We start from the raw sequence: 114337 nt of genomic DNA on the forward strand, positions 1-114337 counted from the left end.
CTTCGGCGGGCTGACCCTGGCCGAACTGCCCGCACAGCTACGGCAGTACGCCCGGTTCGCCCCGAACCGTCGGGCCAAGTTCGCCGGCAACGCCATGGCGGCGGCCGTGGAGAGCGACACGCTGTTCCGGCAGCGCATCGCAGAGAAGCTCAGAGAGGCCCAGCCGGAACTCACCGGCGCCCTCGACTCCGGCTCGCCGCCCCCGGCCGCGGACCCGCTCGACGTGGCGGCCGCGGCCTATGTGCTGCGCCCGGCGGGCTGGGTGAAGCTGGTGACCGCCGCGGGCGAGGAAGCCCAGCGGGTGGACGCCGAGCGCGTCGACGAGGAGAACCGGGCCGAGCTGGAGCGGCTGCGTGAGGAACTGGGCGCCGCCCGCGCACAGACCCGCGCCGAGACCGATCGGCTGCGCGGGGAGCTGGAGTCGGTCCGCAAGGAAGCCGAATCGCTGCACCGGAAGCTGCGTGCGGCGCTCAGCGACGTCAAGCGCGGCGAGGCTGCCCTGCGCAAGGTCCAGGGCGAGGTCGAGGCCGTGCGCGCCGAGGGCCAGGCGCAGGTGTCCGTCGCGGAGAGCGAGACCCGGCGGCTCAAGGCGCGTCTCGGCGAGGCGGAGGCCGCCCTGGAGGCCACGCGCCGAGCGGTGCGCGAGGGGCGCAGCGTCGAGGACATGCGGGTCCGGCTGCTGCTCGACACCGTGCTGGACGCGGCCCAGGGGCTGCGGCGGGAGCTGGCGCTGCCGCCGGTCTCGGTGCGGCCCGCGGAGACCGTGGACGCGGTCGAACCGGGACGGATGACACCGAAGGACATCGCCGCCCGGGCGCTGTCCGAGAGCGATCCCGCCATCCTCGACCAACTGCTCGCGCTGCCGCAGGCGCATCTGGTCGTCGACGGCTACAACGTCACCAAGACCGGCTACCCGCAGATGCCGCTGGAGAAGCAGCGGCTCAGGCTCCTCGGGCAGCTCTCGCAGCTCGCCGCGCAGTCCGGCGCGGAGGTCACGTGCGTCTTCGACGGGGCCGAACTGGCCGCTCCCGTGCTGCTCGCGCCGCCGCGCGGCGTGCGGGTGCTGTTCTCCAAGGCGGGCGTCACCGCTGATGAGTTGATCCGTCAGCTGGTGCGCGCGGAGCCGCCGGGCCGGCCCGTCATCGTGGTCTCCACCGACCGTGAGGTGGCCGACGGGGTCGCCAGGGCGGGTGCCCGTCCCGTCGCGTCGGCGGTTCTGCTCAAGAGATTTTCCAGGGCATAACGGACTTCCGTGCCAGACTTGCCCGTTGTCCCGAACGTCCCATGGGTCGCCTACGCACCAAGCGCAACATCCATCGCGCATGCCCGAATTGGGGTGATCGTGACGCAACGTAGCGTCAAAGGCGTCTCACCCCACGTGAGTTCTGTGCAAAGAATGCATTGAGTGACGGGGATTTTTCCGCGCAGGATTTGAACTGATCACAACGAGGTCACTAGGGTCGGGCTTCGAACCTCCGCTCGGGTGATCACTCACATGGGGTGAGTGACGGCGGAGGGCACCGCCCGCCGGCGTGTCGGTAGGCGGCTGAAGGAAGAAGGAGATCGCCCCCGTGGCGTCCCACCGTCGACCCAAGCAGCCGAGCCGCGCACGTGTGACCGTGCTCACCACCGCCGCGGCCGCCGCCGTGGCGTTCAGCGCGCAGGCCGCCAACGCCGCCCCCAGCGAGAAGCCGAACAAGGACGAGGTCAAGTCCCAGGTCGACAAGCTCTACGGGGAGGCCGAGCAGGCCACCGAGGCCTTCAACGGCGCCAAGGAGAAGCAGGACAATCTGGAGAAGCAGATCTCCGACCTGCAGGACAAGGTCGCCCGGGGCCAGGACGAGTTGAACCAGCTCCGCGACGGCATCGGCACCATGGCCAGCGCCCAGTACCGCACCGGCAGCATCGACCCCTCCGTGCAGCTGTTCCTCTCCTCGAACCCGGACGACTACCTCGACAAGGCGTCCACGCTGGACCAGTTGAGCAGCCAGCAGGTCGAGGGGCTGAAGAAGATCCAGGAGAAGCAGCGCGAGCTGGCCCAGGAGCGCCAGGAGGCCACCGACAAGCTCAAGGACCTCGCGGCCACCCGGACCGAGCTGGGCAAGAAGAAGCAGGAAGTCCAGGGCAAGCTCGCCGCGGCGCAGAAGCTGCTCAACTCCCTGACCGCGCAGGAGAAGGCGCAGCTCGCCGCCGAGCAGAACCGGGCCAGCCGGGCCAGCGAGCGCAGCGTCCTCAGCGGCGACACCGGGTCCGCCTCCGGTCGGGCGGCCGCGGCGTTCGCCGCCGCCCAGTCCATGATCGGCAGGCCCTACCACTACGGCGCCACCGGCACGGCCACCTTCGACTGCTCGGGTCTGACCTCCTGGGCGTACGCGCAGGCAGGCGTCTCCATCCCGCGCACCTCGCAGGAGCAGGCCAACATAGGCACCCGGATCTACTCGGTGAACGACCTGAAGGTCGGCGACCTGGTCTTCTTCTTCAACGACATCCACCACGTGGGCCTCTACGCGGGCAACGGCCAGATCCTGCACGCCCCGCGCACCGGCACCGTCGTCCGCTACGAGTCGATGAGCACGGTCGGCGGACCCTTCATGTTCGGCGTCCGAGTCTGACCGGATCCCGAGTCTTGCCCGGCGTCCGAGGCTGACCGGATCCCCCGTCGTATTCGGCGTCCGAGTCCGACCGGATCCCCGGCGGACCGGGCGGCCACTCCGCCCGAACGGGCGAATTCCAGCGACGCCCGCTGACCCCGCACCCCGCCGATGACCTGCGTCAGCGGCGGGGTGCCGCGTTGTACGCCCGTCCCGCTCTCTTTGAACCGCACGTGATCACCCGGCTACTGTCTGCCGGGTTTTCCCCCGCCGCGCGGCGGGGGTCCGTCAGCGGAAGGGAGTGCGACCGGTCGTGGGGTCCCATCGCCGCCTTGCACCAACCGGGCTCGGCCGGGGCCATGGCGCCGCCATGCGTCCGGTGAGCCGAAGGGACACCGGGGCGGGCGCCCCGGCGCCGCACCAGGCTCTGAGGAGGACAGCCGCCGTGCTGTCGGCCGCCGCGGCGGCGGCAGCAGCCGCCACGGCGTTCGGTGCCGCACCCGCGGACGCCGCCCCGTCCCGTGACCTCCGGATCACGGTGGACCGGCTGTACCAGGAGGCCGAGCAGGCCACCGAGGCGTACAACAAGGCGGCCGAGCGGGCCGGTTCGCTGCGCCGGCAGGTCGGCCGGGAGCAGGACCGGATCGCCCGGCAGCAGGAGCGCGTCAACGCCCTGCGGGACGTGCTCGGTTCGCTCGCCGGGGCCCAGTACCGCTCCGGCGGCCTCGACTCCTCCCTCGGGCTGCTGCTGTCCGACGACCCCGGCGAGTACCTGGACCGGGCGGCCGTGCTCGACCGGATCGGCTCCCGCCAGGCCGGACAGCTCAGGGAACTCCAGGCGGCCCTGCGCGAGCTGGCCCAAGAACGCGCGGACACCACCGCTGAGCTGGCCGAGCTGGAGCGCGACCGCGTGGCCGTCGCCCGGCACAAGAGGACCGTCGAGCAAAAACTCGCCACCGCGCGACGGCTGCTCGACTCCCTGCCGCGCACCGCGCGCGCCGCCTACGACCGCGCGTCCCGCTCCGGCGGCGACGTGCCCGGCCTCACGGGCACCGGAGCGTCCGACGGCCGAGCGCCCGACGGCCGCGCGGCCGCCGCGGTCGCCGCGGCCCGCTCCGCCCTCGGCCGCCCGTATGTGTGGGGCGCCAGCGGACCGGTCGGCTTCGACTGTTCGGGCCTGATGCAGTGGGCGTACGCGCGGGCGGGCATCGGACTGCCGCGCACCTCGCAGGAGCAGCGGTACGCCGGCCACCGGGTGCCGCTCTCCGAGGCACGCCCGGGCGACCTGGTCGTCTACCGCTCCGACGCGAGCCATGTGGCCATGTACGTCGGCGGCGGCCAGGTCATCCACGCACCCCACCCGGGAGCCGCCGTCCGCTACGACCCGGTCGGGATGATGCCGATCTCCTCGGTCACCCGCCCCTGACCGCGACACCGGTACGGGGGGTGGCCGGCGCGTACGATCGGACGATGGCTGATCATGGGCGTGCGTCGGGGGCCGTGGCGTGTTGTGCGCTGCTGCTCGCCGGGCTCGTCGGCTGCGGCGGGCGGCCCGCGCCGGACTCCCAGACGGCCGCCGTGCAGCAGGTCCTCGACCGGCGGGCGGCCGCCGTCCTCGCCGGGAACCGGCCCGCTTTTCTCGCCACCGAGGCACCGGCCGCCGGCGCCGGGGCGGCGGAGTTCGACAATCTGCGTGCCGTCCCGCTGTCCGCGTGGTCGTACCGCGTCACGGCCCTGCGCCGCACCGGTGACCGGGCGAGTGCCGACGCCGAGCTGCGCTACCGCGTCAAGGGCTACGACCGGGCGCCGGTCACCGCCGCCCGGGTGCTGCGGCTGACCCGCACCGACGGCCGCTGGTACGTCAGCGCCGACGAGCCCGCGCGGAAGGCCGGCGAGCAGTTGTGGGAGCAGGGCGCCGTCGAGACCGTCCGCGGAACGCACAGCCTCGTCCTCGGCGTGGGGCAGCCCCGGGACGTCCTGCGGGCCTACGCCGACCTCGCGGACCGGTCGGTGCCCGCCGTCACCGACGCGTGGGGCGGGGACTGGGTGCGGCACGTCGTGGTGCTCGTACCGCGGTCGCTGGAGGGGATGGCGGGGCTGCTCGGCGCGCAGGCGTCCGGGTACCGTGGGATCGCCGCGGTCACCACCGGGGAGGCGGGAGGCACGGCGCGGGCGCCCGCGGACCGCATCATCGTCAACCCCGACGCGTACGACGTCCTCGGCGACCTGGGCAAGCAGGTCGTGCTCCGGCACGAGACCACCCATGTGGCCACCCGCGCTCACACCACGGCGGCCACGCCCCTGTGGCTGTCCGAGGGCTATGCCGACTGGGTCGGCTACCGCGGCAGCGGCCGCACTCCCGGAGAGGCGGCTCCCGAACTCGCCCGCTCGGTCGCGCGGGGACAGGTCCCGGCCGCGCTGCCCCGGGACGCGGACTTCGCCTTCTCCGGCGACGCGGACACGCTGGCGCGGGCCTACGAGGGCGGCTGGCTGGCCTGCCGGATGATCGCCGACCGCTGGGGAGAGGCCCGGCTGAACGCCTTCTACCGGGCGGTGGGCGACCACCGCACCCGCACCGGCGCGGTCGAAACCGCCTTGAAGCACACACTCGGCACGACCCCGGAGAGCTTCACCCGCCAGTGGCGGTCGTATCTGCGGTCCCAACTGGGCTGACCCGGGGCGCACGGCAGGGCGCCGAGTTCCGTCACGAGGGCGCCAGGGTCTCCTGGGTGCGAGGCGTTTGCGGGGGGACGGGGGGTGGAGGGACGGTGACCGTGGTGCGCCACAGTTCCCGGGCGGCCGTCACCGTGGCGAGCAGCAGCAGGCCGTTGCGGGCGAGGAGGAGGGCGACGCCCAGACGGTCGCTGGCGACGACGTTCGCGAAGTAGACGGGGAACTCCAGGACGGTGGCCAGGCAGGCGGCCAGGACCAGTCCGGCGGACAGGGTCATCCCGCTGCCGCGCCGGCACAGGCACACCGCCGCCAGCCCCACCAGCCACACCAGGTACTGGGGGCTGATCACCCGGCTGGTGACCGTGAACAGCAGCACCGCGACGAAGGCCGCGTCCGCGAGGGCGTGCGGCGGCAGACGGCGGGCGCGCACCCGCCACAGCAGCAGCCAGCCGAAGGCGATCACGGACAGGGCCAGGGCCGCCGCGCTGACCCAGTCCACGTACGGGCCGAGGAACTCCACCGAGCCGTAGTTGAGCAGTACCTGGCCCTGCCAGCCGAAGTGCCGGGCGACGTGGAAGACCAGCGAGCCCATCGACTCCACTTCGGTGCCGCGGCCGCGCTGGGCGGTCAGGAAGGAGAAGGCGCCGGGCGCCGTCAGGCCGGACAGCAGCGCCAGACCGCCGGCCGTCGCCGCGGCGAAGACCCAGGCCCGGCGGCTCGCGGCCCCCACCAGCAGCAGCGCCGGCCACACCTTCAGCAGGGCGCCGAGGCCCGCGAGCGCCCCCATCACCCGCGGCCGGCCCGCCCCCGCGAGCAGTGCCGCGACCGCCACCGCGGTCACCATCACGTCGTAGCGGGCGTAGACGGTCGGGCCGAGCAGGGCGACGCCGGCCGTCCACAGCCAGGCACCCCGCAGCGTCCTGCCGGGGCGTGTGCCCGCGTACCCGAGCAGGCCGAGGACCGCCAGGTCGGCGAGCAGGGCGAGGACGTAGAAGGCCTGCGCGTAGTCCAGGAAAGGCAGCAGCGCGGGGGAGAGGATCGCGAGCGCGGCGACGGGCGGGTACTGCCAGGTGACGTCGTCGCGCGGGAACGTGCCGGTGCGCAGGGTCTCGTACCACCCGTGGTAGATGACCGAGACGTCGGTGGTGACGTCCGGGCCGGGGAAGACGAGCACCCTGAGGACGAAGAGCAGCAGGACCACTCTGGTCAGGCCCCAGACGGCGAACAGCCAGACCGGGAACCTCCGTGTGCCCGCCATCTCCACCCGACCCCTGTTCCGGCGCGTCCCGCGTCGTCGTCGTCCTGAGGGGCCATGATTCCCCGCCGGACCGCGCGAGGGCCATGAAGCGCGGCCGTACGAAGCTGTGAGGACGGTCGCACACCGGGTTCGGTACTGTCGACGGCGATGCACAAGACCCTGATCGTGACCAACGACTTCCCGCCCCGTCCGGGCGGCATCCAGGCGTTCCTGCACAACATGGCGCTGCGTCTGGATCCCGAGCGCCTGGTCGTCTACGCCTCCACCTGGAAGCGCGGCCGCGAGGGCGCCGAGGCGACGGCCGCCTTCGACGCCGAACAGCCCTTCACCGTCGTACGGGACCGGACGACGATGCTGCTGCCGACGCCGGGCGCGACCCGGCGGGCCGTGGGGCTGCTGCGGGAGCACGGCTGTACGTCGGTGTGGTTCGGGGCGGCGGCACCGCTCGGCCTGATGGCGCCGGCGCTGCGCCGGGCCGGGGCGCGGCGCCTGGTGGCCACCACCCACGGCCATGAGGCGGGCTGGGCCCAGCTCCCCGCGGCACGCGACCTGGTGCGCCGGATCGGCGAGTCGACGGACACGATCACCTACCTCGGCGAGTACACCCGCTCGCGGATCGCCTCCGTCCTGACCCCGCAGGCGGCCGGGCGCATGGTGCAACTGCCCCCGGGGGTGGACGAGAAGACGTTCCATCCCGGCTCGGGCGGCGACGAGGTCCGCGACCGCCTCGGATTCACGGACCGCCCGGTGGTGGTCTGTGTCTCCCGGCTGGTCCCGCGCAAGGGCCAGGACACGCTGATCCGGGCGATGCCGCGGATCCTGGCCAAGGAGCCGGAGGCGGCCTTGCTGATCGTCGGGGGCGGGCCCTACGAGAAGGACCTGCGCAGACTCGCGCAGGAGACCGGGGTCGCCGGCGCCGTCCACTTCACCGGCGCCGTCCCGTGGTCCGAGCTGCCCGCGCACTACGGCGCCGGCGACGTGTTCGCGATGCCGTGCCGCACCCGCCGGGGCGGCCTGGACGTCGAGGGCCTCGGCATCGTGTACCTGGAGGCCTCCGCCACGGGCCTCCCGGTGGTCGCGGGCGACTCGGGCGGCGCCCCGGACGCGGTGCTCGACGGGGAGACCGGCTGGGTGGTGCGGGGCGGCTGTGCCGAGGAGACCGCGGACCGGATCATCACCCTCCTGGGCGACCCGGAGCTGCGCCGCCGCATGGGCGAGCGGGGGCGGCAGTGGGTGGCGGAGAAATGGCGCTGGGACCTCTTGGCGGAGAAGCTCGAAGCGTTGCTCTGAAGGGTGCCGCGCCCCAGAGCCTGCCGGAGCCGGTACCCCGGCAGGCAGCGTTCGCCCCGCCGCGGCCGCACCATCACCGCGCTCGCCGAACGCACCATGACGCGGGTCCTCGCCGAGGACACCGCGTCATGAGCTGACAGCCGGGGACCGCCGCCTTTGGCGGACGGCCTCTGCTTCCGGCAGACGGCCGCTATTTCCGGTAGAGGGCCTCGATCTCCTCCGCGAAGTCCTTCGCCACCACGGAGCGCCGGAGCTTCAGGGACGGCGTGAGGTGGCCCGACTCCTCGTCGAACTGGGAGGAGAGAATGCGGAACTTCCGCACCGATTCCGCCTTCGACACCGCGGCGTTGCCGTCGTCGACCGCTTCCTGGATCGCCGCGATCAGATCCGGGTCATCGCGCAGCGACGCCGCGGTGGAACCCGCCGGCTTGCCCTGCTCGGCGGCCCAGCGCGCCAGGAACTCCTCGTCGAGGGTGATCAGGGCGCCCACGAACGGCCGCCCGTCACCCACCACCATGCACTCCGCGACCAGCGCGTGCGCCCGGATGCGGTCCTCGATCACGGCCGGGGCGACGTTCTTGCCGCCCGCGGTGACGATGATCTCCTTCTTGCGGCCGGTGATCATCAGATAGCCGTCCTCGTCGAGGGTGCCGATGTCACCGGTGTGGAACCAGCCGTCGGCCAGCGCCTCCGCGGTCGCGGCCTCGTTGTTCCAGTACCCCCGGAACACGTGCTCGCCGTGCAGCAGCACCTCGCCGTCGTCCGCGATACGGATCACGGAGCCCGGCAGCGGCTGGCCGACCGTGCCGATCTTCTGCCGGTCCCAGGGGTTGAAGGCGGTGGCCGCGGTGGTCTCGGTCAGGCCGTAGCCCTCCAGGACCGTGAAGCCGATACCGCGGAAGAAGTGGCCGAGGCGCTCGCCGAGCGGGGCGCCGCCGGAGATGGCGTACTCGCCGCGGCCGCCCAGCACCGCGCGCAGCTTGCTGTAGACGAGCTTGTCGAACGTCTTGTGCTTGATCTTCAGGCCGAGCGACGGATCGGACGGGGCGTCCAGGGCGCGGCTGTACGCGATCGCCGTGTCCACCGCCTTGTCGAAGATCTTCCCCTTGCCGTCGGCCTGTGCCTTGGCCCGCGCCGAGTTGTAGACCTTCTCGAAGACGCGCGGCACACCGAGGATCAACGTCGGCCGGAACGCGGCGAGTTCGTCGGTGAGGTTCTTGATGTCCGGGACACAGCCGAGCTTGATGGGCGCCATCATGGGCGCGATCTGCACCAGACGCCCGAAGACGTGCGCGAGCGGCAGGAAGAGGAGGACGGAGCACTCGCCCGTACGGAAGAGCGGGCGCAGCCGCTCGACGATGTTGCCGCACTCGGCCAAGAAGTTGCGGTGCGTGAGCACACAGCCCTTGGGGCGCCCGGTGGTCCCGCTGGTGTAGACGATCGTCGCCGGGTCGTCGGCCTTGGCGAGCGAGCAGCGCTCCTCGACCGTCGCGTCGCTGACGTCCTTCCCGGCCCGCTCCAGCTCCTGAACGCCCCCGGCCTCGATCTGCCAGACGTGCTTGAGCGCGGGCAGCCGGTCGCGCACCGACTCGACGGCCGCGGCGTGCGTGTCCAGCTCCACGAGGCAGGCGGTCACGCCCGAGTCGCCGAGGATCCACTCCACCTGCTCCGGCGAGCTGGTCTCGTACACCGGCACGGTGACCGCCCCGGCACTCCAGATCGCGAAGTCCAGCAGGGTCCACTCGTAGCGGGTGCGGGACATGAGCCCCACCCGGTCGCCCGGCTGCACGCCGGAGGCGATGAGTCCCTTCGCCGCGCTGCGCACCTCGGTGAGGAAGGTGGCGGCGGTGACGTCCTGCCAGGCACCGCCCACCTTGCGGGCGATGACGGCGACGTCCGCGTGCTGCGCGGCGTTTCTGCGGACGATGTCGGTCAGATTGCCGTCCGCAGGGACCTCGTACAAAGCCGGAAGGCTGAACTCGCGCAAGACTGCTGCTCCTCATAGGGCGCCGACGACACGACGTTGTGTGCTGCGACGGTGCGGTCCAAGGCTCGGGCAGGTGCGCAGGGTTTCCCACGACAGTCGTTGGCTGAAACCCTGAGCACGACTGGACGGCCCGGACGTTACCCGCCGGTATGGCCTCCGGGACAGGGGGTCCGGACGAGATGTTCCGCGCGTCACACGCTTTGGCGTTCCTTCGCGCACAGTAGTCCACCCCCTTCCTGACTGGCCAGTAACCGCTGGTCCGGCCGCCACTGTTCACCTATGTCCCACACCCCTACGCTTGATCGTCATGACACCCACACCGGACGGCACTCCGCGGACGCGCGTTCACGTGGTCAGCGACGTGCACGGCAACGCGCGCGACCTGGCCAGAGCCGGCGACGGGGCCGACGCCCTCGTCTGTCTGGGGGATCTGGTCCTCTTTCTCGACTACGCCGACCACTCGCGCGGGATCTTCCCGGACCTGTTCGGCAAGGAGAACGCCGACCGGATCGTCGAGCTGCGCACCGCCCGCCGCTTCGAGGAGGCGCGCGCCTTCGGTGCCCGGCTGTGGGCCGGCGTGGGCGACGACCGCGCCGCGGCGATCGAGAGGGCGGTGCGCAGACAGTACGCCGAACTGTTCGCCGCCTTCCCGACCCCGACCTACGCCACCTACGGCAACGTCGACATGCCGACCCTGTGGCCCGAGTACGCCGGCCCGGGCACCACCGTGCTGGACGGCCAGCGGGTGGAGATCGGCGGCTGGACCTTCGGCTTCGTCGGCGGGGGCCTGCGCACCGCCATGCGGACCCCGTACGAGATCGGCGACGAGGAGTACGCGGCGAAGATCGAGGCGGTGGGGGAGGTGGACGTGCTGTGCACCCACATACCGCCGGAGGTGCCCGAGCTGGTCTACGACACGGTGGCGCGCCGCTTCGAGCGCGGCAGCCGGGCCCTGCTGGACGCGATCCGCCGCACGCGCCCCCGGTACTCGCTCTTCGGCCATGTCCACCAGCCGCTGACGAGCCGGATGCGGATCGGCGCGACGGAATGCGTGAACGTGGGGCATTTCGCGGGGAGCGGGAGACCCTGGGTGCTGGAGTGGTGACCCGCGGAACCCCCCCGGACCGCCCCGCGCGACGGGCCGGTGACCGAACCGCAGGCGGGGTGGTAGCGGTACGGCGCGTGCGCGGTAGCCTTCACGCTGCACACACGTGCGCACCGGCGCACCTCCCTCCCTCACGAACCTCATCTGGAGGAGCCACGGCGATGGCGGAACACACCAGCTCGAGCATCACGATCGAGGCGGCTCCGGCCGACGTCATGCGGGTGATCGCCGACTTCGCGCGCTATCCGGACTGGACGGGCGAGGTGAAGGAGGCGGAGGTGCTCGCCACGGACGCGCGGGGCCGTGCCGAGAAGGTGCACCTGGTCATGGACGCGGGCGCGATCAAGGACGACCAGACGCTGGCGTACACCTGGACGGGCGACAACGAGGTCTCCTGGACCCTGGTCAAGTCCCAGATGCTCCGCTCCCTCGACGGCTCGTACCTGCTCAAGCCGGCGGCCTCGGGCGGCACACAGGTCACGTACCGGCTGACCGTCGACGTCAAGATCCCGATGCTCGGCATGATCAAGCGCAAGGCGGAGAAGGTCATCATCGACCGGGCCCTGGCGGGGCTGAAGAAGCGGGTGGAGTCGGGCGAGGACGGGGAGTAGCTCCCGCCGGTGGCCGGTGCGCGGGTCGGGGGCGGCTGCGGTCGTCCGTGGCCGGTGCGCGGGTCCGGGGCGGCAGCCGCCGGACGGTGCCCGCCGCCCGGGCTCGCCGATGACCTGCTCAGCCCGGGGGCCGGGCACCGGTAGCGTTCACCCCCATGCGCACCATCCTGATCACCGGCCCCGGCGGCTCCGGCCGCACCACCGTCGCCGCGGCCACCGCGCTGGAAGCAGCCCGCCGGGGCACCCGCACCCTCCTCCTCGGCGCCGACCGCACCGACACCCTCGGTGCCGTGCTCGGGGTCCCCACCGGTGCCACCCCCGCCGAGGCCGCGCCCGGTCTCACCGCCTGGCGCCCGGACGCCGACGCCCGCTTCCGGGAGGACCTCGTCGCCTTCCAGGACCGCGCGGCCGGCGCCCTCGACCTGCTCGGCGCCGCCCGGCTGGACCCCGAGGAGGTCACCCCCCTGCCCGGCGCCGGGGAACTCGCCCTCCTGCGCGCCCTGCGCGACGCCGCCCTCGGCGACGCGTACGACCTCCTCGTCGTCGACCTGCCCCCGGCCCCGCAGGCACTCGCCCTGCTCGCGCTGCCCGGGGAACTCCGCCGCTATCTGCGCCGGCTGCTCCCGCCGGAGCGGCAGGCCGCCCGCGCCCTGCGCCCCGTCCTCGGCCGCCTCGCAGGCGTGCCGATGCCCGCCGAGTGGCTGTACGAGACCGCTGCCCGCTGGGACGTCGAACTGGCCGCCGTCGAGGCCGTCGTCGCCGACCGGGCCACGAGCGTATGGCTGGTCGCCGAGCCGGGCCCGGCCGGCGCCGACGCCGTCCGGTCCGCGGTCACCGGCCTCGCCCTGCACACCCTGCGTCCCGAGGTCCTGGTCGCGAGCCGGGTCCTGCCCGAGGACGCCCCCGACCCGTGGCTCGCCGGTCTCGTCGCCCAGCAGGGCAAGACCGTGGAGGAGTGGCGAAGCGTCTACGGCGTCCACGTCGTCCCCCACCTCGGCCGGGACCCGCGCGGTGCCGACGACCTCGCCGCGCTCGCCGCCCCCGCCGTCAATCCGGCGCCCGCCCCCGTCGAGTGGCCCGTGACGGACCGGCGCGCCGAGGACGGCGTGCTGGTATGGCACATCCCGCTGCCCGGCGCCATACGCGACGAACTGGACCTCGTCCGGCGCGGGGACGAACTGGTCGTGGCCGTGGGATCGTTCCGTCGCGTCGTCCCGCTGCCGTCGGTCCTGCGCCGCTGCGCCGTGTCCGGGGCCGCGCTGCGGGAGGGCGAGCTGCGCATCCGTTTCGCACCGGACCCGGAGCTGTGGCCGCGACGGGTCTGACCGGGACCGTTTCCGGGCGCCCGGAAACGAGTCCCCGCGCACGGTGAACCGCGTACCCCCGTTCGGGTACCGTCGGAGGTACGAACCGCCAGTCAGGAGTCCGCCATGAGCGAAGAGCGCCCCCCGTCCGACGCCGCTCAGGACGAGACAGCCGACGGCAGGGCCACCCCCTCTTCGAGCGGAGCCGAGGGCTCGGCGAAGTCCGAGGGCCCGGGGAAGTCCGAGGGCTTCGGGAAGACCGAGGGCTCGGGGGAGCCGGCGGCTGACGCCGACACTGACGCCGACGCCTGGGCCAAGGCGTGTGCCGAGGACCTCGCCGAGGAGCGGGCCCGCCGCCGTGCCCGGTACGGACCGCCGCCCGGCTCGGCCGCCGAGGAGCTGCGCAAGTTCGTCGACGCCGTCGCGGACAAGCTGTCCGAGCTGCCGACGCCGCTGTTCGGTGCCGCGGCCTCGGGTCCGGCCCAGCAGATGGTCCAGCAGGTGGTGCGGCAGGCCAAGGCCGCCGTGGAACCGGTGATAGAGCGCAACCCGGACGTCTTCGACCATCTCGCCGCGGCCGGTTCGGAGCTGCTCGCGGCCTACCGGTCCGCTGTCGAGGCCCAGGAGCGGCGCTGGACGGGCCGCACCTCCGGGGACGCCGACCCCCGCCGCGGGGGCGGGGAACAGGGGCCGGGAGAGCGCATCGACCTGGACTAGACCACGGGGCGAGGGGCCGCCCCTCGGGTACGGTGGGCCGTAGCGGGGCTCGACCGAAACTGAGGGATTCATGGGACTCACCATCGGCGTCGACATCGGCGGTACGAAGATCGCGGCCGGTGTGGTCGACGAGGAAGGCAACATCCTCTCGACCTACAAGGTGCCGACTCCGGGCACGCCCGACGCCATCGTGGACGCCATTGCCGCTGCCGTCGAGGGCGCCCGTGCCGGGCACGAGATCGTCGGCGTGGGCATCGGAGCCGCCGGCTACGTCAACCGCCAGCGTTCCACGGTCTACTTCGCGCCGAACATCGACTGGCGCCAGGAGCCGCTGAAGGAGAAGGTCGAGGCCCGCGTGGGCCTCCCGGTGGTCGTCGAGAACGACGCGAACGCGGCCGCCTGGGGCGAGTACAAGTTCGGTGCGGGCAAGGGGCACCGCAACGTCATCTGCATCACGCTCGGTACCGGCCTCGGCGGCGGCATCATCATCGGCAACAAGCTCCGCCGCGGCCACTTCGGCGTGGCCGCCGAGTTCGGCCACATCCGGATGGTCCCGGACGGCCTGCTGTGCGGCTGCGGTTCGCAGGGCTGCTGGGAGCAGTACGCCTCCGGCCGCGCCCTCGTGCGGTACGCCAAGCAGCGCGCCAACGCCAGCCCCGAGAGCGCCGAGCTGCTGCTCTCGCTCGGTGACGGCACCCCCGAGGGCATCGAGGGCAAGCACATCTCCATGGCCGCCCGCCAGGGCGACCCGGTGGCCATCGACTCCTACCGCGAGCTGGCCCGTTGGGCCGGTGCCGGCCTCGCCGACCTGGCCTCGCTGTTCGACCCCTCCGCCTTCATCGTCGGCGGCGGCCTCTCGGACGAGGGCGAGCTGGTCCTCGACCCGATCCGCAAGTCGTACCGGCGCTGGCTGGTCGGCGGCAACTGGCGCCCGGTCGCCGACGTGATCGCCGCGCAGCTCGGCAACAAGGCGGGTCTGGTCGGCGCCGCGGACCTGGCCCGCCAGCCTGATCCGATCATGTGAGCCGAGCCGGGGCGGAAGCGACCGCCGCAGGGGCTTTCCCCGCGGCGGTCCGCTTTCGCCCCGTACGCGCGGTCCCCGTCCCGCCCCCCCGTCCCGCACACGACGCCACCACCGATCCTCGCCCGGGCGTATCTTGATCAGCATGGCGACGACCCTCACGCTGCCCAACTCCCGCACCGAGCCCGACGGTTCGGCCGTCATCCGCGTCCTCAGCTACAACATCCGCTCGATGCGCGACGACACCGACGCGCTCGCCCGGGTGATCAGCGCCTGCGCGCCCGACCTGGTCCTCGTCCAGGAGGCGCCCCGCTTCTTCCGCTGGCGCAAGAAGCTCGCCCGGCTGGCGGCGGCCTCGAACCTCGTGGTCCTCTCGGGCGGCGCCACCGCCGCCGGCCCGGCTCTGCTGTGCTCGCTCCGCGCCACGGTCGAGCGCACCGAGGACGTGCTGCTGCCGCTCACCCCCGGACTGCACCGGCGGGGCCTGGCGACGGCGGTCGTGCGGTTCGGCGGTGCCCGGCTCGGTGTCATCAGCTGCCATCTGAGCCTGCAGCAGGACGAGCGGTACACGCAGGGCGGCATGCTGCTCGAGCGGCTAGCCGGTCTCGGCACCGCGCACGCGGTCGTCGGCGGCGACCTCAACGAACGGCCGGACGGTCCCGCCTTCGCGCGCCTGGCCGCCGAACTCCAGGACGGCTGGGCCACCGCCCCCTGGGGCGCCGAGCACACTTGGACGCCGTCCGATCCCTACCAGCGCATCGACGCGATCTTCGCCACGGGCGGCGTCGAGGTCCTCGGCTGCGGCGTCCCTCTCCCACTCTCGGCTTCGCTCGAGCGGGGGGACCCCCATGGCCGTCCGGGGGTGACGGAGTCAGACCTGAGGGCGGCCACGGACCATCTTCCGGTTCTGGCCGCCCTCAGGGTTCCCGCGTCGCGGGAGGGCGCGTCCGCGTCGTAGCCGGCGCGTCATCGGGGCCGGTCAGACCACCGCGCCCCGGCCCGGGTCGTCTCTGTCCTCGTCGTCCGTCCTCATCCGCACCACCAGCGTCGCGCAGCCGCCCAGGAAACCGCCCACGCCCAGCGTGGCGAGCCACCACGTCATGTCCCAGCCGAACAGCACCGCCAGCAGAAGCAGGAGCGGGCCGCCGACCATCCCGAGCCAGGCGAACTTCGCCGTGGTGTCGGCCGTCGGCAGCGGGGGCGGCTCCGGGGGCACGAAATGCCCCTCGTCGTCCTCGTCGAAGTCGTCGTCCGAGGGCTCCGGCACCGTGTGGTCGCGCGGGCCGAGACCGGGCGCGAAGGAGATCGAACTGCCGAGCGGCTTCGCCGGCTCGATCTTCGTCTCGTCGCCCTTGCCGCCGATCGGCTCGACATCGGGCAGCGCCAGATCCTCGACCGACCGGAACGGTCTGGCGCCCGGCGGGTCCGGCGGCTCCTGGCCGTACCCCGCGACGATCGCCGCCCAGGCGGCCTCCTCGTCGAGGGGCACACCCTTCTCGTCCGGCTCGCGGTCCTCGCGGTCGGAGTCGTGCTCAGCCACCTGCGGCCGTCCCTTCCTTGCCGAGACTGGGCGCGAGCCGGCCGATGAACGCGAGGCTCTCCTCGAAGATCCGGTCCGCGTCGTAGTCCAACGTCGCCACGTGGTAGCTCTGTTCCAGCAGGATCTCCCGTACGTCCGTGGCGGAGACCCGGCTGAGGATCCGCGCCGCGTCGGCGGGCGGAACCACATGGTCCTGGGGGCTGTGCAGAAGCAGCAGCGGCTGGGTGACCTGCGGCAGTTCACCGTCGACGACCCGGAAGAAGTTCCGCAGGGAGTGCGCGGCGTGCAGCGGCACCCGGTCGTACCCCAACTCCCGGCCGCCCTCCTTGGCGATGTCGCTGGCGATGCCCTTCGTCGTGCGGACGAGGTGGCGGGCCACCGGGAGGGCGTACGCCGACAGGCCGTGCACCTTGTTCGCCGGGTTGACGACCACGATGCCGCTGACCGCCTCCCCGTGCCGGGCGGCGAGCCGCAGGGCCAGGGCACCGCCCATGGACAGCCCGGCCACGAACACCTGCGCACAGCGGTCGCGCAGGGCGTGCAGCGCGCGGTCCACCTCCGCGTACCAGTCCTGCCAGCCGGTGAGCTGCATGTCCTCCCAGCGCGTGCCGTGTCCCGGCAGCAGCGGCAGCGAGACGGTGAGGCCGTGCTCGGCGAGATGCTCCGCCCAGGGGCGCAGCGACTGGGGGGAACCGGTGAAGCCGTGGCAGAGGAGGACGCCGATCTCCCCACCCTCGTGGTGGTACGGCTCGGCTCCGGGGAGGACCGGCACGTCGGTCTCCTGTTCATGGAAAGGGGCTGGGCACGTCGATTGCAGGTACTTCACCGTACGCGACGGCACTGACACCGACCAGGGCCGTCGGCCTCTTTGACGGCGGACCGGGTTAAGGTCGGTTCGACAGACACAGGAGGCACTCGGGTGTTGTACGGCGCGATGAAGGTATCCATCGGGGGGCCGCTGAAGCTCGCCTTCAGACCCTGGGTGGAAGGCCTCGAGAACGTCCCCGCCGAGGGTCCCGCCATACTGGCGAGCAACCACCTGTCCTTCTCGGACTCGTTCTTCCTGCCCGCGGTCCTGGACCGCAAGGTCACGTTCATCGCGAAGGCCGAGTACTTCACCACGCCCGGGGTGAAGGGACGGCTGACCGCCGCCTTCTTCAAGGGGGTGGGCCAGCTCCCCGTCGACCGCTCCGGAGCACGCGGGGCGGGCGAGGCGGCCGTCAAGAGCGGCATCGAGGTGCTGGAGCGCGGTGAGTTGTTCGGCATCTATCCGGAGGGCACCCGTTCGCCCGACGGGCGGCTCTACCGGGGCAAGCCCGGCGGTCTGGCCCGGGTGGCGCTCGCCACCGGCGCGCCCGTCATCCCGGTCGCCATGATCGACACCGAGAAGATCCAGCCGCCGGGGAAGGTCATGCCCAAGCTGATGCGTCCGGGCATCCGGATCGGCAAGCCGCTGGACTTCAGCCGCTACCAGGGCATGGAACACGACCGTTTCGTGCTGCGCGCGGTGACCGACGAGGTCATGTACGAGATCATGAGGCTCTCCGGCCAGGAGTACGTCGACATCTACGCGACCGCCGCCAAGCGGCAGATCGCGGAGGCGGCGAAGGCGGAGAAGGCGGAGAAGCAGGCGCAGAAGAACGCCGCCCAGGCGCAGAAGGACGCCCAGAAGGACGCGTCACAGGGCGCCGCGCGGGCGGCGAAGGACACGGAGCGGGAGGCCGGGAAGGAGCAGGCGGGCTCCTAGGGCACGCTCCGTCCGGCTCGGAGGGGTGGGAGCACGGGGGCTCCCGCAGGCGAACGGCCCACAAGGGGGAGGGGCATGGCCAGGCGCGAGCGGGTCGTCAGGATGTCGGTCGAACAGCCGCTGTGGCGCGCGCTCACGGCGTACCGCGTGCTGACGATGCTGTACGCGATCGGGCTGTTCGCCACCGCCTACGGCAGGTTCGCGCGGCCCTGGCTGGCGATCGCGTACTACGTCGTCCTGAGCGGGTGGACGCTGGCCACGCTGCCCAGGGTGGCGAGCGCGGCGAACTGCACCAAGCGGTTCCTCGCCGTCGACCTCGCCATCGCGCTCACCGGCATCCTCCTCACGCCTTGGGCCGACACCCACGCGCGGGTCCTCGCGGGCGGCCCGACCCTGCCGTCGATATGGACCGCCGGGTCCGTCCTCGCGTTCGCCGTCAAGGGCGGCTGGCGCTGGGCGGCCCTCGCCTCCACCCTGGTCGCCGCCGCCAATCTGGTGGAACGCGGCGCCGCCGCCCGCGACACCGTCCACAACGTGGTGCTCGTGTGGGTCGCCTCCATCGCGATCGGCTACGTCGTCGAGGTCGCCCGTGCCTCCGAGCGCACCCTCGCCCGCGCCCTGGAGATCGAGGCGGCGACCCGTGAGCGGGAGCGGCTGGCCCGGGACATCCACGACGGTGTGCTCCAGTTACTCGCCATGGTGCAGCGACGCGGCACCGCTCTCGGCGGCGAGGCCGCGGAGCTGGGCCGGCTCGCCGGTGAGCAGGAGGCCGCGCTGCGTACCCTGGTCACCGGCGGCCTCGTACCCCTCTCACGGGTGTCGGAGGACGCGGCGCTCGGCGCGGTCGTCCGCGTGGTCGACGAGCCGGACGCCGAGGACGGTCCGGTGGACCTGCGCCTGCTGCTCGCGCCGTACGCGGGTGCCCGGGTGACGCTCTCCGAGCCGGGCGCCCCGGTGCCGCTCGCCCCGGCCGCCGCGCGCGAGACGGCCGCCGCCGTCGGTGCCGCCCTGGACAATGTCCGCAGGCACGCGGGGCCCGAGGCACGCGCCTGGATCCTGGTCGAGGACGAGCCGGACGGTGTCGTCGTGACCGTGCGCGACGACGGGCCCGGCATCCCGGAGGGGCGGCTCGCCCAGGCCGAGGGGGAGGGGCGGCTCGGGGTGGCCCAGTCGATCCGCGGCCGGCTGCGCGACATCGGCGGTACGGCCGAGCTGATCTCGGTCGCCGGCCAGGGCGCGGAAGTGGAACTGAAGATACCGAAGAATGCGAGGGGCCTCGGGGCCTCACAGGGGAGGGCTGAGACGCGATGACCGCGGACACCATGGACGCGCGCCCGGAGCCGATCAGGGTCATGGTGGTGGACGACCACCCCATGTGGCGGGACGCCGTGGCCCGCGACCTGACCGAGTCCGGCTTCGACGTGGTCGCCACCGCGGGCGACGGCGAGCAGGCGGTGCGCCGCGCCCTGGCCGCCGCGCCCGACGTCCTCGTCCTGGACCTCAACCTGCCCGCGAAGCCGGGCGTCCAGGTGTGCAAGGAACTCGTGGGCGCCAACCCGGCGTTGCGGGTCCTGGTGCTGTCGGCGAGCGGTGAGCACGCGGATGTGCTGGAGGCGGTGAAGTCGGGTGCGACGGGCTATCTGCTGAAGTCCGCGTCCACGCAGGATCTGCTCGACGCGGTGCGTCGTACGGCGGCCGGGGACCCGGTGTTCACCCCGGGGCTCGCGGGCCTGGTCCTCGGCGAGTACCGCCGCCTCGCCGCCGAACCGGTGCCCGCCGCGGGTGCCGGCGAGCCGGAGGCGCCGCGGCTGACCGACCGCGAGACCGAGGTACTGCGGCTGGTGGCCAAGGGGCTGAGTTACAAGCAGATCGCCGAGCGCCTGGTCATCTCGCACCGCACCGTGCAGAACCATGTGCAGAACACCCTCGGCAAGCTCCAGTTGCACAACAGGGTGGAGCTGGTGCGGTACGCGATCGAGCGGGGACTGGACGAGGACTGACGCGCGCCGGCGCACGACCGGAGCGAAGCCAGGTGCGGACCGGGCACGCAACGGGCGTGCGGCCAGGCGCGCGTGGGGGAGTGATTCGCTCGCGCGTGCCTCCGCTACCCACCTTCGAGTGAAGTCCGAATCATCCGGAGTGATCAACTACCCGACCATTCACCGGAATTGACCTTTCGAGGCATGCCGGAGTGACGTGGGTCACCATTAGCGTGACCCGCATCAGGCAACCGCGGCGAAGGGACATTTCCATGCGGGTCGGAGTACTGACCGGGGGCGGCGACTGCCCCGGGCTCAACGCCGTCATCCGGGGCGTCGTGCGCAAGGGCGTGCAGGAGTACGGCTACGACTTCGTCGGCTACCGGGACGGCTGGCGGGGTCCCCTCGAGGGCGACACCGTGCGGCTGGACATCCCCGCCGTGCGCGGCATCCTGCCCCGCGGCGGCACGATCCTCGGCTCCTCGCGCACCAATCCGCTCCAGCAGGAGAACGGCATCCGCCGTATCAAGGACAACCTCGCCAAGGACGAGGTCGACGCGCTCGTCGCGATCGGCGGCGAGGACACCCTCGGGGTCGCGGCACGCCTGGCCGACGAGTTCGGCGTCCGGGTCGTCGGCGTCCCCAAGACCATCGACAACGACCTGTCCGCCACGGACTACACCTTCGGCTTCGACACCGCCGTCAACATCGCCACCGAGGCGATCGACCGCCTGCACACGACGGCGGAGTCGCACATGCGGGTCCTGGTGGTGGAGGTGATGGGCCGCCACGCGGGCTGGATCGCGATCCACTCGGGGCTGGCCGGCGGCGCGAACGCGATCCTCATCCCCGAGCAGCGCTTCGACGTCGACCAGGTGTGCGCCTGGGTGACATCGCGGTTCAAGGCGTCCTACGCCCCGATCGTGGTGGTGGCCGAGGGCGCGATGCCCAAGGACGGCGACGTGGTGCTCAAGGACCAGTCGCTGGACTCGTTCGGACATGTGCGCCTCTCGGGCGTCGGCGAGTGGCTCGCGAAGGAGATCGAGAAGCGCACGGGCAAGGAGGCCCGTACCACCGTTCTCGGCCATGTCCAGCGCGGCGGCACGCCCAGCGCCTTCGACCGCTGGCTCGCCACCCGCTTCGGCCTGCACGCCATCGAGGCCGTCAGCGACCGCGACTTCGGCACGATGGTCGCCCTGCGCGGTACCGAGATCGTGCGCGTCCCGCTCTCGGAGGCCACGGCCAAGCTGAAGACGGTCGACCTGAAGCTGTACGAAGAGGTCGGCGTCTTCTTCGGCTGACGGGCCCGCACAGGCCCGGACACTCTCCTCACGGGGGTGCCGCCCTGCGGGCACCCCCGGCCCGCCCGTCTCCTTCGCTACCGGGCCGGCCGCCGCTCGGACAGCGCGTCGGCGCCGCACAGCCGGCCGGCCAGCTCCCGGACGATGCCGACGCCGTTCAGCGTCAGCACCGACTCCGGATGGAACTGCACCCCGGCGAAACCGGGCCCGCGCAGCGCGTACACTTCCCCGCCGTCCGCGCGGCCGACCTCGACGCCGTGCGCCGCCAGCTCCGTGGCCGCCTCGTCGTCGCAGCGCGCCACGAAGCTGTTGTAGAAGCCGACGGTCTCCCGCCGCCCGAACAGGTCGATCTCCGTCTGCGCGCCCTGGTACGGCACCTTCTTGCGGACGATCTCCAGCCCCAGCTCGGCCGCGAGCAGCTCATGGCCCAGACAGACACCCAGCACCCCGTGCCGGTGCCCCCGGACGACCTCCGCCGTCAGGTGCCGCAGAAACCGCATCTTGGGGTCGGCCGGATCCGACGGGTCGCCCGGGCCCGGCCCGAGCACCACCGGGCCCTCGTGCGCGAGCACCGCCTCCCGCAGCCCCGGCTCGTCGTAGCGCCGCACGGTCACCTCGAGGCCCGACGACCGCAGCAGATGCGTGAGCATCGCCGTGAAGGTGTCCTCCCCGTCGACGACCAGGGCGTGCCCGGTCGGTTCGCCGGACGGTGTCTGCATCCGCAGCCAGAACGGCGAGAGCAGGGCCCGCCGCCCGTCCAGCGCCGCCCGCACCCGGGGGTCGTCGGCCAGCCGGGGCCGCGTACGCTCCTCGTCCGGCCGGGACGGCCCCACCCCCAGCGCCGCCAGCACCCCCGCCGCCTTGGCGTGGGTCTCCGCGACCTCGCTCGCGGGGTCCGAGCCGCGCACCAGGGTGGCGCCGACCGCCACCCGCAGCCGCCCGTCCGCGTCGATGTCGGCGGTGCGGATGAGGATGGGGGAGTCCAGCGTCTGCGCCCCGCCCGCGTCCCGGCCGATGAGCGCCAGCGCCCCCGCGTAGTAGCCGCGTCCACCACGCTCGTGCCGCTCGATGACCCGGCAGGCGTTCTGCACGGGGGAGCCGGTGACGGTGGCCGCGAACATGGTCTCGCGCAGCACCTCCCGCACGTCCAGGGACGTCCGCCCGCGCAGCTCGTACTCGGTGTGCGCGAGGTGCGCCATCTCCTTCAGCCGCGGCCCGACGACCATCCCGCCCCGGTCGCCGACCGTGCACATCATCTTCAGCTCCTCGTCGACCACCATCGACAGCTCCTCGATCTCCTTGCCGTCGGCGAGGAAGCCGAGCAGGTCCTCAGGAGTCGGTCCGCCGGCCGGATAGCGGTAGGTGCCGCTGATGGGGTTCATCACGACGGTCCCGCCACCGCCCTCGACCGAGAGCGCCTCGCGCTCGCCCGACATCCGCACATGCACCTCGGGGCTGGCCCCGACCAGGGTGCGTTCGCCGGTGTGCACCACGAAGGTCCAGTACGCCCCGCGCTCGCCGACCAGCAGCCGCCGCAGCAGCGCGAGCGCGTCGGCCCGGCCGAATCCCGGGATCCGGCCCTCGTACGTCCGGCGGATCACGAAGTTGGCGCCCTCGCCCCGCCCGATCTCCTCGCGCAGCACCCGCCCGACGATCCCGGCGTACTCCTCGTCGGAGACGTCGAAGCCGCCGTCCTCGACCCGGACGTCGTGCCGCGGCAGCTCCGCCAGCGCCCGCTGAAGCGGGAGGACCCGGGACTCCTCGGGCGTCAGGGCCAGCAGCGGGGTGCCGTCGTCGCGGACGTCGAAGCCGCGCTCGCGGATCTGGCGGTACGGGATCAGGGCCAGTGCCTCGCCCGGAAGGTCGGCGAGGCGCGCGTACTCCTCGACCGGGCCGATCAGCACCTCCACGCTGTCGTGATCGCGCCCGGGGGTGCGGCGGCGGAGCAGGGCGAACGGGCGGGGATCGGTCAGCAGCTCGGTCAGATGCATGGTCCGTGTCCTTCTCGGTGAGGTGAGAGGGAACGGCCCCGGTGCCGGAAACACAGAAGGCCGCCCCTCGGGCGGCCTTCGCGAAGTCGTGGGTACGCGCGTCAGTGGGCCGCCGGAGAAGCGGTCCACCACCAGTTCTGGGTCGTGTGCGCGAACATGCGACGCACTGTACCCCATGTCCACAGGGTGTAGCGGGTGTCTCACTTTCTGGGCGGGGAAAGGGAGGACCCACCTGACCCCGTAGTGTTGAGGGCGTGACCGTGAACGCTAAGACCAGCGCCAACGCTGGCAACACCTGGCGAGACCTGCCCGCGGCGCAGCAGCCCGAGTACCCCGACCCCGAGGCTCTGCGCAAGGTGATCGCGGACCTCGAGTCGTATCCGCCGCTCGTCTTCGCGGGCGAGTGCGACCAGCTGCGCGCCCGGATGGGAGCCGTCGCCAGGGGCGAGGCGTTCCTGCTGCAGGGCGGCGACTGCGCGGAGGCGTTCGACGCGGTGTCCGCCGATCAGATCCGCAACAAGCTCAAGACGCTGCTCCAGATGGGCGCCGTGCTCACGTACGCCGCCTCGGTGCCGGTCGTGAAGGTCGGCCGGATCGCCGGCCAGTACTCCAAGCCGCGCTCCAAGCCGACCGAGACCCGTGACGGGATGACCCTGCCGGTCTACCGCGGTGACTCCGTCAACGGCTTCGAGTTCACCGAAGGGGTCCGGATCCCCGACCCGGAGCGCCTGAAGCGGATGTACCACGCCTCCGCCTCGACGCTGAACCTCGTGCGCGCCTTCACCACGGGCGGCTACGCCGACCTGCGCCAGGTGCACGCCTGGAACCAGGACTTCGTGAAGTCGTCGCCGTCCGGGCAGCGCTACGAGCAGCTCGCGCGCGAGATCGACAACGCGCTGAACTTCATGCGTGCCTGCGGGGCCGACCCGGAGGAGTTCAAGACCGTCGAGTTCTACGCCTCGCACGAGGCGCTGCTGCTCGACTACGAGTCGGCCCTGACCCGGACCGACTCGCGCACCGGGCAGCTGTACGACGTGTCCGGGCACATGGTGTGGATCGGTGAGCGCACCCGTCAGCTGGACGGCGCGCACATCGAGTTCGCCTCCCGGATCCGCAACCCGATCGGCATCAAGCTGGGTCCGACGACCACGGCCGAGGAGGCGCTGCAGTACATCGACCGTCTCGACCCGGAGCGGGAGCCCGGCCGGCTGACCTTCATCGTGCGCATGGGCGCGGACAAGATCCGCGACAAGCTGCCCGAGCTGGTGGAGAAGGTGACGGCCTCGGGCGCTGCGGTGGCCTGGGTGACCGACCCGATGCACGGCAACACCTTCGAGGCGGCCTCCGGCCACAAGACCCGCCGCTTCGACGACGTGCTCGACGAGGTCAAGGGCTTCTTCGAGGTCCACAAGGAGCTGGGTACGCACCCGGGCGGCATCCATGTCGAGCTGACCGGCGACGACGTCACCGAGTGCGTGGGCGGCGGCGACGAGATCTTCGTCGACGATCTGCACCAGCGCTACGAGACGTCGTGCGACCCGCGGCTGAACCGCAGCCAGTCCCTCGACCTGGCGTTCCTCGTCGCGGAGATGTACCGGGACCAGTAGGACCAAGTAGCCCGCGGGCTGCTGCCGACGCGGTGAGTGGGGCGCGGATCACATGCGATCCGCGCCCCGACCCGCTTTTGCGGGCCCGGGGTCATAGGTAAGGTTAGGTTTGCCTCACCGAGACGATCGGGGACGGCATGACCCAGCGATCCCGTCGGGAGGTGAACCGCGTGTACGTCTGCAGTTGCTTCGGCGTCACCGAGCAGCAGGTCGAGCAGCACGCGGCGAACGGCGCCTGCACCCCCCGGCAGATCGCGTCCGCCTGCAAGGCGGGCACGGACTGCGGCTCGTGCGTACGGCGGATCCAGGCGCTGCTGGGCAGGGGCGCGTGCCCGCGCCGTGAACCGGCCGACCGGGGCGAACCGGTCCTTTCCGGTCCGGACGGCCCGAGGAGCCTGCGGGACGCCGCCTAGCTAGCTAGCTCTCCGGCTGCTCGATGATCTGCGAGATGTACAGCGCCTCGCCGAGCTTGTCCACCAGCTCCAGCTGGGTGTCCAGATAGTCGATGTGGTGTTCCTCGTCCGCCAGGATCGACTCGAAGATGTTCGCGGATGTGATGTCGCCCTTCTCCCGCATCGTCTTGATCCCGCGCCGGAGCCGGTCGATCGCCTCCACCTCGATCTGCCGGTCCGCCTCGAACATCTCCCGCACGGTCTGCCCCACCCGCACATGGAACAGCCGCTGGTAGTTCGGCAGCCCCTCCAGGAAGAGGATGCGGTCGGTGAGCACCTCCGCGTGCTTCATCTCGTCGAACGACTCGCGCCGCGTGTACGTGGCGAGCTTGTACCAGCCGAAGTTCTCCTGCATCTTCGCGTGCAGGAAGTACTGGTTGATCGCGGTCAGCTCGGCGGTGAGCTGCTCGTTGAGGAATTCGATGACCTCGGGGTCGCCCTGCATCGGCCCGGGCTCCTTCCAAGCGGGGGACTGGCGGAGTGCGCCGCATGATTGCATCAGCACACGGGTGCGTCCAGTATGTTCACGCTTAGTGTGAGTTGTCCGTATTGGGTATCAGGTGGTCGGATGCACCCTCTGCGGTCTGTCAGGATGGAGTCATGGGTCATCCGGTGGAGCGCGTGTCAGGAGAAGCGGTGAGGTCCGAGCTTCCGCCGGGACAGCGACTGCAGCGGGGCTGGCCGGTCACCCACTACGGCCCGGTGCCCAAGTTCCGCCCCGAGCGCTGGGACTTCCGGGTCTTCGGTGCCACCGCGGACGGCGAGAAGCACTCCTGGAACCACGAGGAGTTCACGGCCCTTCCGTACGCGACCGTGATGGCCGATCTGCACTGCGTCACCAAGTTCAGCATGCTCGGGGCCGAATGGGGCGGCATCCCGGCCCGCACGGTCCTGGAGCTCGCTCCGCCCGCCCCCACCGTCACCCATGTGATGGTCTGGGCGGAGTACGGGTACAGCGCGAACCTCCGCCTCGCCGACTTCGCCTCGGACCGCACGATCTTCGCCACCCACAAGGACGGTGAACTGCTCACCGCGGAACACGGTTTCCCGCTGCGCCTGGTCATCCCCCATCTGTACGCCTGGAAGGGCCCCAAGTGGGTCCGCGGCATCGAGTACATGACCGCCGACCGGCGCGGCTTCTGGGAGGAGCGCGGGTACCACAACATCGGCGACCCATGGCGGGAACAGCGCTACTCCTACCAGGAGGAACCCGGCGACGGCCCCGGGCTGTGAGCGCGGGCGCGACGCCCGCCCGGGACCGGTCAGCGGCGGCCCGGGATCGGGCCAGGGGGAGAGCGGCGGCCCGGAGTGGTCAGCCCTCCCGCAGCTTCTTCAGCCGCTCCACGTCCGCCGCATGGCCTTCCTTGCCGCCCGGCGTCTCGATGATCAGGGGGACGCCCGCGGTGGCCGGGTGGGTCGTCAGGGCGCGGAACGGGTCCTCGCCGATATGGCCGGAGCCAATGTTCGCGTGACGATCCTTGTGGGCGCCGACCACATCCTTGGAGTCGTTCGCATGCACCAGCTTCAGCCGCCCCTCGCCGACGGTGTCCACCAGCAGATCCAGCGTCTGACGCATGCCGTCCGGCCCGGTCAGATCGTGCCCGGCCGCGAAGACATGGCAGGTGTCGAGGCACACGCCCAGCCGGGGATGCGCGTCGAGCGCCTCGAAGTACGCCCCGAAGTCCCAGGTGCGCGAACACAGTGAGGCGCCCTGGCCCGCGGTCGACTCCAGCAGAAGGTACGGGTCGTCCTCGTGCGTCAGCTCGTCCAGCAGAGGCAGCACCCGCTCGCGCACCTGACGCAGCGCGACCGACCGCTCCCGCCCGCCGGTGGCGCTCCCGGTGTGCACGACGACGCCCAGCGCCCCTATCGCGCGCCCCCGGCGCAGCGAGTGCCGCAGGGACGCAACCGACCGCTCGGCGGTCGCCTCGGTGTGCGAGCCGAAATTGATCAGATACGGCGCGTGGACGTACACCGGTATCGACCCGGCGGCACACGCCGCCCGGAACGCCTCGTCCTGCCGCGGGTTGCCGGCCGGGGTCGCCCAGCCCCGTGGATTGGCGACGAAGACCTGCACGGCCTCGGCCCCGATGTCCCGCGCATAGGCCAGCCCGACGGTGTCGAGGCCTCCCGCCACGGGGACATGGCTGCCGACGGGATTGCGGGGGAGGGCGGACGCGCCGTGGGCGTCACGCGACGGGGGAGTGCTCACGCCCCAAGGGTGTCACGCGAGCCCGGGCGGGCGGACGCCGTCGAGGCCCGTCAGCGGATCTTGAGCGTGATCGTGGACCCCTTGGGCGCCTTCTGTCCGCCCTTCACCGACTGGTGCTTGACCGTGTCGCCGAACAGGCCCAGCAGGCCGCGGTCCTCCTCGACCTGGAAGCCGGCCGCCTCCAGGGCCCGGCGCGCGTCGTCGACGTTGTCGCCGACCACGTCCGGCACCTCGACCTGCTCGCGGCCCTTGGAGATCGTCAGCGTGACCGTGTCGCCCTCGCCGGCCTCCTGGCCCGCGCCCGGGGACTGCCGGGCGACCTGTCCCGCGTCGAACTCGGAGGTGGTCTGCGTGTCCGCGATCCTCACCTTCAGGCCCGCGTCCTGCAGGTTCGCCGTGGCGTCGTCGAGAGAGGAGCCGGTGACGTCGGGCACCTGGACCGGGCTGCCCTTGCTGACGGTGAGCGCGATCGCCGAACCGCCGTGGCGCCTGGTGCCCGCCCCCGGGTCCGTGCCGATCACCGAGCCCTTGGGCACGTCCTGGCTGAACGCCTGCGAGACCATGCCCGGGACCAGGCCGGCCTTCCTCAGCCGCTCCTGCGCCCCGGCCAGGGGGTCGCCCTTCACATCGGGCACCTGCACCGTCTCGGGGCCGTCCGAGAGGGTCAGCGCCACCGCGTCGTGGGAGCGGATCCGCTCGCCCGCCGACGGATCGGTGCTGATCACCGTGCCCCGCCTCACCGTGTCGCTGTAGGCGTGCCTGACCGGCCCGGCCTCCAGCCCGGCCCGCTTCAGCCGGGTCCGCGCCTCGGCCTCGGTCTTCGCCAGCAGCGGCGGCACCTTGGTGAACTGGCCGGAGTTGATGTACCAGACGCCCGCGCCGCCACCGAACACCACCAGCGCGGCCAGGACGAGCGCGAGCAGCCGGCGGGGGCGCGCGGGCCGCCCGGCGGGTCCGGGCGGCGGCATCTGAAGCCGGCTCGTCCGGTCGAGTACGGCCGTGTCATGGGCGGGGTCCCCGGGTCCCCCACGGTCGCCGTGCGCCGGGCGGACCGGCAGCAGGCGCGGGATCACGCTCGTACGGTCCCCGGCGTTGTCGTGCTCCGTGGCGAGGGCCCCCGGCGGTACGGCGTCGAGCTGCTCGGCGGTGAGCGCGCTGCGCGCGTCGAGCACCTGTCCGAGCAGCGCCACCGCGTCGTAGGGACGCAGCTCGGGGTTGCGGGCGGTCGCCGCCGTGACCAGCTCGTCGAGTTCGATCGCGAGCCCGGGCACGGCGGCCGACGGCGGCGGCACGTCCTCGTTCAGATGCCGGTAGAGCACCTGGGCGGCGGAGTCGCCGCCGTGCGGCTTGGCGCCGGTCAGCATCTCGTACAGGACCACCCCGCAGGCGTAGACATCGACCCGGGGGTCGGCCGCGCCGTGTTCTATCTGCTCCGGGGCGAGGTAGGAGACGGTGCCGAGGACGGCGCCCGTGGTGTGCGTGACGGTGTCGACGGCCCGGACGAGACCGAAGTCGGCCACCTTGACCCGGCCGTCGTCACCTATCAGGACGTTCTCCGGCTTCATGTCGCGGTGCACGAACCCGGCGCGGTGCGCGGCGCCGAGCGCCGCCAGCACCGGCTCCAGGATGTCCAGGGCGGCGCGCGGCTGCAGCGCCCCCCGCTCGCGCAGCACGTCCCGCAAAGTGCACCCCGCGACGTACTCCATGGCGAGGTAGACGTAGGACCCGTCGGTGCCCTGGTCGAAGACCTGCACCACGTTGGGGTGGGCGAGCCGTGCGACCGACTTGGCCTCGCGGATGAAGCGCTCCACGAAGGAGGCGTCGGCGGCCAGCGCCGGGTGCATCACCTTGAGCGCGAGGACGCGGTCGAGGCGGGAGTCCAGGGCCCGGTAGACCGTGGCCATCCCGCCGGTCGCGATCCGCGCGTCGACGCGATAGCGGCCGTCGAGCACCTGCCCGACGAGAGGGTCCTGAAGGGTCTTGTCCACGCAGGTGAGTCTACGAGGGACCACTGCCGGGCTTCTCCGTCGCCGCTGCTCGGGGGCCTGACCACAACCGAGCTGTGACACACGCCGCACCCGGCCTCCGTCCCGGGCCCGGCCCCGGAAGGCCGGGCCCGGCCTCAGAAGGCGGGCCGCTCGGGGTCCAGGCGCGCCATGCTCTCCGTCGGCGACGAGGCCTGTGCGAAGTGCCGGCGCGGGATGCGCCCCGCCCGCCGGGCCAGCCGGCCCGCCTCCACCGCGTGCCGCATCGCCTCCGCCATCAGGACCGGTTCCTGCGCGCGGGTGACCGCCGAGGCGAGCATCACACCCGCGCACCCCAGCTCCATCGCCAGGGCCACGTCCGAGGCCGTGCCCGCGCCCGCGTCCAGGATCACCGGCACGCGCGCGTGCTCCACGATCAGCTGGAAGTTGTGCGGGTTGCGGATGCCGAGCCCGGAGCCGATCGGCGAGCCGAGCGGCATGATCGCGGCGCAGCCGGCGTCCTCCAGCCTCCGGGCGAGGACCGGGTCGTCGTTCGTGTACGGCAGCACCGTGAAACCGTCGTCGACCAGTGTCTCGGCCGCGTCCAGCAGCTCGATCGGGTCGGGCAGCAGGGTCCGCTCGTCGGCGATGACCTCCAGCTTCACCAGATCCGTGCCGAGCGCCTCGCGCGCGAGACGGGCGGTGAGCACGGCCTCGCCCGCGGTGAAGCAGCCCGCGGTGTTGGGCAGCACCCGGATCCCGAGCCGGTCGAGCACGGACAGCACCGAGCCCTGGACCGAGGCGTCGACGCGGCGCATCGCGACCGTCGTCAGTTCCGTGCCGGACGCCACCAGCGCCCGCTCCATGACCTCGAGGCTCGGCGCGCCGCCGGTCCCCATGATCAGCCGGGACGAGAACGTCGTGCCACCGAGGACGAAGGGGTCGTCGGCCATGGGATCAGCCTCCTTGGACGGCGGTGAGGACCTCGACGCGATCGCCCTCACGGAGCGGTGTCGACGGCCACTGGGTGCGCGGGACGATGGTTTCGTTGAGGGCGGCGGCGACGCCCGAGGGGGCCGCGGTGAGGGCCCGTACGACGGCGTCGAGCGCGGTGCCGGGCGCGAAACGGCGGGACACTCCGTTGACCGAGATGTTCATGCGGGCTGCTCCGTGAGCGCGGTGGCGGCGAACCGCCGGGGGGTGAAGGGGCGGGCTTCGTCCGGGAGGTCGCCCGTGGTCAGGACATGGGCCATGACATCGCCGGTCACCGGGGTGAGCAGGACGCCGTTGCGGTAGTGCCCTGTGGCCAGCAGCAGGCCGTCCAGCTCCGTCGGTCCGAGCAGCGGCGCGTTGTCCGGGGAGCCCGGGCGCAGTCCGGCCCGGGTCTCGATGAGCGGCAGCTCGGTGATCCCGGGGACCAGCTCGTGCGCGTCGCGCAGCAGCTCGTAGACCCCGCCCGCGGTGACCGTCGTGTCCCAGCCCAGTTCCTCGCTGGTCGCGCCGACCACCAGCTCGCCGTTCTCGCGCGGCACCAGGTAGAGGTGGCCGCCGCGGACGACGGCGCGCACGGTACGGCTCAGGAACGGCGCGTACCGCTTCGGCACGGTCAGCCGCAGCACCTGCCCCTTCACCGGGCGCACGGGCGGCAGCACCTCGTCGGGCACCCCCGCGAGCCGTCCGCTGAGGCTGCCCGCGGCGAGCACGACCTGTCCCGCGGTGAGGTCGGTGCCGTAGGCGGTTCTGACGCCGACGGCCCGCTCGCCGCGTACCGTCAGCCGTTCGGCCCGCGCCCGGTGGAAGTCGACCCCGGCCCGTTCGCAGGCCGTGACCAGCGCCGCGACCAGCCGCCGCGGGTCGATCTGGTGGTCGCCGTCGACCTTGAGCCCGCCGCGCACCCCGGGGGCGAGCATCGGCTCCAGGCGCCGGCACTCGCGACCGCTCAGCCATTCCGCCACGAGGCCGGACCGCTGCTGCAGGGCGTGCAGGTCCCGCAGATGGGCGCGGTCGTCGGCGTCCAGGGCGACGGCGAGTGTGCCGCACCGGCGGTACCCGAGGTCCCGGCCGGTGGCCTCGGTCAGCTCGGCCGCGAAGTCCGGGTAGCGCCGCGCGGACTCCAGATTGAGCGCGAGCAGCGTCTGCTCGCCGTAGTGCAGTTCGGTGACGGCGGCGAGCATCCCGGCGGCCACCTGGGCGGCTCCGCCACCCGGGGCGGGATCGACCACGGTCGTGGCAAGTCCGCGCTGTGCGGCGCGCCAGGCCGTGACGAGTCCGATGATCCCGCCCCCGATGACAAGGACATCCGAGGTACGTGTGGGCGACATGGGCATGCAGCCCCCCTCCCTTCGCCGGCATGATCCGGATCAGGTTCGTACGGTCGGAGGCCGCCAGCCTCCCTCTCAGCCCGGTGCGTCCGGGCTCCCGCGAGTGCTTGTACGGGGGACACCCTAGACCGTGGCCGACCACGCCGGTAAGGGCGCCTGACGGGGTCGCGGTTGTGCGGCCGTGCGGCGGGTACGCGCACAGGGGACCGACCCGGTCCCGGTACGCACCGTTCGGGCGGGGCGCGGCAGGCAGCGGGCCGAGTGCTGTGCAGCAGGTCACTCAGCACGCCCGCTGACTGACGCGTTGTCAGTTGACTATGGTGATCAGGTGAGCGAGCAGACGCAGGAGCGGGGCGGTTCGGCACGGCGCGTCGTCGTCGTGGGCGCGGGCATGGCCGGGGTGCAGACCGCGGTCGCGCTGCGCGAACAGGGCTTCACCGGCAGCGTGACGCTGATCGGCGCGGAGCCGCACCCGCCGTACGACAGGCCGCCGCTGTCCAAGGCCGTGCTGCTCGGCAAGGCCGAGGGCTCCGCCTTCGACGTCGACTTCGAGGCCCTGGGCATCGAGCTGCGGCTGGGCCGCGAGGCGGTCGGCCTGCGCCCCGGCGACCACGAGCTGGACACCGTCGAGGGGCCCGTCCCCTATGACGTGCTCGTCCTCGCCACCGGAGCGGAACCGATCCGGCTGCCGGGCGCGGAGGGCGTCCCCGGGGTGCATCTGCTGCGCACCCTGGACGACGCCGAGCGGCTGCGGCCGGTCCTCGCCGAGCAGCACGACATCGTGGTCGTGGGCGCGGGCTGGATCGGTGCCGAGTTCGCCACCGCGGCGCGCGAGGCGGGCTGCGCGGTGACCGTGGTGGAAGCCGCGGACCGGCCGCTCGCGGGGGCGCTGCCCGCGGAGGTGGCCGCGCCGATGGCCGCCTGGTACGCGGACAGCGGGGCCGAACTGCGCACCCACACGCGCGTGGACCGCATCGAGCCGGGGGCCGTGGTGCTCGACGACGGGTCCCGGGTGCCCGCGGACGCGGTGGTCGTGGGCATCGGGGCGCGCCCGGCCACGGCGTGGCTCGCCGGCTCGGGCGTCGAGCTGGGCGCGTACGGGGAAGTGCTGGCCGATGAGCACCTGCGCACCTCGGTGCCGGACGTGTACGCCGTCGGGGACTGCGCGTCCTTCCCGTCGGGGCGGTATGAGCAGCGCCTGCTGGTCCACCACTGGGACAACGCCCTCCAGGGCCCGCGCACGGTGGCCGCGAACATCATCGGGGAGACGCCGATGGCGTACGACCCCGTGCCGTACTTCTGGTCGGAGCAGTTCGGCCGCTTCGTCCAGTACGTGGGCCACCACGCGTCCGCCGACACGACCGTCTGGCGCGGGAACCCGCAGGGCGCCGCGTGGACGGTGTGCTGGCTGCGCTCGGGCCGCCTGGTGGGCCTGCTGGCGGTGGGCCGCCCCCGGGACCTGGCGCAGGGCCGCCGTCTGATCGAGTCGGGCACCCCGATGGACCCGGACCTGCTGGCGGACCCCTCGCGCCCGCTGAAGGAGGCGACGGCGTGAGGCCGGGACGGTCCGTCCGGCCCCCTCGCATCCCCCCGTTCGCGGGACGGCCGGGGTCCACCGTGTCCACCGCCGGAGGCAACCGGCACTCCGCTGGAGGTGCCCCGCTTCCGACTGTCAGTCCGGGATGGCACGCTTGATCCCGTGACCGAGATTGACGCAAAGATTGATGCTCTCGTCCCTGCCTGGCTCACCCTCCCGGACATCGCCGAATCGCTCGGCGTCGAGGTGACCCGCGTGCGGCAGCTGGTCAAGGAGGGCCAGCTCGTCGCCGTACGCCGTGGCGAGAACCGTGCACTGCACGTCCCCGCCGACTTCATCGACGGGGACAAGGTGGTCAAGGGCCTGTCCGGGACCCTGACCCTTCTGCGGGACGACGGCTTCACGGTCGAAGAGATGATCGAGTGGCTGTTCACCTCCGACCCGACCCTGCCGGGCACCCCCGCGCAGGCCCTCAGGGAGAATCGCGGCACGGAGGTGAAGCGCCGCGCGCAGGCGCTCGCCGTCTGATCCGAACGAGAACAACCGTCCGGCGTACGGGCCGCGGCTCCACGGGCCCCGGCCTCCGTCCGGTCGCGCCCGACGCGGCCCGTACGCCATCGACCCCGGGGGGACCCATCGTGCCCGACACCGCCCGCACCGCCCGGCTCGCCGACGCCCGCGTCTACCTCTGCACCGACGCCCGCACCCGCCAGGGCGACCTCGCCGAGTTCCTCGACGCGGTCCTGGAGGGCGGCGTCGACATCGTGCAGTTGCGCGACAAGGGCATGGAGGCGGCCGAGGAACTGGAGCACCTGAAGGTCTTCGCCGACGCCTGCGCCCGCCACGGCAAGCTGCTGGCGGTGAACGACCGCGCGGACGTCGCCCACGCCGCCGCCTCGGACGTCCTGCACCTCGGCCAGGGCGACCTGCCCGTCCCCGCGGCCCGCGCCGTCCTCGGTGACGACGTCCTCATAGGCCGCTCGACGCACTCCGCGGCGGAGGCCGAGGCCGCCGCCGTCCAGGACGGCGTGGACTACTTCTGCACCGGGCCCTGCTGGCCCACCCCCACCAAGCCCGGCCGCCCCGCCCCCGGCCTCGGCCTGGTCCGGCACACCGCCGCGCTGGGTACCGACCGCCCCTGGTTCGCGATCGGCGGCATCGACCTCGGCAATCTGGACCAGGTGCTTCAGGCCGGTGCCCGCCGTGTGGTCGTCGTCCGCGCGATCACGGAGGCGGACGACCCGGGCGCGGCGGCGGCGGAGTTCGCGAAGCGCCTGCGGACGGCGTAGTCCGGCTGCGGACGGCGCAGGGCCGCGGCGGACAGGGCCGCTGCGGACGGCGCAGGGCGGCGGGGTACGGGTGCGTGCGGGCCGTGGATCTCGCGCCCGCGGGCCGGCGCCGGCGCCGTTTTCCCGGCCCGATCGTGCGCCGGTGTCCGACAGGTGGACAACAGCGCGACAATTCGGGGCGAATCCCCGGCGTCCGGTTGGGGGACCGCCTCCCCCTGGCTAACCTGCGACTATGGCCCTCGGAACCGCATCCACGAGGACGGATCGCGCGCGGACCGTGCGCGACATCCTCGCTACCGGTAAGACGACGTACTCGTTCGAGTTCTCGGCACCGAAGACCCCCAAGGGTGAGCGGAACCTGTGGAGCGCGCTGCGGAGGGTCGAGGCGGTCGCCCCGGACTTCGTCTCCGTGACCTACGGCGCGGGCGGATCCACCCGCGCGGGCACGGTGAAGGAGACCGAGCAGATCGTCGCGGACACGACCCTGACCCCGGTCGCCCACCTCACCGCGGTCAATCACTCCGTCGCGGAGCTGCGCAACATCGTCGGCCAGTACGCGGACGCCGGGATCCGCAACATGCTCGCCGTCCGCGGCGATCCGCCCGGCGACCCGATGGGTGAGTGGGTCCCGCACCCCAAGGGCCTGACCTACGCGGCCGAACTGGTCCGGCTCATCAAGGAGGCGGGCGACTTCTGCGTGGGCGTCGCCGCCTTCCCCGAGATGCACCCGCGCTCCAGCGACTGGGACACCGACGTCTCGCACTTCGTCGACAAGTGCCGGGCCGGCGCCGACTACGCGATCACCCAGATGTTCTTCCAGCCGGAGTCGTATCTGCGGCTGCGTGACCGGGTCGCCGCGGCCGGCTGCGCGATCCCGGTCATCCCCGAGATCATGCCGGTCACGAGCGTGCGGATGCTGGAGCGGCTGCCGCAGCTCAGCAACGCCGCCCTTCCCGCCGCCCTGAAAGAGCGGATCCTCACGGCGAAGGACGATCCGGCGGCTGTACGCTCGGTCGGGATCGAGTTCGCCACGGAGTTCTGCGCGAGGCTGCTGGCCGAGGGAGTCCCCGGACTGCACTTCATTACACTCAACAACTCGACGGCGACGCTGGAAATCTACGAAAATCTGGGCCTGCACCACCCGCAGCGGGCCTAGACCGGTCGCGCCGCGCTACGACAGACTGCGTAGCGGCCACTGGGAGAGGGGCGTACATGGGCTGGGCGGTCCTCTACATCGCGTTCGGTGTCGTCGCGCTGTGGCTTCTGGGCGAGGTGCTGCTGCAGTACAAGGCACGCCTGCGCTGGCGGCTGCTGGCGTTCGTGGGCTTCGTCGGGGTCGTGCTCGGCGTGCTGATCGCCTCGGTGCTGGTCATCGCGGTGGGCGCGACCGCGTTCGCGGTCGGGCAGACCTATGTCACGCTGTCGTTCCGCCGGGGCTTCGCGGCCGGCTGGGCGGTCGGCCACCGCCCGCGCGAGGGCGGTGGCGGCAAGAGCAAGCGGCGCCGGGGTGAGGCGGCGCGCCAGGAGCCGGTACCGGAGCCCGACGGCCCCGACGACGAGCCGGCGACCCCGGCGGCGCACCTGCAGGACGACGCCTACGACGACGATGACGTCTTCACCCGCGCCCAGCCCGCGGCGAGCGCCGCCGAGACGACCGCCGTGTACGAGCCGCAGCCCCTGCCCGAGGAGACCGGCTCGTACGGCGTCTACACGGGCGCGGCGTACGCGGCCGCCGCGGAGGACCCGTCCTACGCGAACGCGGGCCAGGCCCAGGACCAGCAGGCCTACGCCCACGACGGCTACTTGGGCTACGGCCAGCAGGAGTACGGCTACGAGGGCGCCCAGCAGCAGTACGGCGGCTACTCCGACCCGTACGCGGGCACCCAGACCTACGGCGGCGGCACCTACGACCCCGCGTACGGCGGCCAGGAGCAGTACGGACAGCAGGGTTACGGCCAGGAGCAGTACGGCACCGGCGCATACGGCGAGACCCCGGCCGGCGGTGTCTGGGTTCCCCAGCAGCGCAGCCACGACGACGCGTTCGGCGGTGAACACCCGCCGGAGCAGCCGTACCCGCACCAGGAGAACGGCGCCGCACCGAACGGCACCGCGCAGGGCCACGGCTACGACGAGCAGTACCGCTTCTGAGCGACGGCCCTCACGCGTGTCCGAGGGCCGCCCGGTGCCGGGCGTCCGCCCTCACGGACGACCGGTGTGCCGGTGCCTCACTGCGAGCCCCGGAAGTCCGGCCCCTCCACGATCAGCCCGGCGACCAGGGCACCCGACATGCCGGCGTGGGGCAGCCCGCCACCGGGGTGGGACCAGCCGCCGACCGTGAACAGGCCCGGCAGGCCTGTGCTGTTGGACGGCTGCAGCAGTCGGCCGCCGGCCGCCGCGAGGGCCGGTGCCGGGACCGCACCGCCGGGCACGCCGGTCTCCTCGGCGATGTCGCCCGGGGCGCGCACCTCCCGCCACAGCACCCGGTCGCGCAGACCGGGTATCGCGCGCTCGGCGGCCTCGACGACCCGGTCCACGTCGGACGCGGAGGGGCTCAGGCCGGCCGGCACCGTGACCGACAGGGTGACCGCCTCGTGCCCCGCGTCGGGCACCGGCGCGGGGTCGTCCGGGCGCAGCACGGTCACCGTCGGCACGGCCGGCAGTCCGGCATCCGCCCCGAACAGGCGGTCCAACTCGCCCTCGCGGTCGGCCGGGTGGACCACCGTCCGGTGCGCTGCGCCCTCGGGCCGTCCGCCGCGCAGCGCCAGCAGCACCGTCAGCCGGGCGGGCATCCCGCGCTGCGGCGCGACCTCGCCGGCCCCCCGCACGGACGCCGTCCCCGGCACCAGACGGTCCAGCACGCCGGGCGCGACCCCGGCGACCACGTGGTCCGCCTCCACCACCGACCCGCCCCCGGCGCCGGGCGCCCGGGAGGCGCCCCCGGCCAGCTCCACCCCCGCCGCCCGGCCGTCCTTCTCGACGATCCCGGTGACCTCGGCGCCGAAGACGAACTCCACCTTCCGCGCCACGCACCGCTCGTACACGGCACGGGCCAGTTCCCGCATCCCGCCGCGCACGTACCAGGTGCCGAAGGCGTGCTCCATGTACGGCAGCACCGCCGCGCTCGCCGGTGCCGTCCGGGGGTCCATGCCGTACGCCAGGGCGTGGCTCTCCAGGAGGGCCGCGAGCCGCTCGTCGCGCAGCTCGAAGGCGCCGACCTCGGCGAGCGTGCCGGCCCGCCGGGTGCGCAGCAGCCTGCGGTGCGGCACCGACGGGTAGGGCTCGCGCTCGGCCAGCACCGCCCAGTCGGGCCACAGCGGCTCCTCCAGGAGCGGCCGGCGCGTGCGGTCCCATGCCTCGCGGGCCCGCACCAGGAACTCGCCCCAGCGCTCGCCCGCCCCGCCGCCGAGCGCCGCCTCCAGCGCCGAGACGACACCCGCGCGTGACGCGTTCGGCAGCGCGACCTGAGTGCCGTCCGCGAAGACGTGCCGCGCGGACGGGTCCACCTGGACCAGCTCGACACGGCTCTCCAGCGGCTCCCTGCCGGTCTTGACGAACAGGTCGCGGTAGACCGCCGGGAGCGGCAGCAGACCCGGGCCGGTGTCGAAGGAGAAGCCGTCGCGCGTGAGACGGCGCAGCGCACCGCCGTACGTCTCCGTACGCTCGTACACCACCACCCGGTGGCCCGCGACGGCCAGCCGGGCGGCGGTCGCCATCGCGCCCATCCCGGCGCCGATCACCGCAATCCGTGCCATGCCGGTGACTTTATCCGCCACTGCCGACAGCCCGGCCGCGGGCCTGTGATCAGTGCCTTCGGTGTCTTCGGCAGGAAGCCGGCCCGTCGGCAGGGCCAGGGCGTGGGGATGAGCGCTCAGTTCTGAGTATCCGTACCTAACCGGTGAGATGAGTACGCGCGCGGATGGGGTTCCACCTGCGTGAACGGGACAGTGGAGGCACGGGAGAGGGGTGCGGCCCGGAACCGCCGGCACGGGGCGGCGGAACGGCGCCCGCGCCCTTGCCCGCTCCTTCCGCCGGCCCGGTCCGGCGGAAGCGAGGCACGGGGGACCCGGAGGAAGGACCGAACGGGGGCCAACGGGGGACAAGGGGGAACAACAGGGGGATACGGGGGAGCAAGGGGGAACGACGGAGCGCCGGTTCGGGGCGGGTCGCACAGGACGCGGCCACCCCCAACCGGCGCTTCGCACGCCGGGCGCGCTACCGGCCGCCGCTCACGCGCCCCTGGATCAGCCTCGACAGCGCCGCGTGGACGTCGTCCAGGGAACGCTCCGGCTGGAACGACTGCCAGTCGAGGGCCGCCACCAGGACCATGCCGACCAGCGCGGCCGCCGTCAGCGGGACGTCGATCTCGTCGCTGAACTCGCCGTTCGCCACACCCTCGCGCAGCACGTCCTCGATGGCCGCGACGACCTCCTGGCGCACCACCATGAGCGTGGACTGCCAGGCCCGGTTGGTGCGCCACAACTCGGCGACGTACAGCTGGGTGAAGGCCGGGTAGCGGGCGATGAAGCCGAGACCGGCGCGGATCATGGCGTCCAGCGCGTCGACCTTGGTGCCGCCGGCCAGAGCGGTCTGCTCGGCCGCCTCCCGCAGGGAGGCCGTGAGCAGACCCACACCGTGTCGCAGCAGTTCCTCGAAGAGGACGGACTTGCTGGCGAAGTTGTAGTAGACCGTGCCCTTGGCGACCCCCGCCCGTTCGGCGATCTCGTCGACGGTCGTCGCGGAGAAACCCTGTTCCGCGATGAGGGTGACCGCCGCCTCGTAGAGCTTCTGCCGGGTCGCGGCGCGGCGGCCCGAGCCGCCCGGCGCGGCGGCGCTGCTGCGTTCCATGGCCCCGATTCTCACAGGAAAGACCGCGTCGGGAGGCGTAGGTCCGGCAGTGGACGTCACAGACTCAGCTCCGGGTGCAGCCGGTCGAGGGTCCACACCTGCTTGCGGCGGGCCGACAGGGTGGTCAGCGCGAGGGTACCCACGGTGAACGTCGTCAGCACGGCGCACGCCTGCCACACGGGCCCGAGACCGCCGCCGGTGATGAGCCTGCGCAGGGCCTCGACGACGTAACTCATCGGCAGGAAGGGGTGGATCGCGTTGAAGAAGCCGGGACTGGTCTGTACGGGGTAGGTGCCGCCCGCGGACGTCAGCTGGAGCATCAGCAGGGCGAGCACGAGGATCCGGCCCGCCGCCCCGAACTGCGCGTTCAGCCACTGCACGATCGCCGCGAAACACACCGCCACCAGGAACAGGAACCCGATCGTGCCGGCTGCCCGCACCATGTCCAGACCGATCGCCCAGTGCAGCACGGCCATGAGGGCGGACGTCTGCAGGACGCCCACGGCGGCGGCCGGCAGCCAGCCCGCCAGCGCTATCCGCCGGGCCGAGGCGCCCGCCGCGAGCGCGCGCCGGTTCAGCGGCGGGATCAGCATGTACGCCACCATGGCGCCCACCCACAGGGACAGCGGAATGAAGTAGGGGGCGAAACCGGTGCCGTAGTTCGGCGCGTGGTGCAGGTCCCCGGAGGCGAGCCGCACCGGGTCGGCCATCACCCCGGTGCGCTGGTCGCGTTCCTGCTTGTCGTAGGCGGGGATCTGCGACGCCCCGTCGTGCAGCCCGCCCGCGAGCTTTCCGGAGCCGTCGGCGAGCTTGTACATGCCGCCGTTGAGGTCGACCGCGCCCGTCTCCAGCCTGCCGAGGCCCTCGTCCAGGTCCGCCGCGCCCGTCCGCGCGGTGCCGAGTCCGGTGTGCAGGGTCCTGGCCCCCTGGGCGACCTGGGCCGCGCCCCGGTTGAGCGCGTCCACCTTGGCGACCGCGTCGTCGAGGTCCTCGGAGAGGTGCGGTGCCGCCTGGGCGAGGGCCCGGGCCTGCCGCTGGAGCGTCGTCAGGTCCGACTTCAGGGCGGTCATGTCCCCGTGGTAGTCCTGCACCACGGTGTTCACGTCATGGGCGAGCTTCGCCGCCTGCGCCGCCGCGTCCCTCGCCTTCTTCAGGTCGGCGCACGCGGGGTCGGGCAGGAGCGGGCTGACGCAGCGCCGGCCGTAGACCTCGTTCAGGGCCTCGGAGGCCTCGCGGGTGCCGCTCTCCGCGAGCGGGGCCGTGGTGACGAACGCGTCGAGGTGGTCGCTGATCACGCCCGCCGAGTCGGCCACCAGGGTCGCGGTGTCGGCGATCTGCCGGCCGTTCTTCTTCAGGAACGGCCGCACCTGGTCGGCCGTGCCGTCCACCCGGTCGGCCAGCGCCTGCGTGCCGTCCGCGACCTGCTGCGCCCCGCTTCGGAGGTCGCCCGCGCCCCGGGTGAGCTTCGTCAGGCCGCTCGACAGCTTCCCGCTGCCGTTCTCGGCCTCCTTCAGACCGTCGGCGAGGTCCTTGGAGCCCTGCTCCGCCTTGCCGATCCCGCCCGTGAGCCGGTCGGCCCCCTCGGCGGCCTGCACGGTCTTCCCGTGGATGTCGGAGAAGGAGATGAAGATCCGGTCCAGGAACGACCGCGACGTCTTCGCGGAGGCCGCCGCGCGCACCTCGTTGAACACCGTCTTGGAGATCTGCCCGACGATGTAGTTGTTCGCGTCGTTGGTCCGCACCTGGAGGGCGCCGGTCTCGGGGTCCTTCCCGGAACTGGAGGCGATCCGCGCACTGAAGTCGGACGGCATCGTCAGCGACAGGTAGTAGGTGCCGTCCTCGAGACCCCGCCTGGCCTCGGCCGCGTTCACCTCGTGCCACTCGAAGGTCTCGCTCTCGCGCAGTCCCTTGACGAGGTCGGCGCCCGCGGTGATCCTCCGGCCGTCCGCCGTCGCCCCCTTGTCGTCGTCGACGAGCGCCACGGGGATGCGGTCCAGACGCCCGTACGGGTCCCAGAACGACCACAGGTACAGGGCGCCGTAGAGCAGCGGCAGCAGCAGGAGCGCCACCAGGGCCGCGCGCGGCAGCCTTCCCCTGCCGAACCGCTTCAGCTCAAGCGCGGCCAGTCTCGGCGAGCGCATCCACCGTCTCCTTGTCGTCTTCGTCTGCTTCGTCTGCTTCGACTGCTTCGACTGCTTCGTTGTCTTCGTCGTCTTCTGCGCCGTCCACGGACGGCTTCTCGCGGGTGGCGGGCTCCTGGGGTGCGCCCTGCGTGTCGCGTTCCGCGGCCGGCGGGTTCACGTCCCCGTCCGGCGACACGCGGTCGGCGGAGGCCGTGGACAACACCAGCGCGTCCTGCGGGGCCTCGGTGCACACCGCGAGAACCGTGGTCCCGGCCTCGGCGAGGGACCTCAACAGGGCCCATGCCTCGGCCCGTTCGGCGGCGGAGAGCTTGAGGTCGGTGTCGTCGACGGCGAGCAGGCGCGGCCGGCCCATCAGGGCCAGGGCCACGGACAGCCGCAGGGCCTCCAGGCGCTCCAGATCGCGTACGGCGGTGCGGGGCCCCTTGGGCAGCGCCTCCTGGTCGAGCCCGGCCGCGGCGAGGACGGTGTCGATGCGCCGTCCCGCCGCCGCCCTGCGCTCGTCGCGCGGCCGCAGCAGCGCGCGCAGGGAGTCCCCGAACCGGCTCTCCAGCAGGGCTCGTTCACGCAGGTGCTCGCCCACGGTCAGCGCCGGCTCCAGGTCGGTGACGCCGGAGACGTTCGCGACCGCGCTGATCCGGCGGACCGCGGACATCTCCTTGGGCAGCCGGTGCCCGCCGACCGTGGCACGGCCCTCGCTCGGCTTCATCCGCCCGGTGAGCGTCAGCAGCAGAGAGGTCCGGCCTGAGCCCGACGGCCCCTCGACGGCGACGAGCGAGCCGGGCCGGGCCGTCACATGGACACCCCGGAACACGTGGCCGCGCGGGCCCTTCAGGCCGAGGTCCGTGGCCTCCACGGCGACCCCCGCCGTTTCCTGCTGCATGCCCATGCCCATGCCCATGCCCATGCCCATGCCCATGCCCCTCTTCGTTCCCCTGGGTGACCGGCCCAGCTGTGGGCCTTTTTTGAACTGACTGGTCAGTCTAAAATTATCCCGAACCTACGAGCGAAGCAAAAGCGCAGGTCAGAACGGATTGTCAGTGCCATACCTCACGATGGGTACATACGGCCACAGGGCCGTCACGCAGACGACAGGAGGTTCGTCATGGCCAGCCATCCCGCAGGTGCCGTACGTCGGCGCCGCGTCACCGGCCCTGCCCCCTCACTGACCGGCCCGGCGGGCGACGTACACCCCGTGCTGCGCCGGGCCACGGCCCCACCCGCTGCCCTGGACCTGCTTGCCCAGGCGCGCGCCGGACTCGACGAGGCGGCCCGCCTGGAAACCCCCAACGAACGGTACGCGACGGCCCATCTGGCCGCTCTTCGTACAGCGGCCGCCGTGCTCGCCGTGCGCGGCCGGCCGGAGCCCACCGCCCGGCGCCGCGCCAGGATCAGGAGCGCCTGGGAGGTGCTTCCCGAGATCGCGCCCGAACTCACCGAGTGGAGCGCGCTGTTCGCCTCAGGCGCCGCCCGCCGCGCCCGCGCCGAGGCCGGCATCCGAGGCGCGGCCAGCACCCGCGACGCCGACGATCTGATACGCGACGTGGCGATGTTCCTGCGCCTGGTCGAGCGGACGCTGCTGCTTCAGCCGGTTCTGCCGCAGCCACGGCAGACCGGCGAGCGGGAGACCGGTGAGCGGGGGGTGGGCGATAGGGCGTTGGGGGAGAGGGAGGTGCCGGACGCGGGCTGAGCCCCCTGGTGGCCGGGCCGCGGCTTCCGGAGGGCGCGGGTGACGTCCAGGGGCGGGCGGGGGTGGCGTGGGGGCGCGGGTCTACGGGCTGGACGGGGGCGAGGGGAGGGGCTTAGGGGCCGGCGGTGGGGTGAGGGCGGGCGGGGGTGCGTGGGGTGGGTCGCGGACCTGGCGGTGGGGCGGGTCCTGGGCCGGGCGTGGGGCTGGGGCTTCAGGCCTGGCGGCGATGTGGGTCGGGGCTCCGGGCAGGGTGCCGGAGGCAATAGGGTGGAGGGGCCTGCAAGCCTTTCGCCCTGGTACGGGGTCCGGAAGGCCGCCCGATCGCTCCGCCGCACAAGCAGGCGGTGCCGCGCCGAGGAGTCAACTGCCGTGTCGGACCCGATGCGCCCCCGCGCTTCTCTCCGTACCGCCGTGGTCTGGGAGGTCCTCAAGGACGCCCTCGACCGCCGCGTCAAGGCCACGGGGCGGGACGTGCTGGACGTCCTCGACACCGGTGGCGGCAGCGGCAACTTCGCGGTGCCCGTCGCCCGCCTCGGCCACCGGGTCACCGTCGTCGACCCCAGCCCGAACGCGCTGTTCGCGCTGGAACGCCGGGCCGCCGAGGCCGGTGTCGCCGACCGGGTGCGGGGCGTCCAGGGCGATGCCCATGGCCTCTTCGACGTGGTGGAGCCCCAGGGCTACGACATCGTGCTGTGCCACGGCGTCCTGGAGTACGTGGACGACCCCGCCGAGGGCGTGCGCAACGTGATCGCCGCGCTGCGTCCCGGCGGCGTCCTCAGCCTGCTCGCCGCGGGGCTCGGCGGTGCCGTCCTGGCACGGGCCCTCGCCGGCCACTTCAAGGAGGCCAGGCAGGCGCTCCAGGATCCGGACGGCCGCTGGGGCGAGGGCGACCCCGTGCCGCACCGCTTCACCGCGGAGCAGCTCACGGCGCTCGTCGAGGACGCGGGCCTCGGTGTCGCCGCCATACACGGCGTCCGGGTCTTCGCGGATCTCGTGCCCGGAGTCCTGGTGGACACCGAACCGGGCGCCCTCGACGCGCTGCTCAAGCTGGAGGCCGCGGCGGCCGAGGTCCCCGCCTTCCACTCCGTGGCCACACAGCTCCATGTCCTCGGCGAGACCCGGGCCGCGGCCGAGGTCTGAGTCCACTGCCGTGACACGCCGTTGATCAGCGGCGCGGCGGCGGATGGAGTACGCCACAGGAACTCCGATCGGGCTGTGTGCGCCGTATGATCGAGGGAGACCGTCCGGCATGACGGGTTGGCTGCTGGGGAATGGAAGCCTCAGTGAGCCAGGACGGCCATGGCGGATTCCGGTTGGCCAATTGGCGTAGAGGGGCGGGTTTCAAGGGGGCGATTCCCTGCCTATCCTGAAGGGGACCCCCAGTCGCCCCGGCGACTGCACGATGAGGAGGACTCCGTGCCGCTCTCGGAGCACGAGCAGCGCATGCTCGAGCAGATGGAGCGAGCGCTGTACGCCGAAGATCCCAAGTTCGCGACAGCGCTTGAGGGAAGCGGGCTGCGTACGTACACCCGGCGACGGGTGTACCAGGCGGCAGTGGGCTTCCTGGTGGGTATCGCGCTCCTCATGGCCGGAATGGTCGCGAAGCAGATCTGGATCAGCGTGGTGGGCTTCCTCGTCATGCTGGGCTGTGCGGTGCTTGTCGTGACCGGCTGGCGCAAGGCCCCCAAGCCGGGCGAGCAGGGGGCGCCGGGCGCCCGCAGGCAGGTCAGGCAGCGGCGCTCCATGATGGACCGGATGGAACAGCGCTGGCAGCGACGCCGGGACGAACAGGGCCATTAGCCCTCCGGGCGCAGACCGGAGACTTCCGCAAGGGGGCGACCACCGATCGGGTGGCCGCCCCCTTGCGCATGCCCGGAACCGGCCAGCCGCCGCGTCGCCGTCCCGCCGGGCGGTCCGGGCGCGAGGCTGCGTGACGCTTCCGCGGCCCGCAGGCACCACAGGCAGGGCCGCCCGGAAGGCCGCGGGACGATCCGGGAGGCGGGCTGGGTGGTCCGGGAGGCGGTTGGGCGGTCTGAAAGCCGGTTGGGCGGTCCGGGAGGCGTCTGGGCAGTCCGGGAAATGGTCGGGCGGGTCCGGGAGGCGTCTGGGCGGTGCGGGAGGCGTCTGGGCAGTCCGGAGAGCGGATGGGCGGTTCGGGAGACGCCTGGGCAGTCCGGAGGGCGGTTGGACGGTCCGGGAGGCGTCTGGGCAGTCCGCGGAAGTGGTCGGGCGGTCGGGCTGCCGGGGGTGTGGGCGGTCCGAAAGGCCACCGGGCGGTCCGGTTGCGTGGACGCCACACGCCCCCTCGGGCCGCAGGGCCCCCACAGGCGCCTCCCGGCCGTGTCCCCGGCCCATATCCCGGGCCTGGCGAGGGCGAGCGGGCGGAGAGGGCCCCGCCTCGCCCCTTGGCGGGGTGCCTCCCGTCTCGGCTTCGTCCCTTGGCGGGACGCGCCCCGTCTCCGCCCCGTCCCCTGGCGGGACGCCCCCCGTCTCAGCCGCTCTGCTGGTCGGACGGGCGGCGTAGCAGGGCGGACCAGCGGGTTGTCCAGCGGGCCTTGAGGTCCGTCCAGCGGTCGCCGACGGCCCAGACGACCCGCAGGGCGGAGCGCGGTGCCACGACCGCGCGTACCCGGGTCCGCAGGCCGACCCGCGATCGCAGTGCCGACCGCACCGTGCGCACATCGCCGACGAGACCGGCCTCGGGGCGCGGCTGCGGAGCGAAGAGCACCTGCTCCACGGCACCGGCCACGCGGTGCACGGCAGCGGCGGCGGACTCGTCCAGCCGGCCGAGCCGCACGATCCGCTCGGCGGCCCCACGCGGGGTCAGGGCGTCGTCCGGCACTATGCCGTAGTCCCATGCCGTGTCCGTAAGCTCGCGCCACACGGCCAGGGTGTGTCCCACGGCCGCCTCGGCCGCCCGGCTCGGGGACCCCTCGCCCGGCAGCGCGGTCACCTCTATGTCACCGGCGTACCGCTCGGCGGGCCCGGGGTTCCGGCCCCGTGCCCGGACCGGCTGCCCGGCCGACGACGCGTGCAGGGCGGAGGCCAGCCGCACCGACCGGCTCCGCAGCCGCCACAGCATCGGCGTCAGCGGCACCGCGATCAGGGCCAGCCCCAGCAGCGTCCACGCCACGACCTGGTACCACGGCGGCCCGCCGTCGCCGGTGATCGCCACGGCACCGGAGGACTGGCTCGGGCACGCCTCCAGCTTGCGCATGGTCGCCGAGCAGCTCTCGCTCGACGACGGAGCCGTGGACGGCGCCGTCGTCGACGACAGCGACGGCTGCGGCGCGACCGGGTTCTCCCCGCTGGGCGTGTCCGACTGCGTGTACGAGGGGGCCGTCCCCCGGCTGGGGGTCGGCTCGAAGCGCGTCCAGCCGACGCCCTCGAAGTACAGCTCGGGCCACGCGTGCGCGTCCCGCAGCCCCACCGACATGGAACCGTCCGCCTGCGGGGAACCCGGGGTGAAGCCCACCGCGACCCGGGCCGGAATCCCCAGGGTCCGGGCCATCGCGGCCATCGCGAACGAGAAGTGCACGCAGAAGCCCCGCTTGTCCCTCAGGAACCGCGCGATGGCTCCCGACCCGGTGCCGACCTGCACATCGGTGCTGTAGGTGAACCCGCCCTCGGCCGCGAAGTAGTCCTGAAGCTTGACCGCCTGCTCGTAGTGGTTGGAGGACCCCGCGGTCACCTTGCGGGCCGTCTGCGCCACGACCGGCGGCAGCGACGCCGGCACCTTCGTGAAGGTGCGCTTCAGCGACTCCGGCGGCTCCGGCGCCGTGGCCAGTTGCTCCGCGGTCGGCTGCACGATCAGACTCTTGACGTCGTACTGAATGCCGCGCGTGTTCTGTCCGTGGTCGCCGACGAGCGTGCGGCCCACCGGCTCGTAGCGCCAGCTTCCCTTGATCTTCACGCTGGTCGCGGGGTACGGCATCGGCAGCCAGTCCTGTGCGTACCAGTCCGCCGCCGAGATCCGCGTCTCGATCTCCGTCCGCCGCACCCCGCCCGCGAGGCCGGTCGGTGTGGGGAGCGAGCCCGGCACGGCGGTGATGTGCCGTTGGGCCGGGCGCCAGGTCGTGCCGTCGAAATCGTCCAGGGCGACGATCCGCAGATACATGTCCTGGGTGTCGTCCGAGTTGGTGCGGTAGGCCATGACCTGGCGGTCCTGGTCCACGTTCAGACTGTCGCGCAGCGAGACCAGGGGGTTGACCGCGGAGATCGTGTTGCCGTCGCCGAGGCCCGCGCCGACCCCGGTGCCGGCGCCGTCCAGCAGACCCCCCTTGAGCGAGGGCAGCGCGAGCGGCACCACCAGGGCGACGCCCAGTGCGACCGCGCCGATTCGCCGTCCGGTGCGGACCGGGGCGACGGCGCCGCCCGAGTCCCGGTCCCGGCCGCGCGCGGCGCCGGCGAAGACCCGCCCCCACTGGGAGAGCCGGTCACGGCCCTCGGCCAGCAGCAGCATCAGATAGCCGCACGCGGCGACGAGGAACCACAGCCAGTCGGCGGCGCCGTGGGAGAGCCCGGCGGCCACCGAGTACAGCGCGAGCAGCGGCAGCCCGGCCGGGGCCGCCGAGCGGAACGTCACCGCGAGCGCGTCCACCAGCAGCCCGATGAGCAGCACCCCACCGACGATCATCAGCCGGATGCCCGGGGTCAGCGGCGCGGGGATCGCGTACCGCCCCACGTCCTGCGTGCCCGACCGCAGCAGCTCCCCGAAGCGGCGGAAGGCGTCCGGACCCGGGAGGAAACCGGCGATGGACTCACCGTGCGCGAAGATCAGTGTGAGCAGCAGCAGGCCGACGACCACCTGACAGGCGAGGGTCAGCGAACGCGCCAGCGGCACCCGCCGGGCCAGCATCCCGACCCCGGTCTGTACCGCCACCAGGAACGCCGCCTGGAAGATCCAGGTCGCCGGGGACACCAGGGGCAGCAGCGCGCACGACGCCGCCAGTGTCGCCGCCGCGGCACACAGCGCCAGCCGGGCCCGCCCGCTCATGACCGTCCCTCCGCATCGCTCACCGCGCCCACGCCCGTGCGCTGCCGGTCCGCCTCGCGCCACAGCTCCGCGAGCGGTACGCCGCGGGGCACCGTCAGCGCCGTCCAGCCGGCCTCGCGCAGCATCCGCAGCGGTTCCCCGGTGTGGTCCAGGGGGCCGGGCACATCGGTCTGTTCGCGTCCCCAGTCGGCGCTGTCCAGCAGGAAGGCGAGCGCGCCGCCGCTGCGTCTGCTCATCTTGGCGGCCACCGTGGCCTGCTCCTCGTCCAGGTCGCCGAAGAAGGCGACCAGCAGTCCCTCGTTCCCGCCGCGCAGCACGTCGTACGCGTGGGACAGGCCCGTGCCGTCCGAGTGGTCGATCACGGCGAGCGTGTCCATCATCAGCCCGGCCGCGTCCGCGGACTCATGGCTCGCGCCCGCGAACCCGTCGGCCCCCTCGCCGGGCACCGAGTTCCCCGTGTCCGTCAACAGCCGGACGGAGAAGCCCCGTTCGAGCATGTGCACCAGTGTGGACGCGGCGCCCGCGACCGCCCACTCGAAGGCCGAGTCCGGGCCGACGCCCTGGAAGGCGATGCCCCGGGTGTCGAGCAGCACCGTGCACCTGGCCCGCTGCGGCTGTTCCTCCCGGCGCACCATCAGCTCGCCGTAGCGAGCGGTGGAGCGCCAGTGCACCCGGCGCAGGTCATCGCCGTGGCGGTAACCGCGCGGGATCACGTCGTCCTCGCCGGCCAGTGCCAGCGAACGCTGCCGCCCGTCGCCGTAGCCCGTCGCCTCGCCCGCGAGCCGTACGGGCGGCAGCGGCTCCACGCGCGGGATGACCGTCAGGGTGTCCTGGGTCGAGAAGGAGCGGGTCAGCTCGCACATCCCGAAGGGGTCGGTCAGGCGCAACTGGAGCGGGCCCAGCGGATAGCGGCCGCGCAGATCGGAGCGCACACGGTAGGACACCTCACGCCGGCCGCCCGGCTCCACCCGGTCCAGGACGAACCGGGGGCGCGGCCCGAGGACGTAGGGCACCCGGTCCTGGAGCATCAACAGCCCGGTGGGCAGCCGTGAGACGTTGTCCATCCGCAGATGGACGCGGGCCTCGGAGCCGGCGGGAACGCGCCCGGGGGACAGACGGCGGCTGCCCGCGACCCGGTAGCGGGTGCGGTAGAGCACCGCCGCGCAGACCAGGGGCAGCGCCGCCAGCAGCAGTCCGACCCGGAGCAGACCGCTCTGCCCGAGGACGTAGGCACAGATCGCGGCCGCGATCCCCGCGGCGAGGAAGGAGCGCCCGCGCGTGGTCAGCCCCGCGAGCGCGGTGCGCGGTCCTCCCCGTTCGTCCTGGCTGCCGGGCGGTGTCCCCCCGTGGGTCATCACAGCCTCCGGGGCGGCTGCTGGCCGTAGCCCCGTCCCAGAGGGAGACCGGACTGCTGCGGTGCCGCGGGCACCGGCGTGCTCCGCAGGATCTCCTGGACGACCTGCTCCGCCGTGCGGCGGCCCAGCTGGGCCTGCGCGGTGGGCAGCAGGCGGTGGGCCAGGACCGCCGCGGCGAGGGACTGGACGTCGTCCGGCAGGGCGTACTCCCGGCCGGACAGGGCGGCGGACGCCTTCGCCGCGCGCAGCAGATGCAGGGTGGCGCGCGGCGAGGCGCCGAGTCTGAGGTCGGGGTGCGTGCGCGTGGCGGCGACCAGGTCCACCGCGTAGCGCCGGACCGACTCCGCGACGTGGACGTCCCGGACGGCCTCGATCAGCTTCACGATCTCGTGCGCGTGCGCCACCGGCTGGAGGTCGTCCAGCGGGTTGACGCCGCCGTGGATGTCGAGCATCTGCACCTCGGCGTCCGCGCTCGGGTAGCCCATGGAGACACGGGCCATGAAGCGGTCCCGCTGGGCCTCGGGCAGCGGGTAGGTGCCCTCCATCTCCACCGGGTTCTGGGTGGCGACCACCATGAAGGGGCTGGGCAGCTCGTAGGTCTGGCCGTCGGTGGTGACCTGGCGCTCCTCCATCGACTCCAGCAGCGCCGACTGGGTCTTGGGGGAGGCGCGGTTGATCTCGTCGCCGATCACGATCTGGGCGAAGATCGCGCCCGGCTTGAACTCGAAGTCCCGGCGCTGCTGGTCCCAGATGGACACGCCCGTGATGTCCGAGGGCAGCAGGTCCGGTGTGAACTGGATGCGCCGCACCGAGCAGTCGATGGAGCGCGCCAGCGCCTTCGCGAGCATCGTCTTGCCGACGCCCGGGACGTCCTCGATCAGAAGATGTCCCTCGGCGAGCAGCACGGTCAGTGAAAGCCGCACGACCTCGGGCTTGCCCTCGATCACTCCTTCCACCGAACTGCGGACGCGCTCCACAGTGGCGGTCAGATCAGCAAGGCTCGCTCGATCGTCATAGGTCGTCACCCGGCCCTCCTCGGCCCGTACTTTCTCCGGGCCGACGCTCTGCGATGCGGACCGGCCCACCCCGAACACGGACACCACGCGGGAAGGGTCCCGCGTGACGTCACACCCCGCATTCTTGTTGCCGTTACCGGTTCGTGTCACTCGGCTGTGGATAACTGGCCGCGATATGTCGGGCTTACGGCCTTTTTGGCCCACCGCGGCCGGGATGTTTGCCCGAATGGGTGTTCACGCGGGCGTGACGAAGGGCCGGAGACGGACGCCGGAACGCGCCGCTACGCCGGGTCTATCTCCCGCAGCAGCCCCGTCCTCACGTCGAAGACGAAGCCCCGTACGTTGTCGGTGTGGAGCAGGAACGGCGAGGTGCGCACCCGCTGCATTGACTGCCGCACGTCCTGGTCGACGTCGCGGAAGGCCTCCACCGCCCAGGCGGGCCGCTGGCCGACCTCCATCTCCAGCTCGTGCCGGAACTCCTCCGTCAGGGACTCCAGACCGCAGCCGGTGTGGTGGATCAGCACGACGCTGCGGGTGCCGAGCGCCCGCTGGCTGATGGTGAGGGAGCGGATCACGTCGTCGGTGACGACGCCGCCCGCGTTGCGGATGGTGTGGCAGTCGCCCAGCTCCAGACCGAGCGCGGCGTGCAGGTCCAGCCGGGCGTCCATGCAGGCCACGACCGCGACCTGGAGCACGGGACGGGCGTCCATCCCGGGATCCGTGAACGCGGCGGCATAGTGCTCGTTGGCCTCCACGAGGCGATCGGTGACGGTGCCGACTATGGCGCCTTCGGGACCGGCGGGTACGGATGCGGAAGTCGTCATACCCATGACGTTACTGGTCACAGCCGCTCCAGGCCTGTCGTGAGAGTGGACAAAGAACGACACCGTGGCTTGTTGTGACGCACCCCACGCGGCAGGTGAGGCCCCGGCCGGACGGGTGAACGCCGGAGCGGCGCGCCGCCGCAGCGGGCGGGACGGGCGACCCGCAGGCCGGTTGATTGACCGCAAGACAGGGTGGACTAAAGTGACGCGAAGGGGGAGGCGAGACGCTCTCCCCACGGACTGTTCACCCAGGAGACGCCGGCCGCGCGCCGGTTTCTCCCCGCGTGCGCGGCGCGTACGTATGGCTCGGCCTCCTCCCGCTCCCGGTCGGCTGACGCTTCCGGCGCCGGCGGGCCACTGCTTCACGGGGGGCGTCCCCAGCGTCGTCTGGAGGAGGGCGGCCGGCCGTCCGTGCGGACCGGCGCGCCGGATCTGAGAGGCCCCCTTGAGCAACAGTCGACACGTGCCCGTCATGCTCCGGGAGTGTCTGGACATGCTGGCCCCGGCCCTCGCCGAACCGGGGGCCGTCGTCGTCGACTGCACCCTCGGGCTCGGCGGCCACAGCGAGGGGCTGCTGGCGCGGTTCCCCGAGGCGCGGCTCGTGGGGCTCGACCGCGACAAGGAGGCGCTGCGCCTGTCCGGGGAACGGCTCGCCCCCTTCGGGGCGCGCGCCACTTTGGTGCACGCCGTCTACGACGAACTTCCCGCGGTGCTCGACAGGCTGGGCCTCCCGCGCGTCCAGGGAGTGCTCTTCGACCTCGGCGTCTCCTCCATGCAACTCGACGAGGCGGAGCGCGGCTTCGCGTACGCGCACGACGCCCCGCTCGACATGCGCATGGACCAGACGACGGGAGTCAGCGCCGCCGAGGTCCTCAACACCTACCCGCCCGGCGAACTCGTACGGATCCTGCGGGCGTACGGCGAGGAGAAGCAGGCCAAGCGGATCGTGGCCGCGATCGTGCGCGAGCGCGCGAAGGAGCCGTTCACCACCAGCGCGCGGCTCGTGGAGCTGATCAGGGACGCGCTGCCGCAGGCCGCCAAGCGGACCGGCGGCAACCCCGCCAAGCGCACCTTCCAGGCGCTGCGCATCGAGGTCAACGGCGAACTCGCCGTCCTGCACAGGGCGATCCCCGCGGCCGTGAAGGCCCTCGCCGTCGGCGGCCGGATCGCCGTCCTGTCCTATCACTCGCTCGAAGACCGCCTGGTCAAGCAGGTGTTCGCGGCGGGCGCCGCGAACACCGCGCCCCCCGGGCTCCCGGTCGTCCCCGAACACCACCAGCCCCGGCTCAAGCTCCTCACGCGCGGTGCCGAACTTCCCACCGAGGAGGAGATCGCCGAGAACCGCCGCGCGGCCCCGGCGCGTCTGCGTGGTGCCGAGCGCATCCGCGAGGACGCCGAGTGAGCCTGACGGAAGCCGAGTGGGCCTGACGAGAGGGGTGGGCGAGTGAACAGAGCAGCCACGGGACGCCGGGGTACGCCGACGGACGAGCGGTGTCCGCCCCGGCCCCGGCGGTCCTCCGTCCCGGCCCAGCCGCCCCCCGCCTGCCGGCCGCGCACGTGGGCCCCCGCTCGGCGGGAGGCCGTGTGAGCGGGAAACCCGAACTCAGGGGCCGGGCCGCCCGGCTCGCGCGCCTCATTCCGGCCGGCCGGGGCGGCGGCGCCGCCCGTACGCCCTTCGTGCTGCTGGTCGTCCTGCTCCTCGGCGGCGGGCTCATCGGACTCCTCGTGCTGAACTCCGCGCTCAGCGAGGGCGCGTTCCGACTCGACGACCTGCAGCGGCAGACCAAGAGCCTCACCGACGAGGAGCAGGCCCTCCAGCGGGACGTGGACGCCTACGCGGCCCCGGACGCCCTCCAGCGCCGCGCCCGGGAACTCGGCATGGTCCCCGGCGGCGACCCCGCGTTCCTCAACCCCGACGGCACCGTCAAGGGCGTTCCCTCTGCCCCCGCCCCGCAGCCCGCGGCGAACACCACCGCGCCGCGCCCGCCCGAGGTGCTCAGCCCGTATCCGGACCCCACGGCGCCGCCGCCCGCGGACCCCACGGCGCACCCCTCCCCGAGCACCCCGGCGCAGCCGTCCCCGGCCACTCCCTCGGCGGCCCGCTCCGCGACCGCGCCCTCCACCCCGCCCGCACGCCCCTCCCCGACCCCCGGCAGGTGACGGAAGTGTCCGACAGGGAACCGCCGCGCCGCCGCGTGCCCGGCCCCGCCCGGCCGGTGCGCCCCGACGCCCGGCGCCGCCCCGCCTCCGGCGCCCGCCCCGGCCCCGGTGCCCGCCCGGGTCCCGGTGCCCGCCCCGCGCGCCGCCCGGCCCCGGCCCGTGGCCCCGCGCCCCGCGGTATCCGGCTCGGCAGCCCCCGCCCCCGGCTGCGCCTGGTCGGGCTCGCCCTGACCCTGGTGATGCTCGCCTTCGTCGTACGACTGCTCCAGGTGCAGGCCGTGGACGCGAGCACGTACGCCGCCAAGGCCGACCAGAACCGCTTCGTGGGCCGCACCCTGGCCGCCGTACGCGGCGAGATCACCGACCGCAACGGAGTCGAGCTGGCGACCAGCGTGGACGCGTACGACATCACCGCCGACCCCACGCTGTTCACCCCGGAGGCCACCAAGACGCCGGACGCCCCCGAGCAGGCCGCCGCGCTCCTCGCCCCGATCCTCGGCCAGGACACCGCCGCGGTCACCGGGAAGCTGAAGACCCCGCGCACCCGCTACGTCCTCCTGGCCCACCGCCAGACCCCCCAGGTCTGGAACCAGATCAAGGACCTGAAGAACACGCTCGCGGCCAAGGCCGGGACCGACAGGAACACCGTCAACGTCCTCGCCGGCGTCCTCGCCGAGCCCACCAGCAAGCGCGTCTATCCGAACGGCGACCTCGCCGCCGGAATACTGGGCTGGGTCAACGCCGAGGGCAAGGGCGGGGGCGGCATCGAGCAGCAGCTGAACAAGGAACTGGCCGGCAAGGACGGCAAGATCCGCTACGCCCAGTCAGGCGGCCGGCTGGTGCCGACCGCGGGCTCCGCCGAGACCCCCGCCGTGGCCGGCTCCGACGTGGAGCTCACCATCGACCGCGACATCCAGTGGGCCGCCCAGAACGCCATCACCGAGCAGGTGAGGAAGTCCAAGGCGGACCGCGGCTACGTGGTGGTGCAGGACACCCGCACCGGCCAGATCCTGGCCATGGCGAACTCGCCCGGCTTCGATCCGAACGACCTCTCCAAGGCCGATCCGGCGGCCCTCGGCAACGCGGCCCTCCAGGACGCGTACGAGCCCGGCTCCACCGCCAAGGTCATGACGATGGCCGCCGTCCTCCAGGAGAACGCCGCCACCCCCCTGACCCATGTCACGGTGCCCAACCGGCTGCACCGCGGCGACCGGCTGTTCGCGGACGACATCGACCACGCGACCTGGTACCTCACGCTCAACGGCGTGCTGGCCAAGTCCAGCAACATCGGCACCATCCTGGCGGCCGGCCAGCTCGGCAAGACCCAGGAGGCGGCCAACCAGGTCCTCTACTCGTATCTGCGCAAGTTCGGCATCGGGGAATCCACCGGACTCGGGTTCCCGGGCGAGACGCAGGGCATCCTGGCGCCGCCCGGGAAGTGGTCGACGTCCCAGCAGTACACGATTCCTTTCGGCCAGGGCGTGTCGATCAACGCGGTGCAGGCCGCGTCCGTCTACTCGACCATCGCCAACGGCGGCGTCCGCGTCGAACCCACCCTGGTGCGCGCCGCGAAGGGCCCGGACGGCCGCTTCACCCCGGTCCCGAAACCCGAGCGGACCAGGGTCGTCAGCGCGAAGACGGCGAAGACCCTCGCCCAGATGCTGGAGTCCGTCGTCGACGACGAGCAGGGCACGGGCATCAAGGCACGCATCCCCGGGTACCGGGTCGCGGGCAAGACGGGTACGGCCAACCGCGTGGATCCGGCCACCGGCAAGTACCGCGGATACACGTCCTCCTTCGCCGGATTCGCTCCCGCCGACAACCCCCGCGTCACCGTCTACTGCGCCATCCAGAACGCCACCAAGGGCAGCTATTTCGGCGGCCAGATCTGCGGCCCCATCTTCAAACAGGTCATGGAGTTCTCCCTGAAGACCCTCCAGGTCCCGCCCACCGGGGCCGCGGCCGCGAACCTCCCCGTCACGTTCACCCCGTGATCAGCACCACGGAAAAGACCGACCAGGAACCAGCTCGTGACAACGATCACTCCCGATCCCGGGAACCACACCCAGCCTCCGCTCCCGTCCTCGCCGGACCGCGCTGCGCGCGGGCTCCTTTTTAGCTCCGGCGGGGGTACGCCCGGTACGCTCACCGCCGTGCCACACGCTGATCAGTACCAAACCACCCAGAAGGCTGCTTCCGTGACATATCCCGGACCGCCACGACCGGTTCACGTCTCCGCCGTACCCCTCGCGGAGCTGGCCGATCAGCTGGGTGTCACCGCGCCGGAGCGCCCGGCCGGAGCCGTCGAGGTCACGGGCATCACCCATGACTCGCGTGCCGTCCGCCCCGGTGACCTGTACGCCGCCCTGCCCGGGGCCCGCCTGCACGGCGCCGACTTCGTCGCCCAGGCCGCGAGCCTCGGTGCGGCGGCCGTGCTGACCGACCCGACGGGCGCCGAGCGCGCCGCCGCCACCGGACTGCCGGTCCTGGTGACCGGCGACCCGCGCGCCCGGATGGGCGAGCTGGCGGCCACGATCTACGGCCGCCCGGGCCGCGACCTGCTCCAGATCGGCATCACCGGCACCTCGGGCAAGACCACGACCGCGTACCTCGTCGAGGGCGGTCTGCGCACGGTCCGCTCCACCGGACTGATCGGCACCGTCGAGATGCGCATCGGCGACGAGCGCATCAAGTCCGAGCGCACCACGCCCGAGGCCACCGACCTCCAGGCCCTGTTCGCGGTCATGCGCGAGCGCGGGGTCGAGGCCGTCGCCATGGAGGTCTCCAGCCACGCGCTGGTCCTCGGCCGCGTCGACGGCTGCGTCTTCGACGTCGCCGTCTTCACCAACCTCAGCCCGGAACACATGGAGTTCCACTCCGACATGGAGGACTACTACCGGGCCAAGGCGCAGTTGTTCACCGAGCGGCGCAGCCGGCGCGGCGTGGTGAACCTCGACGACGAGTACGGCCGCCGGCTGGTGAAGGAGGCCGGTGTCCCGGTCGTCACCTTCTCGGCCGAGGGCCACCCGGACGCCGACTGGCGCGCCGAGGACGTGCGGATCGGCCCGCTGGACTCCTCGTTCACCGTGGTCGGCCCCGAGGAGCAGCGGATCGCCGCGAGGTCGCCGCTGCCCGGCCCCTTCAACGTGGCGAACACCCTCGCCGCGATCGTCGCCCTCGCCGAGGCCGGTCTGGACCCGCAGACCGCCGCCGACGGCGTCGCCGCCGTGCCGGGCGTCCCGGGGCGCCTGGAGCGCGTGGACGCCGGACAGCCCTACCTGGCGGTCGTGGACTACGCCCACAAGACCGACGCCGTCGAGTCGGTGCTGCGCGCCCTGCGCAAGGTCACCGAGGGCCGGCTGCACGTGGTGCTCGGCTGCGGCGGCGACCGGGACATCACCAAGCGCGCCCCGATGGGGGCCGCCGCCGCCCGGCTCGCGGACACGGCGGTGCTGACCTCCGACAACCCCCGTTCCGAGGATCCCCTGGCGATCCTCGCCACCATGCTCCAGGGCGCGGCGTCCGTACCCGCACACGAACGCGGTGAGGTGCAGGTCTTCGAGGACCGGGCCGCCGCCATCGCCGCCGCCGTGGCCCTCGCGAGGCCCGGGGACACCGTGCTGGTCGCGGGCAAGGGCCACGAGCAGGGCCAGGACATCGCCGGGGTGGTCCGTCCGTTCGACGACCGCCAGGTGCTTCGCGAAGCTATCCAGCAGACCCAGGGATGAACTTGTGATCGCCCTCTCCCTCGCCGAGATCGCAGCAGTCGTCGGCGGGCAGACGCATGACATACCGGATCCGTCCGTCCAGGTCACCGGGCCCGTGGTCCGGGACTCCCGTGAAGTGGAGCCCGGCGGCCTCTTCGTCGCCTTCGCCGGTGAACACGTGGACGGTCACGACTTCGCGGACGCGGTCGTCCGGGCGGGTGCCGTCGCCGTGCTGGCGTCCCGTCCCGTCGGCGTGCCCGCGATCGTCGTGGACGACGTCCAGGCCGCCCTCGGCGCCCTCGCCCGCCATGTCGTGCGGCGGCTCGGGGCGACCCTCGTGGCCCTGACCGGCTCCGCGGGCAAGACCAGCACCAAGGACCTCATCGCCCAGGTGCTCCAGCGCAAGGCGCCGACCGTGTGGACGCCCGGCTCGCTCAACAACGAGATCGGACTGCCGCTGACCGCCCTCGGCGCCACCGAGGAGACCAGGTTCCTGGTCCTGGAGATGGGCGCCCGCGGCATCGGCCACATCCGCTACCTCGCCGAACTGACCCCGCCGAAGATCGGCCTGGTGCTCAACGTGGGCACCGCCCACATCGGCGAGTTCGGCGGCCGGGAGCAGATCGCACAGGCCAAGGGCGAACTCGTCGAGAGCCTGCCCTCCTCGGACGCGGGCGGCGTCGCCGTCCTCAACGCCGACGATCCGTTGGTACGGGCCATGGCGTCCCGTACGAAGGCGAAGGTGACGCTTTTCGGAGAGTCCGACGAAGCGGACGTACGCGCCGAGAACGTGAGACTCACGGACAGCGGACAGCCGGCCTTCCGCCTTCACACACCCTCCGGGTGCAGCGATGTGACCATGCGCCTGTACGGTGAGCACCACGTGTCGAACGCGCTCGCCGCGGCCGCCGTCGCCCATGAGCTGGGCATGTCCGCGCAAGAGATCGCCACCGCGCTCTCCGAGGCGGGCTCCCTCTCCCGCTGGCGTATGGAGGTCACCGAGCGCCCGGACGGCGTGACGATCGTCAACGATGCCTACAACGCGAATCCCGAGTCCATGCGGGCCGCCCTGCGCGCGCTGGCAGCCATGGGCAAGGGACGGCGGACCTGGGCGGTGCTCGGCAAGATGGCCGAGCTCGGGGACGAGGCGCTCGCCGAGCACGACGCGGTCGGACGGCTCGCCGTCCGGCTCAACGTCAGCAAGCTCGTCGCGGTCGGGGGCAGGGAAGCGTCCTGGCTGCAACTGGGCGCATACAACGAGGGTTCGTGGGGTGAGGAGTCGGTGCACGTGTCCGACGCACAGGCGGCGGTCGACCTGTTGCGCAGCGAGTTGCGCCCGGGAGACGTCGTACTCGTGAAGGCGTCCCGGTCGGTCGGGCTCGAGAGCGTGGCGCACGCGCTGCTCGAGACCGGTGCCGAGGGTGAGGTTGCCGCGCGATGATGAAGCAGATCCTGTTCGCAGGAGTCATCGGTCTGTTCCTCACCCTGATCGGCACTCCGCTGCTGATCAAGTTGCTCGCCCGCAAGGGCTACGGTCAGTACATCCGCGACGACGGTCCGCGCGAGCACGCCAGCAAGCGCGGCACGCCGACCATGGGTGGCATCGCGTTCATCCTGGCGACGATCGCCGCGTACTTCCTGTCCAAGGTGATCACGGGCAAACCGCCGACCTTCTCCGGTCTGCTGGTGCTCGGCCTGATGGGCGGCATGGGCCTGGTCGGCTTCCTCGACGACTACATCAAGATCGTCAAGCGGCGCTCGCTGGGTCTGCGGGCCAAGGCGAAGATGGCCGGCCAGCTGATCGTCGGCATCGCCTTCGCCGTGCTGGCCCTGCAGTTCGCCGACGCCCGCGGCAACACCCCGGCCTCCACCAAGCTCTCCTTCGTGCAGGACTTCGGCTGGACGATCGGCCCGGTGCTCTTCGTGGTCTGGGCGATCTTCATGATCCTCGCCATGTCGAACGGTGTGAACCTCACCGACGGTCTCGACGGCCTGGCCACCGGCGCCTCCGTGCTCGTCTTCGGCGCGTACACGTTCATCGGCGTCTGGCAGTTCCAGGAGTCCTGCGCCAACGCGCAGACCCTGACCAACCCGGCCGCCTGCTACGAGGTACGCGATCCGCTCGACCTGGCGGTGGTCTCCTCCGCGCTGATGGGCGCCTGCCTCGGCTTCCTGTGGTGGAACACCTCGCCCGCCAAGATCTTCATGGGCGACACCGGATCGCTGGCCCTGGGCGGCGCGCTCGCCGGTCTCGCGATCTGCTCCCGCACCGAGCTGCTGCTCGCGCTGCTCGGCGGTCTCTTCGTCCTGATCACCATGTCGGTGGTCATCCAGGTCGGTTCGTTCCGGCTGACCGGCAAGCGGGTCTTCCGGATGGCGCCGCTCCAGCACCACTTCGAGCTCAAGGGCTGGTCCGAAGTCCTCGTCGTGGTCCGGTTCTGGATCATTCAGGGCATCTGCGTCATCGTGGGACTCGGCATCTTCTACGCGGGATGGGCAGCGGAAAAGTGACCGACTGGCAGGGGAAGCACGTCACCGTCGCCGGGCTCGGCGTCTCCGGCGTCCCGGCGGCCAAGGTGCTGCACGGGCTCGGCGCCCTCGTGACGGTCGTCAACGACGGCGACGACGAGCGGGCCCGGGCGCAGGCCGCGGAGCTTTCGGCGCTCGGCATCACCGTGCGTCTGGGCGACGGTGCGACCCTGCCCGAAGGCACCGAGCTGATCGTCACCGCGCCCGGCTGGCGGCCCGACAAGCCGCTGTTCGCCGCGGCGGCCGAGGCGGGCGTCCCGGTCTGGGGCGATGTGGAGCTGGCCTGGCGGCTCAGGGGGCCCGACGCGGCCCCCTGGCTCGCGGTCACGGGCACCAACGGCAAGACCACGACCGTGCAGATGCTCGCCTCGATCCTTCGGGCCGCGGGCCTGCGCACGGCCGCCGTCGGCAACATCGGGGTCTCGCTGCTGGACGCCGTCCTCGGCGAGGAGGAGTACGACGTCCTGGCCGTGGAGTTGTCGAGCTACCAGCTCCACTGGGCGCCCTCGCTGCGCGCCCACTCCGCCGCGGTGCTCAACCTGGCGCCCGACCACCTCGACTGGCACGGCTCCATGGAGGCGTACGCCGCCGACAAGGGCCGTATCTACCAAGGCAATCGCGTCGCCTGTGTCTACAACGTCGCCGACAAGGCGACCGAGGACCTGGTGCGCGAGGCGGACGTCGAGGAGGGCTGCCGGGCGATCGGCTTCACGCTGGGCACGCCCGCTCCCTCCCAACTCGGCGTCGTGGACGGCATCCTGGTCGACCGCGCGTTCGCCGAGAACCGGCACCAGAACGCCCAGGAGCTCGCCGAGATCTCCGATGTGAACCCGCCGGCTCCGCACAACATCGCCAACGCCCTTGCCGCCGCGGCCCTCGCGCGCGCCTTCGGGGTGCCCGCCCGGGCCGTACGGGACGGACTGCGGTCCTTCACCCCGGACGCGCACCGCATCGCGCACGTGGCGGACGTGGACGGGGTCGCGTACATCGACGACTCCAAGGCCACCAACACGCATGCCGCGGAAGCCTCGTTGGCGTCGTACGAGTCCATCGTGTGGATCGCGGGCGGACTCGCCAAGGGCGCCGCCTTCGACGAACTGGTCGCGGGCGCGGCGAAGCGGCTTCGGGGCGTGGTGCTCATCGGCGCGGACCGCGCGCTGATCCGTGAAGCCCTTGCGCGACACGCGCCGGAAGTACCCGTCGTCGACCTCGAACGGACCGACACTGGGGCGATGCGTGCGGCTGTGCGGGAGGCACGGCGGCTGGCCGGCCAGGGCGACACGGTGCTGCTGGCGCCGGCCTGTGCCTCCATGGACATGTTCGCCAACTACAACAAGCGCGGCGACGCCTTCGCGGAGGCGGTTCGCGAACTCGGCACCACCGGCGCCTGACGGCGGGGCTCGGCCGCGGCGGGTGCTCCGGGACCCTTGGAGGGACGCGTGACTCGGATGTGGCCGGGGCGTCGCCCGCGGCTTTCCGCCGGTGGCACTGCGGGACGCGCTCCCACGGCAGGGAAGTGACCATCGATGCCAAGCAGCCGTACCAGCCGTCCGCCCGCCCAGCGCGCCCCCAAGCGGCCCTCCGCCGCCCGCGCCCCGCGCGAGAGCCCGCTCACCCGCCTCGTCAGGCGGGCGCGGCGCGCCTGGGACCGGCCGCTCACCGCCTACTACCTGATCCTCGGCGGCAGCCTGCTGATCACCGTGCTGGGCCTGGTGATGGTCTACTCGGCCTCGCAGATCACCGCGTTGCAGATGTCGCTGCCCGGGTCGTACTTCTTCCGCAAGCAGTTCCTCGCGGCCTCCCTCGGCGCCCTGCTGCTGCTCCTCGCGTCGCGGATGCCCGTGACGCTGCACCGCGCGCTGGCCTATCCGATCCTGGCGGGAGCCGTCTTTCTGCTGGTCCTGGTGCAGGTGCCGGGAATAGGAGTGGCGGTCAACGGCAACCAGAACTGGATCTCGCTCGGCGGCTCCTTCCAGATCCAGCCCAGTGAGTTCGGCAAGCTCGCCCTGGTGCTGTGGGGGGCCGACCTGCTCGCGCGCAAGCAGGACAAGCGGCTGCTCGCGCAGTGGAAGCACATGCTGGTGCCGCTGGTCCCGGTGACCTTCACGCTGCTCGGGCTGATCATGCTGGGCGGGGACATGGGTACGACGATCATCCTGACCGCGATTCTGTTCGGGCTGCTGTGGCTGGCCGGAGCGCCCACCCGGCTGTTCGCCGGGGTGCTGACCGTCGCCGTGGTGCTCGCCGCCATCGCCATCCAGACCAGCCCGCACCGCTTGAACCGGCTCGCCTGCATCGGCGCCACCGACCCCGGACCGAACGACATCTGCTGGCAGGGCGTGCACGGCATCTATGCGCTCGCGTCAGGCGGAATCTTCGGCTCAGGTCTGGGCGCCAGTGTGGAAAAATGGGGTCAACTCCCCGAAGCGCACACCGACTTCATCTTCGCCGTCACCGGAGAGGAACTGGGCCTCGCGGGGACACTGTCGGTGCTCGCCCTCTTCGCGGCTCTAGGCTATGCGGGTATCCGCGTGGCCGGACGCACGGAGGACCCCTTCGTCAGGTATGCCGCGGGAGGTGTGACGACCTGGATCACCGCACAGGCGGTGATCAACATCGGTGCGGTGCTCGGTCTGCTGCCGATCGCCGGCGTCCCGCTCCCACTGTTCTCCTACGGAGGATCCGCCCTGCTGCCGACCATGTTCGCCATCGGGCTGCTGATCGCCTTCGCGCGCGACGAACCCGGTGCGCGGGCGGCGCTTGCGCTGCGGCAACCTCGCTTTGGTAGAAAGCGGGCGGGAGGCTCCCGGTCCGACCGGGGGCCTCGGAGATGGAACACGATGCGACGGCGTGCCTCGAAGGCGCGCTCGTCCGGAGAGCGGTGAATTTCGGTGCATGTCGTACTCGCTGGTGGGGGGACCGCCGGCCACATCGAGCCCGCGCTCGCCCTCGCGGACGCCCTGCGCAGGCAGGACCCGACCGTGGGGATCACGGCCCTGGGCACGGAGCGCGGCCTGGAGACCCGGCTCGTACCCGAGCGGGGCTATGAACTCGCGCTGATCCCCGCGGTCCCCCTGCCGCGCAAGCCGACCCCCGAGCTGATCACCGTTCCCGGGCGGCTGCGCGGCACGATCAAGGCGGCCGAGCAGATCCTCGAGCGCACCAAGGCGGATGCCGTCGTCGGCTTCGGCGGCTATGTGGCGCTGCCCGGCTACCTGGCCGCCAAGCGCCTCGGCGTGCCGATCGTGATCCACGAGGCCAACGCGCGGCCCGGCCTGGCCAACAAGATCGGCTCGCGGTACGCGGCCCAGGTCGCCGTCTCCACGCCGGACAGCAAGCTGCGCGGCGCCCGTTACATCGGTATCCCGCTGCGCCGCTCCATCGCCACCCTGGACCGTGCCGCCGTGCGTCCGGAGGCCCGCGCCGCGTTCGGACTCGACCCGAACCTGCCGACGCTGCTGGTCTCCGGCGGTTCGCAGGGCGCCCGCCGTCTCAACGAGGTGGTTCAGCAGGTCGCCCCGTACCTCCAGCAGTCCGGTATCCAGATCCTGCACGCGGTCGGTCCGAAGAACGAACTGCCGCAGGTGCACCATATGCCGGGGATGCCGCCCTACATCCCGGTACCGTACGTGGACCGGATGGACCTCGCGTACGCCGCGGCCGACATGATGCTCTGCCGCGCGGGCGCGATGACCGTCGCCGAGCTGTCCGCCGTCGGGCTCCCGGCCGCCTACGTCCCGCTGCCGATCGGCAACGGCGAGCAGCGGCTGAACGCCCAGCCGGTGGTCAAGGCCGGCGGCGGACTGCTGGTCGACGACGCGGAGCTGACGCCCGAGTGGGTCCAGCAGAACGTGCTGCCCGTGCTCGCCGATCCGCACCGGCTGTATCAGATGTCCCGTGCCGCCAGCGAGTTCGGCCGCCGGGACGCCGACGAGCTGCTCGTCGGCATGGTGTACGAGGCGATCGCCTCGGCACGGGCCGCCCGCTGACCACGGGTACGTGCGGGGCGAGTGAGCCGAAGGGGCGCCTGAGCGCCCCGGGGGCGTATCGAGCCAGGAAAGAGAGGGCGCGTGGCCGGACCGACGACCGCCGAGCGCGGCAAGCGGCAGCAGCGTGAGTCCGGCCCGCCCTTGCCGCCCCGTCTCGGGCGGCTGCGCCGTCTTCGTATGCTCATCGTCCTATTGATTCTGCTGGTGTTGACGGGCGGCGCCTCCATCTGGCTGCTGTACGGCTCCCCGTGGCTGCGCGTGCAGCGGGTCTCCGTCTCCGGGACGCGGGTGCTGACCCCGGCGCAGGTGCGTGAGGCGGCCGGCGTGCGGCCCGGCACGCCGCTGATCTCTCTCGACACCGATGCGATCGAGGCGCGTCTGCGCCGGAGGCTGCCCCGGATCGACACGGTGGACGCCGGCCGTTCCTGGCCCCATGGAATCGCACTGAAAGTGACCGAACGCACTCCGGTCCTCCTCGTCCGGGACGGTGCGAAGTACGTCGAAGTGGACCGGGAGGGCGTGCGGTTCGCCACGGTGACGCAGGCCCCGAAGGGGGTCCCCGCCCTGGACCTCGCGCCGCTCCCGTCCACCGGCCCTCAGCGCTTCGGCACCGACCGGCTGGTGCGCGAGGCGGTCCGCGTGGCGCAGGCCGTCCCGGCCGCCGTCGCCCGGGACACCCGCACCGTCAAGGTCCGTACCTACGACTCCATCTCGCTGGAGTTGGGCGACGGCCGGACCGTGCTGTGGGGCAGCGGCGAGAAGGGCCGCGCGAAGGCGGCGACGCTGACGGCGCTGATGAAAGCCGCGCCCCGGGCCAGGCACTTCGACGTCAGTGTCCCCACCGCCCCTGCGTCATCCGGGAGTTGACGCACGTCCGCGCAGGCCAGCACCCTGGTTGGTCACTGCTACGGCTGATCACATAGGGTGAAAAGAAAAACGGGAGGTTCGGCGTGTTCGTTGAACGCGCGCCACTTGTCGACTTAGTGTCCTGTTCGGAAGAGTCCAAGGAACAGACGCACTGGTAACCCTAAACTTCAGGGTGAGGGTTCGGGTCGGCGTTCGGACCGTCCCATTCGGCATCTGCCGTCGGACCGCGGGGACCCGCGGGGCGACGGCGACGTAATTCGAGGCGAGAGGCCTTCGACGTGGCAGCACCGCAGAACTACCTCGCAGTCATCAAGGTCATCGGTGTCGGCGGCGGTGGTGTCAATGCCATCAACCGGATGATCGAGGTCGGTCTCAAGGGCGTCGAGTTCATCGCCATCAACACCGACGCGCAGGCGCTGTTGATGAGCGACGCCGACGTCAAGCTCGACGTCGGCCGCGAACTCACCCGCGGACTCGGCGCCGGCGCCAACCCGGCCGTCGGCCGCAAGGCCGCCGAGGATCACCGCGAGGAGATCGAGGAGGTCCTCAAGGGGGCCGACATGGTCTTCGTGACGGCTGGTGAAGGCGGCGGCACCGGCACCGGCGGCGCGCCCGTCGTGGCCAACATCGCGCGCTCCCTCGGCGCCCTCACCATCGGTGTGGTCACGCGCCCGTTCACCTTCGAGGGACGCCGCCGCGCCAACCAGGCCGAGGACGGCATCGCCGAGCTGCGCGAAGAGGTGGACACCCTCATCGTCATCCCGAACGACCGGCTGCTGTCCATCTCGGACCGCCAGGTCTCCGTCCTCGACGCCTTCAAGTCCGCGGACCAGGTCCTGCTCTCCGGTGTCCAGGGCATCACCGACCTGATCACCACCCCCGGCCTGATCAACCTGGACTTCGCCGACGTCAAGTCCGTGATGTCGGAGGCCGGTTCGGCCCTCATGGGCATCGGCTCCGCCCGCGGCGACGACCGCGCGGTGGCCGCGGCCGAGATGGCGATCTCCTCGCCGCTGCTGGAGGCGTCCATCGATGGTGCGCGCGGCGTCCTCCTGTCCATCTCCGGCGGCTCCGACCTGGGCCTCTTCGAGATCAACGAGGCCGCCCAGCTGGTGAGCGAGGCCGCGCACCCCGAGGCCAACATCATCTTCGGCGCCGTGATCGACGACGCCCTCGGCGACGAGGTGCGGGTCACCGTGATCGCCGCCGGCTTCGACGGCGGCCAGCCGCCGGCCAAGCGGGAGAACGTGCTCGGCTCGTCCTCGGTACGGCGCGAGGAGCCGGCGCCGGCGCGTCCCGTCGAGAGCCGTCCGTCCTTCGGCTCGCTCGGCAGCGTCACGCCGAAGGAGATGCCGGAGCCCGCCCCGGAGCCGGTGAGCGAGCTGCCCATCACCCCGCCGCCGATCCCGCCGTCCCGGACCTACTCGGACAGCGCGGCCGAGGAGCTGGACGTACCGGACTTCCTCAAGTGATAGGACAGCGCGACACCGAGAGCGGCGCGCATTTCGCCTTCACCGACCGGTGGGGCGGGGTGAGCGCCGCTCCGTACGAGGAGCTCAATCTCGGCGGCGCGGTCGGCGACGATCCCGAGGCCGTCCGCGGCAACCGGGAACTGGCCGCGAAGTCCCTGGGGCTCGATCCCGCCCGGGTGGTCTGGATGAACCAGGTGCACGGCCGGGACGTCGCCGTGGTCGACGAGCCGTGGGGCGCAACGCCGGTGCCCGAGGTCGACGCGGTCGTCACCGCCCGGCGCGGTCTCGCGCTCGCCGTGCTCACCGCCGACTGCACGCCCGTCCTGCTCGCCGACCCCGTCGCCGGGATCGTGGCCGCCGCCCACGCGGGCCGGCCCGGCATGGTGGCGGGGGTGGTCCCCGCCGCCGTCCGCGCGATGATGGACCTGGGCGCCGAGCCGTCCCGGATCGTCGCCCGCACGGGACCCGCGGTCTGCGGCCGGTGCTACGAGGTGCCGGCCACGATGCGCGCCGAGGTGTCCGCCGTCGAGCCGGCGGCGCACGCCGAGACGAGCTGGGGTACTCCCGCGGTCGATGTGACCGCCGGCGTGCACGCGCAGCTCGAACGGCTCGGGGTGCGCGACCGGGCGCAGTCGCCGGTGTGCACGCGCGAGTCGGGCGACCACTTCTCGTACCGCCGCGACCGGACCACGGGCCGGCTCGCGGGCTATGTCTGGCTGGACTGATGGGGCATGACGGACCGTAAGCAGCAAATCTCCGCAAACCTCGCGAAGGTCGAGGAGCGCATCGCGGCCGCCTGTCGGGCCGCCGGGCGCGAGCGGGAGGAGGTGACCCTGATCGTGGTCACCAAGACCTATCCCGCCGAAGATGTGCGGATTCTCTCGGAACTCGGTGTGCGTGACGTGGCCGAGAACCGTGACCAGGACGCGGCGCCCAAGGCGGCGGCATGTTCGGATCTGCCGCTCACCTGGCATTTTGTCGGTCAGTTGCAGACCAATAAGGTGCGATCCGTGGTCGGTTATGCAGGTGTTGTGCAGTCCGTCGATCGTTCGCGGCTCGTCACGGCGCTGTCGAAGGAGGCCGTGCGCGTCGGGCGCGAGGTCGGCTGCCTCATCCAGGTCGCGCTGGACGCGGGCGAGGGCGGGCGAGGGGAGCGGGGAGGCGTGGCGCCCGGGGGAATCGAAGAGTTGGGCGACCTCGTCGCGGGCGCCCCGGGGCTGCGGCTGGACGGACTGATGACCGTCGCGCCGCTCACCGGGGAGTATGCGGGGCGTCAACAGGCGGCGTTCGAGCGGTTGATGGATTTGTCGACCGACCTGCGCCGAGCGCATCCGGCTGCAACCATGGTCTCGGCAGGAATGAGTGCGGACCTCGAACAGGCCGTGGCCGCCGGGGCGACACATGTGCGCGTCGGCACTGCGGTACTCGGAGTCCGACCCGGGCTCGGGTAACGTCGCCAAGAAGTCGGACCACAGCAGAAAATATGGTCATTACCGCTGATACGCGGGCGACATGACCTCGTGGATCGCGGGCACTTGGCGGTCGTCAGCCGATCCACCACAGAGCGGAGGACTCAGAGCATGGCCGGCGCGATGCGCAAGATGGCGGTCTACCTCGGCCTCGTGGAGGACGATGGGTACGACGGCCGGGGATTCGACCCCGACGACGACTTCGAGCCCGAGCTCGACCCGGAACCGGAGCGGGACCGCAGACGGCACGAGCCGTCCCACTCGTCCCACCAGACGATTCAGCCCCAACGGGATGAATCGGTACGAGTGGTTCAGCCGCCGGCGCAGCGCGATCCGGTGTCCCATTCCCCTTCTCTGCCCGTGGAATCCGGGCGACCCGCCCGTATCGCTCCCGTGGCATCCATCACACAAGAACGCCAGAGCCTGGAGAAGAGCGCACCGGTGATCATGCCCAAGGTCGTGTCCGAACGAGAGCCGTACCGGATCACCACGCTTCACCCGCGGACTTACAACGAGGCCCGTACTATCGGGGAACACTTCCGTGAGGGTACGCCGGTGATCATGAATCTGACTGAGATGGATGACACAGATGCGAAGCGACTTGTCGACTTTGCTGCCGGTTTGGTGTTTGGTCTTCACGGCAGCATCGAGCGGGTGACGCAGAAGGTGTTCCTGCTGTCTCCTGCTAACGTCGATGTCACGGCGGAGGACAAGGCCCGCATCGCAGAGGGCGGGTTCTTCAACCAGAGCTGAGACGCACCACCGGAAAGAGCACGGAACAGGGGAGAGGGAAGCACGGATCATGGGCGTGTTCCTGGAGGTTGTCTACATCGCGCTGATGTGCTTCCTCGTTGTGCTGATTTTCCGGTTGGTCATGGACTACGTGTTCCAGTTCGCCCGCTCGTGGCAACCCGGCAAGGCGATGGTGGTCGTTCTGGAGGCCACCTACACTGTCACCGATCCACCGTTGAAGCTTCTGCGGCGGTTCATCCCGCCGCTGCGTCTCGGGGGCGTGGCGCTCGACCTGTCCTTCTTCGTACTGATGATCATCGTCTACATCCTGATCTCCATCGTGGGCAATCTCGCGAGGTGAATGTGGACGATACGGTCTTGCCGACTGCCGATGACTACGTTGAGGTGAAGAGATGCCGTTGACCCCCGAGGACGTGCGGAACAAGCAGTTCACGACCGTCCGCCTCCGAGAAGGCTATGACGAGGACGAGGTCGATGCCTTCCTCGACGAGGTCGAAGCCGAACTGACCCGTCTGCTCCGGGAGAACGAGGATCTGCGCGCCAAGCTGGCCGCCGCGACGCGTGCCGCCGCGCAGAACCAGCAGAACATGCGGAAGCCTCCGGAGCCGCAGGACCAGCAGCAGGGGATGCCTCAGCAAGGGATGCCTCCGCAGGGGATGCCTCCGCAGGGGATGCGCGGTCCGGGTGCTCCCGTACCCGCCGGGATATCGGGTCCGCCGCAGCAGCAGATGGGTGGCCCCATGGGTGGCCCGCCCCAGCTGCCGAGCGGTGCCCCGCAGCTGCCTGCCGGCCCCGGCGGCGGTCAGGGAGGTCCCCAGGGGCCCGGTCCGATGGGCCAGGGTCCGATGGGCCAGGGGCCGATGGGTCAAGGCCCGATGGGCCAGGGGCCGATGGGTCAAGGCCCGATGGGCCAGGGGCCGATGGGCCAGGGGCCGATGGGTCAGGGGCAGATGGGGGGCCAGCCCCCGATGCAGCAGCAGATGGGTGGCCCCATGGGCGGTCCGATGGGCGGCCCCATGGGCGGTCCGGGCATGCCCGGTCAGGGTCCTGGCGGCGACAGCGCCGCACGTGTCCTCTCGCTGGCCCAGCAGACCGCGGACCAGGCGATCGCCGAGGCCCGCTCCGAGGCCAACAAGATCGTCGGCGAGGCCCGCAGCCGTGCCGAGGGTCTGGAGCGCGACGCCCGCGCCAAGGCCGACGCCCTGGAGCGGGACGCCCAGGAGAAGCACCGCGTCGCGATGGGCTCCCTGGAGTCCGCCCGCGCCACGCTGGAGCGCAAGGTCGAGGATCTGCGCGGCTTCGAGCGCGAGTACCGCACCCGTCTGAAGTCCTACCTGGAGTCGCAGCTGCGCCAGCTGGAGACCCAGGCCGACGACTCGCTGGCCCCGCCGCGCACCCCGGCCGCGGCGTCCCTGCCGTCGCCGTCGGCGCCGTCGATGGCTCCGGCGGGCGCGAGCGCCCCGTCGTACGGCGGCAACCAGACGATGGGCGGTGCGCCGGCTCCCTCCGCTCCGTCCTACGGCGGTCAGCAGCAGATGTCCCCGGCGATGACCCAGCCGATGGCGCCGGTGCGTCCCCAGGGCCCGTCGCCGATGGGCCAGGCTCCCTCGCCGATGCGCGGGTTCCTCATCGACGAGGACGACAACTGACGTTCAGGAGTCAGCCGTAGGTGTCGGCAGCCTTTCAGGGCGGGGCCCCGGATCGAGTGATCCGGGGCCCCGCCCTTGTGCTGCGCGCGTTCGGGGTCATTGCCCCGTGTGTTCGGCTGGGGGAGCGGCTGTGCGTGCGTACGCAACGCCGAAGGCCCGGGCCCGCCGGAGAATTCCGGCGGGCCCGGGCCTTCGTGCCGGCCGCTACGCCTTGCGCAGGCGGAAACTGAGGCTCAGGGAGTCGTCGGTGAACGGCTCGCCGTAGGTGTCGTCCGCCTCGCCCTGGACGAAGTCCGTGGCGAGAACCTCGTCCGCGATCAGTTCCGAGTGCTCGGCCAGGGCCGCGATGACCGCCGGGTCCGTCGAGGTCCAGCGGAGCGCGATGCGATCGGCGACGTCCAGGCCGCTGTTCTTGCGGGCCTCCTGGATCAGCCGGATCGCGTCCCGGGCGAGGCCGGCCTGGCGCAGCTTCTCGGTGATCTCCAGGTCGAGCGCGACCGTCGCGCCGGAGTCGGACGCCACCGACCAGCCCTCGCGCGGGGTCTCCGTGATGATCACCTCGTCGGGAGCGAGGGTGACCGTCTCACCGTCGACCTCCACCGCGGCCGTGCCCTCGCGCAGCGCCAGGGACAGCGCCGCGGCGTCGGCGTCGGCGATCGCCTTGGCCACGTCCTGGACGCGCTTGCCGAAGCGCTTGCCGAGCGCGCGGAAGTTCGCCTTCGCCGTCGTGTCGACCAGGCTGCCGCCGACCTCGCTCAGTGAGGCGAGGCCCTCGACGTTCAGCTCCTCGGTGATCTGCGAGTGCAGCTCCCGGTCCAGCGTCTCGAAGCCGGCCGCCGCGACCAGCGCGCGGGACAGCGGCTGACGCGTCTTGACACCCGACTCCGCGCGCGTGGCCCGGCCCAGCTCGACGAGCCGGCGCACCAGCACCATCTGCTGCGACAGCTCCGGGTCGATCGCGGACAGGTTCGTCTCGGGCCAGGTGGCCAGATGCACCGACTCCGGGGCGCCCGGGGTCACCGGCACGATCAGGTCCTGCCAGACCCGCTCGGTGATGAACGGAGTGATCGGGGCCATCAGCTTCGTGACCGTCTCGAGGACCTCGTGCAGGGTGCGCAGCGCTGCCTTGTCGCCCTGCCAGAAGCGGCGGCGGGAGCGGCGGACGTACCAGTTCGACAGGTCGTCGACGAACGCCGACAGCAGCTTGCCGGCGCGCTGGGTGTCGTACCCCTCCAGGGCCTCGGTCACCTGGTCGGTGAGCGCGTGCAGTTCGGACAGCAGCCAGCGGTCCAGGACCGGGCGGTCGGCCGGGGCCGGGTCGGCCTCGCCGGGCGCCCAGCCCGCCGTACGGGCGTACAGCGCCTGGAAGGCGACCGTGTTCCAGTACGTCAGCAGCGTCTTGCGGACGACCTCCTGGATCGTGCCGTGGCCCACGCGGCGGGCCGCCCAGGGGGAGCCGCCGGCGGCCATGAACCAGCGGACCGCGTCGGCGCCGTGCTGGTCCATGAGCGGGATCGGCTGCAGGATGTTGCCCAGGTGCTTGGACATCTTGCGGCCGTCCTCGGCGAGGATGTGGCCGAGGCACACCACGTTCTCGTACGAGGACTTGTCGAAGACCAGCGTGCCGACCGCCATCAGCGTGTAGAACCAGCCGCGGGTCTGGTCGATCGCCTCGGAGATGAACTGCGCCGGGTAGCGGCTCTCGAACAGCTCCTTGTTCTTGTACGGGTAGCCCCACTGCGCGAACGGCATCGAGCCCGAGTCGTACCAGGCGTCGATGACCTCCGGCACGCGCGTGGCGGTGCTGCCGCACTGGGGGCAGCCGAAGGTGACCTCGTCGATGAACGGACGGTGCGGGTCGAGGCCGGACTGGTCGGTGCCGGTCAGCTCGGTCAGCTCCGCCCGGGAGCCGACGCAGGTGAGGTGGTCGTCCTCGCAGCGCCAGATCGGCAGCGGGGTGCCCCAGTAGCGGTTGCGGGACAGCGCCCAGTCGACGTTGTTGTTCAGCCAGTCGCCGAAGCGGCCGTGCTTGACCGTCTCCGGGAACCAGTTGGTCCTCTCGTTCTCCTGGATGAGGCGGTCCTTGATCGCCGTCGTGCGGATGTACCAGGAGGGCTGCGCGTAGTAGAGGAGCGCGGTGTGGCAGCGCCAGCAGTGCGGGTAGCTGTGCTCGTACGGGATGTGCTTGAAGAGCAGACCGCGCTGCTGGAGGTCCGCGGTGAGCTTTTCGTCCGCCTTCTTGAAGAAGACGCCGCCGACCAGCGGGACGTCCTCCTCGAAGGTGCCGTCGGGACGGACGGGGTTGACCACCGGCAGGCCGTAGGCGCGGCAGACCTTGAGGTCGTCCTCGCCGAAGGCGGGGGCCTGGTGGACCAGACCCGTGCCGTCCTCGGTGGTCACGTACTCGGCGTTGACCACGTAGTGGGCGGGCGCGGGGAACTCCACCAGCTCGAACGGACGTTGATACGTCCAGCGCTCCATCTCGGCGCCGGTGAAGGTCTCGCCCGTGGTCTCCCAGCCCTCGCCGAGCGCCTTGCCGACGAGCGGTTCGGCGACGACGAGCTTCTCCGCGCCGTCCGTACCCTTCGTCGCGACGACGTAGGTGACCTCGGGGTGCACGGCGACCGCGGTGTTGGAGACCAGCGTCCACGGGGTCGTCGTCCACACCAGGAGCGCGGCCTGCCCGGCGAGCGGACCGGAGGTGAGCGGGAAACGGACATAGACCGACGGGTCGACGACCGTCTCGTAGCCCTGCGCCAGCTCGTGGTCCGACAGCCCGGTACCGCAGCGGGGGCACCAGGGGGCGACGCGGTGGTTCTGGACCAGCAGCCCCTTGTCGAAGATCTCCTTCAGGGACCACCAGACCGACTCCACGTACTCGGGGTCCATCGTCCAGTAGGCGTCGTCCAGATCGACCCAGTAGCCCATGCGGGTCGTCAGCTCGGCGAAGGCGTCGGTGTGGCGGGACACCGACTCGCGGCACTTGGCGTTGAACGCGGCGATGCCGTACGCCTCGATGTCCTGCTTGCCGTTGAAACCGAGTTCCTTCTCGACCGCCAGCTCCACCGGGAGGCCGTGGCAGTCCCAGCCGGCCTTGCGGCCCACGTGGTACCCGCGCATGGTGCGGAAGCGCGGGAAGACGTCCTTGAAGACACGGGCCTCGATGTGGTGGGCACCCGGCATGCCGTTCGCCGTGGGCGGGCCCTCGTAGAACACCCATTCGGGGCGGCCCTCGGACTGCTCCAGGCTCTTGGCAAAGATCTTCTGCTCGCGCCAGAAGTCGAGCACGGCGTGCTCGAGTGCGGGCAGGTCGACCTGGGCGGGCACCTGGCGGTACTGCGTCATGGATCTTCCTCCGGCGGACGTGCTGCCTTCCGTCGGAGGGACGAGAGCCGGGAATTCGGTGAATTCTCCGTACGCCGTGTGCGGCGCGCTCCCGCGGTACCACCCTCCTTGGCCCTCCGGCGCGTCCTGCGCTCCGGTGAGCCCCCTCATTGGGCTCGCGATGCCGGTTCTACCGGCCTTGGCGGTCCGTGGGCGAAACCCACTGGCCAAGGCTTTCTTCCGGCGGCTCCGGGGTGATCTTCACGTCGCGCTCACCCCCGGGCTCCCACCGTCCCCGGGTCGCTCTGGGCTGCGTACGCCGCTACTCGTCCCCATCCACGCTTTTCGCTCCGCCCAGTGTACGGCGCCGCACGCACGGCGGCCGACCGGTTTTCCTCCTTCCGGGCCGGGGGCCGCCGGGGCGGTGGATGACCTGAATGGCGAGGCGCGGGTATCCGGATCCCGGGGTGCCGGTCCCGGCGGATTACCGGGCGGAGAGCTGGGCACAACGGATGCAGGCTCGTCACGTGGCACGCGCGTGGAGGGCGAATCGCTGGCGTGCCCCGTTGCCGCGGGCCAGAAGTCGATTTATCGTCCCAGCACGATTCGCGCGCGAAATCACACTGTGTGAAGGGGCCGCGGCCATGGTGGCGAAAAAGACCGCCGTACAGCATCCGGTATCCGGCACACCCACAGCTGTGACTGCCTCCGGCGGGGTGGCGGCCAGGGATGTGAACGGCACGGAGAACACCCACAGCGCCTCGGCGAGGCGGACGGCCAGACCGGTGAAGGCGCTGCGTGCGGCTGCCGCCGGGGCCGGGCGCGGGAAGGCGGCCGCGACCCCGGTGATCACCGGGAGGGCGACGGCCGGGAAAAGGCCGACGGCCGGGCGGACGGCCGCCGGGGCAACGGCTCGCACTGAGGCGGCGGGCATCGCGGAGAGGGCTTCGGCGGCGGGGGCCGCCGGGACACCGGCCACGGCCACGGCCCTCGTCCACGGGGCCGCCGCCGGGAAGACCGCAGGCATGAGAACGGGCACGACGAAGCAGGGCACCGCCCAGCGGGGCGCCACGACGGCCGCCCGCGGGACGACCGCCCGGAGGAAGACCGCCGGGGGGACGGCCGCCGACGGGACGGTCGTCGAGGGGGTCGCCCCGGAGAAGGCGTCCGCGGGGGCGGCCGAGGAGACGGCCGTCAGGGACGCGGGGGTCGAGGAGGCGGCCGGAAAGGGGGCGGCCACGAGGAGAGCGGCGGTCAAGGAGACGGCGGTCAAGAAGGCGGCGGTCAAGAAGGCGGCCGTCACGACCGGGGTCGGCAAGAGGGCGGCGGCCGGGGAGGCGGTGCCCGACAAGGCGGCGGACCGAAAGGCCGTGGCCCGGAAGACCGCGGCCGGGAAGACGGCCGTCACCGGGACGGCCACCACGGAGACGGCTGCGAAGACGGCGGTCGGGAAGGCGGCCGGGAAGGCGGTCGCCAAGGGGACCGGCGCCTCGGAGGCGCGCGCCGGGAAGCTCGTGTCCGGGACCGAGAAGGCCGGGACCGGGAAAGCGCCTTCCTCGAAGGCGGCGGCCGGGCGCGCGGTCACCGCGCGGACGACCGCCGGGAAGACCGCCCCTCCGAAGGGGACGACCGCCGGGAAGTCCTCCGTCACCGGGAAGGAGGCGGCGGCCGAGAAGGCGGCTCCCCCCACCCGGGCGGCGGGGGAGAAGGGCGGTCCCGAGCGACCGGCGGCGCGGAAGGCCGCGGCCCGTAAGAAGGCGGCGGCGTCCGGCACGGTCACCAGGAAGGCGGCGGGCAAGACCGTCGCCGAGAGGGCGGCGACGGGCGCCGCCACCACGAGGGCGGCGGTCAGGACGGCCGCCACCGGGAGGGCGGCGGCCAAGGCGGCCGTCACCGGGAAGACGGCCCCGGCCGGGGCCGCCGCCGGTAAGAGCGCCGCTGTGCAGGGCGGCGCCGCGAAGGGCACCTCCACACCGAGTGCGGCCAGGAAGAGCACGGCCAAGAAGGCGCGCGCTGGCAAGGCCGCGGAGCAGACGGGAGCCACGACGGTGGTTGCGAAGAAGACTCCTGGCACGGCCACGGCGGCGACGACCCCCACGGCGGTCCCCAAGGCGCGGATCGCCGCGGTCGAACCCGGCGAACTGGCGGTGCGTCCCGGCGAGGCCCCGTGGACCCCCGAGGAGGTCGCCCAGGCACGCGCGGAGCTCGAGACCGACGCGGCGCGCCTGAGCGGCGAGATCGAGGCGTCGGAGCAGGCGCTGGTCGGCCTGATGCGCGACTCCGGGGACGGCGCCGGCGACGACCAGGCCGACACCGGTGCCAAGAACATCACGCGCGAGCACGAGATGGCGCTCGCCGCCAACGCGCGCGAGATGCTCGAACAGACCGAACGCGCGCTGGACCGCCTCGAGTCCGGCACCTACGGCCTGTGCGAGAACTGCGGCGACCCCATCGGCAAGGCCCGTATGCAGGCGTTTCCCCGCGCCACGCTGTGCGTGGAGTGCAAGCAGAAGCAGGAACGCCGCTGATCGCGCCCTCCTGGACGACAGCTCCGGCGGGGTCGTGCCGTAGTCTCGTCCTCAGTCAGGAACCTAGGTCGAGGGACTCACGTGGCAGAGGCGGAGCGCATCATCGGTACGCCGGACAACCCAGACGCGGCGGGGGCCGGGCCCGAGCGGTCCGGCGCACGGGCCCTGTCCGGTGAGCGACCCGTCCCGGACCCCGCGGGCGCGCCCGAAGGAGCCACGGCGCAGGGGGCCGACGCCGACCAGGCCCCCAGGGGCAGGCGCCGGATGGCGGTCCTGTTCGCGGTCGCCGCCATCGCCTACGCCCTCGACCTGGTCAGCAAACTGATCGTGGTCGCGAAGCTGGAGCACCACACGCCGATCCAGATCATCGGGGACTGGCTGCGGCTGGAGGCGATCCGTAACGCGGGCGCCGCCTTCGGCTTCGGCCAGGCCTACACCGTGATCTTCACCGTGATCGCCGCCGCCGTGATCGTGGTGATCGCCCGTCTCGCCCGCAAGCTCTACAGCCTGCCCTGGGCGATCGCGCTCGGCCTGCTGCTCGGCGGCGCCCTCGGCAACCTCACCGACCGGATCTTCCGCTCGCCGGGCCTCTTCAAGGGCGCGGTGGTCGACTTCATCGCGCCCAAGGGCTTCGCCGTCTTCAATCTGGCCGACTCGGCGATCGTCTGCGGCGGCATCCTGATCGTGCTGCTGTCCTTCCGCGGCCTGGACCCGGACGGAACGGTCCACAAGGACTGACCGCCCGGGACTCTCGTACGGCGTTGTCGGACCCGTCCGGCATACTCGACGGGGTGAGCACCCTTCCCGAGATCCGTACCCTGCCCGTGCCCGACGGCCTGGAGGGCGAGCGCGTCGACGCCGCCATCTCCCGCATGTTCGGCTTCTCCCGTACGAAGGCCGCGGAGCTGGCCGCGGCGGGCAAGGTTCAGGTCGACGGCACCGTGGTCGGCAAGTCGGAACGGGTGCACGGCGGTGCCTGGCTCGAGGTGGAGATGCCGCAGGCGCCCGCGCCGGTGCAGGTGGTCGCCGAGCCGGTCGAGGGCATGGAGATCGTGCACGACGACGAGGACGTGGTCGTCATCGTCAAGCCGATCGGCGTGGCCGCGCACCCGTCGCCCGGCTGGTCGGGCCCGACCGTGATCGGCGGCCTCGCCGCCGCCGGCTACCGCATCTCGACCTCCGGCGCCGCCGAGCGCCAGGGCATCGTGCACCGCCTCGACGTCGGCACTTCCGGCCTGATGGTGGTGGCCAAGTCGGAGCGCGCGTACACGTCGCTGAAGCGCCAGTTCAAGGAGCGCACGGTCGACAAGCGCTACCACACGCTCGTCCAGGGCCACCCCGACCCGACCAGCGGCACCATCGACGCGCCCATCGGCCGCCACCCGAACCACGACTACAAGTGGGCGGTCACGGCCGACGGCAAGCCCTCCGTCACGCACTACGACCTGATCGAGGCGTTCCGCTCGGCCTCCCTGCTCGACGTCAAGCTGGAGACCGGGCGCACCCACCAGATCCGGGTCCACATGGCCGCACACCGTCACCCCTGCGTCGGCGACCTGACCTACGGCGCGGATCCCACGATCGCCCAGCGGCTCGGCCTGACCCGGCAGTGGCTGCACGCGGTGCGCCTCGGCTTCGAGCACCCGGCGGACGGACAGTGGGTGGAGTTCCAGAGCGCCTACCCCGCCGACCTGCAGAAGGCGCTGGACAAGGTCCGTGAGGAGAGCTGGGCATGACCGCCGTGTTCGTGGTGCGGCTCGCCGAGGACCCCGCCGACCGCGAGGCGTGCTTCGCGGTCCGCAAGGAGGTCTTCGTCCGCGAGCAGGGCGTCCCCGAGGACATCGAGTACGACGCGTACGACGCGGACGCCGTGCACGTGCTCGCGATACGGCAGGACGGGGTGCCGCTCGGCACGGGCCGGCTGCTGTACGGCGAGCAGGCCGCGGCGAAGAACGGCGGCGACCCGTTGGTGGGCTCCCTGGGACGGCTCGCCGTCACCCGGGAGGCACGCGGTCTGGGCGTCGGCGCGGCGCTGGTGCGGGCGATCGAGGACGCGGCACGCGCGCGGGGGCTGACCGCGGTGGACCTGCACGCGCAGACCCAGGCCCTGGGCTTCTACGAACGGCTCGGCTACACGGCGTACGGCCCGGAGTTCCCCGACGCCGGGATACCCCACCGGGCGATGCGGCGCCCCGTGTGACCTCTGGCGCCGGGGCGCCGGCCGGAGCGACCTGGCAGGCCGGAGGTCCGCCGTGTGAACGCTGAACAGGCTGACACCGCCGCACCGCCCGGCGCCGGCCGCGGTGACCCGCCCGGGAGTCCGGCGGAAGACAACCACCCGTCCGCTCCCCGGCTTTGTACGATCGGATCATGGCACGCAATGTGGTGATCAGCGGTGGCGGTACGGGAATCGGGCTCGCGGCGGCACGGGCGTTCGCCGCGGACGGTGACCGGGTGTTGCTCATCGGCCGGCGGGCGGAGGTGCTGGAGAGGGCGGAGGTGCCCGGGGCGCTCGTCCACGCGGCCGATCTGAGCGATCCCGACGCCGTGCGCGGGGTCGCCGAGTTCGTGGCCGCCGAACTGGGCACCGTGGACGTCCTCGTCAACAACGCGGGCGGCAACGGACGGCTGGAGCCCAGGGTCGACACCGAGGACCGGCTCGAAGCCGTCGCGCACTCCTGGACCGTCAACTTCCGGCTGAACGTGCTGACCGCGGCCCTGCTCACGGAGGCGCTGCGGGACCGGCTCGCCTCGCCCGGCGGGCGTGTGCTGTTCCTCAGCTCCATCGCCGCCTACCGGGGCTCCGGCAGCGCGGAGTATGCCGCGTCCAAGGCCGCGCTGCACCCGTACGCCTTCGATCTGGCCCGGCAGCTCGGGCCGCGCGGCATCACGGTGAACGTGGTCGCGCCCGGCTACATCGAGGACACCGGGTTCTTCGCCGAGCCGCTGGACGCGGCGCGGCGCGACGAGCGCATCGCGGAGACGTCGACCGGGCGCGCCGGCACGCCCGGCGACATCGCCCAGACCCTGCACTGGCTGGCGTCCCCCGGCGCCGGGCACATCACCGCGCAGGTGATCCAGGTCAACGGCGGCGCCGAGCGGGGGCGCTGACGGGCCCGGGACGCGGCCCCGGCGGGTCCGCGAGGACGCGCAGGCCGTGCGGCCGTGTCCCGGACCGCCCTGCGAACCCGCTGTTCACAGCGTTGTCCGTGCCTGCTGGCACCATGGGCTCATGAACATCATCCTCTTCCACTCGACGTACGGACCGCGGCCCGCGGTCAGGGCCGCCGCCGACCGGCTCCGGTCCGCCGGGCACGAGGTGTGGACCCCCGACCTGTTCGAGGGCCGCACCTTCGAGACGGTCGAGGAGGGCATGGCCTTCAAGGACGAGATCGGCAAGGAGGAACTGCTCAAGCGGGCCGTGCTGGCCGCCGCCCCGTACTCGGAGCGGGGCCTGGTGTACGCCGGGTTCTCGCTCGGCGCGTCCATCGCGCAGACCCTGGCGCTCGGCGACGAGAACGCGCGCGGACTTCTGCTGCTGCACGGCACGTCGGACATCGCGGCGAGTGCCTCGGTGGACGAGCTGCCGGTCCAGTTGCACGTCGCCGAGCCGGACCCGTTCGAGACGGACGACTGGCTGAGCGCGTGGTATCTGCAGATGGGCAGAGCGGGCGCGGACGTCGAGATCTACCGCTACGCGGGCGCCGGCCACCTCTACACCGACCCCGGGCTGCCGGACTACGACGCCGAGGCCGCCGAGGCCACCTGGCGGGTGGCGCTCGGCTTCCTCGACAGTCTGTAGGGCGCGGCTACACCGGGTCGTAGGTGCGCTCGACCTTCTGCGTGCCGGTGCGGGTGCGGTACGAACGCTCCCACGACGAGCTCGCGTCGGCGTCGGTGCGGTCGGACAGGACGTGGTAGTCCATCTGCGCCCGGTCGGCGGTGATGTCCAGGACGCCGTAGCCGTGCCGGTCGGTGTCGACCCACTGCACGTGCCGGTTGGCGGCGCGGATGACCGGCGAGGCGATCGCGGAGACGGTGCCCTCGGGGACCTTCACGATGTCGTCGAGGTTGTCCGAGGTGACGGAGGTGACCACGAACTCGGTGGCCGCCGACGCCGACAGCGGGTAGGTGCCCGCGTCCACCGGCACGTCGTTCGCCCATGCCATGTGGATGTCACCGGTCAGGAAGACGGTGTTGCCGATCGCGTGGGAGCGCAGGTGGTCCAGCAGCTCGCGGCGGTCGTCGGTGTAGCCGTCCCACTGGTCGGTGTTGACGGCTATGCCGTCCCGCGGCAGCCCGAGCAGCTTGGCGAGCGGCTTGAGCAGGTCGGCGGAGAGGGAGCCGACGACGAACGGCGCGATCATCACGGAGTTGCCGACCAGTCGCCACGTGGTGTCGGAGGCCTTCAGCCCCGCCTTCAGCCAGTCGAGCTGCGCCCGCCCGGTGAGCGTACGGTTCGGGTCGTCGACCGAGCCGCTGGTGCCGGACACCTGCTGGGAGCGGAAGGAGCGCAGGTCCAGCAGGGACAGCTCGGCGAGCTTGCCGAAGCGCAGCCGCCGGTAGGTGGTGCCTGCGATGGCCGGGCGGACCGGCATCCACTCGAAGTAGGCCTGCCGCGCGGCGGCCTGACGGGCCGACCAGGTGCCTTCCGCGCCCTCGGTGTGGTTGACCGCGCCGCCCGACCAGGCGTTGTCGGCGAACTCGTGGTCGTCCCAGATCGCGATGACCGGCGCCTTCAGGTGCAGGGCCTGCAGGTCGGGGTCGGTCTTGTACGTGGCGTGCCGGATACGGTAGTCGGCCAGCGTGATGATCTCGTGGGCGGGCGCGTGCGGGCGGACGACCGTGCCCCGCGTCCCGTACTCGCCGGACTTGTACTCGTAGATGTAGTCGCCGAGGTGCAGCCACGCGTCGAGGTCGTTGCGGGCGGCGAGGTGGCGGTAGGCGGAGAAGTGGCCCGCCTCCCAGTTGGCGCAGGAGACCACGCCGAAGCGCAGGCCGGAGACGTTCGCGTCCACCGCCGGTGCGGTGCGGGTGCGGGCCACCGGGGAGTCGGTGCCGCCGGCGGAGAAACGGAACCAGTAGTCGGTGGCCGGTCGCAGGCCGCGGATGTCGGCCTTGACGGTGTGGTCGGAGGCGGCTGTCGCGGTGGTGGACCCCTTGGCCACGATGCTGGTGAACGCCTTGTCCCGGGCGACGACCCAGCCGACCTCGGTGTCGGGGCCGAGCCCCGAGCCGGGCGTCGCCTCCGGGACCGGGGTCACCCGGGTCCACAGCAGGACGCCGTCGGGCAGCGGGTCGCCGGAGGCGACGCCGTGCAGGAAGGCGGGGGCGTCCGTGGCGGCGCGGGCCGGCAGGGCGGCGGCCAGCGGGCCTGCCAGGACGGCGGTCGCCGCCGCGGCCTTGACGACCGTACGGCGGCGGGGCGAGAGCGAGTTGAGGCCTTGGGACGCCTCGGATGATCTGTGTCGACTGGTCACGGCCCAACAGGTTACTGACCGGTAGGCGCACGAGAGCGGGCGAACTCGAAAGTTCGCCCGCTCTTCATGTGACGGCTGGATTCCCCGTCGGCGTCAGCCCTTGAGAGCCGCGTCCACCACCCTGTTGAAGTCGGCCACCGTCATGGGCGGGTTGCCCTGGCTGTCGACGGTGAGCTTCTTGCCGTCCATGACGAAGGTCGGGGTGCCGGTCACACCGTCCTTGTTGTCGTCGAAGGTCTTCGACATGGCCATCGCCCAGGCGTCGTAGGTGCCCTTCTCGACCGCGTTCCGGAACGCCGTGTTGTTCTTCAGCGCGGGAACGGTGTCCGCGACCTTGAGGAGGTAGGAGTCGTCCTTGAACTTGTCGGTCGTCTCGTCGGGGTGCCACTTCACGGAGTACAGCGCGGTCTTGTACTCGAGGAACGCCTCGGGGCTGACGTTCAGCGCGGCGCCCAGGGCGCTCAGCGCGTTCTTGGAACCCTGTCCGTTGTCATGGTCGTCGATGAACGTGGCGCCGACGTACTGGAACTTGAACTTCCCGTCGTCGATGTCCTTCTTCACGGTCGACCCGGCGGTCTGCTCGAACTGGGCGCATATGGGGCAGCGCGGGTCCTCGTAGACCTTCAGGGTCTTCTTGGCGCTGGCCTTGCCGATGACGACGGTGGTGCCGTTCGTCCCGGTGGTGTTGGCCGGGGCGACGACCTTGGCGTCCTTCAGGCCCTCCCAGTGGCTGGGCTTGTTGGACTGGACGACGGCGTAGCCTATGCCGCCGGCCGCGGCCAGCACGGCCACGACCGAGGCGGCCACGATGATCTGGCGCCTGGCCTTGTCACGCTTGACCTGGCGCTCGCGCTCCTGGCGCAGCCGGTCCCGGGCCGCCGACTTCGCCGCCTGGCTGTTCCGCTTGCTCATGAGTGATCTCCATGGGGACGCGCGCACCTGTGTGCGCGGGATGCTTGGGGGTTTTCCGTGCTCGGGGTGGTGCTCCGGCCGTCAGCCGAGAGCGGGCGAGCACGGCGGACCCCGCCGTCCCAGGGAGTGCACGAACAGACGGGTGCGGGTGGCGGCGGTGCGGTGGACGGGACGCGGCACCCGGCGGACCGGGGCGAGCCGTACCCGCGTCGCGGCGATCCCCAGCAGCAGCGGCCGGAACGTGGTCGCGACCAGCGCGCCGAGGAGCTGGGCCAGTGCCCGCTCGCCCCGGCGCAGCCAGGCGGCCGCGAGGAGACCCACGCTCACGTGGGCGGCGAGCAGCAGCCAGGCGGTCGCCGGGTCGGCGTGCGCGAGGAGCGCGCCGACCCGGTCCGTGCCGGTGCCGGTGATCTGGGTGAGCGGGGTGCCCATGGGGCCGCCGCCGCACAGGACGTCCAGGCCCACCGAGCGCAGCGGGCCGGTGACCGGGCCGCCCGCCCTGCCGTAGCAGGCGTGCTGGCCCGTGGTGAACACCGTGTCCGCGGCGAGCTCCAGCGGGATGAGCAGGGCGGCGATCCGCCCGAAGCCGCGCTCGCGGCCCGCCAGCGCGTAGGAGACGGCGAAGACGGCGGCCGCGACCACGGCCACCGTCCCCGTCGGCAGCGGGACCGCGGACAGCAGCACGTGCGACGCGGTGCTGAGCGTCACGACCACCGTCGTGAACAGCGCCGCGCGTACGGCTCTGAGCTGGGTCCCGGATATGTCCATGGCGTGGAGAGTTTCCCATGAGCTCCCGTAAAGGGCCCTTAAAGGGGTGTCATGCGTGACGGGAGCGTTGTGCGGACGTGATCGAGGGGGTTGGCGGAGCGGTCGGCGACCGCTCACGGAGCGTGGCCGGGAGGCGGCTCACAGACCCGGGATCCGGCCGTTGCGGAACAGGTCCACGAAGATCTGGTGGTCGGCACGCGCGCGTGCCCCGTACGTGTGCGCGAAGTCCACCAGCAGCTCCGGGAACCCGGCCTCGTCGGCGGCGATCGCCGCGTCGATGGCCCGCTCCGTCGAGAAGGGCACGAGGGACTCGCCGGACTGGTCGTCCGCCGCCGCGTGCATCGTGGCCGTGGCGCGGCCGAGGTCGGCGACGACCGCGGCGATCTCCTCCGGGTCGTCGATGTCGCCCCAGTCCAGGTCCACGGCGTACGGCGAGACCTCGGCGACCAGCTGGCCCGTGCTGTCCAGCTCCGTCCAGCCCAGCCAGGGGTCGGCGTGCGCCTGCAGGGCCCGCTGGGAGATCACCGTGCGGTGGCCCTCGTGCTGGAAGTAGCCCCGGATCGCCGGGTCGGTGATGTGGCGGGAGACGGCCGGGGTCTGGGCCTGCTTGATGTAGATCACCACGTCGTTCTCCAGGGCGTCGCTGTTGCCCTCGAGAAGGATGTTGTACGACGGCAGGCCCGCGGAGCCGATGCCGATGCCGCGGCGGCCGACCACGTCCTTCACGCGGTAGGAGTCCGGGCGGGCCAGGGACGACTCCGGGAGGGTCTCCAGATAGCCGTCGAAGGCCGCGAGCACCTTGTAGCGCGTGGCCGCGTCCAGTTCGATGGAGCCGCCGCCGGGCGCGAAGCGGCGCTCGAAGTCGCGGATCTCGGTCATCGAGTCCAGCAGCCCGAAGCGGGTCAGCGAGCGGGCGTCGCGCAGCGCGTCGAGCAGCGGTCCCTGGGCGGTGTCCAGGGTGAAGGGCGGTACCTCGTCGCTCTTGGCGCCGGTCGCCAGGGCGTGCACGCGCTCGCGGTAGGCGCCCGCGTAGACCCTGACCAGCTCGGTGATCTGCTCGTCGCTGAGCGCCTTCGCGTACCCGATCAGCGCCACGGAGGCGGCGAAGCGCTTCAGGTCCCAGGTGAAGGGGCCGACGTACGCCTCGTCGAAGTCGTTCACGTTGAAGATCAGGCGGCCCGTGGAGTCCATGTAGGTGCCGAAGTTCTCGGCGTGCAGGTCGCCGTGGATCCACACCCGCGAGGTGCGGTCGTCCAGGTAGGGACCGCCGCGCCGCTCGGCGTCCAGGTCGTGGTAGAAGAGGCACGCCGTGCCCCGGTAGAACGCGAAGGCGGAGGCCGCCATCTTGCGGAACTTCACGCGGAACGCGGCCGGGTCGGCGGCGAGCAGCTCGCCGAAGGCGGTGTCGAAGACGGCGAGGATCTCCTCGCCGCGTTGCTCGGCTCCGAGCTGCGGAAACGACATCGCGGGGTGCCTCCAGGTACAGGTGGTGCGTGATGTGTGGGGGACCGGATCGTCCGTTCCCTTCCAACGGACGACGGTACGCGGAAAGTGCCCGTGTCCCCCGCACGCAGCCACGGACGGCGGGGCCCGTGTCCATCGCGACGAAGGCACGGACGCGCGGTCCGTGTCCCTTCGGATGAAGGTACGCGGGGATGCCCGCCGGGTGTCACTCCCGAGGCATAGACTTCGACGCTGTCCCCCCAGACTGTCCGCAGCCGGTCGGACAACCGTCACCGTGCGCCCGCCCGCCGCCTGACCACCGTCCCTCAATTGGAGGCCGAAACCGTGTCGAAGCCGCCGTTCACGCACCTGCACGTCCACACCCAGTACTCGCTGCTGGACGGTGCCGCGCGGCTGAAGGACATGTTCAACGCGTGCAACGAGATGGGCATGACCCACATCGCCATGTCCGACCACGGCAACCTCCACGGGGCGTACGACTTCTTCCACTCCGCGAAGAAGGCCGGAGTCACCCCGATCATCGGCATCGAGGCGTATGTCGCCCCCGAGTCCCGGCGCAACAAGCGCAAGATCCAGTGGGGCCAGCCGCACCAGAAGCGCGACGACGTCTCCGGCTCCGGCGGTTACACCCACAAGACGATGTGGGCCGTGAACGGCACGGGCCTGCACAACCTCTTCCGGCTCTCCTCGGACGCGTACGCCGAGGGCTGGCTGCAGAAGTGGCCCCGGATGGACAAGGAGACCATCGCGCAGTGGTCCGAGGGGATCGTCGCCTCCACCGGCTGCCCCTCCGGTGAGGTGCAGACCCGGCTGCGCCTCGGCCAGTTCGACGAGGCCCTCAAGTCCGCCGCCGACTACCAGGACATCTTCGGCAAGGACCGCTACTTCCTGGAGCTGATGGACCACGGCATCGAGATCGAGCACCGGGTCCGCGACGGCCTCCTGGAGATCGGCAAGAAGCTCGGCATCCCCCCGCTGGTCACCAACGACTCGCACTACACCTACGCGCACGAGGCGGGCGCCCACGACGCCCTGCTGTGCATCCAGACCGGCAAGAACCTCTCCGACCCGGACCGCTTCAAGTTCGACGGCACCGGCTACTACCTGAAGTCCACGGACGAGATGTACGCCATCGACTCCTCGGACGCCTGGCAGGAGGGCTGCGCCAACACGCTCCTGGTCGCCGAGATGGTCGACACCACCGGCATGTTCGAGGCCAAGAACCTCATGCCGAAGTTCGACATCCCCGACGGCTACACCGAGGTCACCTGGTTCAAGGAGGAGGTCCGCCGGGGCATGGACCGCCGTTTCCCCGGCGGCGTCCCGGACGACCGGCAGAAGCAGGTCGAGTACGAGATGGACGTCATCATCCAGATGGGGTTCCCGGGCTACTTCCTCGTGGTCGCCGACTTCATCATGTGGGCCAAGACCAACGGCATCGCGGTGGGCCCCGGCCGAGGCTCCGCGGCCGGCTCGATCGTCGCCTACGCCATGGGCATCACCGACCTCGACCCGATCCCGCACGGCCTGATCTTCGAGCGGTTCCTCAACCCCGAGCGCGTCTCCATGCCCGACGTCGACATCGACTTCGACGAGCGCAGGCGCGTCGAGGTGATCCGGTACGTGACCGAGAAGTACGGCGCCGACAAGGTCGCCATGATCGGCACCTACGGCAAGATCAAGGCCAAGAACGCGATCAAGGACTCCGCGCGCGTGCTGGGCTACCCGTACGCGATGGGCGACCGGCTCACCAAGGCCATGCCCGCCGACGTCCTCGGCAAGGGCATCGACCTCGACGGCATCACCAACTCCTCGCACCCGCGCTACAACGAGGCGGGCGAGATCCGGGGGATGTACGAGAACGAGCCGGACGTGAAGAAGGTCATCGACACCGCCAAGGGCGTCGAGGGCCTGGTCCGGCAGATGGGTGTGCACGCCGCCGGCGTGATCATGTCCAGCGAGACCATCACCGAGCATGTGCCCGTCTGGGTCCGGCACACCGACGGCGTGACCATCACCCAGTGGGACTACCCGAGCTGCGAGTCGCTGGGCCTGCTGAAGATGGACTTCCTCGGCCTGCGCAACCTGACGATCATGGACGACGCCGTCAAGATGGTGAAGTCCAACAAGGGCGTCGACATCGACCTGCTGGGCCTCCCGCTGGACGACCCCACGACCTTCGACCTGCTCCAGCGCGGCGACACCCTCGGCGTCTTCCAGTTCGACGGCGGCCCCATGCGCTCGCTGCTGCGCCTGATGAAGCCCGACAACTTCGAAGACATCTCCGCCGTGTCGGCCCTGTACCGCCCGGGCCCGATGGGCATGGACTCGCACACGAACTACGCGCTGCGAAAGAACAAGCTCCAGGAGATCACCCCGATCCACAAGGAGCTGGAGGAGCCCCTCGAGGAGGTCCTGGCCGTCACCTACGGCCTGATCGTCTACCAGGAGCAGGTGCAGAAGGCCGCCCAGATCATCGCCGGCTACTCCCTCGGCGAGGCCGACATCCTCCGCCGCGTGATGGGCAAGAAGAAGCCCGACGAACTGGCCAAGAACTTCACCATCTTTCAGGCAGGCGCCCAGAAGAACGGCTACAGCGACGAGGCCATCCAGGCCCTGTGGGACGTACTGGTCCCGTTCGCCGGCTACGCGTTCAACAAAGCCCACTCGGCCGCGTACGGCCTGGTGTCGTACTGGACCGCGTACCTCAAGGCGAACTACCCCGCCGAGTACATGGCCGCCCTGCTGACCTCCGTCAAGGACGACAAGGACAAGTCGGCGATCTACCTCAACGAGTGCCGCCGCATGGGCATCAAGGTGCTCCCGCCGAACGTCAACGAGTCGGTGCACAACTTCGCCGCCCAGGGCGACGACGTGATCCTCTTCGGCCTGGAGGCCGTGCGCAACGTCGGCACCAACGTGGTGGAGTCGATCATCAAGAGCCGCAAGGCGAAGGGCAAGTACGCCTCCTTCCCCGACTATCTCGACAAGGTCGAGGCGGTCGCGTGCAACAAGCGCACCACGGAGTCGCTGATCAAGGCCGGCGCCTTCGACACCATGGGCCACACCCGCAAGGGGCTCACGGCCCAGTACGAGCCGATGATCGACAACGTGGTCGCGGTCAAGCGCAAGGAGGCCGAGGGCCAGTTCGACCTCTTCGGCGGCATGGGGGAGGAGCAGAGCAGCGAGCCCGGCTTCGGCCTGGACGTCACCTTCACCGACGAGGAGTGGGACAAGACCTATCTGCTCGCCCAGGAACGGGAGATGCTCGGTCTCTACGTCTCCGACCACCCGCTCTTCGGCCTGGAGCACGTGCTGTCCGACAAGGCCGACGCGGGCATCGCGCAACTCACCGGAGGCGAGCACGCGGACGGCGCGGTCGTCACGATCGGCGGCATCATCTCGGGCCTGCAGCGCAAGATGACCAAGCAGGGCAACGCCTGGGCGATCGCCACGGTCGAGGACCTCGCCGGCTCCATCGAGTGCATGTTCTTCCCGGCGACCTACCAGCTCGTGTCGACCCAACTCGTCGAGGACGCCGTGGTGTTCGTCAAGGGCCGTCTCGACAAGCGCGAGGACGTCCCCCGGCTGGTCGCGATGGAACTCATGGTCCCGGACCTGTCGAACGCGGGCACCAACGCGCCCGTGGTGCTCACTATCCCCGCGGTGAAGGTGACCCCGCCGATGGTGAGCCGCCTCGGCGAGATCCTCAGCCAGCACAAGGGTGACAGCGAGGTGCGGATCAAGCTCCAGGGGCCGCGCAAGACGACCGTCCTCAGGCTGGACCGCCACCGTGTCAAGCCGGATCCCGCGCTCTACGGCGACCTGAAGGTCCTGCTCGGACCCTCCTGTCTGGCGGGCTGACCGGTTCGCAGCGGCGGCGTACGCGAGGGGCGCACCCGTCAACAGGTGCGCCCCTCGGTGCATATCCGGGCTCCCCTGGCCCCGCGGGGCTTCAGGTTCCCTGGTACGGGCTTCAGTTGTGGCCGAAGCTCTTCTGCTTCTTACGGGCGACGTCCGCGGGGCTGCCCTGGACCTGCGCTATCGGGGACTCGTGCGTCTCCGCGGCGGAGGACTTCTGCCCCTGCTCCTGTGCCTGATCGGACTGGGAGGAACGGTTCTGCGGGCTCGCCTGCTTGCGGTTCTTGTTCTTGGCCATGGTGATCTGCCTCCTGTGGGGGATCTGAGGGCCAGAGTCGGGACCAGATTCACATAGGCTGACAACAGCCGCATGTCGGATAATTACCGTGTGTGACAACGCCTGTTCGCGCGCGGGCGTCCCGATCCGCCACGCCGAAGATCGAGTTCGGACCGTTAACGTCCGCGCGGTCGGGCAGACTCGAAGGAAGCCCGAAGCAAACCTCCGGGAAAGAGGGTGGATCGCGTGGACCGCTGCATCGTCCTGGTGGACGCCGGGTATCTGCTCGGGGCTGCCGCCAGTCTGCTCGCCGGGGAGCCCTCGCGGTCCCGGATCACCGTTGACCACGCAGCCCTCATCCAGGGGCTGCGCGAGCGCGCCGAGTCCGACACGGAACGGCCCCTGCTGCGCATCTACTGGTTCGACGGCGCCCCCGACCGGGTCCCGCAGCCCGAGCACCGCAGGCTGCGCGTGATGCCCCGGGTGACCGTGCGGCTGGGCGCACTGACCCGCAGCGACGGGCGATGGGCGCAGAAGGGCGTCGACGCCGCGATGCACGCCGAGCTGACCGAGCTGGCCCGCAACCGCGCCTGCTCGGACGTCGTGCTCGTCACCGGCGACGGGGATCTGCTGCCGGGCATGATGGCCGCCAAGGAGCACGGCGTCGCCGTACACCTGTGGGCCGTGCAGGCCGCGGACGGCGACTACAACCAGTCCGAGGACCTGGTCGCCGAGGCCGACGAGCGGCGGGTGCTCGACCGCGCCTGGATCACCCAGGCCGTACGCGCCAAGGAACAGGGCGGGGTGTGCGCGCCCCCGCCGGCCCCCCGCCCGGAGATCGCCGCGATCCTGTCCGCGCCCCTGCCCGAGTCGGCGCTCGCGGCCACGACGGACCGCACCGCCGAGGAGCCGGAGCACGTCGCGGCGACCGCGTCGCGCAACGGCATCCAGGAGCGCGTACCGGCCCCCAAGGGCGTGCCGACGCCCAAGGACCTGGCCGCGCTGCGGGCGCCCGGACCGCAGACCGCGCAGCAGCCCGCCGCGGCGACGCTGCGCTGGTCCTCCGACAAGGGGTGGGTGGACCGGCCGGCCGCGGCCGAGTCGGCGGAGGCCGCCGCCCTGCCCACGCTGGCGCAGCTGACGACCGCGGAGCAGCGGTGGGCCGACCGGGAGGAGGACATCACCACGGTCGGCGGCGATCCCTACGAGGTGGGGCAGGTGTTCGCCCGGCGGTGGATCGAACGGCTCGCTGACGCCACGCACCTGCAGAAGCTCTCCGGCATGTATCCGCGGGTGCCGCACCGCATCGACGGGGAACTGCTGCGCTACGCGGCGCGCTTCGGCCTCCTCGCGCACAAGGACGACCAGATCGACGAGCACGACCGGTATGCGATCCGGGCGGGATTCTGGCGGGAGATCGACCAGCGCACCACGACGGAGCACGCGCCCGCCGGTGAGTAGGCCATCGACGGTTCGGGCGGGCCCCGAGGGCCGCTCGGCGTCCGCCACCCCTTACTCTCGTCCTTTGTGAACACGCGCACCGCACAGGCACCACGGCAGGACGGCGATGTCGTGTGCGCCGTGCGCGGGCTGACCAAGACCTATCCGGCGGTACGAGGCCGGCGCGGCGCGCCGGGGACGCCCGAGGTGCGGGCCACCGACGGCGTACGGCTGGACATCCGGCGCGGGGAGATCTTCGGGCTGCTGGGGCCGAACGGCGCCGGCAAGTCCACTCTCGTCCGCCAGCTCACCGGGCTGATGCGGCCCGACCGCGGCAGCGTCGAGATCCTCGGCCACGACATCGTGCGCCACCCCGAGCGGGCCGCGCGGATCCTCGCCTACCTCGGGCAGGACACCACCGCCCTCGACGAGCTGACCGTCTCCCTCGCGGCCGAGACGACCGGGCGGCTGCGCGGACTGGAACTGCGCCAGGCCCGAGCACAGCGGGACGCGGTGCTCGACGAACTCGGGCTCACGCCGATCGCCGGGCGCCCGCTGAAGAAGCTCTCCGGCGGACAGCGCCGGCTCGCCTGCTTCGCCGCCGCCCTGATGGGGGAGCGGCCGCTGCTCGTGCTCGACGAGCCGACCACCGGGATGGACCCCGTCGCGCGGCGCGCCGTATGGGCGGCCGTGGACCGGCGGCGGGCCGAGCGCGGCGCGACCGTGGTGCTGGTCACCCACAACGTCATCGAGGCCGAGACCGTCCTCGACCGGGTCGCCGTCCTCGACCGGGGACGGGTCATCGCCTGTGACACCCCGGCCGGGCTCAAGGAGCGGGTCGCGGGCGAGGTGCGGGTCGAACTCGTCTGGCGCGAGCAGGCGCCGCTGGAGGTCCCGGAGGTCGCGGCGCTGCGCGCCCGCGCGGTGGAGTCCGGACGCCGCTGGTCGCTGCGGATGGCCCCGGAGGAGGCCCGCGCGGCCGTCGCCACGGTCACCGGGGGTGCCGCCTTCGCCGCCCTCGACGACTTCACCCTGGCCACGCCCAGCCTGGAGGACGTCTATCTGGCGCTCGGCGGCAGTACCCAGGGCCTGGTGAAGGCATGAGCGCCCGGGGCGCCGGGTCCGTAGGCAGCGGAAGGGGCGCCGTGTCCGCGGGGGACGGGGCGGCGGCAGGAACGAAGAGGAGCAGCACGACGTGAGTGTCGTACCCGCCGGGGTTCTGCCCGGCGCCCGGGCGGCGGAGGGCGGTGTCAGGGGCGAGGCCGCCCTGGGGCCGCGGGCACGGCTGTGGCCGTCGCTCGCCGCCGTGTACCGGGCGCAGCTCTCCCGGGCGCGGGTCGCGCGGATCCCGCTGCTGTTCGTGGCGACCTTCCAGTCGGTCGGCATCATGATCATGATGCGCGGGGTGGTGGACGGCGGGAGCGACGCCCGCTCGGTGGTCGCCGGGGCGTCCGTGCTGGTGGTCGCGTACGTCGGTCTCAACCTGCTGGCGCAGTACTTCGGGCAGTTGCGCGGCAGCGGCGGGCTCGACCACTACGCGACGCTGCCGGTGCCGGCCGCCGCGGTGGTGCTGGGAGCGGCGGGCGCCTACGCGTCCTTCACCGTGCCCGGGACCGTGGTGACCGCCGTCTTCGGGTGCGTGCTGTTCGGGCTGCCGCTCGCCCATCTGTGGGTGCTGGTCGCGGTGATCCCGCTCTCCGGGGCCGCGCTGGCGGGCCTCGGCGCCGCGCTCGGGCTGCTCGCGCCGCGTCCTGAACTGGCCACCCTGCTCGGGCAGTTGGGTATGTCGGCGGCGCTGCTGCTGGGGGTGCTGCCGGCCCGTCGGATGCCGGAGGCCGTCCAGGTCGTACGGGATCTGCTGCCGTCCACGTACGGGGTCGAGGCGTTCGCGCGGAGCTTCGCGGGGCATCCGGACTGGCCGTTCGTCCTCGGTGACCTGGCCGTGTGCGCCGCGGTCGGAGCGGCCTCGCTGGCCATGGCGACCTGGGCGTACCGCCGGGCGGCCGTCCGGTGACGCGGCCGACGGACACGACTGGCAGGATGTGAAGGTGACCGCTCCGTTGACTCCGCCTCCGCCGCCGCAGGAACAGCCCCCGCACTCTTCGCACGACGGGTGGCAAGCCGTGTCCGCTCCTCCCGAGGCGGGCCCCGCTCCGCACGGCGCCACGGGCCTGTACGGCGCGGACGGCCCCGGGATGAAGACCGAACTGCGGGAAGCCGCCGTGATCACGGTGGCCCTCGCACTCGCCGGGGTGCTGCTCGGAGTGCTGTGGCCGTGGCTCTCGCCGCGTGTGCCGCTGGTGGGGGACATGGTCGACAACGCCTGGGTCGTCTATCTGAAGGACACCGAGGGGGAGCAGGCCATCGGGGTGGACGGGACGTTCACCCTGCTCGCGCTCGGGTTCGGGGTGATCAGCGCGCTGGTCGTCTTCCTGCTGCGCAAGCGGGGCGGGGTGCCGCTGGTCGCTGCGCTCGCCCTCGGCGGGCTGCTCGGCTCCCTGCTCGCGTGGCGGGTGGGCGTCTGGCTGGGGCCCTCGCAGAACGTGCTCGCACACGCCAAGGCCGTGGGCAAGGGCGTGACGTTCTCCGCGCCGCTGAAGCTGGGGGCGAAGGGGGCGCTGCTGGCCTGGTCGGTGGCGGCGCTGGTGGTGCACCTCGGCCTGACGGCGCTGTTCGGCCCCCGGGACCCGGACCCCTACGCGACGCCGTACGGGCCGTCCGCGCCACCGGTGGCGTAGGCCGCAGACGGGCGTGCGGAAGCCCCCTCCTCGGGGCGGACACCCCCTGATGAGCGCCGGAGCAGCCCCGCGAGGCTGCCCGGCGCCGGGTTGGCGGCGTGGTCACGCCGGACGGTGGCCGTGATTCGCATGGCCCTTCTTCATGCGCCATTTGCGCTTGCGTGTCCTCTTCGACATATTTCCGTACTAGCCGAGGACGGGCCGTTCGTCGAGTGGTCAGGTCCGGCCGATGGGGGCCAGGGCCGCGTCCGTGAGGGCCGCCAGGTCCTGTGGGGACATCTCCACCTCCAGCCCCCGGCGGCCCGCCGACACGCAGATCGTGGCGTGTGACGACGCCGACGCGTCCAGGACCGTGCGCAGCTTCTTGCGCTGGCCCAGGGGGGAGATGCCGCCGCGCACATATCCCGTCGTGCGCTCCGCCAGCGCCGGGTCCGCCATCGCCGCCCGCTTGCCGCCCACCGCCGTCGCCAGCGCCTTCAGGTCCAGCGAGCCCGCCACCGGGACCACCCCGACCACCAGCGCGCCGTCCACGTCGGCCACCAGCGTCTTGAAGACCCGGTCGGGGGAGACCCCCATCGCCTCGGCGGCCTCCTCGCCGTAGGAGGGGTGGGACGGGTCGTGGTCGTAGGAGTGGACCGTGAAGTCCACGCCGGCGGCCGTCAGTGCCACCGTCGCCGGGGTGCCGCCCGGCTTCTGCTGCTTCTTCTTCGCCATCCCCGGCCTGTTCCTCGAAAGTCGTACGTCAGTTCAGACTCGTCGGAGCCTGCGTCAGGTCCGACGCCGGCAAGGACGGCAGGTTACGGATGATCGCGGTCTCCGCGCGAAGGAGTTTCAGCTCGTCCCTCAGGCGCGAGGCGGTGTCGGGGGCCTGCAGCAACCGCTGTTTCGTCGGCGTGTCCAGCATCACCGCGGCCGCCACCAGGTAGGACACCACCGCCGGTTCGTCCGGCAGGTCGGCGCCCGTGGACAGGGACCTCTCCCGCGCGCCCGCGAGCCGCTTCTGGTACTGGCGGAACGCCCGCAGCACGCCCTCGGCCAGGGCGCCGGCCTCGTCGCCCGGCTCCTCCGGCAGTTCCTCCAGCTCGGCCGTCAGATAGGGACCCGACGCGTCCACCGAGAGCAGGCGGACCCGTGTCGTGCCCGTCGCGAGCACCTCGAACGTGCCGTCGGCCCGCTCCCGGATCGTCGCCGCGTCCGCGATGCAGCCCACCCCGTGGAGCGCTTTGGCCGGGTCGGAGCCGAAGCCCGCCGCCGGTCCGCGGTCGGGCAGGGCCGTCGGATCGGGCATGCCCGGTGCGCTCGGCGCCACCTCGTGGCCGTCCCGGATGGCGACGACGGCGAAGCGGCGCGGTTCGTCCTCGGGAGTTTTCAGCAGCGTGCGCATGAGGGCGCGGTAGCGCTCCTCGAAGACGTTCAGCGGGAGCACGAGCCCCGGGAACAGCACCGAGTTCAGTGGGAAGAGCGGGAGCCGGACGGTGGTCACGACGGGAAAGCCTAATGGCCGCGGTCGGGCATGTGTCCGGCGCGGTCGTTTCGTGGGAGAAGCGGCCCCGCAGCGGGGAGGCCTCGCACCGCCGCCGGCGCCCGGCAGACGCCCCTGCGCAGGTCCAGGAAACCGCCCAGCGGATCGTCCGAGAACCGGTCCCAGGGGAAGGAGGTGGCGTACGGGCCGATCAGGCGCAGTTGTGTCAGCGCGTCCGGCCCGCGCCCCAGCGCGACCAGGACGTACGCGAGGAGATTGCGGACCTCCGCGGGCCGGGGATCGGCGGGCGCGTACCGCGACGACAGCGCGATCGCCCGGTCCGCCGCGGCGTCCAGCCGGTCGCGGGACACCACCGCCCCGCTGTCGTCGGTCAGACACGCGTAGGCCGCGCGCAGGGGCAGGGCCTGCATCAGGGAGCCGGGCGGCGTGTCGTGCGCGGCGGTCTCGGCGAAGTCGAGGCACTCGCCGTGTGAGCCGTGCCAGACGGCCGACAGATACGCGAGGGCCGCGGCATGGCAGCCGTAGTGGTGCGGGCAGCGGCGCACCGCCTCGCCCCACAGCCGCTCGAACGCGGTGTGGTCCGCGTCGACGCCGCGCGCGTGGTCGAGCGCCACCCGCCATGGCACCGGGTCCCGGGGATCGCCCTCGGTCGCCGCCGCGACCAGCGGGCCGACTTCGTACAGGAGTTCGGCACGGGCCGGTGACTCCCAGCCGCGGGCCACCGCCAGCTCCGCCTTGACCAGCAGCGCGTCCGGATCGTCGGGGTTGGTGGCGCACCAGTGCGTGAACCACTCCTCGCGGGAGCGGGCGAAGGCGGCGAGTCGTGTCACATACCGGTCGCGGTCCTCCCACTCGCCGCCCTCCCGGGTGGCCGCGAGCAGCTTGGCCGCCGGGCCGTGGTCGCCGAGCCCCGCCGCCACCAGGGCGGGGGCCAGTCGCTCGTCGGGCGCGTCGAGCAGGACGTCGTCGTCCGCGGGCAGTCCGTCGGCGAGGTGCGGAGACGTAGGTGCCGTCCGTGTCGCACGGAGGAGCGCGCGCAGCAGTGCCATGGTGTCGACCATTGAAAAAGGCGCAGGTCGGGGCGCGCCAGCACGTTTGCGTAACCGCCATTTGGTTGTACTCCGCACGGTCAAGAGTGAGTAAAAGGCGATGATTCATGACTGTTGGTGCCTATGGGGTGGCGGTACCCGGGTCTCAGCCGCGCCGCAGCAGCCGGGTCGCCCCCGCCGCGACCGTGGTCGCCAGGACCCAGCCGAGCAGGATGACCACCGCCGACGCCCACTGCCACCCCCCGCTGAGCTGCCACTGGCCCACCTGACCGAGGTCGATGACCGGCAGCAGCAGATCCAGGGCGAACAGGGAGGGGTTCCACGCCGGGTGCCCGTCCTTGTCGACCGGCGGATGGCTCGCGTGCGAGAAGGCGATCGAGGCCGCCGCCCACAGCACCGCCATCCACACCGCCGCACGGCCGGGCCGGTAGCCGTAGGCGACCGTCCAGTCCTGCGCGTATCCCCACAGCTTCCCCGCGAACGGCAGCGTCTCGCGGCGCCGCCGCTGCTTCGCGAGCAGCACCTCGCGTGCGTCCTCGTCCTCCCCGGAGTCGCGCAGCACGGCCGCGAGCCGCTCGTAGGGCTCGGGGGTGTACTCGGCGGTCGCCGCCGCCACCCACGCCAGGCGCCGGCTCCGTGGCGGTCAGGTCGTCCGGCAGGTCCCCGGCGCGCGGGCCGGCACCCTCGGTCACGGCTCTTCCCTCCCTCCCCGGCTACTCGTGAGTTTCGTACGACCGTTGATGCCCGTTGTGTAAGGGGTCGAACGCGATCGGTGACGGTGATCTTCCGGGTGCCGTCCCAGCCGTCGGTTCCGGCCACCCCTGGCGGCTCCTGAACCATCCGATCCGGCCATCACCCGCCCCCGGGTGCGAGCCGGGGCAGGCGGGCGGCCGGACGGCGTACGGCGGTGCGGGCAGACGGCGTACGACGGGAACCCGACACGCCGTCCCGCCCCTCGTCGAGCCCCTCGTCGCGGTGCCGACACGCCGACGCCCAGGGGCCCGGCCGCAGCCCGCGCCCGCTGTCCGCCGGGCACGCGCGGGGCCCGCCGTCGAACCGCCGGACGCCGCCCGCCCCAGGTCGTCCGCGGTGCCTCGCCCCTCCGGTGTAGGGAACCGGCGCCGTTGTGGACCTCTGCCACGGGGTCCGTCCGCCCGCCCACGCTCCGTATCAGTCACTGATACGGCCGTCCGCCGGCTCGTCGCCGTCTGAGAGAATTGGCCCTGTGATCTCCCGAATCGATCTGCGTGGCGATGCCCTCCCCGAGGGTCCCGCCCTGCGTGACCTGCTGCCCCGAGCCGACTTCGACGTAGCGGCCGCCCTGGAGAAGGTGCGTCCGATCTGTGAGGCCGTGCATCATCGGGGCGACGCGGCGCTGATCGACTTCGCGGAGAAGTTCGACGGTGTGCGGCTGAAGTCGGTGCGAGTGCCGGCCGAGGCCCTCAAGGACGCACTGGAGCAGCTCGACCCGGCCGTGCGCGCGGCCCTGGAGGAGTCCGTCCGCCGCGCCCGTCTCGTCCACCGCGCGCAGCGCCGCACCACGCACACCACCCAGGTGGTGCCCGGCGGTTCGGTCACCGAGAAGTGGGTGCCGGTCGAGCGTGTCGGGCTGTACGCGCCCGGCGGACGCTCCGTCTACCCCTCATCCGTGATCATGAACGCGGTGCCCGCCCAGGAGGCCGGTGTCGAGTCGATCGCCCTCGCCTCCCCGGCCCAGGCGGAGTTCGACGGCCTGCCGCACCCGACGATCCTCGCCGCGTGCGCACTGCTCGGCGTCGACGAGGTGTACGCGGCCGGCGGCGCGACCGCTGTCGCGATGTTCGCCTACGGCACCGAGTCCTGCCCGCCCGTCGGCATGGTCACCGGCCCCGGCAACATCTGGGTCGCCGCCGCCAAGCGGTACTTCACCGGCAGGATCGGCATCGACACCGAGGCCGGCCCCACCGAGATCGCGATCCTCGCGGACGACACCGCCGACCCGGTGCACGTGGCCGCCGACCTGATCAGCCAGGCCGAGCACGACCCGCTGGCGGCCGCCGTCCTGGTCACCGACTCGGTGGAGCTGGCCGACGCGGTCGAGAAGGAGCTCCAGCCGCAGGTGGCGGCCACCAGGCACGTCGAGGACCGGGTCCGCCCGGCGCTCGCGGGCAAGCAGTCGGCGATCGTGCTGGTCGACGGCGTCGACGAGGGCCTCAGGGTGGTCGACGCGTACGGCGCCGAGCACCTGGAGATCCAGACGGCGGACGCCGCCGCGGTCGCCGACCGGGTGCGCAACGCGGGCGCGGTCTTCGTCGGCCCCTGGGCCCCGGTCTCCCTGGGCGACTACGCGGCCGGCTCCAACCATGTGCTCCCGACCGGCGGCTGTGCCTGCCACTCCTCGGGACTGTCCGTCCAGTCCTTCCTGCGCGGCATCCACATCGTCGACTACACCAAGGACGCGCTGGCCGAGGTCGCGCACCACGTGGTGACCCTGGCGGAGGCGGAGGACCTGCCCGCGCACGGCGCGGCGATCAAGGCCAGGTTCGGCTGGAAGGTACCGGCGAGCAAGTGAGCTTCGGAATCGACGATCTTCCCGTACGGGACGAGCTACGCGGCAAGTCCCCCTACGGCGCGCCCCAGTTGGACGTCCCCGTACGGCTGAACACCAATGAGAACCCCTACCCGCTGCCCGAGCCGCTGGTCGAACGGATCGCCGAGCGGGTGCGCGAGGCCGCCCGCGGCCTCAACCGCTACCCGGACCGTGACGCGGTCGAGCTGCGCACCCGGCTCGCCGAGTATCTGACGAGGACCGGCGGGTACCGGGTCGGCGCGGAGAACGTCTGGGCGGCCAACGGCTCCAACGAGGTCATCCAGCAGCTGCTGCAGACCTTCGGCGGCCCCGGCCGCACGGCGATCGGCTTCGAGCCGTCGTACTCGATGCACGCGCTCATCGCGCGCGGCACGGGCACCGGCTGGATCTCGGGCCCGCGCGCCGAGGACTTCACGATCGACCTCGGCGCCGCCGAGCGGGCGATCGCCGAGCACCGGCCCGACGTCGTCTTCGTCACGACCCCGAACAACCCCACGGGCAACGCGGTCCCGGCGCGGACGGTCCTCGCCCTGTACGAGGCCGCGCAGGCCGCGCGGCCCTCCATGGTCGTCGTGGACGAGGCGTACATCGAGTTCAGCCACGGCGACTCGCTGCTGCCCCTCCTCGAAGGTCGGCCGAATCTCGTCGTCTCACGGACCATGTCGAAGGCGTTCGGGGCCGCCGGCCTGCGCCTCGGCTATCTCGCCGCGCACCCGGCGGTCGTCGACGCCGTCCAGCTCGTCCGGCTGCCGTACCACCTGTCGGCGGTCACCCAGGCGACCGCCCTGGCCGCTCTGGAGCACACGGACACGCTGCTGAAGTACGTCGAGCAGCTGAAGGCGGAGCGGGACCGGCTGGTCGCCGAGCTGCGCGCGACCGGCTTCGACGCCACCGAGTCCGACGCGAACTTCGTCCAGTTCGGGCGGTTCGAGGACGCCCACGCCGCCTGGCGGAAGATCCTCGAACGGGGCGTCCTGGTCCGCGACAACGGCGTGCCGGGATGGCTGCGGGTCACCGCCGGGACCCCCGAAGAGAACGACGCGTTCCTCGACGCGGTCCGTGAACTGAAGAAGGAGCAGAGCGCATGAACCGCGTTGGGCGCGTGGAGCGCACCACCAAGGAGACCTCGGTGGTCGTCGAGATCGACCTCGACGGCACCGGCAGGACCGACATCGCGACCGGCGTCGGCTTCTACGACCACATGCTCGACCAGCTCGGCCGGCACGGCCTGTTCGACCTGACCGTGAAGACCGAGGGCGATCTGCACATCGACTCGCACCACACCATCGAGGACACCGCCCTCGCGCTCGGCGCCGCCTTCAAACGGGCGCTCGGCGACAAGGTCGGGATCTACCGCTTCGGCAACTGCACGGTCCCGCTGGACGAGTCCCTCGCCCAGGTCACCGTCGACCTGTCCGGCCGCCCCTACCTCGTGCACACCGAGCCCGAGAACATGGCGCCCATGATCGGCGAGTACGACACCACGATGACCCGGCACATCCTGGAGTCCTTCGTCGCCCAGGCCCAGATCGCGCTGCATGTGCACGTTCCCTACGGGCGCAACGCGCACCACATCGTGGAGTGCCAGTTCAAGGCGCTGGCCCGGGCCCTGCGCTACGCGAGCGAGCGCGACCCGCGCGCGGCCGGCATCCTCCCGTCCACGAAGGGTGCGCTGTAGAGCCATGAACAGCACCTCGACCGTCCTCATCGTCGTCGGGCTCTTCCTCGTCGGCGGGATCATCTCCTTCGCCAAGCAGAAGATGCCGAAGAGCCTCATCGTGCTGCTCTCGATCGGCGCCGGCATGTGCCTGGTGGCCGGCGTCCTGCGGCTGGGGGTGTGGAATTGAGCACCCCGAAGAAGGTCGTGGTCTTCGACTACGGCTTCGGCAACGTCCGCTCCGCCGAGCGTGCCCTCGCGCGCGTGGGCGCGGACGTCGAGATCACCCGCGACTACGACCGGGCCATGAACGCCGACGGCCTGCTGGTGCCGGGCGTCGGCGCCTTCGCCGCCTGTATGCAGGGTCTGCGCGGGGTGCGCGGCGACTGGATCATCGGCCGCCGGCTGGCCGGCGGGCGCCCGGTGATGGGCATCTGCGTCGGCATGCAGATCCTCTTCGCCCGCGGCATCGAGCACGGCGTCGAGACCGAGGGCCTCGACGAGTGGCCCGGCACGGTCGGGCCGCTCCACGCCGACGTCGTGCCCCACATGGGCTGGAACACGGTCGAGGCGCCGGCCGACTCCGAGCTGTTCGCCGGACTGGACGCGGATGCGCGGTACTACTTCGTGCACTCCTACGCCGTCCACGACTGGACCATGGAGACGCTCAGCTCACGGCTGCACGCCCCCAGGGTGACCTGGTCGACGCACGGCGAGCCCTTCGTGGCGGCCGTCGAGAACGGGGCCCTGTGGGCGACGCAGTTCCACCCCGAGAAGTCCGGCGACGCCGGAGCGCAGCTGCTCACCAACTGGATCGGAACCCTGTAGACCATGGCCAAGCTCGAACTCCTCCCCGCCGTCGACGTCCGCGACGGCCAGGCCGTACGCCTCGTCCACGGCGAGTCCGGCACGGAGACCTCCTACGGCTCCCCGCTGGAGGCCGCCCTCGCCTGGCAGCGGGCGGGCGCCGAGTGGCTGCATCTGGTCGACCTGGACGCCGCGTTCGGCACCGGTGACAACCGCGCGCTGATCGCCGAGGTCACCCAGGCCATGGACATCAAGGTGGAGCTGTCCGGCGGCATCCGCGACGACGACACCCTGGCCGCCGCTCTGGCCACCGGCTGCACACGCGTGAACCTCGGCACGGCCGCCCTGGAGACCCCGGACTGGGTCGCCAGGGTGATCGCGGAACACGGCGACAAGATCGCCGTCGGTCTGGACGTGCGCGGCACGACCCTGCGCGGCCGCGGCTGGACCCGCGACGGCGGCGACCTCTACGAGACGCTGGAGCGCCTGAACAAGGAGGGCTGCGCGCGGTACGTCGTCACCGACATCGCCAAGGACGGCACCCTCCAGGGCCCCAACCTGACGCTGCTGAAGAACGTCTGTGCCGCCACCGACCGCCCGGTCGTGGCCTCCGGCGGCGTCTCGTCGCTGGACGACCTGCGGGCGATCGCCGGCCTCGTCCCGCTCGGTGTCGAAGGGGCGATCGTCGGGAAGGCCCTGTACGCGAAGGCGTTCACCCTGGAAGAGGCCTTGGAGGCTACGTCGTGAAAAAGGACGCGGTGTCATGACGTCGGAAGCCGTACGGCGTGTGCAGGGCACAAGTCCCTGGGAGGAGACCATCGGTTTCGCGCGCGCCGTCGCGGCGGGCGACCGGGTGCTGGTGGCCGGCACGACCTCCTTCCGGGGCAGTGTGCTCTACGGAGAGGGCGACCCGTACGAACAGGCGAAGGTGGCGTTCACCAGCGCGCTCGAGGCGATCGCCGAGTTCGGGCTCGGTCCCGAGTCGGTGCTCCGGACCCGGATGTATCTGACCCATCTGCGGGACGTCGACGAGGTGGGGCGGGCCCACAAGGAGATCTTCGACTCGGTGCGCCCGGCCGCGACCCTGCTGGTCGTGGAGGGTTTCGTCGACCCGCGCATCCTGGTCGAAGTGGAACTGGAAGCCTTCAGAGGCTAGAAGCAGCAAGAGGAGCCGTGGATTCATGACCCTGGCGGTCCGAGTCATCCCCTGCCTGGACGTGGACAACGGCCGGGTCGTCAAGGGTGTCAACTTCCAGAACCTGCGCGATGCGGGCGACCCCGTCGAGATGGCCAAGGTGTACGACGCCGAGGGCGCCGACGAGCTGACGTTCCTGGACATCACCGCGTCTTCCGGCAACCGCGAGACGACGTACGACGTGGTGCGCCGCACCGCCGAGCAGGTCTTCATCCCGCTGACCGTCGGCGGCGGTGTCCGCTCGGCCGAGGACGTGGACAAGCTGCTGCGGGCGGGCGCCGACAAGGTGGGGGTGAACACGGCCGCCATCGCGCGCCCGGACCTGATCCGGGAGATCGCCGAGCGTTTCGGACGGCAGGTGCTGGTGCTGTCGGTCGACGCGCGCCGCACGGAGTCCGGCGCGTTCGAGGTGACCACCCACGGCGGCCGCCGGGGCACCGGCATCGACGCGGTCGAGTGGGCGCACCGGGCCGCCGAGCTGGGCGCGGGCGAGATCCTGCTCAACTCGATGGACGCGGACGGCACCAAGGACGGCTACGACCTGGAGATGATCGCGGCCGTGCGCAAGCAGGTGACGGTCCCGGTGATCGCGTCGGGCGGCGCCGGCCGGGCGGCCCACTTCCCGCCGGCCGTCGCGGCGGGCGCGGACGCGGTGCTCGCGGCCTCCGTGTTCCACTTCGGGGATCTGCGCATCGGCGAGGTGAAGGCGACGCTGCGGGAGGCGGGGCACCCGGTCCGGTGACGCCCCCTTCGGCCTGAGCCCCGGCATGCCGCTGTCCGCCGCCGCGATCGGTGCCTGGGGCACCGGGCCGGTGTTCGTCGTCAGCGCGGCGGTCTGCGGGCTGAGCGGGGTCGTCGTCCTCGGCGCCCGCGACCTGCGCCGCGCCGAACTCCCCGGGTAGGGCCCGCCTCGAAGGCCCCTCGTCGGGGTCGTCGTCACCCCTTCCGTCCGCGCCGGGCGCGCCTCTCGCCGGTCCGGGCCGCCCCCGCCGCGTCCGTCCGGGGACGGGCCGCCCCTCAGATGCCCAGCTCCTTGGCGTCCCGTACCTTCGTGATGGCCTCCTTGTCGCCCTCCAGCTCCACGTCCGCCGCACGCTGCCGCCCGAGCGCGAACATCAGCAGTTCCGAGGGCGCACCGGTCACCGTCACGACGGGCGTGCCGCGGTGTGCGACCGCCGTCTGCCCGTCCGGGCGGCGCAGCACCAGCCCGGTCGGCGCCTTCCGGGCGGTCAGCCGGGCCGTGCGCTCCAGGCGCGACCACAGGGCGTCCTGGAAGACCGGGTCGAGCTCGCGCGGTGTCCAGTCGGGCTGGGCGCGGCGGACGTCCTCCGTGTGGACGTAGAACTCGACCGTGTTCGCCGCCTCGTCGAGCTGTTTGAGCTGGAAGGGTGAGAACCGCGGGGGCCCGGTGCGGATCAGCTGGATCAGCTCCTCGTAGGGCTTCGCGGTGTACTCCCCCATCACCTTCTCCAGCCGCGGCGCGAGCTGCTTGACCAGCACGCCGCCGGCGGCGTCGGGGCGGCGCTCGCGGACCACCACGTGCGCGGCGAGGTCCCGGGTGTTCCAGCCCTCGCACAACGTGGGCGCGTCCGGGCCCATGGCCTCCAACAGATCGGCGAGGAGAAGGCGTTCACGCTTCGCATGGGTCGACATGCAGCCAGCGTACGACCGGGAGCGCGGTCCGCCCACCGGACGGTGGCCGGTGCTGAGGGTGGGGCGCGGCACAATGGTCGGCATGACCAGTACGCCTGACCCCGGCAGGCCCAGCGGCCTGGACCCCGAGATCGCCGCGCGCCTCAAGCGCAGCGCCGACGGCCTGCTCCCCGCGATCGCCCAGCAGTACGACACCGGCGAGGTGCTGATGCTCGGCTGGATGGACGACGAGGCGCTGCACCGCACGCTGACCACCGGCCGGTGCACCTACTGGTCGCGCAGCCGCCGGGAGTACTGGGTCAAGGGCGACACCTCGGGCCATGTCCAGCACGTCAAGTCGGTCGCCCTGGACTGCGACGCGGACACCGTGCTCGTCAGGGTCGACCAGGTGGGCGCCGCCTGCCACACCGGCGACCGCACGTGCTTCGACGCCGATGTGCTGCTCGCGGACGCCGTGACCGGCGCCGCGCCGGCCGCGGATCAGTGAGGCTAGCCGCCATGGATCTCGAGACCTTCCGCAAGCTGGCCACCGACCGCCGGGTCATCCCGGTCACCCGCAAGCTGCTCGCCGACGGCGACACCCCGGTCGCGCTGTACCGCAAACTCGCCGGGGAACGCCCCGGCACGTTCCTGCTGGAGTCGGCGGAGAACGGCCGTGCCGCGTACAAATGGTCGCGCTACTCCTTCGTGGGCGTCCGCAGCGCCGCCACCCTCACCGCGCGGGACGGCGAGGCCCACTGGCTCGGCACCCCGCCGGCCGGCGTCCCGGTCGACGGCGACCCGCTGGCCGCCCTCCGGGCCACCATCGAGGCCCTGCACACGCCCCACCAGGGCGATCTGCCGCCGTTCACCGGCGGCATGGTCGGCTATCTGGGCTACGACATCGTGCGCCGGCTGGAGAAGATCGGTCCGGGCGGGCGGGACGAGCTGCGGCTGCCCGAGCTGACCATGCTCCTCACCAGCGACCTCGCGGTGATGGACCACTGGGAGGGCTCCGTTCTGCTGATCGCCAACGCGATCAACCACAACGACCTCGACACGGGCGTCGACGAGGCCTACGCGGACGCCGTGGCCCGCCTCGACGCGATGGAGGCCGACCTCTCCCGCGCCGTCCCGCAGCCGGCCACCGTCCTCCCGCCCTCCGAGCTGCCCGAGTACACCGCGCGGTGGGGCGGCGCGGACTTCCGGGCGGCCGTCGAGGACATCAAGGAGCGCATCCGCGCGGGCGAGGCCTTCCAGGTCGTCCCGTCGCAGCGCTTCGAAACGCCGTGCACGGCAAGCGCGTTGGACGTCTACCGGGTGCTGCGGGCCACCAACCCGTCCCCCTATATGTACCTGTTCCGCTTCGACGGCTTCGACGTCGTCGGATCCAGCCCGGAAGCGCTGGTGAAGGTCGAGGACGGCCGGGCCATGGTCCACCCCATCGCGGGCACCCGGCACCGCGGCGCGACCCCGCAGGAGGACCACGCGCTCGCCGAGGAACTGCTGGCCGACCCCAAGGAGCGGGCCGAGCACCTGATGCTCGTCGACCTGGGCCGCAACGACCTGGGGCGGGTGTGCGCGCCCGGCTCGGTCGAGGTCGTCGACTTCATGTCCGTCGAGCGGTACTCGCACGTGATGCACATCGTCTCCACCGTGACGGGCAGGGTCGCCGAGGGGCGCACGGCCTTCGACGTCCTGACCGCCTGCTTCCCGGCGGGCACGCTCTCCGGCGCGCCCAAGCCGCGCGCGATGCAGATCATCGACGAACTGGAACCGTCGCGGCGGGGGTTGTACGGCGGCTGCGTCGGCTATCTCGACTTCGCGGGCGACTCCGACACCGCCATCGCCATCCGTACGGCGCTGCTGCGGGACGGCACGGCGTACGTCCAGGCGGGCGCGGGCATCGTCGCCGACTCCGACCCGGTCGCCGAGGACGACGAGTGCCGCAACAAGGCGGCCGCCGTACTGCGGGCGGTCCATACGGCCAACCGGCTGGGGCGGTGAGCGGGACCGGGTGAGTCCGCGAGCCGGTTCCGGGCGGGTCTGCGAGCCGGTTCAGGGCGCGTCTGCGAGCCGGTTCAGGGTGCGTCTGCGAGCCGGTTCAGGGTGCGTCTGCGAGCCGGTTCAGGGCGGGTCGATCATCCGATAAAGGGGCCCGGGTGACGGTTCGCCCGGGGTTCAGGCGATAGTGGGGTACGTGACTGCCGTACCTCACCCCCGAACCGAGGCCGCCGCACCCGTCCGGTCCGGCCGCCGCAGCCTCGCCTTCGCCCTGCTGTGCGGGGCGGCCGGCGCGGCCGTGGCGCTGCTCGCCTCCCGGCAGGGCTGGTCGGCGGGGACCGTGACGGTGGCCGGCGGAGACTTCCCGCTGACCGCCAAGGGCAGCGATGTCACGGGCGTGCCCGCGGCGCTCGCCATAGTGGGCCTCGCCGCGCTCGTCGCCGTCTTCGCCGTCCGCAGGGCCGGGCGATTCCTCGTCGCCGGACTGCTCGCGCTCTCCGGCGCCGGTGTCGTCGCCGCCGCGCTCCTCGGCTCCACCGACAGCTCGGCGCTGGACGAGAAGGCCGCCCGGGCGGCCGGCGACACCTCCGCGACCGCCTTCGCGCTCACGCACACGGCATGGCCGTACGTGGCGGCGGCCGGCGGCGCGCTCCTCCTCCTCGCCGGACTGCTCGCCCTGCGCTACGGCCGGCTGTGGCCCGCGATGTCCGGCCGCTACGAGCGCGACGGCACCCCCCGGCCCCGCACGGCCAAGCCCCTCGACCCCGACCGCCCCGAGGACCTGTGGAAGGCACTCGACCGGGGCGAGGACCCCACGGGCGCCTGACCACGCCACCACCGTCCACGTCGAGCGCTCCGGAGGCGGGCCCGACTCCCCCGGGAGCGACCCCGCGCTCACCTCATCCACCCGGGTGCGGGACAATGGGCGCCGAGCGTCCGGCTCGCACAACCCACATACAGCCAGCAAGGAGCAAGTCATGGCGGGCAGCAGTCACGGTCACACCCCGGCCGCCTGGACCGGTGTCATCATCGCCTTCATCGGTTTCTGCGTCGCGGGCGCCTTCACCGTGATGGCCCAGCCGGCCGGCTTCTGGGCGGGCATGGTGATCATCGCCCTCGGTGGCGTCGTGGGTGGTGTCATGCGCCAGATGGGCCTCGGCCAGCCGAAGACCCCGGCGCACCCGGCGCACGAGCCGGCGCGCGTGAGCACGGGCGGCTGAGCCCTCCGCGACCTCCGACGTCGTACGTCTCGCGCGTCTCGCACGTCTCGTAGGTTCTCGCCCGTCTCGCACGTTCTCGTACGTGAGGCGGCCACCGGCCCGTCGGCCCGGCGGCCGCCTCACGTGCTTCACCCGCGCGCGGGGGCGGCGGGACAGGCAGAATGCCTCCCGTGAACGCCGAATTCCCCGGTGCGGCGCCGTCCCGCACGCGGACCGGAGCCGCCGCCGTGCTCCGGCGCACGGCCACGCCCGCCGGGGTCCTCGCGGGCGTCGTCGGCGCCTTCGCGTACGTCGGAGCCGTGGACCCCAACGAGCCCGGCCACTACCCGGTCTGCCCGCTGCTGCGCTACACGGGCCTGTACTGCCCCGGCTGCGGAGGACTGCGCAGCGCGCACGCCTTCGTGCACGGGGACTTCCTGGCGGCGCTCCAGGACAACGCGCTCGCCGTGGCGGGCTATCTGGGGTTCGCGGTGGTGTGGATCCTGTGGGCCGTCCACGCGGTGCGGGGACGGCGTCTGCGCTTCGACCCGGGCCCGGTACCGCTGTGGGGTCTGGGGGCCCTGCTGCTGGTCTTCACCGTTGTCCGCAATCTGCCCTTCGGTGGCTGGCTGCACCCTTGACCTACGGGCGAACGTCCAGGTAGTGGGACCGGCGTCGGCCGGATGCGAGATCCACACCCTCCTCCGGATACCATCGCAGTGACCAGTGGTTCCGTTCCGCCCGCGGGGCGGTCCCGGTGGACCGAGCCCCAAGGCGATGTCAGCTTCTTCAATCCTCAACCGTCAGGAAGGGGGCCGCTCGCGTGAGTGTGCTCGACGAGATCATCGACGGAGTCCGTGCCGACCTCGCGGAGCGGCAGGCACGCGTCAGCCTCGACGAGCTCAAGGAGCGCGCGGCGAAGGCGCGCGCCGCCAAGGACGGCGTCGCGGCCCTGCGGGGCGACGGCGTCAAGGTGATCTGCGAAGTGAAGCGGTCCAGCCCCTCCAAGGGCGCGCTCGCCGCGATCGCCGACCCGGCGGCCCTTGCGGCGGACTACGAGGCGGGCGGCGCGGCCGTCATCTCCGTGCTGACCGAACAGCGCCGTTTCGGCGGCTCCCTGGCCGACCTGGAGGCCGTCCGCGCCCGGGTGGACATCCCGGTGCTGCGCAAGGACTTCATCGTCACCTCGTACCAGCTCTGGGAGGCCAGGGCCTACGGCGCCGACCTCGCGCTGCTGATCGTCGCCGCCCTCGACCAGCCGGCCCTCGTGTCCCTCATCGAGCGCGCCGAGTCCATCGGACTCACCCCGCTCGTCGAGGTGCACGACGAGGAGGAGGTCGAGCGTGCGGTGGACGCCGGCGCCAAGGTGATCGGCGTCAACGCGCGCAACCTGAAGACCCTGGAGGTCGACCGTACGACGTTCGAGCGGGTCGCCCCCGAGATCCCCGAGGGGATCGTGAAGGTCGCCGAGTCCGGCGTCCGGGGACCGCACGACCTGATCGCGTACGCCAACGAGGGCGCCGACGCGGTGCTCGTGGGCGAGTCCCTGGTGACCGGGCGCGACCCGAAGACCGCGGTCGCCGACCTGGTCGCGGCGGGCGCCCACCCGGCGCTGCGGCACGGGCGGGACTGACATGACGCCGGGACAGCTCCCGTGGCCTCCGCTGTACGGGGGACTTCCGGACGGTCCCGGCCCGGTAGGGTTGCCGTCGATGACGTACTCGATCACCGTCGCGACCAGGGATCCGTATGCCCGGCTCGCCCGTGGATGCCGGCCGCGCGGCTGCCGTGCGCCCGCGCGGCGGGTGCACGGACGACGGGTGCGGTACGTCATCGGTGACGAGCCGGGGCAAGTGAACGGGATGCGATGGCGTCGCCCTCGTGCGCGCCATCCGCGGTGAGCTGAACCGGGTCCGCCCCGTCGGCCGGGTGCCTTCATGGCCACCGGGCGGCGAGAGGGCCTCCGGCAGCGGTCACCCGGGACAGCGTGCGCACGCGACGCATGTGATTCCTGTTCCGAGCGATCCGGGGCTCCGCCCCTGTGAGGTATTCCGTATGCCCAGCGAGTTCTTCATTCCCGACCCCGAGGGTCAGGTCCCCAGCGCCGAGGGGTACTTCGGCGCGTTCGGCGGCAAGTTCATCCCGGAGGCCCTCGTCGCCGCCGTGGACGAGGTCGCCGCCGAGTACGACAAGGCCAAGGCCGACCCGGAGTTCGCCCGCGAGCTCGACGAACTGCTCGTCCACTACACCGGCCGGCCCAGCGCTCTCACCGAGGTGCCGCGGTTCGCCCGGCACGCCGGCGGCGCCCGGGTGTTCCTCAAGCGCGAGGACCTCAACCACACCGGGTCCCACAAGATCAACAACGTCCTCGGGCAGGCACTCCTGACCCGGCGGATGGGCAAGACGCGGGTCATCGCGGAGACCGGCGCCGGCCAGCACGGTGTCGCCACCGCCACGGCCTGTGCCCTCTTCGGGCTCGACTGCACCATCTACATGGGCGAGGTCGACACCCGGCGGCAGGCCCTCAACGTCGCCCGTATGCGGATGCTCGGCGCCGAGGTCATCGCCGTGCAGTCCGGCTCCCGCACCCTCAAGGACGCCATCAACGAGGCGTTCCGCGACTGGGTCGCCAACGTCGACCACACCCACTACCTCTTCGGCACCGTGGCCGGACCCCACCCCTTCCCGGCCATGGTGCGCGACTTCCACCGCGTGATCGGCGTCGAGGCGCGGCGGCAGATCCTGGAGCGCGCCGGGCGCCTGCCCGACGCCGCGGTCGCCTGCGTGGGCGGCGGCTCCAACGCCATCGGGCTCTTCCACGCCTTCATCCCCGACCCCTCCGTCCGCCTCGTCGGCTGCGAGCCCGCCGGCCACGGTGTCGAGACCGGCGAGCACGCCGCGACCCTCACCGTCGGCGAACCGGGCATCCTGCACGGCTCCCGGTCCTACGTCCTCCAGGACGACGAGGGCCAGATCACCGAGCCGTACTCGATCTCCGCGGGTCTCGACTACCCGGGCATCGGCCCCGAGCACGCCTACCTCAAGGACAGCGGCCGTGCCGAGTACCGGGCCGTCACCGACGACGCGGCGATGCAGGCCCTGCGCCTGCTGTCCCGCACCGAGGGCATCATCCCGGCCATCGAGAGCGCCCACGCTCTTGCCGGTGCCCTGGAGGTCGGCAGGGAGCTGGGCGAGGACGGGCTGATCGTCGTCAACCTGTCCGGGCGCGGCGACAAGGACATGGACACGGCCGCCCGGTACTTCGGCCTGTACGACACCGACGCGTCCGTCGCCGCGGACGCCGACAGCGACGCCGCGGAGATCGAGGGGGACGTCAAGTGAGCGGGAACATCCGACTGCTGTCCGACACCCTCGCCGCCGCGAAGGCCGAGGGACGGTCCGCGCTCATCGCCTACCTGCCGGCTGGCTTCCCGACCGTCGACGGCGGCATCGCCGCGATCAAGGCGGTCCTGGACGGCGGCGCCGACATCGTCGAGGTGGGCCTGCCGCACAGCGACCCGGTCCTCGACGGTCCCGTCATCCAGACCGCCGACGACATCGCCCTGCGCGGGGGCGTCAGGATCGCCGACGTCCTGCGCACGGTCCGGGAGGCGCACGAGGCGACCGGGAAGCCGGTGCTCGTGATGACGTACTGGAACCCCGTCGACCGTTACGGCGTGGAGCGCTTCGCCGCCGAGCTGGCCGAGGCGGGCGGCGCCGGCTGCATCCTGCCGGACCTGCCCGTGCAGGAGTCGGCGCTGTGGCGGGAGCACGCCGAGAAGCACGGGCTCGCCACGGTCTTCGTGGTCGCGCCCAGCAGCAGGGACAAGCGGCTCGCCGAGATCACCGCGGCGGGCTCCGGCTTCGTCTACGCGGCCTCCCTGATGGGTGTCACCGGCACCCGTGAGTCGGTCGGCACGCAGGCCCAGGACCTGGTCCGGCGTACCCGGGCGACCACCGGCCTGCCCGTCTGCGTCGGCCTCGGCGTCTCCAACGCCGCGCAGGCCGCCGAGGTGGCCGCCTTCGCCGACGGAGTGATCGTCGGCTCGGCGTTCGTGAAGCGGATCCTGGACGCCGAGGACGAGACGGCGGCCCTCCAGGCCGTACGGGCGCTGGCGGGCGAGCTGGCCGAGGGCGTGCGCGGCGGCGCGTGACACGGCACCGCGGGACACCCGAGGGAGTTCACCCTTTCGAGTGAATTCCGGGAGTCCTGGACCATTTCTCGCTCGAACGGGTGGACCTGGGACCGGGGAGGCGCGCTGCGCCTCCCCGGTTCGTTCTGCCGGATGTGAGCGAGAAGAACCGTGACGGAAAGCGCACCGCCCGTGAGCGGCTGGTGGCCGAGCGACAGAAGCAGAAGACCGCGGACAGGCGCCGCCGGGCACTGATCGTAGGGGCCTCGGTGGTCTGCGTCCTGGGCCTGGCGACGGTGGTGGGCCTCCTGGCGGCGAACGCCGGGAAGAGCGGCAAGAGCGGCGCCGCCGGTCCCGCCGTGGTGCCCTCGGGGGCGACGGGAAAGGACAGCCTGGCGATTCCGGTGGGCCGGGACTCCGCCAAGTCCACCCTCACGGTGTGGGAGGACTTCCGCTGCCCGGCCTGCCAGGCCTTCGAGACCGCCTACCGCCCGACGCTCCGCCAGCTGGCCGACTCCGGAAAGCTCAGAGCCGAATACCACCTGGTCACGCTCATCGACGGAAACACGGGCGGCAGCGGCTCCCGCACCGCGGCCAACGCCGCGGCGTGCGCCCAGGACGCAGGCAGGTTCCGCGACTACCACGACGTGCTGTACGAGAACCAGCCGCGCGAGACCGAGGACGCCTTCTCCGACAAGGCGAAACTGATCGAGCTCGCGGGCAAGGTCCCCGGTCTCGACACGCCCGCCTTCCGGACGTGCGTGAAGGACGGCACGCACGACGGCTGGGTGGCGAAGTCGAACGACGCGTTCCGCAGCGGCGGCTTCAACGGCACCCCGACCGTGCTCCTCGACGGCAAGAACATCTACACCGACCCGGCGATGACCCCCGCGAAGCTGAAGCAGATGGTGGAGGCGGCGAACAAGTCCTGAGGGCGGGCCGCCCCCGCCCGGCGCGCCCCCGGTCCCGCCACGCCGGGGGCGGCGTACGTTATGGACCCGTAGCCGGGTGGGTTGCCGCGCTGCGTGTGCGGCACGGTAGCGTCGTTCCTGCCATGGAACTTGCCTACATCCCCAGCCCGTCGCGCGGAGTGCTGTATCTCGGCCCCGTTCCGCTGCGCGGTTACGCGTTCTGCATCATCATCGGTGTCTTCGTAGCCGTGTGGCTCGGCAACAAACGCTGGATCGCCCGCGGCGGCCGGCCGGGCACGGTGGCCGACATCGCGGTCTGGGCGGTGCCGTTCGGCCTCGTCGGCGGACGCCTCTACCACGTGATCACGGACTATGAGCTGTACTTCAGCGAGGGCCGTGACTGGGTGGACGCGTTCAAGGTCTGGCAGGGCGGCCTCGGCATCTGGGGCGCGATCGCGCTCGGGGCGGTCGGCGCATGGATCGGCTGCCGCCGCCGCGGCATGACGCTGCCCGCGTACGCCGACGCGGTCGCGCCCGGTATCGCCTTCGCGCAGGCGATCGGCCGCTGGGGCAACTGGTTCAACCAGGAGCTGTACGGCCGGCCGACGGACCTGCCGTGGGCGCTGCACATCACGTCCTCGGCGGGCGGACGGGTGCCCGGCTACTACCACCCCACGTTCCTGTACGAGTCGCTGTGGTGCGTCGGGGTCGGGTTCCTGGTGATCTGGGCGGACCGCCGCTTCAGGCTCGGGCACGGCCGGGCCTTCGCGCTGTACGTGGCCGCGTACTGCGTGGGCCGCGGCTGGATCGAGTACATGCGGGTCGACGACGCGCACCACATCCTGGGCCTGCGGCTGAACGACTGGACCGCGATGCTGGTGTTCCTGTGCGCGGTCGTGTACATCGTGCTCTCGTCGCGGCTGCGGCCGGGCCGGGAGGAGATCATGGAGCGCGGCTCCTTCGACGGCGAGGCCGGAGAGGCCGGGGAGGCCGGCGGTTCCGCGGTTCTGGAGAAGAAGCCGGAGCACTCCGGGGAGAAGCCCGAGCCGGCCGAGGAGCAGTCGGAGCCGGCGGGCGGGAAGCCGGAGCCGGCCGACGACGAGCCGGCGGCCCTGGGGGCGTCCGGGGCGGAAGAGGCCTCCGAGGGCCCCGCCACCCCGCAGGACGCGAAGGCTCCGGCTGCGGACGAGGCCCGGTCGGCGAAGAAGAGCTGAGGGACGCAGCCACACCGTCGGGGGCGCCGTATCACGGGATACGGCGCCCCCGACGTGCTGCGGGGCACTGTCCTTCAGCGCCTGCGGCGGGCCAGGGACAGCGTGGTGTGAGCCTCCCGCACCACCGCCGTGTCGACGAAGCGCCCGTCGGGGAGGGCCTGGGCGCCCGGGTCCCTGGCCGCCGCCTTCAGGACCTCCTCCGCCCGCGAGATCTCCTCCGCGGTGGGCGCGTAGGCCCGCTCGATGACCGGGAGCTGGCGGGGGTGGATCGCCGCCCGCCCCAGAAAGCCCAGGGTCCGGCCGTGGGCGCAGGAGGCCGCGAGGCCCGCCAGATCCCTGGTGTCCGGATAGATCGACTGGGCGGGCGGCGGCAGCGCGGCGGCCCGTGCGGCCACCACCACCCGCGCCCGCGACCAGTCCAGGCCCGCGTCCTCCCGTACGCCGAGATCGGCCCGCAGATCCGCCTCGCCCAGCGCGATGCCCCGCAGCGCCGGGTGCGCCGACGCGATGGAGTAGGCCCGCTCCACGCCCAGGGCCGTCTCCAGCAGGGCGTAGAGGGGGACCGCCCCGCCCGCCGCGCGGGCGGCCCGCCGCGCCACCTGGACCACGTCCGAGGCAGACGTCACCTTCGGCAGCCGCAGGCCCGACAGACCGGGCAGGGCCGACAGCGCCGCGAGGTCCGCCTCGGCCCACGGACTGTCCAGCGCGTTCACCCGGACATGGACCGGCACCGGCGGGCGCTCCGACAGCCGTTCCGCCGTCGCCGTCCGTGCGAACTCCTTGCGGTCCGGGGCGACCGCGTCCTCCAGGTCGACCAGCACCACGTCGGCCCCCGCCAGCAGCGCCTTGCCCACCACCTCCGGGCGGTCCCCGGGGGCGTACAGCAGGGTGAGCGGAGGGAAGCCCGCCGCGCTCACAGGGCGCCCTCCGCCGCGAGCGCGTCGATCTCCCGGTCCGTGAGGCCCAGCTCGCTCAGGATCACCCGGGTGTCCGCGCCGTGCGGGCGGCCCGCCCAGCGGATCGCGCCGGGCGTGGCGGACAGCCGGAACAGCACGTTCTGCATGCGCAGCCGGCCCAGCTCCGGATCGGGGACCGTGGTGATCGTGTCCAGCGCCGTGTACTGCGGGTCGGTCATCACGTCCCGTACGTCCTGCACCGGAGCGACGGCCGCCTCCGCCTGCGCGAACTCCTTCAGCACCTCCGCCCGGGTGTGGCGGGCGATCCAGCCGCCGACCGCTTCGTCGAGCACATCGGCGTGCCGGGCCCGGTCCTCGCCGGTCGCGAACCACGGCTCCCCGATCACCTCCGGACGGCCCACCAGGCGCATCACCCGCTCCGCGACGGACTGCGCGGAGGTGGAGACGGCGACCCACTCGCCGTCCGCGGTGCGGTAGGTGTTGCGCGGGGCGTTGTTCCGGGAGCGGTTGCCGGTGCGTCCCTGGACGTGGCCCAGCTGGTCGTACCAGATCGGCTGCGGCCCGAGGACGGTGAGGATCGGTTCGATGATCGCCAGGTCCACCATCTGTCCCGCGCCGGTGCGGTCCCGGCCCGCGAGGGCGGTCAGCACCGCGTACGCCGTCGTCAGGGCCGCGATCGAGTCGGCCAGCCCGAACGGCGGCAGCGTCGGGGGCGCCTCCGGCTCCCCGGTGATGGCCGCGAAACCGCTCATCGCCTCCGCGAGCGTGCCGAAGCCGGGGCGGTGGGCGTAGGGCCCGAACTGGCCGAAGGCCGTC

The 114337-nt window shown here is 72.3% G+C and carries 104 protein-coding genes, 2 pseudogenes and 1 riboswitch (2 of these 107 running past the window's edge); of the genes and pseudogenes, 73 read left to right on the top strand and 33 right to left on the bottom strand.

Going from position 1 to position 114337, the window contains the following annotated elements; translation table 11 throughout:
• The 4 genes from ACWD5Q_RS03040 to ACWD5Q_RS03055 form a co-directional block, all read left to right on the top strand.
• On the top strand, window positions 1-1243 hold the 3' portion of the coding sequence (locus ACWD5Q_RS03040; protein WP_451425241.1) for an NYN domain-containing protein. Its footprint begins 107 nt before the window's first position; only the last 1243 of its 1350 coding nucleotides appear in the window; its start codon lies off the left edge, out of view; it ends in the stop codon at window positions 1241-1243.
• Window positions 1244-1571: 328 nt separating this feature from the next.
• Window positions 1572-2612, top strand: a complete 1041-nt coding sequence (locus ACWD5Q_RS03045) for an NlpC/P60 family protein (RefSeq protein ID WP_451425242.1) — start codon at window positions 1572-1574, stop codon at window positions 2610-2612.
• Between the two features lie 292 nt (window positions 2613-2904).
• Entirely contained in the window at window positions 2905-4017 is a 1113-nt protein-coding gene (locus ACWD5Q_RS03050; RefSeq protein ID WP_451425243.1) for an NlpC/P60 family protein, read from the top strand.
• A 44-nt stretch (window positions 4018-4061) separates the two neighbouring features.
• Entirely contained in the window at window positions 4062-5264 is a 1203-nt protein-coding gene (locus tag ACWD5Q_RS03055; protein WP_451425244.1) for a hypothetical protein, read from the top strand.
• A gap of 31 nt (window positions 5265-5295) precedes the next feature.
• Here ACWD5Q_RS03055 and ACWD5Q_RS03060 read toward each other — a convergent pair whose 3' ends face one another.
• A complete protein-coding gene (locus ACWD5Q_RS03060; RefSeq protein WP_451425245.1) occupies window positions 5296-6528 on the bottom strand; it encodes a glycosyltransferase 87 family protein in 1233 nt (410 codons plus the stop codon).
• A gap of 141 nt (window positions 6529-6669) precedes the next feature.
• On the opposite strand from ACWD5Q_RS03060, the gene ACWD5Q_RS03065 reads away from it, so the two are divergent.
• Window positions 6670-7812 (top strand): glycosyltransferase family 4 protein, encoded by a 1143-nt coding sequence (locus ACWD5Q_RS03065; RefSeq protein ID WP_451425246.1) that lies wholly within the window; start codon window positions 6670-6672, stop codon window positions 7810-7812.
• Between the two features lie 190 nt (window positions 7813-8002).
• Here the strand turns inward: ACWD5Q_RS03065 and ACWD5Q_RS03070 are convergent, their stop codons facing one another.
• Window positions 8003-9799 (bottom strand): AMP-dependent synthetase/ligase, encoded by a 1797-nt coding sequence (locus tag ACWD5Q_RS03070; RefSeq protein ID WP_451425247.1) that lies wholly within the window; start codon window positions 9797-9799, stop codon window positions 8003-8005.
• A gap of 307 nt (window positions 9800-10106) precedes the next feature.
• Here ACWD5Q_RS03070 and ACWD5Q_RS03075 point away from each other — a divergent pair, with 307 nt between their 5' ends.
• From ACWD5Q_RS03075 to ACWD5Q_RS03100, 6 genes are all read left to right on the top strand, one after another.
• The gene (locus tag ACWD5Q_RS03075; protein ID WP_451425248.1) at window positions 10107-10904 is read left to right on the top strand and encodes a metallophosphoesterase family protein; all 798 of its coding nucleotides are present in this window, start codon (window positions 10107-10109) and stop codon (window positions 10902-10904) included.
• A 161-nt stretch (window positions 10905-11065) separates the two neighbouring features.
• The gene (locus ACWD5Q_RS03080) at window positions 11066-11515 is read left to right on the top strand and encodes an SRPBCC family protein (RefSeq protein WP_451425249.1); all 450 of its coding nucleotides are present in this window, start codon (window positions 11066-11068) and stop codon (window positions 11513-11515) included.
• A 155-nt stretch (window positions 11516-11670) separates the two neighbouring features.
• The gene (locus tag ACWD5Q_RS03085; RefSeq protein WP_451425250.1) at window positions 11671-12840 is read left to right on the top strand and encodes an ArsA family ATPase; all 1170 of its coding nucleotides are present in this window, start codon (window positions 11671-11673) and stop codon (window positions 12838-12840) included.
• 105 nt (window positions 12841-12945) lie between these two features.
• Complete coding sequence (locus ACWD5Q_RS03090; protein WP_451425251.1) at window positions 12946-13536, top strand: DUF5304 domain-containing protein; 591 nt, start codon at window positions 12946-12948, stop codon at window positions 13534-13536.
• Window positions 13537-13606: 70 nt separating this feature from the next.
• Window positions 13607-14560, top strand: a complete 954-nt coding sequence (locus ACWD5Q_RS03095; protein ID WP_451425252.1) for an ROK family glucokinase — start codon at window positions 13607-13609, stop codon at window positions 14558-14560.
• A gap of 142 nt (window positions 14561-14702) precedes the next feature.
• Window positions 14703-15515 carry an endonuclease/exonuclease/phosphatase family protein gene (locus ACWD5Q_RS03100; RefSeq protein ID WP_451425253.1) on the top strand — a complete coding sequence of 271 codons (813 nt, stop codon included), beginning with the start codon at window positions 14703-14705 and terminating at the stop codon, window positions 15513-15515.
• A gap of 21 nt (window positions 15516-15536) precedes the next feature.
• Here the strand turns inward: ACWD5Q_RS03100 and ACWD5Q_RS03105 are convergent, their stop codons facing one another.
• Together ACWD5Q_RS03105 and ACWD5Q_RS03110 are read right to left on the bottom strand one after the other, a co-directional pair.
• Window positions 15537-16097: a hypothetical protein gene (locus tag ACWD5Q_RS03105; RefSeq protein ID WP_451425254.1), complete on the bottom strand. Its 561-nt coding sequence runs from the start codon at window positions 16095-16097 to the stop codon at window positions 15537-15539.
• Entirely contained in the window at window positions 16090-16869 is a 780-nt protein-coding gene (locus tag ACWD5Q_RS03110) for an alpha/beta hydrolase (protein WP_451425255.1), read from the bottom strand. Before ACWD5Q_RS03110 ends, ACWD5Q_RS03105 begins: the two co-directional genes overlap by 8 nt.
• Before the next feature lie 162 nt (window positions 16870-17031).
• On the opposite strand from ACWD5Q_RS03110, the gene ACWD5Q_RS03115 reads away from it, so the two are divergent.
• The 4 genes from ACWD5Q_RS03115 (at window position 17032) to ACWD5Q_RS03130 (ending at window position 21124) form a co-directional block, all read left to right on the top strand.
• Window positions 17032-17844 (top strand): lysophospholipid acyltransferase family protein, encoded by an 813-nt coding sequence (locus tag ACWD5Q_RS03115; protein WP_451425256.1) that lies wholly within the window; start codon window positions 17032-17034, stop codon window positions 17842-17844.
• Window positions 17845-17919: 75 nt separating this feature from the next.
• Window positions 17920-19155 carry a MacS family sensor histidine kinase gene (gene macS, locus ACWD5Q_RS03120; protein ID WP_451425257.1) on the top strand — a complete coding sequence of 412 codons (1236 nt, stop codon included), beginning with the start codon at window positions 17920-17922 and terminating at the stop codon, window positions 19153-19155.
• Window positions 19156-19196: 41 nt separating this feature from the next.
• Entirely contained in the window at window positions 19197-19844 is a 648-nt protein-coding gene (locus tag ACWD5Q_RS03125) for a response regulator (RefSeq protein WP_451425421.1), read from the top strand.
• Window positions 19845-20095: 251 nt separating this feature from the next.
• On the top strand, window positions 20096-21124 hold the full coding sequence (locus ACWD5Q_RS03130) for a 6-phosphofructokinase (RefSeq protein WP_451425258.1): 1029 nt from the start codon (window positions 20096-20098) through the stop codon (window positions 21122-21124).
• 77 nt (window positions 21125-21201) lie between these two features.
• On the opposite strand, the gene ACWD5Q_RS03135 is transcribed toward ACWD5Q_RS03130, so the two are convergent.
• Both ACWD5Q_RS03135 and ACWD5Q_RS03140 read right to left on the bottom strand, forming a co-directional pair.
• Window positions 21202-23115 carry an anthranilate synthase family protein gene (locus tag ACWD5Q_RS03135; RefSeq protein WP_451425259.1) on the bottom strand — a complete coding sequence of 638 codons (1914 nt, stop codon included), beginning with the start codon at window positions 23113-23115 and terminating at the stop codon, window positions 21202-21204.
• 101 nt (window positions 23116-23216) lie between these two features.
• Window positions 23217-23273, bottom strand: coding sequence for a trp operon leader peptide (locus ACWD5Q_RS03140; protein WP_359389524.1), 57 nt, complete (start codon window positions 23271-23273; stop codon window positions 23217-23219).
• 96 nt (window positions 23274-23369) lie between these two features.
• Here ACWD5Q_RS03140 and ACWD5Q_RS03145 point away from each other — a divergent pair, with 96 nt between their 5' ends.
• Both ACWD5Q_RS03145 and ACWD5Q_RS03150 read left to right on the top strand, forming a co-directional pair.
• Entirely contained in the window at window positions 23370-24722 is a 1353-nt protein-coding gene (locus ACWD5Q_RS03145) for a class II 3-deoxy-7-phosphoheptulonate synthase (RefSeq protein WP_451425260.1), read from the top strand.
• A 161-nt stretch (window positions 24723-24883) separates the two neighbouring features.
• Window positions 24884-25135, top strand: a complete 252-nt coding sequence (locus tag ACWD5Q_RS03150) for a (2Fe-2S)-binding protein (RefSeq protein ID WP_451425422.1) — start codon at window positions 24884-24886, stop codon at window positions 25133-25135.
• Window positions 25136-25139: 4 nt separating this feature from the next.
• Here the strand turns inward: ACWD5Q_RS03150 and bfr are convergent, their stop codons facing one another.
• Window positions 25140-25619, bottom strand: a complete 480-nt coding sequence (gene bfr, locus ACWD5Q_RS03155) for a bacterioferritin (protein WP_451425261.1) — start codon at window positions 25617-25619, stop codon at window positions 25140-25142.
• Window positions 25620-25774: 155 nt separating this feature from the next.
• Between bfr and ACWD5Q_RS03160 the strand changes: the two genes are divergently transcribed.
• Window positions 25775-26407 carry a sulfite oxidase-like oxidoreductase gene (locus tag ACWD5Q_RS03160; protein WP_451425262.1) on the top strand — a complete coding sequence of 211 codons (633 nt, stop codon included), beginning with the start codon at window positions 25775-25777 and terminating at the stop codon, window positions 26405-26407.
• A gap of 79 nt (window positions 26408-26486) precedes the next feature.
• On the opposite strand, the gene ACWD5Q_RS03165 is transcribed toward ACWD5Q_RS03160, so the two are convergent.
• The 5 genes from ACWD5Q_RS03165 to thiO all read right to left on the bottom strand — a co-directional run bounded on the left by ACWD5Q_RS03165 (window position 26487) and on the right by thiO (window position 31671).
• Window positions 26487-27386 carry a deoxyribonuclease IV gene (locus ACWD5Q_RS03165; protein WP_451425263.1) on the bottom strand — a complete coding sequence of 300 codons (900 nt, stop codon included), beginning with the start codon at window positions 27384-27386 and terminating at the stop codon, window positions 26487-26489.
• Between the two features lie 50 nt (window positions 27387-27436).
• A complete protein-coding gene (pknB, locus tag ACWD5Q_RS03170; protein WP_451425264.1) occupies window positions 27437-29374 on the bottom strand; it encodes a Stk1 family PASTA domain-containing Ser/Thr kinase in 1938 nt (645 codons plus the stop codon).
• A gap of 134 nt (window positions 29375-29508) precedes the next feature.
• Complete coding sequence (locus ACWD5Q_RS03175) at window positions 29509-30303, bottom strand: thiazole synthase (protein WP_451425265.1); 795 nt, start codon at window positions 30301-30303, stop codon at window positions 29509-29511.
• 4 nt (window positions 30304-30307) lie between these two features.
• Window positions 30308-30508 (bottom strand): sulfur carrier protein ThiS, encoded by a 201-nt coding sequence (gene thiS / locus ACWD5Q_RS03180; RefSeq protein WP_451425266.1) that lies wholly within the window; start codon window positions 30506-30508, stop codon window positions 30308-30310.
• Entirely contained in the window at window positions 30505-31671 is a 1167-nt protein-coding gene (thiO, locus tag ACWD5Q_RS03185; protein WP_451425423.1) for a glycine oxidase ThiO, read from the bottom strand. The genes thiS and thiO overlap by 4 nt, the downstream gene beginning before the upstream one ends.
• Window positions 31671-31782, bottom strand: a riboswitch (TPP riboswitch). Its footprint overlaps the gene before it by 1 nt.
• Before the next feature lie 217 nt (window positions 31783-31999).
• Here thiO and ACWD5Q_RS03190 point away from each other — a divergent pair.
• The 5 genes from ACWD5Q_RS03190 to ACWD5Q_RS03210 all read left to right on the top strand — a co-directional run bounded on the left by ACWD5Q_RS03190 (window position 32000) and on the right by ACWD5Q_RS03210 (window position 36645).
• Window positions 32000-33226, top strand: coding sequence for an NAD(P)/FAD-dependent oxidoreductase (locus ACWD5Q_RS03190; RefSeq protein ID WP_451425267.1), 1227 nt, complete (start codon window positions 32000-32002; stop codon window positions 33224-33226).
• A gap of 144 nt (window positions 33227-33370) precedes the next feature.
• Window positions 33371-33736, top strand: a complete 366-nt coding sequence (locus ACWD5Q_RS03195; protein WP_451425268.1) for an Rv2175c family DNA-binding protein — start codon at window positions 33371-33373, stop codon at window positions 33734-33736.
• A 110-nt stretch (window positions 33737-33846) separates the two neighbouring features.
• Window positions 33847-34497: a thiamine phosphate synthase gene (gene thiE, locus ACWD5Q_RS03200; RefSeq protein ID WP_451425269.1), complete on the top strand. Its 651-nt coding sequence runs from the start codon at window positions 33847-33849 to the stop codon at window positions 34495-34497.
• 232 nt (window positions 34498-34729) lie between these two features.
• Window positions 34730-35653 (top strand): methylenetetrahydrofolate reductase [NAD(P)H], encoded by a 924-nt coding sequence (gene metF, locus ACWD5Q_RS03205; protein WP_451425270.1) that lies wholly within the window; start codon window positions 34730-34732, stop codon window positions 35651-35653.
• Window positions 35654-35709: 56 nt separating this feature from the next.
• A complete protein-coding gene (locus ACWD5Q_RS03210) occupies window positions 35710-36645 on the top strand; it encodes an SCO2102 family sporulation regulator (protein WP_451425271.1) in 936 nt (311 codons plus the stop codon).
• Between the two features lie 77 nt (window positions 36646-36722).
• Here ACWD5Q_RS03210 and ACWD5Q_RS03215 read toward each other — a convergent pair whose 3' ends face one another.
• From ACWD5Q_RS03215 to ACWD5Q_RS03230, 4 genes are all read right to left on the bottom strand, one after another.
• On the bottom strand, window positions 36723-38249 hold the full coding sequence (locus ACWD5Q_RS03215; RefSeq protein ID WP_451425272.1) for a phytoene desaturase family protein: 1527 nt from the start codon (window positions 38247-38249) through the stop codon (window positions 36723-36725).
• A gap of 460 nt (window positions 38250-38709) precedes the next feature.
• Window positions 38710-39342, bottom strand: coding sequence for a TetR/AcrR family transcriptional regulator (locus ACWD5Q_RS03220; RefSeq protein ID WP_451425273.1), 633 nt, complete (start codon window positions 39340-39342; stop codon window positions 38710-38712).
• Between the two features lie 56 nt (window positions 39343-39398).
• Window positions 39399-41483: a YhgE/Pip family protein gene (locus tag ACWD5Q_RS03225; protein ID WP_451425274.1), complete on the bottom strand. Its 2085-nt coding sequence runs from the start codon at window positions 41481-41483 to the stop codon at window positions 39399-39401.
• Window positions 41455-42402, bottom strand: coding sequence for an ATP-binding cassette domain-containing protein (locus ACWD5Q_RS03230; RefSeq protein ID WP_451425275.1), 948 nt, complete (start codon window positions 42400-42402; stop codon window positions 41455-41457). The genes ACWD5Q_RS03225 and ACWD5Q_RS03230 overlap by 29 nt, the downstream gene beginning before the upstream one ends.
• Before the next feature lie 186 nt (window positions 42403-42588).
• Here ACWD5Q_RS03230 and ACWD5Q_RS03235 point away from each other — a divergent pair, with 186 nt between their 5' ends.
• The 3 genes from ACWD5Q_RS03235 to ACWD5Q_RS03245 all read left to right on the top strand — a co-directional run bounded on the left by ACWD5Q_RS03235 (window position 42589) and on the right by ACWD5Q_RS03245 (window position 44973).
• Window positions 42589-43173, top strand: coding sequence for an SAV_6107 family HEPN domain-containing protein (locus ACWD5Q_RS03235; protein WP_451425276.1), 585 nt, complete (start codon window positions 42589-42591; stop codon window positions 43171-43173).
• Between the two features lie 369 nt (window positions 43174-43542).
• A complete protein-coding gene (locus ACWD5Q_RS03240) occupies window positions 43543-44313 on the top strand; it encodes a methyltransferase (RefSeq protein ID WP_451425277.1) in 771 nt (256 codons plus the stop codon).
• Between the two features lie 276 nt (window positions 44314-44589).
• Window positions 44590-44973, top strand: a complete 384-nt coding sequence (locus ACWD5Q_RS03245) for a DUF3040 domain-containing protein (RefSeq protein ID WP_451425278.1) — start codon at window positions 44590-44592, stop codon at window positions 44971-44973.
• 691 nt (window positions 44974-45664) lie between these two features.
• On the opposite strand, the gene ACWD5Q_RS03250 is transcribed toward ACWD5Q_RS03245, so the two are convergent.
• From ACWD5Q_RS03250 to ACWD5Q_RS03265, 4 genes are all read right to left on the bottom strand, one after another.
• Window positions 45665-48169 carry a transglutaminase TgpA family protein gene (locus tag ACWD5Q_RS03250; RefSeq protein ID WP_451425279.1) on the bottom strand — a complete coding sequence of 835 codons (2505 nt, stop codon included), beginning with the start codon at window positions 48167-48169 and terminating at the stop codon, window positions 45665-45667.
• Window positions 48166-49524 carry a DUF58 domain-containing protein gene (locus ACWD5Q_RS03255; protein WP_451425280.1) on the bottom strand — a complete coding sequence of 453 codons (1359 nt, stop codon included), beginning with the start codon at window positions 49522-49524 and terminating at the stop codon, window positions 48166-48168. Before ACWD5Q_RS03255 ends, ACWD5Q_RS03250 begins: the two co-directional genes overlap by 4 nt.
• Window positions 49524-50549: an AAA family ATPase gene (locus ACWD5Q_RS03260; protein ID WP_451425424.1), complete on the bottom strand. Its 1026-nt coding sequence runs from the start codon at window positions 50547-50549 to the stop codon at window positions 49524-49526. Before ACWD5Q_RS03260 ends, ACWD5Q_RS03255 begins: the two co-directional genes overlap by 1 nt.
• A gap of 272 nt (window positions 50550-50821) precedes the next feature.
• Window positions 50822-51364, bottom strand: a complete 543-nt coding sequence (locus ACWD5Q_RS03265; protein WP_451425281.1) for a beta-class carbonic anhydrase — start codon at window positions 51362-51364, stop codon at window positions 50822-50824.
• A gap of 445 nt (window positions 51365-51809) precedes the next feature.
• On the opposite strand from ACWD5Q_RS03265, the gene rsmH reads away from it, so the two are divergent.
• The 16 genes from rsmH to ACWD5Q_RS03345 all read left to right on the top strand — a co-directional run bounded on the left by rsmH (window position 51810) and on the right by ACWD5Q_RS03345 (window position 69959).
• Window positions 51810-52766 (top strand): 16S rRNA (cytosine(1402)-N(4))-methyltransferase RsmH, encoded by a 957-nt coding sequence (rsmH, locus tag ACWD5Q_RS03270; protein ID WP_451425282.1) that lies wholly within the window; start codon window positions 51810-51812, stop codon window positions 52764-52766.
• 182 nt (window positions 52767-52948) lie between these two features.
• Window positions 52949-53524: a hypothetical protein gene (locus ACWD5Q_RS03275; RefSeq protein ID WP_451425283.1), complete on the top strand. Its 576-nt coding sequence runs from the start codon at window positions 52949-52951 to the stop codon at window positions 53522-53524.
• A gap of 5 nt (window positions 53525-53529) precedes the next feature.
• Window positions 53530-55518 carry a peptidoglycan D,D-transpeptidase FtsI family protein gene (locus tag ACWD5Q_RS03280; protein WP_451425284.1) on the top strand — a complete coding sequence of 663 codons (1989 nt, stop codon included), beginning with the start codon at window positions 53530-53532 and terminating at the stop codon, window positions 55516-55518.
• Between the two features lie 36 nt (window positions 55519-55554).
• Complete coding sequence (locus ACWD5Q_RS03285; protein WP_451425285.1) at window positions 55555-57252, top strand: UDP-N-acetylmuramoyl-L-alanyl-D-glutamate--2,6-diaminopimelate ligase; 1698 nt, start codon at window positions 55555-55557, stop codon at window positions 57250-57252.
• A gap of 4 nt (window positions 57253-57256) precedes the next feature.
• A complete protein-coding gene (locus ACWD5Q_RS03290; RefSeq protein ID WP_451425286.1) occupies window positions 57257-58672 on the top strand; it encodes a UDP-N-acetylmuramoyl-tripeptide--D-alanyl-D-alanine ligase in 1416 nt (471 codons plus the stop codon).
• Entirely contained in the window at window positions 58669-59742 is a 1074-nt protein-coding gene (mraY, locus tag ACWD5Q_RS03295; RefSeq protein WP_311690864.1) for a phospho-N-acetylmuramoyl-pentapeptide-transferase, read from the top strand. Before ACWD5Q_RS03290 ends, mraY begins: the two co-directional genes overlap by 4 nt.
• Window positions 59724-61151, top strand: coding sequence for a UDP-N-acetylmuramoyl-L-alanine--D-glutamate ligase (gene murD, locus ACWD5Q_RS03300; RefSeq protein WP_451425287.1), 1428 nt, complete (start codon window positions 59724-59726; stop codon window positions 61149-61151). The genes mraY and murD overlap by 19 nt, the downstream gene beginning before the upstream one ends.
• A 135-nt stretch (window positions 61152-61286) precedes the next feature.
• Entirely contained in the window at window positions 61287-62645 is a 1359-nt protein-coding gene (gene ftsW, locus ACWD5Q_RS03305) for a putative lipid II flippase FtsW (RefSeq protein ID WP_451425288.1), read from the top strand.
• A gap of 6 nt (window positions 62646-62651) precedes the next feature.
• Window positions 62652-63749, top strand: coding sequence for an undecaprenyldiphospho-muramoylpentapeptide beta-N-acetylglucosaminyltransferase (murG, locus tag ACWD5Q_RS03310; protein ID WP_451425289.1), 1098 nt, complete (start codon window positions 62652-62654; stop codon window positions 63747-63749).
• Window positions 63750-63830: 81 nt separating this feature from the next.
• Window positions 63831-64616, top strand: a complete 786-nt coding sequence (locus tag ACWD5Q_RS03315) for a cell division protein FtsQ/DivIB (protein ID WP_451425290.1) — start codon at window positions 63831-63833, stop codon at window positions 64614-64616.
• A 278-nt stretch (window positions 64617-64894) separates the two neighbouring features.
• On the top strand, window positions 64895-66088 hold the full coding sequence (ftsZ, locus tag ACWD5Q_RS03320; RefSeq protein ID WP_451425291.1) for a cell division protein FtsZ: 1194 nt from the start codon (window positions 64895-64897) through the stop codon (window positions 66086-66088).
• Complete coding sequence (gene pgeF / locus ACWD5Q_RS03325) at window positions 66085-66813, top strand: peptidoglycan editing factor PgeF (protein ID WP_451425292.1); 729 nt, start codon at window positions 66085-66087, stop codon at window positions 66811-66813. The genes ftsZ and pgeF overlap by 4 nt, the downstream gene beginning before the upstream one ends.
• 6 nt (window positions 66814-66819) lie before the next feature.
• Window positions 66820-67539, top strand: a complete 720-nt coding sequence (locus ACWD5Q_RS03330) for a YggS family pyridoxal phosphate-dependent enzyme (protein WP_451425293.1) — start codon at window positions 66820-66822, stop codon at window positions 67537-67539.
• Window positions 67540-67668: 129 nt separating this feature from the next.
• Window positions 67669-68310: a cell division protein SepF gene (locus ACWD5Q_RS03335; RefSeq protein WP_451425294.1), complete on the top strand. Its 642-nt coding sequence runs from the start codon at window positions 67669-67671 to the stop codon at window positions 68308-68310.
• Window positions 68311-68359: 49 nt separating this feature from the next.
• Window positions 68360-68650, top strand: coding sequence for a YggT family protein (locus ACWD5Q_RS03340; RefSeq protein WP_234515022.1), 291 nt, complete (start codon window positions 68360-68362; stop codon window positions 68648-68650).
• Between the two features lie 52 nt (window positions 68651-68702).
• Window positions 68703-69959: a DivIVA domain-containing protein gene (locus ACWD5Q_RS03345; RefSeq protein ID WP_451425295.1), complete on the top strand. Its 1257-nt coding sequence runs from the start codon at window positions 68703-68705 to the stop codon at window positions 69957-69959.
• A 204-nt stretch (window positions 69960-70163) separates the two neighbouring features.
• Here ACWD5Q_RS03345 and ileS read toward each other — a convergent pair whose 3' ends face one another.
• Entirely contained in the window at window positions 70164-73304 is a 3141-nt protein-coding gene (ileS, locus tag ACWD5Q_RS03350) for an isoleucine--tRNA ligase (protein WP_451425296.1), read from the bottom strand.
• A 677-nt stretch (window positions 73305-73981) separates the two neighbouring features.
• Here ileS and ACWD5Q_RS03355 point away from each other — a divergent pair.
• The 6 genes from ACWD5Q_RS03355 to ACWD5Q_RS03380 all read left to right on the top strand — a co-directional run bounded on the left by ACWD5Q_RS03355 (window position 73982) and on the right by ACWD5Q_RS03380 (window position 79613).
• Entirely contained in the window at window positions 73982-75811 is a 1830-nt protein-coding gene (locus ACWD5Q_RS03355) for a TraR/DksA family transcriptional regulator (protein WP_451425297.1), read from the top strand.
• Window positions 75812-75892: 81 nt separating this feature from the next.
• Entirely contained in the window at window positions 75893-76549 is a 657-nt protein-coding gene (lspA, locus tag ACWD5Q_RS03360) for a signal peptidase II (protein ID WP_451425298.1), read from the top strand.
• A 53-nt stretch (window positions 76550-76602) separates the two neighbouring features.
• Window positions 76603-77547, top strand: a complete 945-nt coding sequence (locus ACWD5Q_RS03365; protein ID WP_451425299.1) for an RluA family pseudouridine synthase — start codon at window positions 76603-76605, stop codon at window positions 77545-77547.
• The gene (locus tag ACWD5Q_RS03370) at window positions 77544-78011 is read left to right on the top strand and encodes a GNAT family N-acetyltransferase (RefSeq protein WP_451425300.1); all 468 of its coding nucleotides are present in this window, start codon (window positions 77544-77546) and stop codon (window positions 78009-78011) included. The genes ACWD5Q_RS03365 and ACWD5Q_RS03370 overlap by 4 nt, the downstream gene beginning before the upstream one ends.
• Window positions 78012-78181: 170 nt before the next feature.
• Complete coding sequence (locus tag ACWD5Q_RS03375) at window positions 78182-78922, top strand: SDR family NAD(P)-dependent oxidoreductase (protein WP_451425301.1); 741 nt, start codon at window positions 78182-78184, stop codon at window positions 78920-78922.
• Window positions 78923-79043: 121 nt separating this feature from the next.
• Window positions 79044-79613 (top strand): dienelactone hydrolase family protein, encoded by a 570-nt coding sequence (locus ACWD5Q_RS03380; protein WP_451425302.1) that lies wholly within the window; start codon window positions 79044-79046, stop codon window positions 79611-79613.
• Window positions 79614-79620: 7 nt separating this feature from the next.
• Here ACWD5Q_RS03380 and ACWD5Q_RS03385 read toward each other — a convergent pair whose 3' ends face one another.
• From ACWD5Q_RS03385 to ACWD5Q_RS03400, 4 genes are all read right to left on the bottom strand, one after another.
• A complete protein-coding gene (locus tag ACWD5Q_RS03385; RefSeq protein ID WP_451425303.1) occupies window positions 79621-81291 on the bottom strand; it encodes an alkaline phosphatase D family protein in 1671 nt (556 codons plus the stop codon).
• Between the two features lie 93 nt (window positions 81292-81384).
• Window positions 81385-82203, bottom strand: a complete 819-nt coding sequence (locus ACWD5Q_RS03390; protein ID WP_451425304.1) for a thioredoxin domain-containing protein — start codon at window positions 82201-82203, stop codon at window positions 81385-81387.
• An 81-nt stretch (window positions 82204-82284) separates the two neighbouring features.
• Entirely contained in the window at window positions 82285-82971 is a 687-nt protein-coding gene (locus ACWD5Q_RS03395; RefSeq protein ID WP_451425305.1) for a hypothetical protein, read from the bottom strand.
• A 138-nt stretch (window positions 82972-83109) separates the two neighbouring features.
• Entirely contained in the window at window positions 83110-84435 is a 1326-nt protein-coding gene (locus tag ACWD5Q_RS03400; protein WP_451425306.1) for a DUF2252 domain-containing protein, read from the bottom strand.
• Window positions 84436-84759: 324 nt separating this feature from the next.
• Here ACWD5Q_RS03400 and dnaE point away from each other — a divergent pair, with 324 nt between their 5' ends.
• Window positions 84760-88299, top strand: coding sequence for a DNA polymerase III subunit alpha (dnaE, locus tag ACWD5Q_RS03405; protein WP_451425425.1), 3540 nt, complete (start codon window positions 84760-84762; stop codon window positions 88297-88299).
• A 112-nt stretch (window positions 88300-88411) separates the two neighbouring features.
• On the opposite strand, the gene ACWD5Q_RS03410 is transcribed toward dnaE, so the two are convergent.
• Complete coding sequence (locus ACWD5Q_RS03410) at window positions 88412-88594, bottom strand: hypothetical protein (protein WP_451425307.1); 183 nt, start codon at window positions 88592-88594, stop codon at window positions 88412-88414.
• Between the two features lie 225 nt (window positions 88595-88819).
• On the opposite strand from ACWD5Q_RS03410, the gene ACWD5Q_RS03415 reads away from it, so the two are divergent.
• From ACWD5Q_RS03415 to ACWD5Q_RS03430, 4 genes are all read left to right on the top strand, one after another.
• On the top strand, window positions 88820-90034 hold the full coding sequence (locus ACWD5Q_RS03415) for an NYN domain-containing protein (protein WP_451425308.1): 1215 nt from the start codon (window positions 88820-88822) through the stop codon (window positions 90032-90034).
• Between the two features lie 111 nt (window positions 90035-90145).
• Window positions 90146-91117, top strand: coding sequence for an ABC transporter ATP-binding protein (locus ACWD5Q_RS03420; RefSeq protein WP_451425426.1), 972 nt, complete (start codon window positions 90146-90148; stop codon window positions 91115-91117).
• Between the two features lie 91 nt (window positions 91118-91208).
• Window positions 91209-92027: an ABC transporter permease gene (locus ACWD5Q_RS03425; RefSeq protein ID WP_451425309.1), complete on the top strand. Its 819-nt coding sequence runs from the start codon at window positions 91209-91211 to the stop codon at window positions 92025-92027.
• A 34-nt stretch (window positions 92028-92061) separates the two neighbouring features.
• Window positions 92062-92751, top strand: a complete 690-nt coding sequence (locus tag ACWD5Q_RS03430; RefSeq protein WP_451425310.1) for an AAA family ATPase — start codon at window positions 92062-92064, stop codon at window positions 92749-92751.
• Between the two features lie 216 nt (window positions 92752-92967).
• On the opposite strand, the gene ybaK is transcribed toward ACWD5Q_RS03430, so the two are convergent.
• The 4 genes and pseudogenes from ybaK to ACWD5Q_RS03450 all read right to left on the bottom strand — a co-directional run.
• Entirely contained in the window at window positions 92968-93465 is a 498-nt protein-coding gene (ybaK, locus tag ACWD5Q_RS03435; protein WP_451425311.1) for a Cys-tRNA(Pro) deacylase, read from the bottom strand.
• A 28-nt stretch (window positions 93466-93493) separates the two neighbouring features.
• Window positions 93494-94234 carry an LON peptidase substrate-binding domain-containing protein gene (locus tag ACWD5Q_RS03440; RefSeq protein WP_451425312.1) on the bottom strand — a complete coding sequence of 247 codons (741 nt, stop codon included), beginning with the start codon at window positions 94232-94234 and terminating at the stop codon, window positions 93494-93496.
• Window positions 94235-94245: 11 nt separating this feature from the next.
• On the bottom strand, window positions 94246-95295 hold the full coding sequence (locus tag ACWD5Q_RS03445) for a hypothetical protein (RefSeq protein WP_451425313.1): 1050 nt from the start codon (window positions 95293-95295) through the stop codon (window positions 94246-94248).
• Window positions 95296-95428: 133 nt separating this feature from the next.
• A pseudogene (locus ACWD5Q_RS03450) lies at window positions 95429-95923 on the bottom strand (oxidoreductase); the annotation flags it as partial.
• A 585-nt stretch (window positions 95924-96508) separates the two neighbouring features.
• Between ACWD5Q_RS03450 and hisD the strand changes: the two are divergent.
• The 9 genes and pseudogenes from hisD to ACWD5Q_RS03495 form a co-directional block, all read left to right on the top strand.
• Complete coding sequence (hisD, locus tag ACWD5Q_RS03455; RefSeq protein ID WP_451425314.1) at window positions 96509-97834, top strand: histidinol dehydrogenase; 1326 nt, start codon at window positions 96509-96511, stop codon at window positions 97832-97834.
• Window positions 97831-98940: a histidinol-phosphate transaminase gene (locus tag ACWD5Q_RS03460; protein WP_451425315.1), complete on the top strand. Its 1110-nt coding sequence runs from the start codon at window positions 97831-97833 to the stop codon at window positions 98938-98940. The genes hisD and ACWD5Q_RS03460 overlap by 4 nt, the downstream gene beginning before the upstream one ends.
• Window positions 98937-99530, top strand: coding sequence for an imidazoleglycerol-phosphate dehydratase HisB (hisB, locus tag ACWD5Q_RS03465; protein WP_451425316.1), 594 nt, complete (start codon window positions 98937-98939; stop codon window positions 99528-99530). Before ACWD5Q_RS03460 ends, hisB begins: the two co-directional genes overlap by 4 nt.
• 4 nt (window positions 99531-99534) lie before the next feature.
• Entirely contained in the window at window positions 99535-99699 is a 165-nt protein-coding gene (locus ACWD5Q_RS03470) for a hypothetical protein (RefSeq protein ID WP_451425317.1), read from the top strand.
• A complete protein-coding gene (gene hisH, locus ACWD5Q_RS03475; protein WP_451425318.1) occupies window positions 99690-100337 on the top strand; it encodes an imidazole glycerol phosphate synthase subunit HisH in 648 nt (215 codons plus the stop codon). The genes ACWD5Q_RS03470 and hisH overlap by 10 nt, the downstream gene beginning before the upstream one ends.
• A 3-nt stretch (window positions 100338-100340) precedes the next feature.
• Window positions 100341-101063, top strand: coding sequence for a bifunctional 1-(5-phosphoribosyl)-5-((5-phosphoribosylamino)methylideneamino)imidazole-4-carboxamide isomerase/phosphoribosylanthranilate isomerase PriA (gene priA, locus ACWD5Q_RS03480; RefSeq protein ID WP_451425319.1), 723 nt, complete (start codon window positions 100341-100343; stop codon window positions 101061-101063).
• Window positions 101064-101079: 16 nt separating this feature from the next.
• Window positions 101080-101472, top strand: a complete 393-nt coding sequence (locus ACWD5Q_RS03485) for a RidA family protein (RefSeq protein ID WP_451425320.1) — start codon at window positions 101080-101082, stop codon at window positions 101470-101472.
• A 25-nt stretch (window positions 101473-101497) separates the two neighbouring features.
• A complete protein-coding gene (gene hisF / locus ACWD5Q_RS03490; protein ID WP_451425321.1) occupies window positions 101498-102253 on the top strand; it encodes an imidazole glycerol phosphate synthase subunit HisF in 756 nt (251 codons plus the stop codon).
• A gap of 19 nt (window positions 102254-102272) precedes the next feature.
• Window positions 102273-102413 (top strand): annotated as a pseudogene (locus tag ACWD5Q_RS03495) (MFS transporter); the annotation flags it as partial.
• 115 nt (window positions 102414-102528) lie between these two features.
• Here the strand turns inward: ACWD5Q_RS03495 and ACWD5Q_RS03500 are convergent.
• Window positions 102529-103164, bottom strand: a complete 636-nt coding sequence (locus ACWD5Q_RS03500) for a TIGR03085 family metal-binding protein (RefSeq protein ID WP_451425322.1) — start codon at window positions 103162-103164, stop codon at window positions 102529-102531.
• Window positions 103165-103237: 73 nt separating this feature from the next.
• Between ACWD5Q_RS03500 and hisI the strand changes: the two genes are divergently transcribed.
• The 11 genes from hisI (at window position 103238) to lgt (ending at window position 112604) form a co-directional block, all read left to right on the top strand.
• Entirely contained in the window at window positions 103238-103651 is a 414-nt protein-coding gene (gene hisI, locus ACWD5Q_RS03505) for a phosphoribosyl-AMP cyclohydrolase (protein ID WP_451425427.1), read from the top strand.
• 11 nt (window positions 103652-103662) lie between these two features.
• Window positions 103663-105150 carry an anthranilate synthase component I gene (locus ACWD5Q_RS03510; RefSeq protein ID WP_451425323.1) on the top strand — a complete coding sequence of 496 codons (1488 nt, stop codon included), beginning with the start codon at window positions 103663-103665 and terminating at the stop codon, window positions 105148-105150.
• Between the two features lie 184 nt (window positions 105151-105334).
• Entirely contained in the window at window positions 105335-105973 is a 639-nt protein-coding gene (locus tag ACWD5Q_RS03515) for a TIGR02234 family membrane protein (protein ID WP_451425324.1), read from the top strand.
• A gap of 151 nt (window positions 105974-106124) precedes the next feature.
• The gene (locus ACWD5Q_RS03520) at window positions 106125-106367 is read left to right on the top strand and encodes an HGxxPAAW family protein (RefSeq protein ID WP_451425325.1); all 243 of its coding nucleotides are present in this window, start codon (window positions 106125-106127) and stop codon (window positions 106365-106367) included.
• A gap of 161 nt (window positions 106368-106528) precedes the next feature.
• Window positions 106529-106987, top strand: coding sequence for a DUF2752 domain-containing protein (locus ACWD5Q_RS03525; protein WP_451425326.1), 459 nt, complete (start codon window positions 106529-106531; stop codon window positions 106985-106987).
• Between the two features lie 182 nt (window positions 106988-107169).
• Window positions 107170-107979 carry an indole-3-glycerol phosphate synthase TrpC gene (gene trpC / locus ACWD5Q_RS03530; protein ID WP_451425327.1) on the top strand — a complete coding sequence of 270 codons (810 nt, stop codon included), beginning with the start codon at window positions 107170-107172 and terminating at the stop codon, window positions 107977-107979.
• A 79-nt stretch (window positions 107980-108058) separates the two neighbouring features.
• Window positions 108059-108247 (top strand): tryptophan biosynthesis modulator TrpM, encoded by a 189-nt coding sequence (gene trpM / locus ACWD5Q_RS03535; RefSeq protein WP_451425328.1) that lies wholly within the window; start codon window positions 108059-108061, stop codon window positions 108245-108247.
• A 154-nt stretch (window positions 108248-108401) separates the two neighbouring features.
• Entirely contained in the window at window positions 108402-109688 is a 1287-nt protein-coding gene (gene trpB, locus ACWD5Q_RS03540) for a tryptophan synthase subunit beta (RefSeq protein WP_451425329.1), read from the top strand.
• Window positions 109685-110500 carry a tryptophan synthase subunit alpha gene (gene trpA, locus ACWD5Q_RS03545; protein ID WP_451425330.1) on the top strand — a complete coding sequence of 272 codons (816 nt, stop codon included), beginning with the start codon at window positions 109685-109687 and terminating at the stop codon, window positions 110498-110500. Before trpB ends, trpA begins: the two co-directional genes overlap by 4 nt.
• A gap of 134 nt (window positions 110501-110634) precedes the next feature.
• Window positions 110635-111411 (top strand): DsbA family protein, encoded by a 777-nt coding sequence (locus ACWD5Q_RS03550; RefSeq protein ID WP_451425331.1) that lies wholly within the window; start codon window positions 110635-110637, stop codon window positions 111409-111411.
• 122 nt (window positions 111412-111533) lie between these two features.
• Window positions 111534-112604: a prolipoprotein diacylglyceryl transferase gene (gene lgt / locus ACWD5Q_RS03555; RefSeq protein WP_451425332.1), complete on the top strand. Its 1071-nt coding sequence runs from the start codon at window positions 111534-111536 to the stop codon at window positions 112602-112604.
• A gap of 74 nt (window positions 112605-112678) precedes the next feature.
• On the opposite strand, the gene ACWD5Q_RS03560 is transcribed toward lgt, so the two are convergent.
• Both ACWD5Q_RS03560 and ACWD5Q_RS03565 read right to left on the bottom strand, forming a co-directional pair.
• Window positions 112679-113521, bottom strand: a complete 843-nt coding sequence (locus ACWD5Q_RS03560) for an HpcH/HpaI aldolase/citrate lyase family protein (RefSeq protein ID WP_451425333.1) — start codon at window positions 113519-113521, stop codon at window positions 112679-112681.
• Window positions 113518-114337, bottom strand: the 3' portion of a protein-coding gene (locus ACWD5Q_RS03565) for a CaiB/BaiF CoA transferase family protein (RefSeq protein WP_451425334.1). Its footprint extends 368 nt past the window's final position; only the last 820 of its 1188 coding nucleotides appear in the window; its start codon lies beyond the right edge, outside the window; the stop codon is at window positions 113518-113520. Before ACWD5Q_RS03565 ends, ACWD5Q_RS03560 begins: the two co-directional genes overlap by 4 nt.

Source organism: Streptomyces sp. NPDC002513 (assembly GCF_053595355.1).

Coding starts and splice junctions, on each gene's coding strand:
- ACWD5Q_RS03055 (WP_451425244.1), top strand. CDS start 4,062: ATGGCTGATCATGGGCGTGCGTCGGGGGCCGTGGCGTGTTGTGCGCTG.
- ACWD5Q_RS03065 (WP_451425246.1), top strand. CDS start 6,670: ATGCACAAGACCCTGATCGTGACCAACGACTTCCCGCCCCGTCCGGGC.
- ACWD5Q_RS03075 (WP_451425248.1), top strand. CDS start 10,107: ATGACACCCACACCGGACGGCACTCCGCGGACGCGCGTTCACGTGGTC.
- ACWD5Q_RS03080 (WP_451425249.1), top strand. CDS start 11,066: ATGGCGGAACACACCAGCTCGAGCATCACGATCGAGGCGGCTCCGGCC.
- ACWD5Q_RS03085 (WP_451425250.1), top strand. CDS start 11,671: ATGCGCACCATCCTGATCACCGGCCCCGGCGGCTCCGGCCGCACCACC.
- ACWD5Q_RS03090 (WP_451425251.1), top strand. CDS start 12,946: ATGAGCGAAGAGCGCCCCCCGTCCGACGCCGCTCAGGACGAGACAGCC.
- ACWD5Q_RS03095 (WP_451425252.1), top strand. CDS start 13,607: ATGGGACTCACCATCGGCGTCGACATCGGCGGTACGAAGATCGCGGCC.
- ACWD5Q_RS03100 (WP_451425253.1), top strand. CDS start 14,703: ATGGCGACGACCCTCACGCTGCCCAACTCCCGCACCGAGCCCGACGGT.
- ACWD5Q_RS03115 (WP_451425256.1), top strand. CDS start 17,032: ATGAAGGTATCCATCGGGGGGCCGCTGAAGCTCGCCTTCAGACCCTGG.
- macS (WP_451425257.1), top strand. CDS start 17,920: ATGGCCAGGCGCGAGCGGGTCGTCAGGATGTCGGTCGAACAGCCGCTG.
- ACWD5Q_RS03125 (WP_451425421.1), top strand. CDS start 19,197: ATGGTGGTGGACGACCACCCCATGTGGCGGGACGCCGTGGCCCGCGAC.
- ACWD5Q_RS03130 (WP_451425258.1), top strand. CDS start 20,096: ATGCGGGTCGGAGTACTGACCGGGGGCGGCGACTGCCCCGGGCTCAAC.
- ACWD5Q_RS03135 (WP_451425259.1), bottom strand. CDS start 23,115: ATGCATCTGACCGAGCTGCTGACCGATCCCCGCCCGTTCGCCCTGCTC.
- bfr (WP_451425261.1), bottom strand. CDS start 25,619: ATGCAGGGCGACCCCGAGGTCATCGAATTCCTCAACGAGCAGCTCACC.
- ACWD5Q_RS03160 (WP_451425262.1), top strand. CDS start 25,775: ATGGGTCATCCGGTGGAGCGCGTGTCAGGAGAAGCGGTGAGGTCCGAG.
- ACWD5Q_RS03175 (WP_451425265.1), bottom strand. CDS start 30,303: ATGGCCGACGACCCCTTCGTCCTCGGTGGCACGACGTTCTCGTCCCGG.
- thiS (WP_451425266.1), bottom strand. CDS start 30,508: ATGAACATCTCGGTCAACGGAGTGTCCCGCCGTTTCGCGCCCGGCACC.
- thiO (WP_451425423.1), bottom strand. CDS start 31,671: ATGTCGCCCACACGTACCTCGGATGTCCTTGTCATCGGGGGCGGGATC.
- metF (WP_451425270.1), top strand. CDS start 34,730: ATGGCCCTCGGAACCGCATCCACGAGGACGGATCGCGCGCGGACCGTG.
- ACWD5Q_RS03210 (WP_451425271.1), top strand. CDS start 35,710: ATGGGCTGGGCGGTCCTCTACATCGCGTTCGGTGTCGTCGCGCTGTGG.
- ACWD5Q_RS03215 (WP_451425272.1), bottom strand. CDS start 38,249: ATGGCACGGATTGCGGTGATCGGCGCCGGGATGGGCGCGATGGCGACC.
- ACWD5Q_RS03220 (WP_451425273.1), bottom strand. CDS start 39,342: ATGGAACGCAGCAGCGCCGCCGCGCCGGGCGGCTCGGGCCGCCGCGCC.
- ACWD5Q_RS03225 (WP_451425274.1), bottom strand. CDS start 41,483: ATGCGCTCGCCGAGACTGGCCGCGCTTGAGCTGAAGCGGTTCGGCAGG.
- ACWD5Q_RS03230 (WP_451425275.1), bottom strand. CDS start 42,402: ATGGGCATGGGCATGGGCATGGGCATGGGCATGGGCATGCAGCAGGAA.
- ACWD5Q_RS03235 (WP_451425276.1), top strand. CDS start 42,589: ATGGCCAGCCATCCCGCAGGTGCCGTACGTCGGCGCCGCGTCACCGGC.
- ACWD5Q_RS03250 (WP_451425279.1), bottom strand. CDS start 48,169: ATGAGCGGGCGGGCCCGGCTGGCGCTGTGTGCCGCGGCGGCGACACTG.
- ACWD5Q_RS03255 (WP_451425280.1), bottom strand. CDS start 49,524: ATGACCCACGGGGGGACACCGCCCGGCAGCCAGGACGAACGGGGAGGA.
- ACWD5Q_RS03265 (WP_451425281.1), bottom strand. CDS start 51,364: ATGACGACTTCCGCATCCGTACCCGCCGGTCCCGAAGGCGCCATAGTC.
- mraY (WP_311690864.1), top strand. CDS start 58,669: ATGATGAAGCAGATCCTGTTCGCAGGAGTCATCGGTCTGTTCCTCACC.
- murD (WP_451425287.1), top strand. CDS start 59,724: ATGGGCAGCGGAAAAGTGACCGACTGGCAGGGGAAGCACGTCACCGTC.
- ftsW (WP_451425288.1), top strand. CDS start 61,287: ATGCCAAGCAGCCGTACCAGCCGTCCGCCCGCCCAGCGCGCCCCCAAG.
- ACWD5Q_RS03330 (WP_451425293.1), top strand. CDS start 66,820: ATGACGGACCGTAAGCAGCAAATCTCCGCAAACCTCGCGAAGGTCGAG.
- ACWD5Q_RS03335 (WP_451425294.1), top strand. CDS start 67,669: ATGGCCGGCGCGATGCGCAAGATGGCGGTCTACCTCGGCCTCGTGGAG.
- ACWD5Q_RS03340 (WP_234515022.1), top strand. CDS start 68,360: ATGGGCGTGTTCCTGGAGGTTGTCTACATCGCGCTGATGTGCTTCCTC.
- ACWD5Q_RS03345 (WP_451425295.1), top strand. CDS start 68,703: ATGCCGTTGACCCCCGAGGACGTGCGGAACAAGCAGTTCACGACCGTC.
- ileS (WP_451425296.1), bottom strand. CDS start 73,304: ATGACGCAGTACCGCCAGGTGCCCGCCCAGGTCGACCTGCCCGCACTC.
- ACWD5Q_RS03370 (WP_451425300.1), top strand. CDS start 77,544: ATGACCGCCGTGTTCGTGGTGCGGCTCGCCGAGGACCCCGCCGACCGC.
- ACWD5Q_RS03375 (WP_451425301.1), top strand. CDS start 78,182: ATGGCACGCAATGTGGTGATCAGCGGTGGCGGTACGGGAATCGGGCTC.
- ACWD5Q_RS03380 (WP_451425302.1), top strand. CDS start 79,044: ATGAACATCATCCTCTTCCACTCGACGTACGGACCGCGGCCCGCGGTC.
- ACWD5Q_RS03390 (WP_451425304.1), bottom strand. CDS start 82,203: ATGAGCAAGCGGAACAGCCAGGCGGCGAAGTCGGCGGCCCGGGACCGG.
- ACWD5Q_RS03395 (WP_451425305.1), bottom strand. CDS start 82,971: ATGGACATATCCGGGACCCAGCTCAGAGCCGTACGCGCGGCGCTGTTC.
- ACWD5Q_RS03400 (WP_451425306.1), bottom strand. CDS start 84,435: ATGTCGTTTCCGCAGCTCGGAGCCGAGCAACGCGGCGAGGAGATCCTC.
- ACWD5Q_RS03410 (WP_451425307.1), bottom strand. CDS start 88,594: ATGGCCAAGAACAAGAACCGCAAGCAGGCGAGCCCGCAGAACCGTTCC.
- ybaK (WP_451425311.1), bottom strand. CDS start 93,465: ATGGCGAAGAAGAAGCAGCAGAAGCCGGGCGGCACCCCGGCGACGGTG.
- ACWD5Q_RS03445 (WP_451425313.1), bottom strand. CDS start 95,295: ATGGTCGACACCATGGCACTGCTGCGCGCGCTCCTCCGTGCGACACGG.
- hisB (WP_451425316.1), top strand. CDS start 98,937: ATGAACCGCGTTGGGCGCGTGGAGCGCACCACCAAGGAGACCTCGGTG.
- ACWD5Q_RS03470 (WP_451425317.1), top strand. CDS start 99,535: ATGAACAGCACCTCGACCGTCCTCATCGTCGTCGGGCTCTTCCTCGTC.
- priA (WP_451425319.1), top strand. CDS start 100,341: ATGGCCAAGCTCGAACTCCTCCCCGCCGTCGACGTCCGCGACGGCCAG.
- ACWD5Q_RS03485 (WP_451425320.1), top strand. CDS start 101,080: ATGACGTCGGAAGCCGTACGGCGTGTGCAGGGCACAAGTCCCTGGGAG.
- hisF (WP_451425321.1), top strand. CDS start 101,498: ATGACCCTGGCGGTCCGAGTCATCCCCTGCCTGGACGTGGACAACGGC.
- ACWD5Q_RS03500 (WP_451425322.1), bottom strand. CDS start 103,164: ATGTCGACCCATGCGAAGCGTGAACGCCTTCTCCTCGCCGATCTGTTG.
- hisI (WP_451425427.1), top strand. CDS start 103,238: ATGGTCGGCATGACCAGTACGCCTGACCCCGGCAGGCCCAGCGGCCTG.
- ACWD5Q_RS03510 (WP_451425323.1), top strand. CDS start 103,663: ATGGATCTCGAGACCTTCCGCAAGCTGGCCACCGACCGCCGGGTCATC.
- ACWD5Q_RS03520 (WP_451425325.1), top strand. CDS start 106,125: ATGGCGGGCAGCAGTCACGGTCACACCCCGGCCGCCTGGACCGGTGTC.
- ACWD5Q_RS03525 (WP_451425326.1), top strand. CDS start 106,529: ATGCCTCCCGTGAACGCCGAATTCCCCGGTGCGGCGCCGTCCCGCACG.
- trpM (WP_451425328.1), top strand. CDS start 108,059: ATGACGTACTCGATCACCGTCGCGACCAGGGATCCGTATGCCCGGCTC.
- trpB (WP_451425329.1), top strand. CDS start 108,402: ATGCCCAGCGAGTTCTTCATTCCCGACCCCGAGGGTCAGGTCCCCAGC.
- lgt (WP_451425332.1), top strand. CDS start 111,534: ATGGAACTTGCCTACATCCCCAGCCCGTCGCGCGGAGTGCTGTATCTC.